General features: G+C 41.6%; 90 protein-coding genes, 3 tRNA genes and 1 pseudogene. 60 read left to right on the top strand and 34 right to left on the bottom strand.

Annotated elements, in window-relative coordinates:
• Positions 1-262: 262 nt before the first annotated feature.
• Positions 263-336, bottom strand: a tRNA-Pro gene (locus tag NWP17_RS08565).
• Between the two features lie 188 nt (positions 337-524).
• On the bottom strand, positions 525-1,076 hold the full coding sequence (locus tag NWP17_RS08560; RefSeq protein ID WP_280654489.1) for a GNAT family N-acetyltransferase: 552 nt from the start codon (positions 1,074-1,076) through the stop codon (positions 525-527).
• 349 nt (positions 1,077-1,425) lie between these two features.
• On the opposite strand from NWP17_RS08560, the gene NWP17_RS08555 reads away from it, so the two are divergent.
• Together NWP17_RS08555 and NWP17_RS08550 are read left to right on the top strand one after the other, a co-directional pair.
• Positions 1,426-2,145: a hypothetical protein gene (locus tag NWP17_RS08555; protein ID WP_280654488.1), complete on the top strand. Its 720-nt coding sequence runs from the start codon at positions 1,426-1,428 to the stop codon at positions 2,143-2,145.
• Between the two features lie 71 nt (positions 2,146-2,216).
• Positions 2,217-3,125 (top strand): alpha/beta fold hydrolase, encoded by a 909-nt coding sequence (locus tag NWP17_RS08550; protein ID WP_280654487.1) that lies wholly within the window; start codon positions 2,217-2,219, stop codon positions 3,123-3,125.
• Between the two features lie 113 nt (positions 3,126-3,238).
• Here NWP17_RS08550 and tsaD read toward each other — a convergent pair whose 3' ends face one another.
• Positions 3,239-4,288, bottom strand: coding sequence for a tRNA (adenosine(37)-N6)-threonylcarbamoyltransferase complex transferase subunit TsaD (tsaD, locus tag NWP17_RS08545; protein WP_280654486.1), 1,050 nt, complete (start codon positions 4,286-4,288; stop codon positions 3,239-3,241).
• 177 nt (positions 4,289-4,465) lie between these two features.
• On the opposite strand from tsaD, the gene NWP17_RS08540 reads away from it, so the two are divergent.
• The 3 genes from NWP17_RS08540 (at position 4,466) to NWP17_RS08530 (ending at position 5,933) form a co-directional block, all read left to right on the top strand.
• Positions 4,466-4,960 (top strand): Photosystem I reaction center subunit III, encoded by a 495-nt coding sequence (locus NWP17_RS08540; RefSeq protein ID WP_280654485.1) that lies wholly within the window; start codon positions 4,466-4,468, stop codon positions 4,958-4,960.
• Positions 4,961-5,000: 40 nt separating this feature from the next.
• A complete protein-coding gene (gene psaJ / locus NWP17_RS08535) occupies positions 5,001-5,150 on the top strand; it encodes a photosystem I reaction center subunit IX (RefSeq protein ID WP_280654484.1) in 150 nt (49 codons plus the stop codon).
• A gap of 264 nt (positions 5,151-5,414) precedes the next feature.
• Complete coding sequence (locus NWP17_RS08530; RefSeq protein WP_280654483.1) at positions 5,415-5,933, top strand: photosystem I reaction center protein subunit XI; 519 nt, start codon at positions 5,415-5,417, stop codon at positions 5,931-5,933.
• 219 nt (positions 5,934-6,152) lie between these two features.
• On the opposite strand, the gene gmk is transcribed toward NWP17_RS08530, so the two are convergent.
• The gene (gmk, locus tag NWP17_RS08525; protein WP_280654482.1) at positions 6,153-6,752 is read right to left on the bottom strand and encodes a guanylate kinase; all 600 of its coding nucleotides are present in this window, start codon (positions 6,750-6,752) and stop codon (positions 6,153-6,155) included.
• Between the two features lie 407 nt (positions 6,753-7,159).
• On the opposite strand from gmk, the gene NWP17_RS08520 reads away from it, so the two are divergent.
• The gene (locus NWP17_RS08520; protein ID WP_280654481.1) at positions 7,160-7,297 is read left to right on the top strand and encodes a hypothetical protein; all 138 of its coding nucleotides are present in this window, start codon (positions 7,160-7,162) and stop codon (positions 7,295-7,297) included.
• A gap of 15 nt (positions 7,298-7,312) precedes the next feature.
• Here the strand turns inward: NWP17_RS08520 and remA are convergent, their stop codons facing one another.
• The 4 genes from remA to NWP17_RS08500 form a co-directional block, all read right to left on the bottom strand.
• Positions 7,313-7,579, bottom strand: coding sequence for an extracellular matrix/biofilm regulator RemA (remA, locus tag NWP17_RS08515; RefSeq protein ID WP_280654480.1), 267 nt, complete (start codon positions 7,577-7,579; stop codon positions 7,313-7,315).
• 437 nt (positions 7,580-8,016) lie between these two features.
• Complete coding sequence (gene mreD / locus NWP17_RS08510; protein WP_280654479.1) at positions 8,017-8,649, bottom strand: rod shape-determining protein MreD; 633 nt, start codon at positions 8,647-8,649, stop codon at positions 8,017-8,019.
• Between the two features lie 190 nt (positions 8,650-8,839).
• Positions 8,840-9,604 (bottom strand): rod shape-determining protein MreC, encoded by a 765-nt coding sequence (gene mreC, locus NWP17_RS08505; RefSeq protein ID WP_280654478.1) that lies wholly within the window; start codon positions 9,602-9,604, stop codon positions 8,840-8,842.
• Between the two features lie 93 nt (positions 9,605-9,697).
• Positions 9,698-10,705 carry a rod shape-determining protein gene (locus tag NWP17_RS08500; RefSeq protein WP_280654477.1) on the bottom strand — a complete coding sequence of 336 codons (1,008 nt, stop codon included), beginning with the start codon at positions 10,703-10,705 and terminating at the stop codon, positions 9,698-9,700.
• A gap of 362 nt (positions 10,706-11,067) precedes the next feature.
• On the opposite strand from NWP17_RS08500, the gene NWP17_RS08495 reads away from it, so the two are divergent.
• Positions 11,068-11,427 carry a single-stranded DNA-binding protein gene (locus NWP17_RS08495; protein WP_280654476.1) on the top strand — a complete coding sequence of 120 codons (360 nt, stop codon included), beginning with the start codon at positions 11,068-11,070 and terminating at the stop codon, positions 11,425-11,427.
• Positions 11,428-11,521: 94 nt separating this feature from the next.
• On the opposite strand, the gene NWP17_RS08490 is transcribed toward NWP17_RS08495, so the two are convergent.
• The gene (locus NWP17_RS08490; protein WP_280654475.1) at positions 11,522-12,256 is read right to left on the bottom strand and encodes an SIMPL domain-containing protein; all 735 of its coding nucleotides are present in this window, start codon (positions 12,254-12,256) and stop codon (positions 11,522-11,524) included.
• A gap of 127 nt (positions 12,257-12,383) precedes the next feature.
• Between NWP17_RS08490 and NWP17_RS08485 the strand changes: the two genes are divergently transcribed.
• The 3 genes from NWP17_RS08485 to murI all read left to right on the top strand — a co-directional run bounded on the left by NWP17_RS08485 (position 12,384) and on the right by murI (position 16,718).
• Positions 12,384-12,797: an EVE domain-containing protein gene (locus NWP17_RS08485; protein ID WP_280654474.1), complete on the top strand. Its 414-nt coding sequence runs from the start codon at positions 12,384-12,386 to the stop codon at positions 12,795-12,797.
• Between the two features lie 752 nt (positions 12,798-13,549).
• Positions 13,550-15,451 carry an N-acetylmuramoyl-L-alanine amidase gene (locus tag NWP17_RS08480; RefSeq protein ID WP_280654473.1) on the top strand — a complete coding sequence of 634 codons (1,902 nt, stop codon included), beginning with the start codon at positions 13,550-13,552 and terminating at the stop codon, positions 15,449-15,451.
• A 403-nt stretch (positions 15,452-15,854) separates the two neighbouring features.
• Complete coding sequence (gene murI / locus NWP17_RS08475) at positions 15,855-16,718, top strand: glutamate racemase (RefSeq protein WP_280654472.1); 864 nt, start codon at positions 15,855-15,857, stop codon at positions 16,716-16,718.
• 13 nt (positions 16,719-16,731) lie between these two features.
• Here murI and NWP17_RS08470 read toward each other — a convergent pair whose 3' ends face one another.
• Entirely contained in the window at positions 16,732-16,908 is a 177-nt protein-coding gene (locus tag NWP17_RS08470; protein WP_280654471.1) for a hypothetical protein, read from the bottom strand.
• Between the two features lie 1,050 nt (positions 16,909-17,958).
• Between NWP17_RS08470 and sds the strand changes: the two genes are divergently transcribed.
• Complete coding sequence (gene sds, locus NWP17_RS08465) at positions 17,959-18,930, top strand: solanesyl diphosphate synthase (RefSeq protein WP_280654470.1); 972 nt, start codon at positions 17,959-17,961, stop codon at positions 18,928-18,930.
• Between the two features lie 89 nt (positions 18,931-19,019).
• Here the strand turns inward: sds and NWP17_RS08460 are convergent, their stop codons facing one another.
• Positions 19,020-19,493, bottom strand: coding sequence for a hypothetical protein (locus NWP17_RS08460; RefSeq protein WP_280654469.1), 474 nt, complete (start codon positions 19,491-19,493; stop codon positions 19,020-19,022).
• A 171-nt stretch (positions 19,494-19,664) separates the two neighbouring features.
• Here NWP17_RS08460 and hetZ point away from each other — a divergent pair, with 171 nt between their 5' ends.
• The 3 genes from hetZ (at position 19,665) to NWP17_RS08445 (ending at position 24,544) form a co-directional block, all read left to right on the top strand.
• The gene (gene hetZ / locus NWP17_RS08455; RefSeq protein ID WP_280654468.1) at positions 19,665-20,885 is read left to right on the top strand and encodes a heterocyst differentiation protein HetZ; all 1,221 of its coding nucleotides are present in this window, start codon (positions 19,665-19,667) and stop codon (positions 20,883-20,885) included.
• Positions 20,878-21,858 carry a PatU gene (locus NWP17_RS08450; RefSeq protein WP_280654467.1) on the top strand — a complete coding sequence of 327 codons (981 nt, stop codon included), beginning with the start codon at positions 20,878-20,880 and terminating at the stop codon, positions 21,856-21,858. The genes hetZ and NWP17_RS08450 overlap by 8 nt, the downstream gene beginning before the upstream one ends.
• A 364-nt stretch (positions 21,859-22,222) precedes the next feature.
• A complete protein-coding gene (locus tag NWP17_RS08445; RefSeq protein WP_280654466.1) occupies positions 22,223-24,544 on the top strand; it encodes a transglutaminase TgpA family protein in 2,322 nt (773 codons plus the stop codon).
• Here the strand turns inward: NWP17_RS08445 and rnc are convergent.
• Complete coding sequence (gene rnc, locus NWP17_RS08440) at positions 24,521-25,201, bottom strand: ribonuclease III (protein ID WP_280654465.1); 681 nt, start codon at positions 25,199-25,201, stop codon at positions 24,521-24,523. The two genes, NWP17_RS08445 and rnc, sit on opposite strands and share 24 nt — an antisense overlap.
• A 346-nt stretch (positions 25,202-25,547) precedes the next feature.
• Here rnc and ribD point away from each other — a divergent pair, with 346 nt between their 5' ends.
• Positions 25,548-26,777 (top strand): bifunctional diaminohydroxyphosphoribosylaminopyrimidine deaminase/5-amino-6-(5-phosphoribosylamino)uracil reductase RibD, encoded by a 1,230-nt coding sequence (ribD, locus tag NWP17_RS08435; protein ID WP_280654464.1) that lies wholly within the window; start codon positions 25,548-25,550, stop codon positions 26,775-26,777.
• Between the two features lie 159 nt (positions 26,778-26,936).
• Here ribD and NWP17_RS08430 read toward each other — a convergent pair whose 3' ends face one another.
• Positions 26,937-27,152, bottom strand: a complete 216-nt coding sequence (locus NWP17_RS08430; protein WP_280654463.1) for a hypothetical protein — start codon at positions 27,150-27,152, stop codon at positions 26,937-26,939.
• 554 nt (positions 27,153-27,706) lie between these two features.
• Here NWP17_RS08430 and NWP17_RS08425 point away from each other — a divergent pair.
• The 5 genes from NWP17_RS08425 (at position 27,707) to NWP17_RS08405 (ending at position 30,687) form a co-directional block, all read left to right on the top strand.
• Positions 27,707-28,033, top strand: coding sequence for a hypothetical protein (locus NWP17_RS08425; protein WP_280654462.1), 327 nt, complete (start codon positions 27,707-27,709; stop codon positions 28,031-28,033).
• A gap of 118 nt (positions 28,034-28,151) precedes the next feature.
• A complete protein-coding gene (locus NWP17_RS08420; RefSeq protein WP_280654461.1) occupies positions 28,152-28,484 on the top strand; it encodes a YtxH domain-containing protein in 333 nt (110 codons plus the stop codon).
• 29 nt (positions 28,485-28,513) lie between these two features.
• Positions 28,514-28,978: a hypothetical protein gene (locus NWP17_RS08415; protein ID WP_280654460.1), complete on the top strand. Its 465-nt coding sequence runs from the start codon at positions 28,514-28,516 to the stop codon at positions 28,976-28,978.
• 171 nt (positions 28,979-29,149) lie between these two features.
• Positions 29,150-29,959, top strand: a complete 810-nt coding sequence (locus tag NWP17_RS08410) for a TPM domain-containing protein (RefSeq protein WP_280654459.1) — start codon at positions 29,150-29,152, stop codon at positions 29,957-29,959.
• Positions 29,960-30,060: 101 nt separating this feature from the next.
• Positions 30,061-30,687 (top strand): precorrin-8X methylmutase, encoded by a 627-nt coding sequence (locus tag NWP17_RS08405; protein WP_280654458.1) that lies wholly within the window; start codon positions 30,061-30,063, stop codon positions 30,685-30,687.
• A 14-nt stretch (positions 30,688-30,701) separates the two neighbouring features.
• Here the strand turns inward: NWP17_RS08405 and NWP17_RS08400 are convergent, their stop codons facing one another.
• Both NWP17_RS08400 and dapB read right to left on the bottom strand, forming a co-directional pair.
• Positions 30,702-31,391 (bottom strand): phosphate ABC transporter permease, encoded by a 690-nt coding sequence (locus NWP17_RS08400; protein ID WP_280654457.1) that lies wholly within the window; start codon positions 31,389-31,391, stop codon positions 30,702-30,704.
• A gap of 18 nt (positions 31,392-31,409) precedes the next feature.
• Positions 31,410-32,246, bottom strand: coding sequence for a 4-hydroxy-tetrahydrodipicolinate reductase (dapB, locus tag NWP17_RS08395; protein WP_280654456.1), 837 nt, complete (start codon positions 32,244-32,246; stop codon positions 31,410-31,412).
• Positions 32,247-32,399: 153 nt separating this feature from the next.
• On the opposite strand from dapB, the gene NWP17_RS08390 reads away from it, so the two are divergent.
• On the top strand, positions 32,400-32,684 hold the full coding sequence (locus NWP17_RS08390; RefSeq protein WP_280654455.1) for a DUF427 domain-containing protein: 285 nt from the start codon (positions 32,400-32,402) through the stop codon (positions 32,682-32,684).
• A gap of 140 nt (positions 32,685-32,824) precedes the next feature.
• On the opposite strand, the gene NWP17_RS08385 is transcribed toward NWP17_RS08390, so the two are convergent.
• The 7 genes from NWP17_RS08385 to alr form a co-directional block, all read right to left on the bottom strand.
• Complete coding sequence (locus NWP17_RS08385) at positions 32,825-35,593, bottom strand: hybrid sensor histidine kinase/response regulator (RefSeq protein ID WP_280654454.1); 2,769 nt, start codon at positions 35,591-35,593, stop codon at positions 32,825-32,827.
• An 18-nt stretch (positions 35,594-35,611) separates the two neighbouring features.
• Positions 35,612-37,864 (bottom strand): methyl-accepting chemotaxis protein, encoded by a 2,253-nt coding sequence (locus NWP17_RS08380; RefSeq protein WP_280654453.1) that lies wholly within the window; start codon positions 37,862-37,864, stop codon positions 35,612-35,614.
• Positions 37,865-37,893: 29 nt separating this feature from the next.
• Entirely contained in the window at positions 37,894-38,391 is a 498-nt protein-coding gene (locus tag NWP17_RS08375) for a chemotaxis protein CheW (RefSeq protein ID WP_280654452.1), read from the bottom strand.
• Positions 38,392-38,403: 12 nt separating this feature from the next.
• A complete protein-coding gene (locus NWP17_RS08370) occupies positions 38,404-38,781 on the bottom strand; it encodes a response regulator transcription factor (protein ID WP_280654451.1) in 378 nt (125 codons plus the stop codon).
• A gap of 43 nt (positions 38,782-38,824) precedes the next feature.
• Positions 38,825-39,799 carry a response regulator gene (locus tag NWP17_RS08365; protein WP_280654450.1) on the bottom strand — a complete coding sequence of 325 codons (975 nt, stop codon included), beginning with the start codon at positions 39,797-39,799 and terminating at the stop codon, positions 38,825-38,827.
• A gap of 244 nt (positions 39,800-40,043) precedes the next feature.
• Positions 40,044-40,125, bottom strand: a tRNA-Leu gene (locus tag NWP17_RS08360).
• A 78-nt stretch (positions 40,126-40,203) separates the two neighbouring features.
• Positions 40,204-41,391: an alanine racemase gene (gene alr, locus NWP17_RS08355; protein ID WP_280654449.1), complete on the bottom strand. Its 1,188-nt coding sequence runs from the start codon at positions 41,389-41,391 to the stop codon at positions 40,204-40,206.
• 414 nt (positions 41,392-41,805) lie between these two features.
• Between alr and NWP17_RS08350 the strand changes: the two genes are divergently transcribed.
• The 9 genes from NWP17_RS08350 to NWP17_RS08310 all read left to right on the top strand — a co-directional run bounded on the left by NWP17_RS08350 (position 41,806) and on the right by NWP17_RS08310 (position 50,160).
• Complete coding sequence (locus NWP17_RS08350) at positions 41,806-42,303, top strand: HNH endonuclease (RefSeq protein WP_280654448.1); 498 nt, start codon at positions 41,806-41,808, stop codon at positions 42,301-42,303.
• A gap of 598 nt (positions 42,304-42,901) precedes the next feature.
• Positions 42,902-44,173 carry a DHH family phosphoesterase gene (locus tag NWP17_RS08345; RefSeq protein WP_280654493.1) on the top strand — a complete coding sequence of 424 codons (1,272 nt, stop codon included), beginning with the start codon at positions 42,902-42,904 and terminating at the stop codon, positions 44,171-44,173.
• Positions 44,174-44,324: 151 nt separating this feature from the next.
• Positions 44,325-44,819, top strand: coding sequence for a phosphohistidine phosphatase SixA (gene sixA, locus NWP17_RS08340; protein ID WP_280654447.1), 495 nt, complete (start codon positions 44,325-44,327; stop codon positions 44,817-44,819).
• Positions 44,820-44,930: 111 nt separating this feature from the next.
• Positions 44,931-46,067, top strand: coding sequence for a citrate synthase (locus tag NWP17_RS08335; RefSeq protein WP_280654446.1), 1,137 nt, complete (start codon positions 44,931-44,933; stop codon positions 46,065-46,067).
• A 328-nt stretch (positions 46,068-46,395) separates the two neighbouring features.
• Entirely contained in the window at positions 46,396-47,514 is a 1,119-nt protein-coding gene (gene nuoH, locus NWP17_RS08330) for an NADH-quinone oxidoreductase subunit NuoH (RefSeq protein WP_280654445.1), read from the top strand.
• A gap of 70 nt (positions 47,515-47,584) precedes the next feature.
• Positions 47,585-48,178, top strand: a complete 594-nt coding sequence (ndhI, locus tag NWP17_RS08325; RefSeq protein ID WP_280654444.1) for an NAD(P)H-quinone oxidoreductase subunit I — start codon at positions 47,585-47,587, stop codon at positions 48,176-48,178.
• Positions 48,179-48,267: 89 nt separating this feature from the next.
• Positions 48,268-48,882: an NADH-quinone oxidoreductase subunit J gene (locus tag NWP17_RS08320; RefSeq protein ID WP_280654443.1), complete on the top strand. Its 615-nt coding sequence runs from the start codon at positions 48,268-48,270 to the stop codon at positions 48,880-48,882.
• Positions 48,883-48,927: 45 nt separating this feature from the next.
• A complete protein-coding gene (gene nuoK / locus NWP17_RS08315) occupies positions 48,928-49,233 on the top strand; it encodes an NADH-quinone oxidoreductase subunit NuoK (protein ID WP_006199065.1) in 306 nt (101 codons plus the stop codon).
• Positions 49,234-49,239: 6 nt separating this feature from the next.
• Complete coding sequence (locus NWP17_RS08310; protein ID WP_280654442.1) at positions 49,240-50,160, top strand: NAD(+) kinase; 921 nt, start codon at positions 49,240-49,242, stop codon at positions 50,158-50,160.
• A 227-nt stretch (positions 50,161-50,387) separates the two neighbouring features.
• On the opposite strand, the gene NWP17_RS08305 is transcribed toward NWP17_RS08310, so the two are convergent.
• Positions 50,388-52,640: a glycosyltransferase gene (locus tag NWP17_RS08305; protein ID WP_280654441.1), complete on the bottom strand. Its 2,253-nt coding sequence runs from the start codon at positions 52,638-52,640 to the stop codon at positions 50,388-50,390.
• Between the two features lie 345 nt (positions 52,641-52,985).
• Here NWP17_RS08305 and NWP17_RS08300 point away from each other — a divergent pair, with 345 nt between their 5' ends.
• From NWP17_RS08300 to NWP17_RS08280, 5 genes are all read left to right on the top strand, one after another.
• Complete coding sequence (locus tag NWP17_RS08300; protein WP_280654440.1) at positions 52,986-53,441, top strand: DM13 domain-containing protein; 456 nt, start codon at positions 52,986-52,988, stop codon at positions 53,439-53,441.
• A gap of 160 nt (positions 53,442-53,601) precedes the next feature.
• A complete protein-coding gene (locus NWP17_RS08295) occupies positions 53,602-54,315 on the top strand; it encodes a DUF4079 domain-containing protein (protein WP_280654439.1) in 714 nt (237 codons plus the stop codon).
• Positions 54,316-54,485: 170 nt separating this feature from the next.
• Positions 54,486-57,857 (top strand): maltose alpha-D-glucosyltransferase, encoded by a 3,372-nt coding sequence (gene treS / locus NWP17_RS08290; protein ID WP_280654438.1) that lies wholly within the window; start codon positions 54,486-54,488, stop codon positions 57,855-57,857.
• A 455-nt stretch (positions 57,858-58,312) separates the two neighbouring features.
• Entirely contained in the window at positions 58,313-58,837 is a 525-nt protein-coding gene (locus tag NWP17_RS08285) for a DUF192 domain-containing protein (protein WP_280654492.1), read from the top strand.
• Positions 58,838-59,278: 441 nt separating this feature from the next.
• Positions 59,279-59,506, top strand: coding sequence for a DUF2949 domain-containing protein (locus NWP17_RS08280; RefSeq protein ID WP_280654437.1), 228 nt, complete (start codon positions 59,279-59,281; stop codon positions 59,504-59,506).
• 409 nt (positions 59,507-59,915) lie between these two features.
• Here NWP17_RS08280 and recA read toward each other — a convergent pair whose 3' ends face one another.
• Complete coding sequence (recA, locus tag NWP17_RS08275; RefSeq protein WP_280654436.1) at positions 59,916-60,986, bottom strand: recombinase RecA; 1,071 nt, start codon at positions 60,984-60,986, stop codon at positions 59,916-59,918.
• A 301-nt stretch (positions 60,987-61,287) separates the two neighbouring features.
• On the opposite strand from recA, the gene xseA reads away from it, so the two are divergent.
• The 6 genes from xseA to NWP17_RS08245 all read left to right on the top strand — a co-directional run bounded on the left by xseA (position 61,288) and on the right by NWP17_RS08245 (position 65,831).
• Entirely contained in the window at positions 61,288-62,535 is a 1,248-nt protein-coding gene (gene xseA / locus NWP17_RS08270) for an exodeoxyribonuclease VII large subunit (protein ID WP_280654435.1), read from the top strand.
• Complete coding sequence (gene xseB / locus NWP17_RS08265) at positions 62,528-62,761, top strand: exodeoxyribonuclease VII small subunit (RefSeq protein ID WP_280654434.1); 234 nt, start codon at positions 62,528-62,530, stop codon at positions 62,759-62,761. The genes xseA and xseB overlap by 8 nt, the downstream gene beginning before the upstream one ends.
• A gap of 185 nt (positions 62,762-62,946) precedes the next feature.
• On the top strand, positions 62,947-63,696 hold the full coding sequence (locus NWP17_RS08260; protein WP_280654433.1) for a sucrose-phosphate phosphatase: 750 nt from the start codon (positions 62,947-62,949) through the stop codon (positions 63,694-63,696).
• Positions 63,693-64,337 (top strand): Holliday junction branch migration protein RuvA, encoded by a 645-nt coding sequence (gene ruvA, locus NWP17_RS08255; protein WP_280654432.1) that lies wholly within the window; start codon positions 63,693-63,695, stop codon positions 64,335-64,337. Before NWP17_RS08260 ends, ruvA begins: the two co-directional genes overlap by 4 nt.
• A gap of 160 nt (positions 64,338-64,497) precedes the next feature.
• The gene (bioF, locus tag NWP17_RS08250; RefSeq protein ID WP_280654431.1) at positions 64,498-65,664 is read left to right on the top strand and encodes an 8-amino-7-oxononanoate synthase; all 1,167 of its coding nucleotides are present in this window, start codon (positions 64,498-64,500) and stop codon (positions 65,662-65,664) included.
• A 5-nt stretch (positions 65,665-65,669) separates the two neighbouring features.
• On the top strand, positions 65,670-65,831 hold the full coding sequence (locus NWP17_RS08245; protein ID WP_280654430.1) for a hypothetical protein: 162 nt from the start codon (positions 65,670-65,672) through the stop codon (positions 65,829-65,831).
• A gap of 50 nt (positions 65,832-65,881) precedes the next feature.
• Here the strand turns inward: NWP17_RS08245 and NWP17_RS08240 are convergent, their stop codons facing one another.
• The gene (locus tag NWP17_RS08240) at positions 65,882-66,610 is read right to left on the bottom strand and encodes a DNA-binding response regulator (RefSeq protein ID WP_280654429.1); all 729 of its coding nucleotides are present in this window, start codon (positions 66,608-66,610) and stop codon (positions 65,882-65,884) included.
• 188 nt (positions 66,611-66,798) lie between these two features.
• On the opposite strand from NWP17_RS08240, the gene NWP17_RS08235 reads away from it, so the two are divergent.
• The 3 genes from NWP17_RS08235 to NWP17_RS08225 all read left to right on the top strand — a co-directional run bounded on the left by NWP17_RS08235 (position 66,799) and on the right by NWP17_RS08225 (position 68,893).
• Positions 66,799-67,125 carry a hypothetical protein gene (locus NWP17_RS08235; RefSeq protein ID WP_280654428.1) on the top strand — a complete coding sequence of 109 codons (327 nt, stop codon included), beginning with the start codon at positions 66,799-66,801 and terminating at the stop codon, positions 67,123-67,125.
• A 177-nt stretch (positions 67,126-67,302) separates the two neighbouring features.
• A complete protein-coding gene (locus tag NWP17_RS08230; protein WP_280654427.1) occupies positions 67,303-67,674 on the top strand; it encodes a hypothetical protein in 372 nt (123 codons plus the stop codon).
• 58 nt (positions 67,675-67,732) lie between these two features.
• Positions 67,733-68,893 (top strand): LptF/LptG family permease, encoded by a 1,161-nt coding sequence (locus tag NWP17_RS08225; protein ID WP_280654426.1) that lies wholly within the window; start codon positions 67,733-67,735, stop codon positions 68,891-68,893.
• 62 nt (positions 68,894-68,955) lie between these two features.
• Here the strand turns inward: NWP17_RS08225 and NWP17_RS08220 are convergent, their stop codons facing one another.
• Together NWP17_RS08220 and NWP17_RS08215 are read right to left on the bottom strand one after the other, a co-directional pair.
• Entirely contained in the window at positions 68,956-69,834 is an 879-nt protein-coding gene (locus NWP17_RS08220) for a succinate--CoA ligase subunit alpha (protein ID WP_280654425.1), read from the bottom strand.
• The gene (locus NWP17_RS08215) at positions 69,831-71,081 is read right to left on the bottom strand and encodes a succinate--CoA ligase subunit beta (RefSeq protein WP_280654424.1); all 1,251 of its coding nucleotides are present in this window, start codon (positions 71,079-71,081) and stop codon (positions 69,831-69,833) included. The genes NWP17_RS08220 and NWP17_RS08215 overlap by 4 nt, the downstream gene beginning before the upstream one ends.
• Before the next feature lie 480 nt (positions 71,082-71,561).
• On the opposite strand from NWP17_RS08215, the gene NWP17_RS08210 reads away from it, so the two are divergent.
• The 4 genes from NWP17_RS08210 (at position 71,562) to aspS (ending at position 76,832) form a co-directional block, all read left to right on the top strand.
• Positions 71,562-73,241, top strand: coding sequence for a hypothetical protein (locus NWP17_RS08210; protein WP_280654423.1), 1,680 nt, complete (start codon positions 71,562-71,564; stop codon positions 73,239-73,241).
• A gap of 72 nt (positions 73,242-73,313) precedes the next feature.
• Positions 73,314-74,051 carry a DUF1995 family protein gene (locus NWP17_RS08205; RefSeq protein ID WP_280654422.1) on the top strand — a complete coding sequence of 246 codons (738 nt, stop codon included), beginning with the start codon at positions 73,314-73,316 and terminating at the stop codon, positions 74,049-74,051.
• A gap of 119 nt (positions 74,052-74,170) precedes the next feature.
• The gene (gene surE / locus NWP17_RS08200) at positions 74,171-74,851 is read left to right on the top strand and encodes a 5'/3'-nucleotidase SurE (RefSeq protein ID WP_280654421.1); all 681 of its coding nucleotides are present in this window, start codon (positions 74,171-74,173) and stop codon (positions 74,849-74,851) included.
• Positions 74,852-75,044: 193 nt separating this feature from the next.
• Complete coding sequence (gene aspS, locus NWP17_RS08195) at positions 75,045-76,832, top strand: aspartate--tRNA ligase (RefSeq protein ID WP_280654420.1); 1,788 nt, start codon at positions 75,045-75,047, stop codon at positions 76,830-76,832.
• Positions 76,833-76,995: 163 nt separating this feature from the next.
• On the opposite strand, the gene NWP17_RS08190 is transcribed toward aspS, so the two are convergent.
• Positions 76,996-77,826, bottom strand: a complete 831-nt coding sequence (locus NWP17_RS08190) for an S-layer homology domain-containing protein (RefSeq protein WP_280654419.1) — start codon at positions 77,824-77,826, stop codon at positions 76,996-76,998.
• A 270-nt stretch (positions 77,827-78,096) separates the two neighbouring features.
• Here NWP17_RS08190 and NWP17_RS08185 point away from each other — a divergent pair, with 270 nt between their 5' ends.
• Entirely contained in the window at positions 78,097-78,972 is an 876-nt protein-coding gene (locus NWP17_RS08185) for a DUF2382 domain-containing protein (RefSeq protein ID WP_280654418.1), read from the top strand.
• A gap of 92 nt (positions 78,973-79,064) precedes the next feature.
• On the opposite strand, the gene pirA is transcribed toward NWP17_RS08185, so the two are convergent.
• Positions 79,065-79,220, bottom strand: coding sequence for an arginine synthesis PII-interacting regulator PirA (gene pirA / locus NWP17_RS08180; RefSeq protein ID WP_280654417.1), 156 nt, complete (start codon positions 79,218-79,220; stop codon positions 79,065-79,067).
• A gap of 256 nt (positions 79,221-79,476) precedes the next feature.
• Between pirA and NWP17_RS08175 the strand changes: the two genes are divergently transcribed.
• Positions 79,477-80,250, top strand: a complete 774-nt coding sequence (locus tag NWP17_RS08175; RefSeq protein ID WP_280654491.1) for an SAM hydrolase/SAM-dependent halogenase family protein — start codon at positions 79,477-79,479, stop codon at positions 80,248-80,250.
• A gap of 70 nt (positions 80,251-80,320) precedes the next feature.
• Here NWP17_RS08175 and NWP17_RS08170 read toward each other — a convergent pair whose 3' ends face one another.
• Both NWP17_RS08170 and NWP17_RS08165 read right to left on the bottom strand, forming a co-directional pair.
• Positions 80,321-81,232: a carbohydrate ABC transporter permease gene (locus NWP17_RS08170; protein WP_280654416.1), complete on the bottom strand. Its 912-nt coding sequence runs from the start codon at positions 81,230-81,232 to the stop codon at positions 80,321-80,323.
• A gap of 30 nt (positions 81,233-81,262) precedes the next feature.
• Positions 81,263-81,349: transfer RNA gene (locus NWP17_RS08165), tRNA-Ser, on the bottom strand.
• Between the two features lie 114 nt (positions 81,350-81,463).
• On the opposite strand from NWP17_RS08165, the gene NWP17_RS08160 reads away from it, so the two are divergent.
• The 8 genes from NWP17_RS08160 to NWP17_RS08125 all read left to right on the top strand — a co-directional run bounded on the left by NWP17_RS08160 (position 81,464) and on the right by NWP17_RS08125 (position 87,651).
• Complete coding sequence (locus NWP17_RS08160) at positions 81,464-81,832, top strand: 2Fe-2S iron-sulfur cluster-binding protein (RefSeq protein ID WP_280654415.1); 369 nt, start codon at positions 81,464-81,466, stop codon at positions 81,830-81,832.
• Between the two features lies 1 nt (position 81,833).
• Positions 81,834-82,373 carry a thermonuclease family protein gene (locus NWP17_RS08155; protein WP_280654414.1) on the top strand — a complete coding sequence of 180 codons (540 nt, stop codon included), beginning with the start codon at positions 81,834-81,836 and terminating at the stop codon, positions 82,371-82,373.
• A gap of 81 nt (positions 82,374-82,454) precedes the next feature.
• Entirely contained in the window at positions 82,455-83,267 is an 813-nt protein-coding gene (locus NWP17_RS08150) for an inositol monophosphatase family protein (RefSeq protein ID WP_280654413.1), read from the top strand.
• 74 nt (positions 83,268-83,341) lie between these two features.
• Positions 83,342-84,280 carry a J domain-containing protein gene (locus tag NWP17_RS08145; protein WP_280654412.1) on the top strand — a complete coding sequence of 313 codons (939 nt, stop codon included), beginning with the start codon at positions 83,342-83,344 and terminating at the stop codon, positions 84,278-84,280.
• The gene (locus NWP17_RS08140) at positions 84,280-85,491 is read left to right on the top strand and encodes an ATP phosphoribosyltransferase regulatory subunit (protein ID WP_280654411.1); all 1,212 of its coding nucleotides are present in this window, start codon (positions 84,280-84,282) and stop codon (positions 85,489-85,491) included. The genes NWP17_RS08145 and NWP17_RS08140 overlap by 1 nt, the downstream gene beginning before the upstream one ends.
• Positions 85,492-85,580: 89 nt before the next feature.
• Positions 85,581-85,805, top strand: a complete 225-nt coding sequence (locus NWP17_RS08135; protein WP_280654410.1) for a ferredoxin family protein — start codon at positions 85,581-85,583, stop codon at positions 85,803-85,805.
• A gap of 79 nt (positions 85,806-85,884) precedes the next feature.
• A complete protein-coding gene (locus NWP17_RS08130) occupies positions 85,885-86,625 on the top strand; it encodes an ABC transporter ATP-binding protein (RefSeq protein WP_280654409.1) in 741 nt (246 codons plus the stop codon).
• A gap of 156 nt (positions 86,626-86,781) precedes the next feature.
• The gene (locus NWP17_RS08125; protein WP_280654408.1) at positions 86,782-87,651 is read left to right on the top strand and encodes a DUF4231 domain-containing protein; all 870 of its coding nucleotides are present in this window, start codon (positions 86,782-86,784) and stop codon (positions 87,649-87,651) included.
• A 113-nt stretch (positions 87,652-87,764) separates the two neighbouring features.
• Here the strand turns inward: NWP17_RS08125 and moeB are convergent, their stop codons facing one another.
• Both moeB and NWP17_RS08115 read right to left on the bottom strand, forming a co-directional pair.
• Positions 87,765-88,937, bottom strand: a complete 1,173-nt coding sequence (moeB, locus tag NWP17_RS08120; RefSeq protein ID WP_280654407.1) for a molybdopterin-synthase adenylyltransferase MoeB — start codon at positions 88,935-88,937, stop codon at positions 87,765-87,767.
• A gap of 51 nt (positions 88,938-88,988) precedes the next feature.
• Positions 88,989-89,257, bottom strand: a pseudogene (locus NWP17_RS08115) (Mov34/MPN/PAD-1 family protein); the annotation flags it as partial.
• On the opposite strand from NWP17_RS08115, the gene NWP17_RS08110 reads away from it, so the two are divergent.
• The gene (locus tag NWP17_RS08110) at positions 89,257-89,535 is read left to right on the top strand and encodes a zinc ribbon domain-containing protein (RefSeq protein ID WP_342394003.1); all 279 of its coding nucleotides are present in this window, start codon (positions 89,257-89,259) and stop codon (positions 89,533-89,535) included. The pseudogene NWP17_RS08115 and the gene NWP17_RS08110 overlap by 1 nt on opposite strands.
• Here the strand turns inward: NWP17_RS08110 and NWP17_RS08105 are convergent.
• Entirely contained in the window at positions 89,513-89,881 is a 369-nt protein-coding gene (locus tag NWP17_RS08105) for a four helix bundle protein (RefSeq protein WP_280654406.1), read from the bottom strand. The two genes, NWP17_RS08110 and NWP17_RS08105, sit on opposite strands and share 23 nt — an antisense overlap.
• A gap of 230 nt (positions 89,882-90,111) precedes the next feature.
• Between NWP17_RS08105 and NWP17_RS08100 the strand changes: the two genes are divergently transcribed.
• Positions 90,112-93,687, top strand: coding sequence for a helicase-related protein (locus tag NWP17_RS08100; protein WP_280654405.1), 3,576 nt, complete (start codon positions 90,112-90,114; stop codon positions 93,685-93,687).
• The last annotated feature ends 555 nt before the right edge of the window (positions 93,688-94,242 follow it).

Raw genomic sequence — 94,242 nt, 5'->3', positions numbered from 1 at the left:
ATAAGAAAATTCTACAACCCTTACTGTATAAGGCTTATAAGGTTTGACCCTCCCTATAAAACGCTGTAACTGTTATACAGTAAGGGTTCTAGCCTCTAATATTATTATGCCATATTTATATCAACTTGTTATAGTACTTATCTACGTATTACACAAAATTACTTTACGTAGTATATTGACGCGGGTTAATTTTGGGTTAAAGTAGGTTTTATAGAGTTTGGGTTAAACCCATAAATTTCCTAGAAGTCTTATACAGTAACAATCGGGATGACAGGATTTGAACCTGCGACATCCTGCTCCCAAAGCAGGCGCGCTACCAAGCTGCGCTACATCCCGGAATAGTTAATTTAATTTTACCGCTGCTATTCAGCCGTTAAATTTAGCTAAATATAGAGCTTACCAAGAACACAAAACTATGATAGCACGATTAAAATATTTTGGCTAGCCAATTTAATTTTTTGTATTATCAGCTAATACCCTGGTAAAATACAGCTATACTATCAATAGTAGCACTATCCTCAAAATTATTGAGGATACCAGAACATACCTTTAATACCTTCCGGGTCAGACATAAAACCCATCCCCCTGTAAAAATCCACAACATGAGGATCAGCAAACAGAGTAACATTGCTAATTTCTTCACTTCTGAGCTTTTTCAGTACGTATTTCATCAGCGCCTTACCCAGTCCTTTACCTTGAAAGTCCGGATGAACTACCACATCCCAAATAGTGGCGTTAAAGGCGTGGTCTGAAGTAGCACGAGCGAAACCAATCAGCCGTTTTTGGTTTCCCCGCACTTGCCACATAGAGGCTACGAGAAAACTATGCTCAATGGCTTTCTTAACTTTTCTTAAGGGACGACGCGACCAACCAACGGCATCACAAAGTTCTTCTAGTTCATAGAGGTCAATATCTCGATCTGAACTAAAAACTATCTTAGCCTCCTTTTGAGACGCTTCGTTAGTCTTGTCAGAGCTAGACTTGCCCGCAACAGACCCTGTAATTTCTTCAAAAGAGGTTGTTTTACTTGTCGCTACAGACTCAGGACTATTAAACCAAGTTTTCCAAAAACCCATGCCAGCGTGGTTCGGGTAGTATAACTAAATTGGCTTACACTTTCAGTGGAGTGTTGATTCACGCTTAAAAAAGTTGCCTCCTTTAAATACCGTTCTCACTTAAATTTTTGGAGATGTTTCCGGAATTTGTCATGGACTCTGCTTTTTGTAACGTGTTTCATACCAATCATTTCCCATATTAGCATTTTATTGTCCAGCCTAGGAGAAATTTCTCAAAAACCGGAGAGGAGGAAATGAATTTGCATTGATGGGGAATTAGGGATTAGAGATTGGGTAATAATTACATACAAGCCCTTATCCTTAGATATAGGCAAAAAAAGATCAATGCAAGGGAATCCTACACCCAACAATGGCTTCTGGTTTACAATCTTCCACACTGGAACTATTAAAGCGCTTTAACCGAGCATTTCCGCAGTTCTACGGGCAATTTGTGAGTAGTGAGATTCAACTGCAAAATTTGCGGTTAGCTTACCGCCTTTATCAAACAAAGCGTGCGGTGATCGAGTTAAAGTCCGAAGGTAGCAAAAGCGCCCTGCATTTTGCTTACCGCAACCAGTCGTTTCTGCTCAGTGATATTTTTGGTGTATTAGCTGCTTATGGACTAACTATACATGGTATCAGTTTATATGGTCACATTAGACCGCCAATGTTAGTTTTTCTCAAGCTTCTGGTATCTCGTGGCAGTAAAGCCCTGACTGATAAAACGGGAGAAAATGTTTGCCGCGCCATTCGTGAAGCCTTAGCGGGGCGGTTTGAGGTAGAAGAAATGCTGGCAGTAGAATTCAATCTAGACAGTGGACTAGAGCAGGTACAGACAGAGTTTTATGTTGATCCAGTATTTCACCTTCCAGCATTGGTAATTGAGGCTGACAATCAACCGGGACTATTTTACAAAGTCATGTACACCATTTGGCAAGAAGACCTATTAGTAGTCAATGCCAATTTGCTGGTTTGGCGTGGACGCACACGCCTGATTCTTTACTTGTTGGGTCCCAATGAAAGCTTGATTCCTGAATATTTGGGACACAAAATTGCTGAAGGGGTGAAGTTAAGATTGTTAGGTAAATAAATATACAGTCAACTAGTCACAGAGAGGTTTCCACCATGCCAAAAGTTCTTGAGTAGAGGAAAATCTTAAGTATGGCAACTATTGAAATTTTGGGCGTTCCACACGCATACGAGCTAACCGCTCCTACTTCCTATCCCCATACTTTAGTCTTTATCCACGGTTGGCTAAATAGTCGTGGCTATTGGCAACCTGTAATTTCTCGCCTGTCAGTAGATTGGCAGTGCTTGTCCTATGATCTACGAGGTTTTGGTGAATCCAAGTCTCAGCCAGAACCTAATTTTAGTGGGGTGGAAAGTTCTGTCACCTTGAGTTCTAAATCACCTGATAAGTTTAGTTTACCTTTTGATTCTATTTATACACCATCTGTTTATGCTCAAGAATTAGCCGTACTTCTGAAACAGATGAATATTAATAGTGCTTGGTTGATTGGACATTCCCTGGGAGGGACAATTGCACTTTGGGCGGCGGCTCAAATACCCCAATGTGTTCAAGGTGTTATATGTATCAACGCAGGAGGTGGTATTTATCTCAAGGAGGCCTTTGAGCAGTTTCGTTCAGCTGGTCAAAGATTTTTGCAAGTCCGCCCCCGCTGGCTGTCCCATGTACCTTTAGTTGATTTGTTGTTTAGCAGAGCCAGTGTAGCCCGTCCACTAAATCGTCATTGGGCCCGTCAGCGAGTGATTGATTTTGTCATGGCTGACCCGGAAGCAGCACTGGGAGCATTGCTGGACTCGACAACCGAAGAAGAAGTTAACCGTTTACCACAGCTAGTCTCACAATTACAGCAACCAGTGTATTTTTTGGCCGGTAGTGATGACAAAGTGATGGAACCTAAATATGTCCGCCACTTGGCTAGTTTTCATCGACTTTTTCAATACACCGGCGACAATGTAATTGAAATTCCCGATTGTGGTCACTTGGCAATGTTAGAACAGCCAGATGCCGTTGCTGCTCACATCAGGTCAATAGTTAACAGTTAACAGAGTATCTGGGTCATTAATTATAGCATTTCTTAACCACGTGAGATACAAATTTAAAATCTCACAGTCTTGTCTTACAAGCATCTTACCAGCTAAGGACGTACCTCACTTTGTTAAAATTTGCTATAATACAATTTCATTACTTGGGTGAGTGGTAACCTAGACTCAACACCTAAAGTTAAAGGTGATGTATGACCCAGTGATAGGTGATGAGAAGCAGCACAGCCAATCATGGCCGCGTTATCAGTACAGTATTTCATGGGTGGGAACAGAACCCGCAGGTTATGCTCGGTAGCAGATGCCTGTAGGATTTTTCTTAGGCTGGTGTTTGCTGCTACCCCTCCACCAACGGCAATAGTACCAAGACTATAATCCAGGGCGCAGGCGATCGCTCTTTTGGTCAGCGATCGAGCCACAGTTTCCTGAAAGCTAGCTGCTAAATCAGCCACTGGTAATGGTTCTTGCTCTTTTTCTAACTGCTGCACTAACCGCAGTACCGCCGTTTTTAAGCCACTAAAACTATTGTCATAGGGATGATATCCCCCACTTGGCAAAGAAACCTTACCTTCTGGCAAAGTAAAGGCGCGGGGATTGCCTGTTTGTGCTAGTTTGTCAATGACAGGTCCGCCGGGATAACCCAGCTTTAACAACCGGGCTACCTTATCAAAAGCCTCACCTGCCGCATCATCGCGAGTTTCTCCCAAGGTTTCGTAACTACCACAATCTTTGACGTAAATCAAGCTTGTATGTCCACCAGAAACGAGTAAGCTAAGAAATGGGGGGTTTAAACTTGGCTCACTCAAATAAGTCGCGTAAATATGACCTTCGAGGTGATGAACTCCTAAAAATGGCTTATTGTGTAACATTGCCAAAGTTTTGGCCGCAGTTAATCCTACCAACAGCGCCCCCACCAGTCCAGGGGCGCAAGTGGCCGCAATGCCGTCTATTTGATCCCAGTCCAGTTGGGCTTGGTGTAAAGCCTGAGTGATGGCTTGATTAATTGTTTCTAAATGCTGACGAGATGCCACTTCTGGCACTACCCCGCCATATTGACAATGAACTGGGATTTGGGAAGCTACGATACTGCTATAAACTTGACGATTGTTCACAATTGCCACGGCAGTTTCATCGCAGCTGGTTTCTATTGCTAAAACAGTTGCCATTGTAGATTGGTGTTAAGTAAAGATTTGTTAGAGAAGCTTTAACTTTTATTTAGTTAAACTTTACTCCGTGGCCGCTCAAGAGTATCATTACTTGCTAGTTATGCAAATAAAAGAATGTACAAGCCGCTTCGTTTTGTACAAAAAACTTTTTGTTTTGTAATAAAAGGAAACAAATCTATGAGACGATTGTTTGCTTTGATTTTAGCGATTTGTCTTTGGTCTAACTTTGCCCCCCCTGCCCAAGCACTGGGGGCTGACTTAGTACCCTGTAAAGACTCTCCCGCATTTCAAGAGCTAGCACAAAATGCCCGTAACACCACCGCCGATCCGGAATCAGGTAAAAAGCGGTTTGAGCGTTATTCTCAAGCACTGTGTGGACCTGAAGGCTACCCTCACTTGATTGTTGATGGTCGCCTTGATCGGGCTGGTGACTTCCTGATCCCCGGTATTCTCTTTTTGTATATTGCAGGTTGGATTGGCTGGGTAGGTCGCGCTTACTTGCAAGCCATCAAGAATGAATCTGACACCGAAACCAAAGAAATCCAAATCGATCTTGGTTTAGCACTACCCATTATCACCACAGGCTTTGCCTGGCCCGTAGCAGCGGTGAAAGAGTTACTGTCAGGGGAATTAACCGCTAAAGATTCCGAAATTACTGTTTCTCCCCGTTAATTCTGGTTAACTTAGTTCATTTGTTTTGGAGACTAAATTCATGGCTGACAAAGGCGATAAATCCTCCTATTTGCTCACATTTCTTTCTACTGCTCCCGTGGCAGCCACTATCTGGCTAACCATTACAGCAGGGATTTTAATTGAATTTAACCGCTTTTTCCCTGACTTACTCTTCCACCCACTGCCATAGGTAGAAAAGGGAATTTCATCTTAAATATTTTCTGCTGATTTGTACTGGGACTACTCCGCCTGAACAAGTAAAAGTATCACTCAAATTAGTAGAAATATAGATGATGGATCTCGTAATGCTATTAATAGCATTACGAGTTTCATAGTTTAATCAAACCAGATAAATTAATTTTTTTTAACTTCCTAGCTAAAAATATTTTTTTAGCTACAACATTATCAATAATATAAAAATGCCACCATTTTAATTGAAAGGCCAAGACAAAATATGACCAAAGCAAATTTATCCAAAAATCTCCCCAGCGATGCTAGAAATCGTGAGGTTGTGGCCGCAGCAGGACGTGATCCCCAGCAAGGAAACTTAGAAACCCCCATTAACTCCTCTCCCTTGGTGAAGTGGTTTATTAATAACTTGCCCGCCTATCGTCAAGGTCTTAATCCTTCCAGACGTGGGCTAGAAGTGGGTATGGCTCATGGTTACCTGCTATTTGGACCTTTTGCTAAACTGGGACCGCTACGTGATGACATTCATGCTAACTTAGCCGGTTTACTAGGATCTGTTGGCTTAGTGGTGATTCTCACTGCTTGCCTATCTTTGTATGCCAATAGTAATCCCGCCAAAGCACTGGCTAGTGTAACTGTACCAAACCCACCAGTAGATGCTTTTAACTCCAAAGAAAACTGGAATAATTTTGCCAGTTCTTTCTTAATTGGTGGTATTGGCGGTGCCGTGGTCGCTTATTTCTTGACTAACAATTTAGGACTCATTCAAGGTCTATTTGGTTAATTTAACTAATTGATTATTGGGCATAAGGCGTTGGTAATAGCTAATTGTTAATTATGTTTTAGTATTACCCATGCCTGATGTCCCGTATTTGATTGTCAGGACACAAACGAAGAGCGGGGCTTTTCCTTTGTGTCCTTGTTAGTTGGGCGCAAACAATGCTTAGTAACAATTTCTGATGAAAGGATACAAAGAGATCCTATGACTATCAAAAAGTTTCAGCTATCCAAATAAAACTGCTTCTATGGCGTTGAGAGCATTTTCTAAATCGTCATTAACGATTTGAACGTCAAATTCCTCTGCGGCTTGAATTTCTTCTTCGGCGCGACATAGGCGACGAGCGATCGCTTCTTCCGAATCTTGAGCGCGTCCACGTATGCGGCTCTCCAATTCATTCATGGAAGGGGGTAAAATAAAAATGCTGAGAGCTTTAGGGAACTCAGACCGGATTTGCCTTGCTCCTTGTAGTTCAATTTCCAGCACCACCAATTTACCAGAGTGAACCTGGTTGAGTACAGCCTCACGGGGTGTTCCGTAATAATTACCAGCAAATTCTGCCCACTCTAAGAATTCACCTTGGGCTAGTAATTGTTCAAACTTAGTGCGGCTAATAAAGTAATAATTTTCGCCATTGATTTCCCCTGGGCGAGGAGAACGAGTCGTCACGGATACAGAATAGTAAAGTTCCGGATGACGTTTTAACAGCTCTTGCATTAAAGTTCCTTTACCAACTCCACTGGGGCCAGTTAAAACAATTAGCCTACCTGGAGAGGAGCTTTTTTTGGTGGGAGCATCACTTTGGATAGGTAAAACTTTGATCATCCATTGAAACCACAAATTAGTTAATAGACATTATTCACGATTGACGCTCCCCCAGGCTTTAGCCTGGGGATTCTTGAAGAGTCCACAAACTGACCTTCAATGGTGCTGGCAAAAACACCCTAGACGCTCAAAACAATTAACAGTACGAAAGGTATTGCTATTGCGCTTACTTTTATTTTTTGGTTTTCCGAGCCCATCGCCATACCAGTTAGGTACGCTCAACATCCTGCCATTATTTGCCCTTTAACTATTCCAATCAAATTGGATATGTCCGTTGCCGGGATTTCTCCGTACTAGGATGAATCATCACGTAGATGGTTATTCTTACTCGCTTTGTCCATTATACCACTGTGGCTAAAGCCAATCAATCGCTTTAATGCGACTAAAGTCCCTATCGACTTATACCCATGTCTGAAGCCAGGGGCTTGCGTCTCGTTTTATGGTCATTAGAGAAACCTTTGACCAACGAATTTGTAGCACAGGTGGCAGAAAGCCTGTCTAATTTACATCCTACTGCTGATCTGGCGCAAATAGGGACGGGGTGATTAACCCATATGCAATCAATTATCTGCGCTATGGTGATCGCGGGAAATCACAAACCTATTGGCTACCGTTTCCGGTTGAATTGCCGACAGAACTACATGGCTAGAATCAGTGATAATCACAGCCCTTGTGCGGCGACCATAAGTTGCATCCACGAGTTGACCTCTATCCCGTGCATCGGTAATGATCCGTTTAATGGGGGCAGACTCTGGACTGACGATAGCAACTACTCGGTTGGCAGAGACAATGTTACCAAAACCAATGTTAATTAATTGTATTTCCATAAAAAAAACAGACACCAAATCTGGTGTTACGAGCTAGTAAGGTAATTATTCCATGTTATCGCCAAAAAACAAGAGTTACAACGCCTTAAATCTAGCCAGCCTGAGTTTTTAATTGACAAATGGTTTTTTAAGCTAATAAATAGCTGAATGTGATTAAAATATACCCCAGGGTGTATGCAAAACTGTCAAACTACAATCTAAGTAATTCAGGTAAACTTATTTTAAGTTAAATTTAGGTTAGAAATCAAATTAGAAGAGGATATTACCACATCTAGAGACTGTAATCAACAAAGATTCTTTCTTCTACCCATACATTACTCAATTACTCAATACTGCATCTGCTCGCCTTGACAAACATATAATAACTGTATTATAATAAAATAGTTTGAAAGGTCTTTAAGTAAAGTCTATCTTTGTCTAGGTTTTATAGGGCAGTGTCAACCCTGCTCTAACAGTTTTATCTTTTGCCACCACAGGTTTAAGGGATAATAAAGTATGGGTGCCCAAAGGCTACTGAGAATAGCAGAGGCCAGAACCGCCCGTTGATAATATGCCCAAATATACTCAACTTTGGGTAGGCTTTGCCCCCCGTCAGCATCGCCCATGAAACTTAATTGCAATCCAAAGATACTTTCTGCCAGAATTGCCATCACAAATACAATTAAGGCAATAGAAATAAAATCTTCTTGAATTAAATGCTGCTTTCGCACCAAACCAGTGAGAAAGCCCACAAAACCCAGGGTTATGGCATGGGTCGGTTCTGGTGATGTCATAGCATCTTGAAGTAGTCCCAAAACTATACCGGCTAACATTCCTTGCCAAACTGATCGCTTTACACTCCAAGCTACTACCCAAATTAACAGCCAATTGGGACCAATTCCTAATAATTCCATACCTAAAAAGCGGGTTGGTAACATTAGTAAACAAAACAGCACAGACCCAACTGTTACCACCCAATTTAGCAATTGACGTACAATGGGATGCCAGTGAGCAAGAGGCTTATTTAAAATTTTCAATTTTCGCCGTGGACCTGTTGACTTTCTATGCCTGCTGCCCCTAAATGAAGCCATGTTGATTATTTTAGATTTTAGATTTTGGATTTAACGAACCGCAAAGCTTCTACTGATGATCATAGTCGAAGCAGACGCAAAGGGCGCAAAGGAGGAGGTTTTATAGGGTTTTTAAAGACTAAATTCCCGGTTCTCTGTTCCCTCTATATTTAAATTTTGGCTTTGCCTGTTGTGTGTTTGTCAGCTATGCCTAATCGATACCCTGTTTGAACCGACATACAACTACCCAATCTAATGAGAGTATGGGCGGTAAAAGCTCAACTTTTGCCACTGATACTGAAGATTGCTTTAAATCTAAAGACTTAATTCTTCCCACTGGTACACCAGATGGAAACTTCTGACTATAGGTAGATGTGGAAATTAAATCCCCAACTTTGACATTGGGAACTTTTTCATAAAACTCCAGCACAGCTTCTGCTGAAGAATTTCCTCGCAAAACACCCTTTGCTGAGGTGCGGTTAACTGTTACACCCACTTGACTATTAAGGTCACTAATTAACAACACACGACTAGTATTAGGAGTGACACTCTGTATGGAACCAACTAGACCACCATCAGTTTTGACAATAAAGCCTTCTTTAATGCCCGCATTTGATCCACGATTTAAGGTAACTTGTTGCCACCAGTGACTAGCACTGCGTCCTACTACCCGCGCTGCAATTGGGCGGGATGATAGTGGCGCTTTCTCAACGTAACCCAATAAATTTTGCAGTTTTTCATTTTGACTTTCTAAATCAGCTATGCGGGTTTGCAACTCCCAGAAGCGAGTGTCATTAAGACCTTCTTGTGGACTTGGACTAGGTTGTAATATTTGCCAGGGACGACCAAGGAATTGGTACATTTCCAGCAGTAAATGCCCCTGAGTCTGTCTCAGCACCCACGCACCACTGATAACTACAGTTAGTAAACCGAGTTGTAGTAATTTACGATTCCACGAACGACGTACAGTAACCATCTATACCTATTTTATGAATTTAAAAGATATCAGATTCTATTTATATCAAAACCAAATTCAACTCAAATAGAACCTAATACCTGATATTTCTAACTACAGATTGCGAGAACGTCCACTGAAAACACGTTCTAGCTGCTTAAAATTTTCTAACACACGACCGGTTCCCAGCACAACGCAACAGAGAGGATCGGCAGCAATGTGGGTAACAATTCCCGTTTCATGACTAATCAGGGTGTCGATACCTTTGAGCAAAGCACCACCACCAGCTAACATCACTCCCCTGTCAATAATATCCGAAGCCAATTCTGGAGGCGTGCGTTCCAGTGTCCGCTTCACTGCTTCTACTATCACTGATAGCGGTTCCAACATACATTCACGAATTTCTGGACCTTTGAGGGTGACAGTTCTTGGTAACCCAGAAAGCAAGTGTAAGCCTCTGACTTCCATCATGGCATCATTATCATCGTGAGTCGGATAGGCAGACCCAATGCGAATCTTGATATCCTCAGCAGTTCGTTCTCCAATCACTAAGTTATGAGCTTTTTTCAAATACATGATGATTGATTCAGTTAGTTCATCGCCTGCGATGCGTACTGATTCGCTGATTACGGTACCCTGAAGACTCAGCACTGCCACTTCTGTTGTGCCACCACCAATATCAATAATCATATTGCCTGTTGCTTCGGAGACAGGTAGCCCTGCTCCTATGGCTGCTGCTATCGGCTCATCAATTAAATACACTTCTCTTGCCCCGGCTTGGGCAGCCGCATCCATCACAGCCCGTCTTTCTACCCCGGTAACACCACTGGGTATGCCAATGACAATTCGAGGTGAAATCAAAGATTTACCCTCATTCACCCGCTGGATGAAGTGTTTTAACATCAACTCAGCTGTATCAAAATCAGCGATCACTCCATCACGCAAAGGACGGAGGGCAATCACATTTCCGGGTGTACGTCCGAGCATTTTTTTTGCTTCTTCTCCCACTGCCAGCGCTACTTTTTCATTTTGATCTATAGCAATTACAGAGGGTTCTTGAAGTACAATACCCTTACCAGATACATAAACTAGGGTGTTAGCAGTACCGAGGTCGATACCCATATCCCATGATGAGCGAAAGTTCCTAAAAAGCCCCACGCGTCTCTACGCCCCTTATTTTCGATACTTGTTGGCTAAAAGCTGTTGTCATTAATAATGCTGGATTTTATTATGTTTTTCATCTTGAGTCCAGCAGGTAAGCTATTTTATATGAATCATTAGCGATCCTAGCTATTGTTGATATTCTCTAACTATTTCAATATATCCGTACAGTTTTTCCATCTGTTCCACTAAGTCCTTGCATTTTTATACACAGTAAATTGTTAATTTTTTAACATATTCTCAATGGTTTCACAATCGGCTATGATAAACATAAGGAAGAAAATAAAAATATATCAGTAACTTTTTAGGAAAAGGTCACACTTATGAGCATTAACATTGTTACCCTTGTTGGTCGTGTAGGCGGCGATCCAGATATTAAATATTTTGAGTCTGGCGCGGTTAAGTGTAAATTAACATTAGCAGTTAATCGCCGATCGCGTAAAGATGACAAACCCGACTGGTTCACCTTGGAACTTTGGGACAAAACAGCAGAAGTGGCTGGTAATTATGTCCGCAAAGGCAGCTTAATTGGTGTCAAAGGTTCCTTAAAGTTTGACACTTGGAGCGATCGCCAAACGGGAGCGACCCGTTCTACCCCAGTTATTAAAGTAGACCAATTGGAGTTGTTAGGTTCCAAACGTGACCTAGGAGGGGATATTGATACGTCTCCAGAAAACTTTTAACTAGAGCTTCCCCGAAGTTTATGGAAAAAATTGACACTCCGCCCGGCTTTAGCCGGGGGATTCCAGCGTCACTGATGCTTCTACCTGCTGTTTACTAATAACTAATTTGCAGCGTCACCGATGCTTCTACCTGCTGTTCACCACCAATTACAGGGGTAGAATAATCTGCACTAGCTAATTTAGAAGCCTCAGCACGCTGCAACAACATAGGAGGTGGAGGAGGCGCACTTGCACCATTTATTTGGATACTCACCACTCCCTTGGACTGGATACCCAAAGTACTGAAAACAGCATTAGCTTGTTCTTGAGCATCCAAAGTGGCTTGTCTGAGTGCTTGTTTTTGAGCAGAGGCAATAGCCTCATCACTAGCAATAAAGCTAACACTATTAATTACTGTTGTACCAACCTTCACAGCTTCATCTAAAAGCAAACCAGCTTGCTCAGTGTTAATACGAAAACTTACAGTATTGTTTGCACTATATCCAGTAATTCTCTGTACATTATTGGTGTAACTATAAACTGGATTTAGACGGATACCAGTAGTTTGCAATTTGGACACATTGCGGTTTTTGAGCAAAGCCACCACGGCTGATGATCTGCGGGCCGCTTCTTGCTGTGCTAACTGTGCTGTCTTACCCTGAACCTCCACCGACATACTAACTTCAGAGAGAGTAGTGGGAATTTTTTCCACCCCGCGACCGCTAACCGTCAGAATTCGTAACAATTTTTCTGGCTCTTGGGCTAAAGCTGGGTGGATAGAAATAATACAGAACACCAGGGCTAATGATAAGGTTTTACCCCAATTACCCATAATGGTAGTTTTATACATAAAAGTTGCACTCTTTTGTTTTTGAGAAAACTAATGTCCCTAGTTTGACACGAAATCGGTCACAAGTAGGAACTGTTACATTTTTGGTAACTAAAAAAATTCAATTAAAACTTTTGGAGATTATTTGATGGCATACTGGCTGCTAAAAACTGAACCAGAAAAATATTCTTACTTTAATTTAGAACAGGATGGTAGAACAGTTTGGGATGGAGTTAAAAACACTTTAGCGCTTAAATACCTACGGAATATGTTGGTTGGCGACTTAGCCCTTATTTATCACACAGGCAAAGAGCGACAAATCACAGGTATAGCAGAGGTTGTCAGTCAACCCTATACTGATCCAGCATTAAACGATGCCAAACGAGTAGTTGTAGATATTCAAGCAATCAGAAAAGTCTCTGTACCCCTGACACTCACCCAAATTAAGCAAAATGGACAATTCAGAGATTTTGACTTACTCCGGCTTCCTAGACTTTCTGTTGTGCCAGTATCAGAATTTCACTGGCAACTGCTAATTTCACTAACTGACAGGACAAGTTGACTACTCCCATTCGCTGGGAGCATCAGTTGAATGGAAACGCAAAAAGGGGGATAATCCCCCTTAAAATCCCCGCAAGGGGACACCACCAACCCATGTAGAGCAAGGATATTGCATTCTACAGTTTAAACCCAGGCATCCCCAGCCACCCTGAAAAAATTAATCATAGCCATTTTCCTGATCACACAAGCCATTATCGGTAAAGTAATTACAGGTTTTAGTGTGTATTGAACCAAAACCTAACATTCACGAGGGAGGAGCTAGAAACCAGGGAACAGGAACCATCATTTCCTCAGCTTGAATGTTCAATTCCCGAGAGTCGGAAACATCCTTTATAAATACCCGTCATTGGAGAATGTCGAAAATAAAAATTTCCTCAATATTATTACCATTCAAAATGTTATATTGTGTGAGTTGATCTATGCGAACAAAAGTTAAATTACATACCTTACCCAAATTAGCCATCAGTGAATGAAAAGTAGTTAGAAAAAAATACTCAAAAGAAACATTGCCGCGTAAGATACAGCTTAGTCCCTCTTGTTGCATCTTACATACTTTACAGGCATAAATATTATATCCTGATAGGATGGCTCAATTACAGGGAATACTAGCAACTCAAGCCATTAATTGTGTCCTTATAGCAGCACAACAGTCACAAAACTATCAAAGAAAAAATTAGGTTGTAACACAGTGACGATTAGCCAATATGTTGAGAAATTGATGGCTCCCACGAACGCAAATCAGGAGAAAGGATTGTGAAAATACACTGGTTAGTACCCAGTACTGTAGGAACTATTGTCTTACTATCGTCGCCGGCTATAGCAGCAAAACTGGAATCTTGGCGTTTTGATGCCAATCAAAACCGTCTGGAAATTAACACTAACGTTGCTGTTCAACCCAAAGCACAACTGATATTTAATCCTACACGACTGGTAATTGATTTGCCCAACACCACCCTTGGAAAGCCGCAGTTGACACAGCCCATTGGTGGTGCCATTCGTTCCGTCCGTGTCGGGCAATTTGATCCGCAAACAACACGTTTAGTTGTTGAACTCAGTCCCGGCTATACCCTGGATCCCCAGCAGGTGCAATTTGAAAACGTAAGTGCGAGTCGCTGGAGAGTACAACTACCAACGCCAACACCAACAAATCCCTCAGTTAACCTAAGCAGACCCCAACCAACAGAATCTTCCACAAACATCTACAACGTAGTCACCCTTGACTCTGATGCTGATACCAAACCAGATTTCTCTAATACAGTTGCCAGATCCACGCCAGGAAAAACTCAAGTTGAGAAATTAATAGTCACAGGGGATGGCTTGTTTATCCGTACTAGCGGTGGCAATTCAAGGGTAAACATTAATCGCAGTCGCGATCGCCAGACTATTTTTATGGATATTGCCGACGCGATTTTATCACCAAGTCTCACAGAGCGAAATAATGAAATTAACAGGCATGGTGTTAGTCGCATCGAATTTACTGCCTTCAACACCCAACCACCCAGTGTCCGGGTCACCCTGCGGGTCAATAAAGATAGCCCAGATTGGCAACTAACTAACAGTAGCGCAGGCGGTTTGGTGGTTTTACCCACACGTGCAGTTAGACTACCAGGAAATCTTACTGTCAACAACACCTCAAACAATCAGCCTACTCCCCCCATTAGACCAATATTCAATAATTCCCCAGCCACGATAGAGGCTGTAGAATTGACTAACAATGATAGGCAGTTACTAATCAGATCAGATAAACAATTAAACGCCACTAGTGGATGGGATACATCCACAGGTTTATTCCGCATCACCATCCCCAACGCTAAGTTAGCGACGAACGTCAGAGGACCTAAATTTAATGCCAGTAGTCCTATCCTCCGAGTACGCTTACAACCTGAGAACAACACAGTAGTCGTGTTACTACAACCAGCAAGCGGTGTACAAATTGGCCAACTAAACCAACTCAGTAACGAGATTCTAGCCTTAGAACTACAAGGCTCACCTGGGCTGAGAATTTTACCACCAGTTGCTCTCCCTCCCCTACCATCACCAACCCAAGGGCAACTACCCACACCCACAGTTCCTCCCCAATCAAAACCCAAGCCCAGTACACCTCCAATACCCAAAACCAGGGCAGTAGTCATGATTGACCCCGGACATGGTGGCAAAGATCCAGGGGCAATTGGCATTGGCGGACTGCGGGAGAAAGATATAATTTTGCCAATTAGTCAAAGGATAGCGGCAATCTTGCAGCAAAACGGTGTCCAAGCAGTGTTAACTCGTGATTCAGACTATTTCGTCAGCCTTCCAGGACGAGTGAACTTAGCACAGCAGTCCAGGGCTGATTTATTTGTCAGCATCCATGCTAATGCCATCAGTTTGAGTCGTCCCGATGTCAACGGTTTGGAAACATATTATTATGACAGTGGTCAGACTTTAGCTCGCTCCATTCATAGCAGCATTCTTCAAAATATTAATGTCAGGGATAGACAAGTACGGCGAGCCAGATTTTACGTCCTCAGAAAAAGTGCCATACCCTCAGTGTTGGTGGAAGTGGGTTTTGTCACAGGTGCTGAGGATTCTGCTAGGCTCAAAACCACAGCTTACCAAAATCAAATGGCAGATGCCATTGCTCGTGGCATCCTCCAGTATCTACAACGCAGATAATCAGACAAATTAATTCCAATATCCTGCCTAATTCGATTCGATGAACTGGGAGTAACTGAGTTTAGCTATTTCGGATCTACAAAAAATTGAGATGAAGTGTGAAAGCTCCTCGCCTCGATTTGGGGTATAAAAAAACGACACAGTAGGTTTTAACCTGCTGTGTTATCTTCTTTTCGGTCAGTAGATTATCACAAAATAGACTTAAAACCCTTGAGGTTGAGTTTTGGAGCATGGCGGAAAAACTTAACCTTCCTTCAGGTAAGGGATGAAAGCCAGTTGAGGCGTTTACCCCTCAGTCATTTTAACTATTTCCTGATTTTATTTATAAATAAAATAAATAAAATGCCTAATTTTCTGCTACATTTTGTATCTTACATCCAAAAACTAAAATCAGTATCTGGCTGTGTATTCATCTTCTATCTTTAACAGTAATTTTGACAATTGTTTTAATCAAGAACCACAACGCGCCCCTGTTGGTGTTTTTGACAGTGGTGTAGGTGGGCTGACAGTTTTAGGACAACTTTATCGCCATCTACCCAATGAATCTATTATTTATTTTGCAGATACAGCTAGGTTGCCTTATGGCATTCGTTCACAAGCGGAAATTCTACAGTATGTGCGCGAAATCCTGAACTGGATGCAAAGGCAATCTGTAAAGATGGTGATTATGGCCTGTAATACTAGCTCTGCCCTGGCACTAGAAATAGTCCGTAGGGAGTTCAGTATACCTGTTCTCGGAGTAATTCTACCGGGAGCGAAGGCGGCAGTGGAGCAAGGAAAACGTATCGGTGTAATTGCTACCCCAGCCACAGCTAAAAGTAATGCTTATCGCCAGGCGATTCTGGAAATTGATCCGAATGTGCGAGTTTGGCAAGTTAGCTGTCCTGAGTTTGTGCCACTGATTGAGCAAAATCGCATCAATGATCCTTATACCAAGGAAGTAGCACGCTCATATTTAGAGCCGTTAATACAGCAAGAAATTGATACCTTGGTCTACGGCTGTACCCATTATCCCCATCTTGCACCAGTACTGCGATCGCTTCTTCCGTCCCAAGTCAGACTAGTTGACCCAGCCGTTCATGTTGTTGCAGCCTGTACACAAGAGTTAGACTTACTTGGATTAAGAAATACATACCCCCCACTACCTACTCGTTTCGCTGTCAGTGGCTGTCCACAACAGTTTGCGAAATCTAGTGTACAGTGGCTAGGCCATACTCCAACAGTTGAGTTTGTTGATTTAACTGATACGGCAGTTTCCCAATTTTAACAAGAGTGTTAGCCTACTGACTATTAACCACCTCACTTACATGAGGGGTTAGTGACACATCTTGTTGGTTTTCTCCTGGGTTACTCGGAGGTAAATTTCTGGGAGGATTGTTTTTGCCGGCTTTCTTTGCCAGAGCTAATAATAGGTAAACTGTAAACAAATATCCAGCAGCAAAAATAAAAGTCAACATAGGCATCTCCCCGTAAATCATCGTTCTATCAGCACCTTTTTTAATGAAATATGTAGTTTTCTTTAAGTTAAAAGAAATTTAACCAATCAAGTGTATGCTTGATGGTTATGGTCAGCTACAATGTAGACGGCCGTAAATGTTTCATCATCTACGGTTAGATAAATAACTATTCAGTTCAGTTTTTTACAGATAGCAGACACCACAACAGCTAAATTGCTTAACAGCAAACTCAACTGCACTCCTCACCAGTCTTAATATTTATTATTTGTGAGCATAACCCCATTACCAGAGCGACATTAGCTTTCAAAAGAAGCTAAAAATTGACAGCAAATAACCATAAAGATACTGCCAAGCTCCGGAAAAAAAAAGAGTATGCGTATGCCGTGCTAAGAATTAAGTAGTAATTCGCTTAATTCTTAGTTGACAGCACTGAATATTTATTGATACTCAAATACAATTAAGTAAAGCTACCACTAGGCAGCTTACCTTGGGAAAATGAGTTCTCAAAAGTTTTAAATTCTTATATTCAAGGGTAACACAATGAGCCTGAGTTTTTAACCTAATTTGGAGTGAATTTTCAAAAATTTTCAGTGGCTGAATACAACCGGGGGAGAATTCCGCCAGATAGGAAAAACTCTTGTATATTTATTTACTCGTATTTTCTCTTCATCTAAATTTAAAATTCTCAAAAAATTTAATTGGTGAAAAGTTACCAATATTCTTGTTACAGGTATTGACATAAAATTCGTTTTATGATAGCGATAAATCACTATTGCCATATTTCTTCACTAGAGAAGACTGAGATAAGAAATATCAAAAAAATATTTGGTGGAGCTAAAGAATATTTTTCTAGAGAGGAAGCATGGCTGTAGACAGTGGCCGTCAAGGTTTCATTCAATTTGTGGTTATTGTCAATCTTAACTGTTTGTCAACAACAGGGAAGAAATACGCGGGTATTCTCTAATCAAAACTTTGCGCTCGCACAGGGTTATCTTAAAATTAGTGTAGGATATGTAAACTTTCGTAACCTAAGCCAGAGTCCGCCCATCCATGACCTTAGCCACCTCCCTATTTACCCCTGTGGAAGCAGACCTGCGACTACTAGCAGACAACCTCAAGCAGCTAGTTGGAAATCGCCACCCCATTCTGTTTATGGCAGCCGAACATTTATTCGGAGCCGGGGGAAAGCGTATCAGACCAGCAATTGTTCTGCTGATATCGCGGGCCACAATGTTAGAAAAAGACATCACCCTGCGTCATCGCCGCCTAGCAGAAATAACAGAAATGATTCACACTGCTAGCTTAGTGCATGACGATGTAGTAGATGAATCACAAATGCGACGTGGTGTGCCCACAGTTCATAGCCTGTTCGGCAATCGCATTGCTGTCCTAGCGGGAGATTTTCTCTTCGCCCAATCGTCTTGGTATTTAGCAAACTTAAACAATTTGGAGGTGGTGAAACTACTCTCAGAAGTAATTATGGATCTGGCTACCGGAGAAATCCAGCAAGGAATAAATTGTTTTGATCATGGTATCAGCATAGAGACATACCTGAAAAAGAGCTATTACAAAACGGCTTCCTTAATTGCCAACAGTTCCAAAGCGGCTGGGTTACTTAGTGAAGTTACCCCAGAAACTGCTGAACATCTATATAACTACGGCCGTCATCTAGGTCTGGCGTTTCAGATTGTTGATGACATCTTAGATTTCACTAGTACAACAGATACTTTGGGTAAACCAGCTGGATCTGACCTCAAAAGTGGTAATCTCACCGCTCCCGTTTTGTTTGCTTTGGCGGAAAAACCAGATTTGCAAGCCCTGATTGAGCGAAAGTTTGACCAAGAAGGAGATTTAGAGCAAGCACTAGGGCTAATCCAAGATAGTCAAGGTATACCGCAAGCTCAGGAATTGGCGGCTTACCATGCCAAGTTAGCAGTTGAGCATCTGGAGGTTCTTGAACCCTCGGAATCACGAGCAGCACTGATCAAGACAGCTGACTATGTATTGAGTCGGCTTTATTGACAAATTTAAAAATTTTAAATTTAAAAATTTTGCCCTTTGCAGTTGCGGTGTATTAGATATATCTAATACATCCCGACTGCAAAATTTATTTATGCAATATCTGGAGGTATGTGCTTACCCTTTTGATGTTGTTTCAGGCGTTGTTGCACGAGATGTTGCAATTCTGTTCTTTGGATTTCTACAGTATGAGTGGTGTTACCCGGCGTTTCTAAGAAAACGACACTATCTACGGGTTCTAATGCCACCAGTTGGAACAAAATGTGGGTTACGGGAACGATTTTAGCTAGCATTTGAGGGTCAAGCCCAGCATATGAAATTAGGGAGACATCTTGTATGGTAGGAAAAGCGTAGATCACGCTTTTTTCCCATCCTGGATTGGCACGATTGCTTAATGTAGTTAAAACCCAGCCTTGTTCGGAATTTTGGACAATATAGTACTGGGAATGGCGTAGTTTTTTAGCGATCGCGATCAATACAGGAGCAATTGCTGAAACAAGATGTGGTGTAATACCATCGCGGGGTGCATTATTAATCAGCAATTCAATTTGTTTTCTTAAATTCATAATTACTTGTCAACGGCTTCTGGGTCATGGCAAAAGCATCTATCCAATTTTCAAACATATTATCGGGGCTAGCCTGCGTTTAGCTTATACGTAAATCTCCACAGCTGACCAATACCCAAAGTCGTAACAGGTTTTGCTCAATTATTTTAGGGTCTTTTGAAAACCGAAACTATGAATTCAGCCGCCACCGCAACAATTCCCACCACAACAATTTCTACCCCAACTGCTCAAGGACAAGATTCTATGGGTATGGAAGGGACATTTCAACTGTTGTACCAGGAGCTTCAGCAATCAAGTAAAGCTTCCTCCCAGAACTGCCATGATGTAGCCAGAAGAATTACCACCGAAGTATACCGGATTTGCCAAGAAAGTAAACGTATTCAGGCTTCCGGTGACGTGCAAAGCTCGGCCATGTCCCTGGCCAGACATCGAGTGCAACAGTGTCTCAGGTACTATCAATTGGGTTCAAGCCGGGGTAGGGTAGAGCTACACAGTACTCTGAGTGCAATTATTTATCGCTACATTAATCCCCCTCAAAAACAGTTAAGTTATCAAGGTCGCCTGACCATTATTGAAGATTTCCTTCAAGGTTTTTATCTGGAAGCTTTAAATGCTTTCCGGAGAGAAAACCAAATGGGTCCCAACTATCGTCCCCAAACTTTACTGGAATTGGCGGAGTACATGGCATTTACTGAACGCTATGGTAAGCGGCGAATTCCTTTACCGGGGAGACAACAGCAGTTAATTATCCTGCGGGCGCAAACCTTTTCCCAGCAGCAACCCCAAGAAACCAATGTAGATATAGAACAAGCCGCAGAAGGTAGTTCTAATGACAACGATGGTTGCTGGGAGGAACCAGCAGTACAGCAATTGCGTTCAGCCATGGCCACCCAATCGGAACCAGAGCCGGAAGAGGATACTCTGCGGTCGGTTGTGATCACAGAATTGATGGATTATCTGGAACAACGACAACAGTCTGATTGTGCTGATTATTTCTCCCTCCGTCTCCAAGACCTATCAACTCAGGAAATTGAGTCAATTTTGGGTTTAACTCCCCGTCAGCGTGACTACTTACAGCAACGCTTTAAATATCATTTGATTCGATTTGCCTTGTTACATCGTTGGGAATTAGTTCATGAGTGGTTGGAAGCCTCACTAAACACTAATTTGGGTTTAACTCCTCAACAATGGAACGATTATACAGGGCAATTGGATGACCAACAGCGCTCGTTACTGAAATTGAAACAAGAAGGACAGGCGGATGAAAAAATTGCCAAAATTTTGGGTTTATCCATAGCCCAATTGCAAAAACGATGGTTTAAAATTCTGGAACAGGCATGGGAAATTCGCAACTCCCAAGTATCCGGATCAAGTGCATCTACTCATGAATAGTGACTCAGAATCCTTACCAACTGATTTACTCGATTGGTCGTTAGCAAATACAGCTAAGACCAACGAGTGTAAATTGGTAGCGTGTCAGGAAATTAACGGGGTAGACAACCCTCTCAAGGAGGCAACCGCCTTTACAGACGGTGAGCCAACAAGGGAAGGACTACCCCAAACCTTTCAATTGGGAGAAATTCCTACTGTGCAAGAACGTTTCCAAACCGTCCTCAAGCGTCGGTTACAAATCCAAGCCGAAAACCAGCCTCCCTTATTCCCTTGGGAGTCGCAACTGGTGGAATACCCAGATTTTGTGAAAGAGCGATCGCTGGCATTAAATCCCAACTGGGGATGGATTCCACAGCAGTCAAAACTAAATCTGCCCATACCTTTGCCAGAAATAGTTTTCCAGGAATTATTGGAAAAATGTCAAAGTTTGATCACATCTTCTCTACCTCTAGGCGCAAAACTAGTCCAGGTAGTTGACGGCTTGTTTCCTAATGAGTCACAGACAATCAATGATTTAGCTGGTTTGGTGCTGAGAAGCACCTATCGTTCTGTGAATACTGTGGATACCATACCTCAAATTCACAAGGATTACTCAGATTTACAACCTCGCCAGCAAATGGCATTGTCATTACTAGCAGCTAAACAACTGCTAGATAACTTGACAATACCAATATCGTCAGCCAATCCAGTGGTAGAGAGACAATGGCTTACCAAGGCAGGTACTCTGGCTTTGAGGGTAGAGTACCAGTCTCAGGATCGGCTGACTGAGTTGAGTGTTAATTGTAAATTACCTACTCATGGTACATTAAAATTGCAAGGCAATGGCAAACAAGCAGTAGCAACATCTGCCACTTCGGGCAATGTGAATTTAGAATTATACTCTGATCAACCAAACCTCACTTATACTCTGGAAGTGGATTTTCCAGAGTTAGACCAACAACCTCTACTGTTTGTCATTAGTCCCGTAATGTAGCTGCAATTACTACTGTTAGGGTTTCAGTTTGATGAGTAGCCATCATATATCAGAAGGTTATCGTGGTTTGAACTCATCCTGGATGAACAATCGATCATTAGGGTTTCTACTTTATTAACAAGCAGTGATTAACTTTTATTTCCAACCCGCAGCGAAAATAACAAATCCATAAGATACTAAAATGGGTACGCCTTGTTTTCGGGGAGTTCCTTTTTTTCTGGAAAAGCACCTCCATACAAAATAAGTTATACCAATTTGAATTAAGAAAGTCAGACTTAATTGCCCCATTCTTGCCTTAATTGGTATTAGTGGACATCCAAAACATGGTCAAGGCATCTTTAACATTCCTGTGCTTATACTTTCAATGTTTAACTTATCCAGAATCAATCAGGTTTTGCGTCTACCCATAGGTCGTTACCGGCGGCAAAATTTCCGGGGGGCAGAATCAACAGAAGTCGAAGATGCCATTGCTTTCAGGATACTAGTATTAGCATTGGTAATCGTGGGAATTGTGGCAACGGATATTGCGGCCGCAACTCAATTTAGTTTGTGGGCAGTACCGTTAAGTATATTAGGTGCTGTGTGGAGTTACTACCATCGCCGCAGTGGCAATATTCCAGTAAAGTTTTGCATCGCTATCGGAATGTTAATTGCATTGGCTGCTTTTTTTGGGCGGTTAGTGGGAGAATTAAATGATACGCGACTGGTGTTAGCAGAGTTATTAATTCAACTGCAAATACTCCACAGCTTTGATATGCTGCGGCGGAGAAGCTTGGGCTATTCTATGGTAATAGGCTTCATTTTATTGGGTGTAGCGGCAACCCTCAGCCAAACTCTGGCTTTTGCACCAGCGCTGCTATTATTTCTAGCCCTCGCCTTACCGACTCTAGTATTAAACTATCGCTCACAACTGGGTATTCAGCAATTAAACAGAAAAAATAACAAGCTTGGTGAAAAACGCCATTTTATTTTAAATTTTAAATTCTTAGTTGTTAATTTTTTGATGATTGTTGGGCTTGGTCTGGCAATTTTTGCAGTTTTACCGCGATTCCCCGGCTATAAACTCATGAATTTTCCTGTCAGCGCCCCCATCAGTGTCCAGGATGATTTTACAGGTCAGACTATTATTAATCCTGGTTATGTCAGTGAAGGTAGGGGCAGTAGTCAATTTGGTAACAATGGTGAGCAGGACGCGGGAAGAGGTGAAGCAGACAGCCTGAATCAGGACTTTTATTACGGGTTTAATAGCAAGATTAACCAGAATCTGCGGGGAGACATGACACCAAAGGTGGTGATGCGGGTGCGATCGCAAATTGAGGGATTTTGGCGGGTATTGGCATTTGACCGCTACACCGGGCAAGGATGGGAAATTTCTCGCAATGACCAAGTTTCTACCCACAGGCGATCATCTTGGTCTTACCAAATTCGCTTGCCTTTACCAATATTTACTGGTCGCTCTCAAGAAATAGTGCAAACTTACACAGTGGTGTCAGATTTGCCTAACTTGATTCCAGCTATGGCTTATCCCCAAGAAATTTATTATCCCGCTCCTATTATTGCAGTTGACAGCGAAAATGGCTTACGATCGCCTGTGGGATTATCCGAAGGACTGACTTACACAGTTGTTTCCCAAGTGCCATACCGCGATCGCACTTTATTAGGAGAGGCTTCTACTAAATATCCCCCCAATATTCAAAATTATTATTTACAAATTCCCCCCAAAATTACTGAAAGAGTCCGCCAACTTACTGAACAAATCCTTACTAATTACAATCAAGAACGTGTAGCCACTTCTGCAAAAACTCTAGATTCAGCCTATGAAAGGGCTGCTTACTTAGCTCAGTACCTGAAGCAAAACTACACCATTCCTGAGAATCCTTTATCATTACCCTTGTTGAAGGAAGATGAAGACTTGGTAGAAGCTTTTTTGTTCAAGCACAAAGGCGGTTATCCTGATCACTTTTCCACAGTTCTCACGGTGATGCTACGTTCTATTGGTATCCCGTCCAGGTTAGTGGCTGGTTTTGGTGCTGGACAGTTTAATCCCTTTACGGGGATGTATGTTGTCCATAACACAGATGCTTACGCCATGACAGAAGTGTATTTTCCTAAATATGGCTGGTTTGCTTTTGACCCCATTCCCAATCATCCTTTGATTCCTCCTTCTGTTGAGGATATTCAAACTTTTAGTTTGCTGCGGCAGTTTTGGCAATGGGTAGCCGGGTGGTTACCAACCCCAGTTACAGGCTTGTTAAATAATGTATTTGCAGTGATATTTAGCTGGATAACTAGAGGTATTGGCTGGTTTTTGGCTTTGTTGTCTCAAGGTTGGCTGGGTGTTTTGACTGCCTTAATTTTGACAACAACAGCGGCATTTTTTGGCTGGCTAGTTTGGGGACAGTGGCAAGAATGGCTTAAGCGTCGTTGGTTGAGAAAATTGCCCCCGATGGAAAGTTTATATCAGCAAATGCTAGAACTGGTCAGTCAAAAAGGCTTGGGTAAGCACCCAGCACAGACACCCCTGGAATATGCCAGAGTGGCATACCAGCATTACCCCTTAACAACGGCTCAGGTCATAGATGAAATATGCCAAGCTTATGTAGGCTGGCGTTATGGTGGTCATCACCCTAACCTGAATCAACTAAAGAAAAAATTGCAAGAACTAAATCAAACCGTGTTGTCTTAGCTTAGATAAAGCATTTTCCGCAGATTGTTTTTCAGCCTGCTTCTTACCACGACCTTTTGCTGTTCCGTAAATACGATTACCCACTAAAACTCTAGCCAGATACTCTGGAGCATGATCCTGTCCTCCGATTCGTTCAGTGATATACTTAGGTAATACAGAGTCGAAATTTGCCTGTACCCATTCCTGGAAGCGATTTTTGGCATCCACATTAGATCGGATTTCCAGCACTGCTTGAGGCACAGAGTCAAATAAATCCTGGATAATAGGACGAATTGTTTCAATCTTGCCGCCGCGATCTAAATAATAAGCTCCCACAACTGATTCAAAAGCACTACTCAATAAATTGGGACTGTGAAATCCTCCATCTTGAATTGCTCCTCTGCCCAGGCGCATTCTCAGGTCTAAACCAACATCAACGGCAAATTTAGCCAGTTGTTTTTCATCCACTAGTGCAGATCTACGGCGAGTCATTTCATCTTCTGCCATGTCTGGGTAGCGAGTATAAAGATAATCACCACTGACAAAGTTCAGTAGGGCATCGCCTAAAAATTCCAAGCGTTCGTTGTCCTTTTCGCCGGGGTGTTCGTTGACATAAGAACGGTGGGTCAATGCTTGCCTCAAAAGGGCTTCGTTGTGAAAATTTAATAATTGGTGCATTTTTTCTGTATCTAGACTTTTTTCAGGTAAGATCCAGAGAAAACGGTGGACATCTCAAAAATTCTTGCAGTACCTCTAGACATTGAAGCTACACAAACTCATTAATGCAGTATAGTACCATTGACATAATCACTCCTTCTAGGTCAGTGACCTAGAAGATCGGTGATTTTTGACGGTTCGCCGCAACCTGCTGCCAAGGTAGTCTTACAGTCGCCCCCGCCCGTTTAAAGTCATGCCAACGCCCCATGCCGACTATTTGTATTCTATGTTGGTATATCAAAAATGGCAAGCTATAGAAACCAAAGCAGCGCTAGCGTGCAAAATGTTGACATTAACGCCCAAAATTATGGATAATTCCCGTGAAACTTACCCTGTTGTATCTCTAGCCAATGATACTCAAGAAAATGGGCTGATATTGCCATCCCCAGTTGAATCTAATTCACTAGATCAGCAGAAACTGGGCAGTGACTTTGACAGAGCGATGATGCAACGGTGTTTAACACTAGCACGCCGGGCTTTGGGACGCACTTCACCTAATCCCCTAGTAGGGGCAGTTGTTGTCAAAAATGGAGAAATTGTCGGGGAGGGCTTTCATCCCCGTGCTGGTGAGCCTCATGCAGAAGTTTTTGCCTTGAAAGCAGCAGGAGTAGGCGCGTCCTCCATTGAAGAGAATCGCGCTCGTGGTTCTACGGTCTACGTTAATCTTGAACCTTGTAATCATCACGGACGCACTCCCCCTTGTTCTGAAGCCTTGATTGCAGCTGGTGTGGCTAAGGTAGTTGTAGGTATAGTTGATCCTAATCCTTTAGTGGGTGGACGAGGTATTGCCCGTTTACGTGCAGCCGGTGTAGAGGTGGTTGTGGGGGTGGAAGCAGAAGCCTGTTATCAGATCAATGAAGCTTTTATCCATCGCATTCTCCACAAACGACCTTTGGGAATCTTTAAATATGCCATGACTTTAGATGGGAAAATTGCTACTACATCTGGTCACAGTGCTTGGGTGACTAACCAAGATGCCCGTAGTGAAGTTCATCAAATACGGGCAGGGTGTGATGCCATAATTGTTGGTGGTAACACAGTCAGAAAAGATAATCCTTACCTAACCACTCATCAGGTAGGAACGCATAATCCTCTGCGGGTAGTCATGAGCCGTCAGCTAAACTTGCCTGAAGATGCCCATCTGTGGGACACCAGAGAAGCCCCCACTTTGGTATTGACAGAACCGGGAAGTTCACCAGATTTCCAAAATTTCTTGCGCCAACAGGGAGTTGAAGTAATAGAGTTAGCATCCCTGACACCGGAATCGGTAATGAAACATTTATATGATCGCGGTTTTTGTAGTGTGTTGTGGGAGTGTGGTGGTACTTTGGCCGCCTGTGCGATCGCCCAAGGAGCAGTACAAAAAGTCCTGGCTTTTATTGCTCCTAAAATCATTGGTGGTAGTCATGCACCCACACCTGTAGATGACTTAGGTTTTACCGTCATGACCGAAGCCCTCACTTTGGAACGGGTTCGTTGGCGTGTGGTGGGTTCTGATTGTTTAGTTGAAGGTTATTTGCCCCAAAAAAACTCATAGTTATCATATTCAATAGTCCATAGCCAATAGTTCTAGATTGTGGATTTCGCTTGATTTTTTTTGGGTTTAAGCAAAGTAGCTATATCTCCTGATCAATCTAAAATCAGAAATCCCCAATTGTTTTACTATTGACCATGGGCTAGAAAAAATTGATTACTTTTAACACTGGCGTTCATAAGCAATATCACGTATGAGGGTTAGCCGTGATTGAATGTAATCACTGAGGTAATCAGTTTCATGGGGATCTAACAATGCTTGCTTTGTAGTTTGTTTGACCAACCATTGTACCAAGCTAGCATCGTCCATCTGCAATAGGATCTTGGTTTGAGAATTTTCTACCACAGACCAAAGCTGACGCAGAATTTTAGGAGTCATTAAGACCTCAAGTTTATCATTAGCTTAGTTGTTTTTAGAGTACACAATTTAGCCAACAGATTCCCCCTGAATATACAACCTGAGACAAGTATTATTAAAAACTTAATACAAAGATTTATAAGTTTATGAAGTTTAATGATGGCAGCACTATATTTATAAATTCACAAAATTTTACTAAAAATATTTTTTTCTATGGCAGTTGTATTTGCTAGTTTTTGGCTCAATTGACGATTTAATGAGCTACTAATAACAATTATTTTATATGGGAATCCGCTTTGATTACTGAAATTACTGGTGGAGACAGGGAACGGACAAAAATCAATAACGTATACGGAGTCTTATAATTTGATATATTTTACTCAAATATTAGATAATCTTTAATAGTAATATGAGCCTCTCGGTATTTACTAATCAAGCACAATAGCGATAATTCAAAGGTTTTCGTTACCCTCTCAGGTGCAAATTATTAACAGTGAGGCTGTGTTGCTATCATGAAGTCAGAACAAATCAAACTAATAGAAAATAATTGTCATTAATCTTAGTGAAAATAAATAATGGTAACGACAGTTGTCTTAATTAACACTTTCATCTCCCTGTTACTACTCTACATAGCTTGGCGAGTGTGGAAACTAAAACAGTGGATAGGGGTCATAGCTGATAAACTGAACGCCTATGAAGTTAAAACTCATGCAGTCCTGCATACAGCACCTGAAAATATTGATATCAGCCAACAAAAGATTCATAGCCTGCGCCTGGGAAACCAAAATCTACAGGCGCAAATCCGACAAATACGTCAAATCATCAGTCTACTATGGTTAGTAAAGCGATTCTGGGTCCGCTCTTTCGGTAAGATAGAGTTGAACAAAACAACCCGTCCCTAGATAACAGCAATATTTCCGAGTGAGATATTGTCGCGATACATTAATTAAATATAATAATTTGAATCTTGCCAGGGTAAAAGTCACACATAAAATGGGTGTAAGGAGAGAAACAATTAAGATGTCTAACAACCGTTCTGGGGTATTTTTTGGCGGTTTCTTCCTGGGAGCTACTATCGGTGCTATAACTGGTTTGCTCGTCGCCCCACGCACAGGACGCGAAACGCGCAAAATTTTACAAAAGTCTGCCAATGCTATACCAGACTTGGCAGAAGATTTATCTACCAGTGTACAAATCCAGGCTGATCGTATTTCTGCCAGCGCACTGCGAAATTGGGATGATACCTTGGAGAAACTGCAAGAAGCGATCGCTGCTGGTATAGATGCTAGTCAACAGGAAAGCCAAACCTTGAAGCAGCAACAAGCTCAAAAAAGCCCCGATTCTTTTTCCTAGCAATTGTAAAGCTCATAAATAGCATAACCGTGATTGATCCCCTGTTTTGGTTGGGACTATCTTTACTCTTAGTCGCCACCAGTCTGACTGCTGTTTTGGTAGCGGCTATACCGGCTTTGCAGGAGTTAGCACGTGCTGCTCGCAGTGCAGAAAAGCTATTTGATACTCTTTCACGAGAGTTACCACCTACTTTAATTTCCATCCGCAAAACCGGGATGGAAATCAAAGATTTAACCGATGATGTCAGTGAAGGTGTACAAAGCGCAGGCAAAGTCGTTAAGCAAGTTGACCAAGGACTGAATACTGCCAAAAAACAAGCTAAAAATCTTCAAATCAGCACACGCAGCTTGGTTGTAGGTGTCAAAACTGCTTGGCAGTCCTTTACACGCCCAAAACCAGCCAAGCGGGTGGAACGCCTACCAATAAGCGAAAAACTGCATGAAAAACCACCGTTAACATTGCGAGAACGAGAGGTACTCAAGCGTAGGGAGTAGAGACTAGGGAGCCTTGACTCCCTAATTTTCATTTTTTCATTTCAAAACCAAGCTTTGCTTAAATACCTTAGATTAGAGTAAAGTAAACAAGTGTAAAGAATTATCTCTTTTCCCATACTCTTTTAAAACAACTTGTTCACTTCTACTGTCTATACTTGTATAAGAACGTCCATGCAGTTTTGTTTTTGGCGACGCGCTCTCGCATCTATTGCCCTATTTTTCTTGGCTGGGTCAATGTGGGTAATGCACTCACCACCAGCACTTGCCTATAATAATCCCGACTTATTACCCAACTTTCAAACCCCAGTTATAGATTTAGCCAAATCTCTCACAGATGTTCAAGAAGCGGAATTAGTCACAGAATTAGAAAAATTTGAAAGTGATACTGGTTGGAAACTGCGAGTATTAACCCAGTATGACCGCACCCCAGGGCGCGCAGTGATTGATTATTGGCATTTAGATGATAAAAGTATTTTGCTAGTTGCCGATGCTCGTGGGGGTAACATTCTCAGTTTTAGTGTCGGGGATGCGGTTTATGAACTTCTACCCCGGACTTTTTGGATAGAATTGCAAACTCGGTTCGGCAATTTGTATTTTGTGAGAGAACAAGGGGAAGATCAAGCCATTTTGCAGGCTTTAAATTCAGTTCAAGGCTGTTTGCTTCAGGGTGGTTGCTCCGTGGTTCCTGGACTACCTCAAGAACAATGGATATTAACACTGATTACCTCAGTGGTGGGGGGAATAGTTTGTGGATTTGCAGCCCACCCCCAAAAAGGAGGACAGGTTATTGCTTGGCAATGGGCTTTAATTTTTTCACCTTTGTGGGGAATTTTGTTTATTGCCTTTGGTATTGGACCAGTGGTAACGCGCACTAATGATTGGTTGCCTTTAGTTCGCAATATTTCTGGTTTTCTCATAGGCGCATTAGTTGCCTATCTGTCCCCTCTTTTCACTCGTCCCTCTTCTAATGCTGAGTCCTGAATTAATTTTTTTTAAGGTGCTGAGTAAAAATCAAAATCCTCAGCACCCAGGTTTCTCTAAAGCTGATAAGCTGAGAGATGGTATCTCGGACATGAATAGCAATGGAATGGCACATAACCGATGCTCAAAGTTTAGCAATCATTGATAGTGAAATAGGTGATCATGTTTTTTCACCGGCAGAGTATGAAATTGTCCGCCGGGTGACATATGCCACGGCTGACTTTGAATATAAATCTCTGATTCACTTTTCTGAGCGTGCGTTGCAAGCTGGTGCAGCAGCTTTAGCGGCACGCACCACAATTGTGGTAGATGTGCCTATGGTACAGGTAGGAATTGCTCAGAATATTCAAAACACTTTTGCTAATCCGGTTTATTGCAGCTTGGAAGCCTTAACACGTCCGCAAAAAGAAAAAACTCGTGCAGCCTGGGGAATTGAAACTTTAGCCAAGCGTTACCCAGAGGGAATCTTTGTCGTGGGTCAAGCGCAAACAGCCTTGACCACATTAGTAGACCTAATTACCTGTGAAGAAATTCAGCCGGCTTTGATAATTGCTACTCCAGTGGGATTTGTGAATGGGGATACAACTAAAGAGCGCTTGCACGACTCTCTAGTCCCTCACATCACAATTAACAGTCGCAAAGGTAATGCGGTTGTAGCATCTGCCATTGTTGATGGACTGGTTGATTTAGCTTGGCAAGCTTATGGACAGGAGAGGACTCAAAGTTAAAGATTTAATTTTTTTTAGTCCTCTTCTATTCTTCGGCGGCGACGGATTGGTCTTTCTGGTTGCTTTCTACGCAAACGGCGACTAACTTCATTAAAGAAGTCCCTTCTTAGATAAGGATAGTCATTCACCCACAAGTCATGGCTGGGGATGTATACATCACTGAACTCTTCAATAATGCTCAAATCAGGACGGTTGGACATAACAATCATTTCTGCAACTTGACCGCGAGCAATAACTTTGTGAGCATTACGTAGTGGTGCTTGTAACTCCAGGGCAAATCCTGTACTGTCACCAATCTCTAAATTAATCCGGTTTTCTCGATTTTCAACAATGACTAACTCACCTTTGCTGTTAACTGTTTCTTGTTTGCCGACCAATTTGTCTGTGATCCACCAATCTAAAATTCGACCCCGAAAAAAGCCACTGTATTTATAACGTCGGCATTTTGCGTTACGTATACTTGCCTGAAATACGGGATACCACAGCCAAAAAAAGGCACCCATTACCCCAATGAAAAATGTAATGGGGCCAAATTCTAACTTGAGCAGGACTTCCCCTAAAAGAATTACAGCTATGGCAATTACAGAAATTAAGAGTCGCTGCAAAAAATTTGCAAATTTCCCCGCGTAGTACTGGTATTGTGAGCCAGTGGCAATCAGGGGAATGAGTTGCTCAAATTTTTTTCGAGTTAGAGGGACTAACATAAGTGGTGAGTTTGTTATTTAAAGTATTTTGTCTAATCCGTACACTAACGACTTTAGCTGAGAGACTTGGCGAATTGCCAGCAGCACTCCTGGCATATAACAGGAGCGATCGCTTGTATCATGTCTTAATGTATAAACTTGACCGGGTGCGCCAAAAATCACCTCTTGATGGGCTATCAGTCCCGGCAGACGCACACTATGAATTCTAATACCTTCTTCTGCTAAACTCCCCCTAGCACCTGGTAATTTTTCTGTCTCCTTAACAATGGGACTATTAAAAGCTTTACCCATTTCTCCTAGTAATTGTGCAGTTTGAATAGCAGTGCCACTGGGAGCATCAGCTTTTTGGTTGTGATGGAGTTCAATAATTTCTACATAGTCGAAATATTGGGAAGCTGTGACTGCGGCCTGTTGTAACAGTACCATGCCAATGGAGAAGTTGGGAATAATGAGACAACCCGTACTGGCTTTTTCGGCAAAATCTGCTAAGTCATTGATTTGTTCTGGACTTAAGCCTGTAGTACCTACCACTGGACGAATACCATAAGCGATCGCACTACGAATATTGTCATAAACTCCATCCGGGTGGGTAAAGTCTACCATTACCCCTGGAGGAGACTGTCTATCACCAGCGACATAACCCAGCAGGGCTTCTAATTGGTTAGTAATCGGCACTTCTAAGGGTTCGCTTAAACCCGCCAATTCTCCAGCATCTTGATCTTGATATTCTGGGCTGATGTCAATTGCACCCACTAATTTTAAGTCTCGTGCTTGGGTTACGGCTTTAATCACTTCGCGGCCCATTTTGCCAGCAGCACCGTTAACAATAACAGGGATAGGAGCTTGATTCGTCATAGTTCGAGAAACACTTTATATAGCAATTGTAGAGAGTTTTGTAATTGGTAGTTGGTAATTTTTTCTTGTGGCTGCAATTTTTGAGAATTACTGTTGTTTGAGCCGGTTGAGTGTCAAAATGTTAAGTGTAAAGTGTATTTGCTCCCGTCAGTTATGCCCAAAGCTATTTGGAATGACACTGTGTTAGCCGAAAGCGACAACACAGTTGTGGTAGAAGGGAACCATTATTTCCCATCTGATACTATCAAACAGGAATACTTCCAAGAAAGTAACACCCACACTACTTGCCCTTGGAAAGGTGTTGCTAGTTACTATACCATCAACGTTAATGGACAAACCAACCAAGATGCTGCATGGTACTATCCCAGTGCTAAGGAAAAAGCTAAAAATATAGAAGGCTATGTCGCTTTTTGGAAAGGTGTAAAAATAGAGGCTTAGTTTTTACTCACAATGAGTAAAAACACCGTGACTTACCCAAACTTGGGTAAGTCAGACATGAAATATAAATCTAGTTACATGATTTATGCTAAATAATACTAGTAAATTTCCAGTTGGGTAAGTCCTAATTATTTAAATTTTTAATCAGATGTTGCTGTTTTCGTAAGGTTACTAATAATTTCCCCCACAGCTTGCAATAATTCCTGCTCGTTGTAGGGTTTAGAAAAATATGCCCGCGCTCCTAACTGCATTGCTAATTGTCGATGTTTATTACCACTACGAGAAGTGAGCATCACAACTGGGATATGCTTCAGATCCAAGCTGGAGTTGATGCGACCCAAGAAGCCGTAACCATCAAGGCGAGGCATTTCAATATCACAAATCACAGCTGCAACTTTTAAGCCACTTTCTAGTTTTTCTAAGGCATCTTGACCATCTTTGGCTTGTTCTACTTGATACCCTCCTTTTTCCAAGGTCAGGGCTAAGAAGCGGCGCACATTAATTGAATCATCAACGATTAAAATTGTGCTTTTATGATGATTCGGCGTGGGTGAGAGTTTTGTGTTATCAAACAACAGAAAGGGGGTTTTTAAACGAACTGATGGTAATTGCTGATGTTTGGGAGTGCTTTGATTGGTAGCAATCCAATATAATAAGTCGTTGGTGTTAACTAATGCTAAAACCCGACCGTCACCTAGAATTGTGCAGTTACTAAAACCTGGCGGTAGAGGTATATTACCCTCCACTGGGCGGATAGCTACTTCTTGTTCACCCCAGCAACGGTCTAGTTGGATGGCGACTAATTGATTATTGCCTTTAACTATTAAAACACTGCTAACATTTATGACCGGGGGAGTTTCTAGTTCTGAGTTGTCGTAGCGCGGGCAATTAAACTGAAAGTAACGACCGAGAGGAATTAATGGTATAGTGGTATTTTGCCAATTAATCACTTCTCTATCTGCTATTGAGGATATTTGCTCCTTGGATAGTAAAAATATTTCCTCAATTACTTCTGTAGGAAATGCCAATAACATTTTATTGCTTTCTACTAACAGAACTCGCCCTACGGAGAGTGTAAACGGTAGTGATAAAGTAAAGGTAGTACCAACCCCTAACTCACTGTTAACTGCAACATCTCCCCTAATTGATTTTAGGTTACTACGCACTACATCCATACCCACACCGCGACCAGATAAAGCGGTTATTTGCTCGGAGGTAGTAAAGCCTGGTTCAAAAATTAGTGATAATAGGTCTTCATCGCTGGCATTATTAACTAAAGTAGCATCTAAACCCATAGCTAAGGCACGAGAGCGAATTTTTTGTAAAGAAATACCCCTACCATCATCACGCATAGTAATGATGGTGTGATTGTCGCGTTGAGAAGCTGTAATTTCAACTAACCCTTGTTCTGGTTTACCTAGTTGACGGCGAGTAGTAGGGTCTTCAATACCATGATCAAAGGCATTTCTTAATAAGTGCATGAGAGACTCATTTAAAGCTGCTAAAATACTGCGTTCAATTAATGTATTTTCCCCGGAAACTTGCAAATGAACATTTTTTCCATACGCCAGATTTAAGTCCCGCAAAGCCCGAGGAAAGCGATCCAATATATCAGATAATGGACGCATGCGAATGTGAGTAAGTTTTGTTTGTAGTTGTTTAGATATCTTATTTAGTTTACGCCCTATTTGGTCTGTATCGTCTATACTTAATTGAATATCTGTCGCCACTTCTTGCACTTGGACTATAGTTTCCATAACTTCCTGCGATCGCAGGTTGATTTTGTGATCAACTTCTCCTGTATTATCTTGATGATTATCTCCTATAAATTGTAAGTTTGTGATCTTGCTAAATTTAGCAAATGCCGTACGTAATTCGTGGTTTTCTCCGTCAAGTCTTTGCACCCTCTCATTGAGGTTACGCGCTAGTTTACGTAATTTTTCCAGTTGAGAATTTAACCCATTGCGCTGGATAGTCAGTTCCCCGAATAAGTCGTTAATTTCCTCCAGTTTTTTACTGGGAACGCGCACAGTATTGTCATAATTTTCCCGTTCATTGGTGGTCGTAATTTCTGGATAAAATACTGTACTTTCCTCCTCAATCAATCGTTGATTTGCTGTATCATTGATGACTGTATTTAGCTCAAGTTGTGTGGGTAAACTGTCCCGTTGATTTGTTAATATCAAAGCCTGCGATCGCCGCCATGATTGTAATGCTAACTGGGCAATTTCGGGAAGGCGATCGCTGGTAACCGTGGCTATGTGATACCCTATGGACTGACAAAGACTGGTAAAAGCCGACAATTGCAGCATTTCTCCTAAACCGCCCAATTCAGCCGCCATAGTGGCTACTTGTGCTTGTAAACCCGGCTGGGGACTATCTGTCAATACAGACTCTAGACGCTGCAAACATCCTTCCACTTCAGTTTCAAACAGCAAAAGGATAATATCTTGCCCCTCTTCTGGCGATAACATGGTGTTAGCATCTTCAGGGGTGGGTTCACCCAAGCGCCGGCGTAGTTGGTCAAATACTGGATAACAAAAGCTATTTAACCACTCTTCTTCTATCTCATTGCTTTGTGATAGTAACTCTACTATCTGCCGCAAGCAGTCAATTCCTGAAAGTAGTAAACTTGGTAATTCTGTGTCAATATTTCCTGAATTTCTCAGGGTTTTTAACACTTTCAAACAGTCTTCGAGACGGTGGGCTAAATCACTGAGAGTGGCAAATCCCATCATACCAGCCCCGCCTTTGATAGAATGAGCCGCCCGCAGTGCAGCGTTAATTCTATCTATATCAATGCGGTTACTGCTGTCGATTTGTAGCAAGACTGTTTCTAGGATATTCAAATAGTCTCTTGCTTCCTCCAGAAATTGCATCTGGATTTCCAATTCTTTGTTTTTCCACATAGTTTTTATGATTGAGTCTTAACTGACCTTAAAAGTTGTGATGGTTTTTTGTAACTGCTGGGAAATCTCCACAGTTTGATGGAGAGATTTAGAAACTACATGAGAAGATTCGCTGGTACGTTGTGCAATAGCGCCGATATCTTGCATCAATTCACTAACAGCTTGGGATGTTTGTAACTGAGATGCGGTTGCAGTGGAAATAGACTGTAGTAAAAAATCTATTTTTCGGGATACCTCCAAAATTTGACTCAGGCTTTGCTTCGCTTCTTCGACAATCTGAGTACCTTCCATAACTTGGGAATTACCTACTTCCATAGCCAGAACCACTGTATTGGTTTCTCGTTGAATATTGGCGACAATTTGCTCAATTTCTTGAGTAGCAGAAGCACTACGGATCGCTAATTCACCTACTTCTTCCGCAACTACAGCAAAACCTTGTCCTTCTTCACCAGCCCGGGCTGCTTCAATACTGGCGTTGATGGCCAGTAAGTTGGTTTGGGTGGCGATTTGGTTAATTAAGGACACTACACGAGAAATTTGTTGAGAAGATTCTCCTAGGCGTTTGACTTTCTTAGCTGTATCACCGACGGTTTCCCGCAAACCAAGAATATTTTGCACTGTCAAATCCATAGCTTCTCCGGTCTTGGTGGCAGTGTGGGCTGCATTATTGGCAATAATTGCAGCTTCTTGGGCGTTTTCCGCTATGCTTTTGATAAAATTAGTCATTTGGTCAACAGCATCTAGGGTACGGTTGATTTCAGCAGCTTGGGTGACTGCATCTTCTGCTAATTGGCTAATTGCTGATTCATTATCACCAATTGCTGTGTTTACTTCGGTAGCAGTTTCTTTAACTTGGGTGACAATATCTCTGAGGCCTTCTACTATGGAATTAAAAAAGTCGGCTACCGTACCAATTACCCCAGATGTCACTTCAGCACGCACCGTCAAGTCACCATTGGCAGCCGTTTCTACTTGATTGAGTAGTTCTGTAAGTTGCTTTTGCAATGTTTCGTCAGAGTCTTTTTCTCCAATATTCTTGAGTGCTTGCTGTTCAGTTAAAACCTGTAATTGGGCGGCTATTTGATTAAATTTATTACTTATAACTTTAAACTCATCTTGTCTGGAAGTGTGCCAACGGGTATCAAGTTCACCCTCAGCAAGCTTTGATAAAGCCAACCCCACATTTAAAATTGGTTGTGTAATAGCCTTGGCTAACCAAACTGCCATCGCAGCTGCAACCAATGCTAATATTACAGTCACTATGGTTATTGTTTGCCAGAGTTGTTTTTCAGGTGTAAACGCAATTGCTGTGTCCGTAGTTAAAACTAATTGCCAGTTGAGATCAGGTAAGCCTTGTATTTTCCCAGATGGAACATAGCTAATCAGGCGTAGATTATGATTAATTTTCTCAATTTTGGTGAAAGCATCAAATTGCTTTGCTGGTATTAATTTACCTAAATCCGGATATCCTCCATCTAACAATTCTGTTTCTGAACTCAGGAAAACTTGGCCGGAACTATCAAGCAAATAATATTGACTGCCACTACTGCTATAGTTCTTAGTCGCCTCTGTCAAGTACTTTAAAGGCATAGTAGCTATGACCACAGCTATGGTTTGACCTGTCACTGCATCTTTAACAGGTGCTGTGATATTAATTGCTGCTTTTTCTGGCTGACTAATGACAGGAGTATCTTTTTGTCGAGTTTCTTTAATTAGTGCAGCTATTTTACTATGGTTATTTACAGGTGTGCCTGTGGATTTGACAATCAATTTCTGTCCATTATCAAAAATGGCAATGCTGTCATAAGCTTTGTGAGTCTTGACAAAATTATCTAAAAATGACTGCTGATCGGCAATAGTTGTATTCGTCTTAACTAAGGTATTGGTAAAAAATGGTGATTGGGAGATGATTTGAACATCTTTATATCCCCCCAATATCAAGCGGTTAATTTGTTCTGTTAATTTGGTAGCAGTTGCTTGATGAGATTGATTAATTTGTTTAGTCATTGATTTATGAGCTAAACCGTAGGCGATCGCCCCCATAGCTAGGGTTGGTAAAATCGTGATGGCGATCGCTAATATTGCCATTTTTTTACTTAAACTTAACCGTTGAATATATCCCACCACATAATCACCATGATAATTGTTAGCTGTTTGCTTCTGATTATTACCTAGTAACTCTACCTTAATTTTAGTAACTTTTCCACGTAAAATAAAAGATGTTTCCTTTTTACTCTGACCAGATTTAGCCTTTTTATCACCATTAAACATATTTAATTTTATTTGATTTTTCCTAGCATCTAATTATTGCGAAGAACAGGGGAAAACGCCAGACACTTTGCATCTAAAACCAGCAATATTTCTTCCTCCTTGACAACACACCCACTTAAATAAGGTACTAAACTAGATGCTACTTGTCCCCATGGAGACCGAATATCATCAGACATAAATTTAGTTATACCTTTAATCTCGTGAACAACCAACCCTAACATCAGTGATTCTACCTCAATCACAATGATATTATATTGCCTTAATCTACCGTCTAAAGATTCTAAATTAAGCATTCTTGGTAGATCAACCGCCCAAATTATATGACTCCGCCAATTCATTAACCCTAGTATACAAGGCGGCATATTGGGCATCGAAGTTACCGACTCAACTGCTAAACTTACCGCTTCCTGGGTGTAATTTATGGGCATAATAGCAGGAGTTTGTTGATTTAGTTCAAACTTGAGATAGCTGTTTTCCCAGTTATTTTTACTTGCTTGTTTATCAACCAAAATCTTATAATTCTTCATTGGTATATTACTTTAAAGCACCACTGATTTAATAGCACCCAACAGCTGTTCCCTTGTATATGGCTTAGTTAGGTAAACATCTGCACCTTGTTTCATTGCCCAGAACTTATCAATTTCTTGATTTTTGGAACTGCAGATAACTATTGGTAATTTTTGAGTTGTGGGATTTTTTTTCAGTGAACGGCACAACTCAAATCCACTCATTCCCGGCATGACCACATCGGTAACAATTGCATCTGGCTGTTCTGATACAACTTTTTCTAAAGCTTCTTTTGCACTGCTAGCTTTAATGACATCGCAACCACTATCTTTGAGGTAATAGCTCATCAGTTCTAATTCGCTGGGTGAATCTTCTACAATCAAAATTTTGCCAACCAAGATAACACTCATCGTTCCAACTCCTCAAAAAAACGTTATACCAGACAAGACTAAATTAATCAAGGTATTTAAACACCATCTTCAACAACTCAGGTTGTGTAAAAGGTTTGGTCAGGTACCCTGATGATCTCACCATTTTTGCTTTTGCTCTGTCGATAAATCCCGTTCTACCAGTCACCATAATAATGGGAGTTTTTTTAAAATCTGAATGCCTCCTTAAGAGGGAACACAATTCATAGCCATCTAAATTAGGCATTTCCACATCCAGCAAAACCAGGTCTGGTTTACTACGCATAATTTGCATTAAAGCCTTAACAGGATCATTGATGGTCACCACTGAAAATGTATTACCATCCAAAAAAAGTTTGATAGCATCTAAGACAGTCTGACTATCATCAATACAAGCAATGGTATATAGATTTTTTTGAACGCTGGGCTGATAATTTTGTTGATTTTTATTGACGGCTGGAGTAAATTTTTGACCTGACTGGGTATTTTGCCGACTTCGTAACTGCTTTTGACAATATTCAGCCAGTGACCGCAAGTCTAAATAACAAAACTTGGGTAACTCCTCCCAGGAACTCTCAGCAGAAAACTCATAGTTTCCCTCTTTTAAGGGTAGAAAAGTTTGTAAAACTTCTTTCGCTAATTCACATATCAAGGTTTCTGCTTGACTAGATGTGATATGTTTCTCATTAACTAACCAGCAAATACCTTGGTAATCTGCATATGGCATCGACTGATGTTCATCCTTTGCTTCAAACATCAGTCGCATTTGCACACGAGTGGCGCTGTTAAGCGTAGGGACTTCTTGACTCAATCGCTGTAAATGATGATCAAGACGGTCAAAGAGTCTATGAGAACAAGAGGCGTAAGTCAGTCTACCATCCTCTATATTAATAGACCAAGAAGCTGTTTTTGTAAATACACGTAAGCAGCCAGTAGCATGGCGGCTACTTAGTTGCACCAGTAGGGACAAGGGATGTAGTTTCTGGGGTAACCAGTAACCACTTAGAGGAGTGGTACTCATGTTGCTTTTATTTCTTCACCTCAATTTGTACAGTAGCCGTGCCACTGTTCCCAATTCATTTTAATTAATAGCTGTGTGTATTAGCAAATACAAAATTTACACAACGGTATCTATGGTTAAATCGGATCAAAACCAAGTTTCGACCACGATTAAACCTCATCAATTATTAATTTAACTTTAACTTACTCACTTATACTAATACCGTTAAATATATTTACCGGATTAGCCATCACATTTTTACAAGTGCGGATGAAAGGACTTGAACCTTCACTCCTGTCGGAACTAGAACCTAAATCTAGCGCGTCTGCCAATTCCGCCACATCCGCATTAATAACTCACAATAGCATACAAAATATTTTATGGCAATAGACATGGGAAAATAATTTTCCCCATGTCCCCTTCCCCTACATCACGGCTACACGAGGTAAACGATGCTTAAACCCGCAGAGAATTTCCCAAGAAATAGTGTTTAATGTTCCCGCCCAATCCTCTGGTGAGATGGTTTGTGTTCCTTGTGTGCCGAGGAGTGTGACTACTTCCCCTTCTTGTAAATCCGGAATAGCACTGACATCCAGCATTAATTGATCCATAGTAATTGTGCCAATTTGCGGCACGCGTTGTCCGCGAATTAACACTTGGATTTTTTGGGAAAGACCACGGGAAACTCCATCAGCGTAACCGATGCCCACCACTGCCAGGCGGAGTTCGTGGGGGGCGATAAATTTGTGACCGTAACTAACCCCAGTACCTGCAGCTATTGTTTTAACGTGAGTAATTCGCGCTCTTAGCTGTAACACAGGCTTGAGGTTAATTACATTTTGTAAATGAGGCGCAGGATACAGTCCGTAGATAGCTAAACCCACCCGCACAATGTCGTAATGTAAAGCAGGATTGGTGAGAGTCGCTGCTGAGTTAGCCAAATGCAAGCAACGTGGATTGATCCCCATTGCTTTGACTTGGGCGATGGCCTGGTCAAATCGTCTCTGCTGTTCTTGCATGACTGTGGTGTCGGGATGATCTGCTGTTGCTAGATGGGAATAAATACTGGCAATATCAAGGTGAGGTAAGTTTTGAATTAACTGGACAAATTCAACAGCTTCTTGCCAGTTAGTTCCTAACCTGGACATTCCCGTGTCTAATTTAATGTGTACAGGTAGAGGTGAAGTATAATTAATGGTTTCTAAAGTATTGGAAAAAATCAAGGCTTGTTTCGGACTGCACAAAGTCGCCTGTAAATTCCAGTGAGCGATCGCCTGAATTTGTTCTGGTGTGTTAGTTGCACCTAAAATCAAAATTGGAGCTTTGATTCCAGCTTCCCTTAATTGAATACCCTCTGGAACCGTAGCCACTCCCAACCAACTAGCTCCTGATTGTAGTGCTGTTTGAGCAACTGTGACAGATCCATGTCCATAGGCATCGGCTTTTACCACTGCCATTAACTGAGTACCTGGGGACAAAAACTGCACCAACTGCCCGACATTGTGAGATAAAGCCCCTAAATCAATTTCCACCCAAGCCCGTTGGGATAACCAAGCGTAAGTATTACACTCCTGTTCATCGGTAAAACTAGGGTTTTGTTGGCGATTTAACATTTTTTCTACTCCTCTCACACCACTCTTGGGCATTCACTTTAGATAAGCAACATCAGAGATAATCAGGAAGTTTACCTTTGAACATGGAATTAACACAAGATACTGATGTGCGAGAGTTGCTGATCTTTAAATTAGTTGGGCTAATACTGCCAATTTGGCAGTATTAGGCATTATTCTGGGTTATGGGGTTAAAAATTCTGTTTACCACCGAGGGGCTATAGCCACTTTGAGCCTATTTACTTTTGTCGTTTGGAAAGTTAGCTTAACTCTTGCTACTGTGAGGATTTTCCAGGAATCATCTCCCGTAACTCATATTGATTTTTAAATTATTTGGGAAGTATCATTTCTTCTCATCTTCCAAGAAGAATATTTTTGTGTTAATATATGTAAAACTAATACCTCGAGCGCTAACCAATGGGGAAGGTCTTAGTCCTTAATGCCTCTTACGAACCGCTCAACATCACGAGCTGGCGTCGCGCTGTGATTCTGTTGCTGAAAGGCAAAGCAGAACGCATTGAACACAACGGGAGATTCTTATCATCAGATTTTCCCTTGCCGACTGTAATTCGTTTGCGTCACTATGTACGTGTCCCGTACAAGGAAATTCCTCTCACTCGCCGAAATATCCTGCACCGTGACAGTCACTCTTGTCAATACTGCGGCTACACCGGGGATGAATTGACATTAGACCACGTAATACCGCGATCGCGCGGCGGTGGCGATACCTGGGAAAACATTGTTACAGCTTGCGTCCGTTGCAATGTGAAAAAAGGTAACCGCACACCATACGAGGCTCATATGCCTTTACGTCATCCTCCCAGGCGGCCTTACAGTAGTCTTTATTTCGAGGTGAGTAAACATCTCAAGAGCGGACTACACAACGAGTGGCAAAAATATGTAATTGGTCTCTGACCATAAAACGAGACCCAAGACCCTGGCTTCAGACGTGGGGATAAGTCGATAGCGACTTTAGTCCCAAATTTTCAAAACCTCAAAGAATTGTCACCTGTTGTAGGTGTTAGATTGTCCTGTGTAAATAGCCCTGCATCAGCCAGAGGTTTTCACAGATGGTCTAGGTTGGTTTAGTCCAAGGCAACCAGTCCCTTACAGAGCAGGGACTACTTTTTGTCGCATCTGCTCCCATGGACATCAATCAATCATATTAAATAATAATATATATCGAGACGACGCACAAAGTAAACATCATAGCACAAAATTTGTAAATAAAATCAGGAATATACTTTACTGTCTCCACCGTTGAAAATGGGGAGCAAGTTGATTTTAAAGTCTTATTTACAGCTATTATTACTTATATTCAGGTTTATTGGTGTAATTTGGTAAATTTTAGCAAATTGCTGGCAAATTTAAGTTACAAAAAATAGAGCCAGATCAGTATGCCAACAATCCTAGATTTTTGCGAAGATCAGAATGTGTATCTAAAACAGTAGAGTGTTGGTTGTAGTAGTTCTTAACAAATCAATGGAGGCTCGCTCTTATCAAGATGTCCCCTATACAATTGAATTCTGCCTCAAAGCAATCAAATGGTTTTTTATTAACCACAGAACCTAGCCGAGAGGATGCTGATGTTGAAATTTCACTTACCAGTTCACCCTTACCATCATCCCATGGCGAAGGAAAAAATAGAAAATATTTAGGTCAAAGAGGAAATGCCTTAGCTTTTCAAAAGTCTGAGGAACTGCAAAAGACGCTTTTAGCACACCGAAACGAGCGTCACTTAGTAATTCTACAAGATTTCCCTGACCCTGATGCCCTTTCTTGCGCTTGGGCTTACCAGTTAATAGTTGAGCAATATGATATAAAATGCGAAATTATTTATGCTGGTACCCTGAGTCATCAAGAAAATATTGCCCTAGTTAAACTGACTGGATTACCAGCCCAGCGCTGGACATCCCAAATCCTGAAAAGCAAAGACTTGTCATCTTATCAAGGCTGCATTTTAATTGATAACCAAGGAACTACAAGTCAACTACTCACAGCAGTGCAACAAGCGGGAATTCCGTTAATTGCAGTCATTGACCATCACAGCTTACAAGGCGAATACAAATCAGAATTTATTGATGTTCGTCCTCATGTACGAGCAACATCAACAATTGTTACTCAATATCTGCAATCAGGTTTACTAACCTTAGATAGCGGCATCGCTCAACACGTCAAATGTGCCACTGCTTTGATGCACGGCTTGCGATCAGATACCAATCGGCTGATGCAAGCCCAAGAAGAAGATTTTATGGCCGCAGCTTATCTGAGCCGATTTTATGATGCTCAACTGCTCAACGCCATTTTACAGGCAAATCGTTCTAAGCGAGTGATGGACGTGATCGAGCGATCGCTCAAAAACCGCATCGTACAGAATAACTTTTCCATTGCTGGCGTTGGTTATCTTCGCTACGAAGATCGGGATGCTATTCCCCAAGCAGCTGATTTTCTGGTCACAGAGGAAAACGTACACACCGCAGTAGTTTACGGCATTGTTCACGACGAAGAGGAGTTAGAGGTGGTGATTGGTTCCCTGAGAACTGCTAAACTCACCCTTGACCCCGATGAGTTTATTAAAGAAGCCTTTGGGCAAGACAGCACCGGGCGATTTTTTGGTGGTGGACGTACAGGAGCAGGCGGTTTTGAAATTCCCATGGGTTTCTTATCCGGTAGTAACGAAAATTCCGCCTATGCAAAAATGAAATGGGAAGTATATGATTCTCAAATCAAGCAAAAGCTACTCAAGTTAGTTAATCCCAAGGACAACCCAATTCAGTCTGAATAAGCCCAGTATTTGCCGCCAGAAAAATCTCCGTTAGGGAAGCAAAAACATAACATTGCAAGACCCCTACCCATAAATTCAGCTGAAAGCTAAGAAATAAGCTTTTTAGCTGTAAATTTTTAAATAAAAAAGGGACTGATATTACAGAAAACCTATGGAATTATATTTAATTCGTCACGGTATCGCTGAAGAAAAGCAACCAGACATCAAAGATGAACAGCGATCGCTCACAAAAGAAGGGCGGCAAAAAGCCGAGAAAGTTGCCGAGAAAATTAAAAAACTGGGTTTGGAGTTTGATATAATCCTCACCAGTCCCTTAGTCAGGGCGAGACAAACAGCTGAAATTCTGGTAGCAAATAAACTTAGTAGCAAATGGGAAGAATCTGACCATCTTGCCCCTACTGGTCATATCCACCGTTGGCTAGAAGAATGGTTAGCAGCTAAAAATTATCCCCAAAAAACCCAAATTGCCCTAGTAGGACATGAACCTTGTCTGAGCAACTGGGCAGAAATCCTGCTGTGGGGTGAAGTCAAAAACAGTTTAGTCTTGAAAAAAACAGGTATGATTGGAATAAAACTACCAGAAAGAGGTTCACCTGTGGGTCGCAGTCAAATGTTTTGGTTGACCCCCCCCAAGTACCTGCTGTAACAGCTTTTCAACATTAAAAAAGAAATATTGTCATGTCGGCCACTGTTATCGCGACAATAATTTCTGGTAAGTTAGCGTCATCAGATATTTCAAAAAGCAAATGGTGTTGCCATGATGGTGTGCGAATACAAGCCTGGTTTAGAAGGCATTCCCGCAGCCCAATCGAGTATTAGTCATGTTGATGGGCAAAAAGGGATTCTAGAATATCGTGGCATCCGGGTTGAGGAACTAGCAGAAAAAAGTTCCTTTCTGGAAACTGCTTATCTCTTAATCTGGGGTGAACTGCCAACTAAAGAACAATTGCAAGGGTTTGAGAATGAGATTCGCTACCATAGGCGGATAAAATATCGGATTCGGGACATGATGAAATGCTTTCCCGAAAGCGGTCACCCCATGGATGCTCTACAAGCCTCTGCTGCTGCTTTAGGCCTGTTTTATTCCCGCCGGGATCTACACAACCCAGTCTACATTCGGGATGCTGTAGTGCGCTTGTTAGCAACCATTCCCACAATGGTAGCGGCATTTCAGTTAATGCGAAAAGGTAATGACCCCGTAAAGCCTAGGGATGACTTAGATTATGCCGCCAACTTTCTCTATATGCTCAACGAGAAAGAACCAGATCCTTTAGCAGCAAAAATTTTTGACATCTGCTTAATTCTTCACGTCGAGCATACAATGAACGCCTCGACCTTCAGTGCTAGGGTAACAGCTTCAACCTTAACTGACCCTTATGCTGTAGTTGCTAGTGCCGTAGGAACCTTAGGAGGGCCACTGCACGGCGGAGCTAACGAAGAAGTGATTCAGATGTTGGAACAAATTGGCACAGTTGAAAATGTGCGCCCCTATGTAGAAGAACTACTGGAACGCAAAGCCAAGATCATGGGCTTTGGGCATCGTGTCTATAAAGTGAAAGATCCACGAGCCACAGTCCTACAAAACCTGGCAGAAAAATTATTTGCCAAGTTTGGGCATGATAAGTACTATGACATTGCCGTAGAAATGGAAAAAGTGGTAGCAGAAAAACTGGCTGGTAAAGGCATTTATCCCAATGTAGACTTTTATTCTGGTTTGGTCTACAGAAAAATGGGGATTCCTACAGACTTGTTTACACCAATATTTGCCATCGCCCGTGTCGCAGGTTGGTTAGCTCACTGGAAGGAACAACTGGCAGAAAACCGCATCTTCCGACCAACCCAGATTTATAACGGCAAGCATGAAGTTACTTATATCCCCATTGATCAACGTTAACTAGCGGTTTGATTGTCACCCAAACCCACCACCACCGCTCAAAGTAGATAACCGTTGCCAGTAGGTGAACGGAAGCTTGCCATTGCTTTGTCAGGGGGTCGGGAGATAACAGTTGATTCAGCGGTTTATGTCTGGCACAAATCCTTGTATAGCCGGGGCTAATCACCAATGGCTACGCCACTCCGGCGATAGAAGGATATACTAGGCATGGGAACTAGTAATCAATCAAGCATCTTCATCAAAGCACAAAAGGATGAAGGATGAAGGCTGAAATTTTATACTTCATAACTTCACACTTCATACTTCACTGGAGTTAAACAGCGTAAACATGAATTCAGGAATTGACCTCCAAGGAACGTTTATTAAATCCGTCATGGATTTAGGGATACCAGCAGGGGTAGCCAAAGCCATTTGGATGCCCTTGCCAATGATACTAATGCTCATTGGCGCAACAGTGGGGGTACTAGTCTGTGTTTGGCTAGAACGGAAGATTTCCGCATCAGCACAGCAGCGCATCGGCCCAGAATTTATTGGACCCTTTGGCTTACTAGCCCCAGTGGCCGATGGCATCAAGCTGATCTTCAAAGAAGATGTAGTACCAGCTAAAGCAGACCCTTGGCTATTTACCATCGGACCCATTTTAGTAGTACTACCAGTATTTTTGTCCTATTTGATTGTCCCCTTTGGACAAAATATTGTGATTACCAACGTGGGCATGGGAATCTTCTTGTGGATTGCCTTTTCTAGCATTGCCCCCATTGGGTTGTTAATGGCTGGTTACGCATCCAATAATAAATACTCCCTCATAGGGGGCTTGCGGGCTGCTGCCCAGTCCATTAGCTACGAAATTCCTTTATCCTTGAGCGTGTTGGCAGTGGTCATGATGTCTAACAGTCTCAGCACCATTGATATTGTTAACCAGCAATCAGGTTATGGTATCCTCGGCTGGAACATTTGGCGGCAACCAGTGGGGTTACTAATTTTTTGGATAGCAGCCCTGGCAGAATGCGAACGCTTGCCCTTTGACTTACCAGAAGCAGAAGAAGAAATTGTTGCTGGTTATCAAACCGAATACTCCGGCATGAAATTCGCCTTATTTTACCTCAGTTCCTATGTCAACCTAGTGCTTTCTGCTCTGTTAGTAGCGGTTTTATATCTGGGTGGCTGGGACTTTCCCATTCCCGTTAATGTCATAGCTAATTGGTTGGGAGTCAGTGAATTTAATCCAGTGTTACAGGTAGCAACTGCCTCTTTGGGTATTGTCATGACCCTCATCAAAGCCTATGTGCTGGTATTTATCGCCATATTGATACGTTGGACAGTACCACGGGTACGGATTGACCAATTGCTAGACTTAGGATGGAAGTTTTTGTTACCAATTGCTTTGGTTAATCTTCTCGTCACCGCAGCCCTGAAACTTGCCTTTCCCGTCGCTTTTGGCGGATAAATCAATTTAAGGTTTTAGATGTCATCTAAAACCTTAAGTTCAGAATTAAAAAGAGAGAGAAACACTAAAAATGCTCAAGTTCCTCAAACAAGTTGGTGATTACGCCAAAGAAGCAGTACAAGCCGGACGTTACATTGGTCAAGGGTTAGCTGTAACTTTCGACCATATGCAGCGTCGCCCAGTTACGGTACAGTATCCTTACGAAAAACTGATTCCTGGGGAAAGATTTCGCGGCAGGATTCACTTTGAGTTTGATAAATGTATCGCTTGTGAAGTCTGTGTTAGGGTTTGTCCCATTAATCTGCCTGTAGTGGACTGGGAATTTGAAAAAGTCAGTAAAAAGAAAAAGCTCAAGCACTACAGTATTGACTTTGGGGTTTGTATTTTCTGTGGTAACTGTGTGGAATATTGCCCCACTAACTGTCTATCCATGACCGAAGAATATGAGCTATCTACTTATGATCGCCATGAATTGAACTATGACAACGTAGCTTTAGGTCGTCTGCCTTATAAAGTCACAAACGACCCCATGGTTACACCACTGCGGGAACTAGCTTATTTACCCAAGGGTGTAATGGACCCCCACGACCTACCAACTGATGCACCTCGTGCTGGTTCTCGTCCAGAAGACCTGGTAGAACAAACAGAAACAACCAGCAGCTAAAGCCCTGATGCGGAAAATTATATTTTTCCTTCGCCTTGGCTCTGCTGGTGGGTAATCGTTATATTGGAAATCAAAAAGGATCGGAAAAAGTGAATTTAGCCGAAGGAGTACAGTTTGTTTCGTTAGGCATACTAGGCGTGATGATGGTTGGGGCAGCTTTAGGCGTAGTGCTGTTTTCTAACGTCGTCTATTCTGCCTTTATGCTGGGGGGCGTGTTTATCAGCATGGCGGGGTTTTACCTGTTACTTAATGGTGACTTTGTGGCAGCAGCACAGGTACTAATTTATGTTGGTGCAGTTAACGTGCTGATTTTATTTGCCATTATGTTAGTGAACAAACGCCAAGATTTTGTACCATTTCCCAGTGCTGGACTGCGTAAAGTACTCACAGGGGTAGTCAGTGTAGGATTATTTGCCTTGTTGAGTACCATGGTATTGGGGACTCCTTGGGCATATTCAACACCCGGTCCTGCGGGTGGGGAAAGTTCTATAGTTGTAATTGGTCAACATTTCTTCACAGACTTTTTACTACCTTTTGAACTCGCTTCTATATTGTTACTGATAGCAATGGTGGGGGCAATCATTTTGGCCCGTCGCGAGTATTTGCCTGACCAACCCACACCATCAGAACTGCCACAAACAGTTTTAACCTTGCCAGAACGCCCTAGAGAATTGGTATCGGCAGGCAAGGAAACCACAGAGTAAACCAAGAGTAAAAAGCCATTTTTTTGGTAAGGGATACAAGAATCCATGCAACTTCAGTACTTTTTATTACTAGCAGCAGCTTTATTTTGTATTGGCATTTATGGCCTAATTACCAGTCGTAACGCCGTGCGGGTGTTGATGTCAATTGAGTTACTGCTCAATGCTGTTAATCTGAATTTAATGGCATTTTCCAACTTTCTGGATTCAACTTTAATTAAGGGTCAGGTATTCACCGTGTTTGTGATTACTGTGGCTGCTGCTGAGGCAGCGGTTGGTTTAGCCATTGTGCTGGCCATTTATCGCAACCGTGATACTGTTGATATGGAGCAGTTTAATCTCCTGAAGTGGTAATTTTGCGTGCAACTCAAGCAGATCATCATTGCTTATAAAGCACGAGATTCCCAGAGTAAACGCTGGGCAGAACTCTGTGCTGAACAACTAGAAAATCGCCAGTGTCAGGTGTTAATGGGACCTAGTGGTCCGAAAGATAACCCCTACCCGGTGTTTTTGGCTTCTGCTAGTCAACCAATTGATTTAGCTTTGGTACTCGGTGGTGATGGCACTGTTCTAACCAGTGCTAGACATTTAGCTCCAGCCGGTATACCCATTTTGGGCGTGAATGTTGGAGGTCATCTGGGTTTTTTAACCGAGTCAGTGGATGAGTTTCAAGATACAGAGAAAATTTGGGATCGGCTATTTGAGGATCGCTATGCTATCCAGAGGCGGATGATGTTAAAAGCCGCAGTTTATGAGGGTCATCGCACGAATTTACAACCTGTGACTGAGTGTTTCCTGGCTTTAAATGAATTTTGTGTTAAACCCGCTTCTGCTGACCGCATGATCACTTCTATTCTGGAAATGGAAATTGATGGTGAGGTAGTTGACCAATATGTGGGGGATGGTTTGATTATTTCCACTCCCACTGGTTCTACTGGTTACACCGTTTCCGCCAATGGACCCATTATCCACGATGCTATGGAGGCCATTACCATCACTCCCATTTGTCCCATGAGTCTATCTAGTCGTCCCCTAGTTTTACCTCCTGGTTCTGTGGTCAGCATCTGGCCTTTGGGAGACTATGACCTAAGTACAAAATTGTGGATGGATGGGGTGTTATCTACCTCAATTTGGCCTGGACATCACGTTAATGTGCGAATGGCTGATTGTCGGGCGAAATTTATTATTTTACGCGAGAACAATTCATATTATCAGACACTGCGAGAAAAGCTGCTTTGGGCAGGTACAAGGGTTCGCTACAGTAATAATCACCGTAATTGATGGATGAGGTTTGTACTAAGCGCTTTTGTTTTAAGTTGTCATACACTAGCCCCCGGATATATTCGGGGGTTTTTCAACAGTTATCTCTATAAACTTTCTCAGACTACTGAGGGAGATCCGTAGGGTAACAAGATGTTCGCACTACAATACTTTGATTATTTACATTTGTATCTCACGTGTTTAACAAATGCTATATTTTCTAAAACCTGGCAAAATGTGACCGCGTTTTAAAACTTGGCAACTGACATGGGAGTTACGTCTACTTTTTTATTAAATAAAATTGGCGGTTTTAACAAGACTTTTAATAATAGAAACAATGACTTTAACTCCCCTGGTGTGTTCTCATTTTTCCATTGTCCTGGACGACAGAATAACATTTCTATAAGACGGCGATGCTGACTCAAACTGACTGATGTAAACCGCACTCTATATGTTTGAAAATCATCGCTAAATCCAGTACCAACAATTTCTCCACTTAGCTGTAGGTTTTCCTCGACAATTTCTATATTTATTTGCTGATTTATTAGTAATTGGAAATGTGGCTTTTGAGTTAAAGCAATTTCTACACCTAGTTCTGAAATCATTGTGGTAACACCCCAATACATTTGTTCACCAATTCTTAATTGCACCACTCGCCGCAAATCAAACCATTCATACATATCCGCTTTGGGTGCATCTAGCAAAGCTAACAGTGTAACACCAATCATCACTAAATTATAAACACTCCACAGCCAAGCTAAACTTATACCTTTGATTTGTTGTGTAGTTTCTGGCACAGTGATAATTAGCCATAAACTAACGGCTGTAGCAATAAACAGAATTATCAAAGGTAGGGCTAAGTTAAAATTAAAAGTGTAGTGGTTTTTCTGTATACCCTTGGGTGTAACTTGAAATCCTTTAGCAAAAGGTTTTAGCATTACTTTTATAAAATTAATTGCTAAGGGAAAACAGATGATTAATGCGTAAATATCAGCTAATAATGCTGAATTTGAACGATAACTTAACCAAGAAAAAACTGCAAAATTGACCAAATAGTAAGGTAGTAAAAAATATGTTAATTCTGCTAGATTGGCTTGCAGAGGAATTACATTTAAAAATACATATGCCAATGGCATCAGTAGAAAACAGACGCGGGAAATATTACTACACCAATATAACAAGCCAGCAAAATAGGCTAATCTTAGAAACATTGATATTCCAGGAAGTGTGAAAGGATTAGATTTAATAAATAATCCTTGCAGTGTACCTTGTTCCCACCTTAATCTTTGAATCGCATAAGCTGCAATATTCTCGGCTGCTAAACCAGCACTTAATTTTTCATTCAAATAAATTAGGCAGTGTCCTTGACCACATAAGCGAATTCCTGTAAAATAATCTTCACTCAAAGATTCAACGACAAAACCTCCACTTTCCTCTAAAGTACTCCTTTTAACTACAAAAGAAGTACCAGAACAAATTGCACTACCTGAAGCATCTCGGCCAGTTTGAACTTGTCTATGAAATACTTCTGACTCATGGGTGAGAATGTTTTCTAAACCCAGGTTACGGGCTATGGGGTCAGCATTATAAAAGTATTGGGGAGTTTGTACCAGGGCAACTTTTGCATCTTGAAAAAAGCCAACGGTACGAGTTAAAAAATTTTTAGTTGGGACAAAATCGGCATCAAAAACTACTATTAATTCTCCGTTAGTTTTGGCAATGGCATGATTCAAATTCCCAGCTTTAGCATGACTATTATCAGGTCGGGTTATATATTCACATCCTAATTCTTTAGCTAAGGATTTCATTTCTGGTCGCTTAGTGTCATCTAAGAGATAAATTTTCTTATTAGCATAGTCGAGAGCTTGACAACCGATAATAGTGCGGCGCAAAATAAAAACAGGTTCGTTATAAGTTGGTATTAAGATATCCACAGAGGGATTAAACCTGCCATCAATTACAGCAACAGATTTGATATCTGCTTCCTGATGACGCTCTTTGATGTTGAAGATGAATAATAACTGCATGGTGCTATTGAGTAGCACTAATACTTCTGCTAAAAATAAGCCGAGGCTAAATACCCCATTTAACGGATCTGCAAGATTCAAAGTAGAGTGCGATCGCCAGAGAAAATACCGTAAAGTTAATATAGTTAAAATCACCACAACCAAACGCCGTGACCAGTTGCGGGGTTGAGGTGACACTTTCATAATCAAAAACACACCAAATAATAAACCGAAAGTGGGGAACAACAAATATTTACTCTCCACCATTGGTACATCTAACCACATTGGTGGGTTGGCTTGCCAAATATGGATTTGAGCGAAAATTCTACTAATGTCCTCATGACCTGCAAACCACCCTACCACTACAATGCTGCAAAAAACAATAATTCCCAAAAAAATCAGCGTTGGGACTTGTGACTTATAAATTCTCTGAGCAACACAAAGTTGAAAGTTTCGCCCAAGAAATTTAGAAACGCGAACTCCACGCTTATGCACTTGATAAATCTCCTCAAAAAATACATACAATTTTCTTTGCTTATTGTGACGTATTTTAAATAATTATTACAAGGTCAACTAGCCAGTAAACACTTTCGTTTATGGCGAAGTTTGCCCAAGTGAGGTACATTTTTAGTAAGCAGGATGCTCGCGCTACAAGACGGTCATTTACCTTTGTGTCTCACGCTGATTGAAAAAGGCTATATTTGTATAATAAATTTAATTGCTTTTAAATAAACTAAATAAAAATACTTAAACTAGTAATTTGTAAATTTTTACTAAGTTCTTAGCTGAAATATAAAGGTATAAATTATCCTTGGATTTGTGTCTAAAGATATTAAAGATATGAAACTTAAGTATTTACTAGTTGCGGTTATTACTGCCATGGTTACCCTAGGCTGTGCCACAGAGGGAACTTCAAATCAACTAGAAACTCAAACGCCATCTGCAACAAATATAGCCAATCCTGTTGCTGTTGCTGAGGCGGGAAGTTTTCAGGACGGGGAACATCCAACTCAAGGAAAAGTAAGTGTAATTACAGAAAACGGTAAACGTTACCTAGAGTTTGCTCAAGATTTCAAAACGGATAACGGACCTGATTTATTTGTGATTTTACATCGTTCTGAAAAACCACCCATCTATCGTGTTCAAGAAAAAGATTATGTCAGCATTGCAGCGTTAGAAAAAACAAGTGGTACTCAACGTTATGCTTTACCTGATAATCTGAATTTAGCAGAATTTAAATCTGTGGCTATATGGTGTCGCAAGTTTAACGCTACTTTTGGCTATGCGGTTTTATAAATGTAGGATTTTTCAAAAATCCTGCTATTTTTCTCATAAACTTTTCGATACCCCTCCCTTTACCAGGTAAATTTGAGTAATTTATATGCTTCTTATTAAGGGTTTTGGGGTGTCAATCATTGTCTAACATCACCATTAAAAACTTTTCAGACACCCTCTTATGGAAACAGCAGATTTTTTCAGGCTTATACATCCAGCGCTGGCGGTTATGTTTGTTTTTCCCTTGATAGGGATTGTTGTTAATTTTGCTTGGCAAACTCGCCAGCGTCGCTTGCAAACTTTAGCAGGAAATAAAAGCAAAATTCCGCCTGTAGTTGGTAAAGAACATAAAGAGTTTGGCGACTGGTTAACAAGTTCAGTTGTGGGTTTATCCTTAATAGCAATAGCTTACTCAATTGGCAAAAATATTATTAAGAAACAATTATGGAATCAGTCACCTTTATTAGTGATATTCATTTTATTGATGTTTGTTGTAACTCTTGCTTCTTTAGTATTGCTTTACCGGGCAAAGCAGCGTTTATGGCGGGGAGTTTTTGCCACCTTAAGCGGTGCAGGGTTAGTAATTCTTGGTTGCCAGGATGGAGTATTTCGGCGAACAAATGAGTGGTATTGGTCACATTACTATCTGGGAATTGCCGCTTCATTGCTGATGATATTTGCTGTTGCTATTGTCCAAGATATTTATCAAGATAGGTCTAATCGTTGGCGGCTGATTCACATTATATTAAACTGCATTGCTTTATTACTATTTATGGGGCAAGGAATGACGGGAACAAGAGACTTATTAGAAATTCCTTTGAGTTGGCAAGAACCTTATATTTATCAGTGTGATTTTGTGAATCAAACCTGTCTCACGCCAAATCAAACTAGATAGTAATTTGTGGTAGCCAAGATTTATAGCCTGTTTTACCTAAGTGGGCCAAGTAGATGTACTAGGTCGTTCCATACGTCATTGGCAGTAATCTGGATGTAACTGATTCATCTAACATAAGTTAGATGAATAAATTTGTCATTTTGGCTATTATGTAATTTTAAATAGATGCAATGCCTAACGTAATTGTAAAAAATGACCCATTATGGTTTAAGAATGCCATTATTTACGAAGTACCTATTCGCGCATTCGCTGATAGTAATGCTGATGGTGTTGGTGACTTGCGAGGGTTAATAGAAAAACTGGATTACCTACAAGATTTAGGGATTACTGCTATATGGTTACTGCCGTTTTTTCCTTCACCATTGAAAGATGATGGTTATGATATTGCTGATTATACTAGTGTGAACCCGATTTATGGCACATTAGAAGAGTTTAAAAAGTTATTAATAGCAGCCCATCAGCGCGGTATCCGAGTAATTATTGAGTTAATTATTAATCATACTTCCGACCAACACCCTTGGTTTCAACGGGCACGCCGTGCCCCTAAAGGCAGTCCAGAACGTGATTTTTATGTGTGGAGTGATACGCCGGAAAAATATGAAGAAGCGCGGATTATTTTCCAAGATTTTGAAACCTCTAATTGGGCTTGGGATGCAGTAGCAAAGGCTTATTACTGGCATCGTTTTTACTCCCATCAGCCAGATTTAAATTATGATAATCCTTTGGTGAGGGAAGCGGTATTTAATGTTTTAGATTTCTGGTTAGAAATGGGTGTAGATGGATTAAGAATGGATGCAGTGCCTTATTTATATGAACGGGAAGGGACAAACTGCGAAAATTTACCAGAAACTCATGCTTTTTTGAAACAATTGCGATCGCATATTGACGGAAAATACCCTGACAAAATGCTTCTGGCTGAAGCCAATCAATGGCCGGAGGATGCAGCCCAATATTTTGGAGATGGGAATGAATGTCACATGAATTTTCATTTTCCCCTGATGCCGCGCTTATTTATCGCTCTACAGATGGAAGACAACTTCCCTATTGTGGATATTCTGCAACAAACTCCACATATCCCAGATAACTGTCAGTGGGCGTTATTTTTGCGTAATCATGACGAATTGACTTTAGAAATGGTGACAGATGAAGACCGGGATTTTATGTATCGGGTTTATGCCCAGGACCCAGTAATGAGATTAAATTTAGGTATCCGTCGCCGATTAGCACCATTATTAGGCAATGACCGTCGCCAAATTGAGTTACTCAATAGTTTGTTGTTATCTCTGCCAGGAACACCTGTACTATATTATGGTGATGAAATTGGCATGGGCGATAATGTTTATTTAGGCGATCGCAATGGTGTACGTACTCCCATGCAGTGGAGTTCTGACCGTAACGCTGGTTTTAGTCGCAGTAATCCCCACCGCTTATATTTACCTGTAGTTATCGACTCAGAATATCACTATGAAGCAGTAAACGTTGAGGCACAACGGGCTAATTTTAATTCTCTCTGGTATTGGATGAAACGGTTAATTGCTACTCGTAACCGGCTTCAGTCCTTGGGCAAAGGCAACTTTGAAATTTTACACCCCAATAACCGCAAAGTTTTTGCTTTCCGCCGCACCTACGGTGAAGAACACATACTTATAGTAGCAAATTTATCTCATTATGTGCAGACAGCAGAATTAGATTTATCCAACTTCAATGGACTAGTACCAGTGGAAATCTTTGGTTACACAGAATTTCCCGCCATTGGAGAATCGCCTTATTTTCTCAGTCTGAGTCCCTACGGATTTTACTGGTTTATCCTCAAACTTAAACCTAGCTTGACTCAGCCACCCAAACCCCAAGCCGAGTTACCCACATTAATTGTTCATGAACAGTGGCAAAATGTGATTTCCCAACGGGAGTTAAAAGGTATTCTGGAATCAACACTAAGGGATTACCTTTATACCTGTAAATGGTTTGGTGGTAAAACCCAACCTTTGCAGTCAGTACAAATTGTAGAAAGTGTTGCCATACCCTACCATCAGCATATAGCCGAGATGGTGTGGTTACAGGTAGATTATATCGAGAGAAAGCGGGAAACTTATCTATTATTTCTCGGTTATGCCGAAGGCAATCAAGCAATGCACCTGTTAACAGAAATGCCCCAAGGTGTGATTTCTCGCCTGCAAGTGCAGAGAGAAACTTCCCCCCAAACTCCAGAAGTGGGAATTTTATTTGATGCCTTACTAGATAAGAACTTTCTCACTGAATTGTTAGAAGCAATGGCAAATCATCGTTTATACAAGGGAACAACAGGAGAATTATTTGCCACCACCACTGATTTATTTTCCTTAGTTTACTCACCAAACACAGACCAAGAAGCAAATATCCTCAAAGAAGAAGAACAAACTAACACTTATATAGTTTATGGTGAACACCTCTGTTTAAAACTCTTCCGGAAATTTGAGGAAGGTATGCACCCAGATTTAGAAATTCGCCGATTTCTGGGGCAGAAAAAACACTTACAACATTTTTTACCAGTAGCAGGTGCTATAGAGTACCGTCCCTTAAGTAGATTTAGGGATAGTCAAGCGTTACCAATGACAGTAGGCATATTACAAGAGTTGATTTTGGATACCCGCAGTGGCTGGGACTACACCCTGGATAGCCTGCGCCATTATTTTGATGTGGTGACTACACAACAAGCAAGCATTAGCGAAGTTCCCATTCCGTCAGGTTCATTACTGGATTTACAAAGAACTGATATTCCTGACCTGGCTATTCAAACCATCAACTCCTACCTTCCCAATGCGGAAATTTTGGGTAAGTCCACAGCTGAACTTCATATTGCCTTGGCTACAGATACAGATAACCCCGACTTTGCCCCAGAACCTTTTTCCTCCCTTTACCAACGTTCAATATATCAAGATGCCCGCAACCTTACCGGCCGGGTTTTCCGGTTGCTTAGAGAAAGAACAGAAGATTTACCATCTCAAACCCAAGAATTGGCAGCAGATGTTCTCAACAACCAACAGGAGATTCTGGCGCGTTTCCAGTTACTTGTAAATCAGAAAATTATCGCCTTGCGGACTCGTTATCATGGCGACTATCATCTGGGGCAAGTGCTATACACTGGCAGAGATTTTATTATCACTCATTTTGAAGGCAAAGCAGCCCGAAGTTTGAGTGAACGTCGCCGCAAGCGATCGCCTTTGCGAGATGTGGCGGGAATGCTGGTATCCTTCAATTATGCTGTGACTGAGGCTTTGCGCTATGAAATAGAAACTGGCATGGTGCGCTGGGAAAACTTGCCTGTGATGGAACAATGGGCGCAGTTTTGGTATATCTGGGTGAGTGCTGCTTTCTGTAATTCTTATCTAGCAACTGCTAGTAAAAACGCTTTTTTACCAAACACTCAACCACAACTACAACTGCTGCTGTTTGCTTATGTTTTGCAAAAGACCATCGAGGCACTAGATTATGAACTCAAGTATCGTCCAGATTATGTAGAAATACCCCTGCGACTGATTTTGCAATTGTTATTTGAGGGTTGAGGTGTGCTGTGCTTGGGAAAATATGGGACATTTTCTCTAGGTATTCGCTAGTTATCAATATTCCAGAATAAGTTTCTAAAAAAAAATTTTCTTCTTGCGGCGAAACAATACTTTCATATGCTACATTTTCTATACCTGTTTTAAAAATCTCTGGTTATAATTTTCTTAGTTTGATCAATAACCTCATAAATTAGGGGCAACAATTTAATATCTGCTTCATGGCGGAGTAAAAAACTCTAGTGGGTTGAGGATTTTGCCCACTTGGGTAATTGTGTCCTCTGTTAACCTGGTGCTAACAGCTTCTAAGTATAATTATTGATTTGTACTGCTGTTCACAGTACCAGTATTAATCTGATCCATCACTGTATTCACCACATAAGAACAGACCAAATTTTGTGTGCTTTTTGGCTCAAATTCTGTAAAATTGAAATTTAGATCACAATCCTAGCTATTATATCATGCCTTGGTTAAGTTTAATCCCCGTGCTGTTGAGTCTTTTTCTGATGGGCTGTTCTATGGAAACAACAGCAAAATCTACTACACCCACCCCTAGCAATCAAATCCAAGCAAGCAATGGTCAATTGCTCTCCATTTCTGCAGAGGCAATTGTCTCTAATGGGAGGAAAATTGAATTAGAAGTGGCACGAACACCGGAAGAGCAGTCCAAAGGTTTGATGTATCGCCCACCTTTACCAGATAATCGCGGTATGTTATTCCTGTTCTCTTCTCCCCAACCCGTGAGATTTTGGATGAAAAATGTCCCAGTTCCTCTGGATATGGTGTTTTTACAAAATGGGGTAGTCAAGTATATTCAGGCTGCTGCACCCCCCTGTCCTAGTGAACCTTGTCCTACTTATGGACCAGACGTACCAATTGATATGGTCATTGAATTGCGATCGGGACGGGCTGCGGAGTTAAATTTGCAGGAGGGTGAACTAGTCAAAATTGAGTTTTTAGATCAAGAAAGTCTACAGTTATAAATTTTACCATACTCGCTTCCGTCAGCTACCGCTCATCCTCAATGAGTATCTTAGTATAAAAAAGTAAAGTACCAACAAGAATAGGATTTTCATTTTCCAGGCCAAATAATATTTATACGCTCTGGATACTAAAAATATTCCTTTTGACGTAAGTGTAAATGTACCCTCATAAGGGAGTATTAGCTATGGAATCTCTGTTACTAAATTGCTGATTCAAGCCAACATGATGGTTAAAAGGACTAACCCAAACTATACCTGAGTATTTTGCAGCCTGAGAATTGAGCAGATCAGTGATGCTCTAAACTAGGAATCTTCTAGTTGTATCTGTAAAATCCTCTGTTGGATAAGTTCAAGCCAAATGTTTTCCAGCGTTTATCCGGTAATTACCACTTACCAATGAAATATTTAGCTGCTGGTTACTGAGAAATGGTAAATGGTTACATGACAATACATTTAATCAAAGGAGGTGCGTTACAAATGCCACCATCAACATATTCGCGACTGATTCATTTTCTACAGGAAGATTTGTCAATTTCTGCGGCTTCCCTGGCTGTTGCTTTACGACATCGGGAGCAAGATCCAGGTCCGTTACCGATGATTCTTTGGCAGTATGGGTTAATTACTTTAGAACAGTTAGAACAAATTTATGATTGGTTGGAAAAGGCGTAATAGCTTTCGCTAATTTAAGCACAGTATTGAACGTTTCGAGTAATCTGGACTTACTGCTTTTTGACCATTACTCATCGACCAACGTAAATCTAGCGATCGCATTCCCTCGTTGATGTCAAACACAGATAACTGATATAGCGAATTTTGCCCAAGTGAGGTACACATTTAGCAGGCAAGATGCCCGCATTACAAAACTTATATCATTTGCATTTGTATCTTACGTGTTTAAGAAATGCTATAAGTTATCATTGTTTATAGCATTACCGAGTCCACCAGTCCCCCAATTATAATTAATACTGTTTTCAAGAGTGATGAAAGATGGACTGCCACTTAGAGAAATATTGTTATAGAAAAGACTGAACTTATACAAGGTTCAGTCTTATAAAATAATTTAAATTATTTAAATTATTTACTCTTCTTCTTGTTCAAACTCTTCATCATCTTCATTAACTTTTGAGACTGAATTGGCGGAAACAACAGCCCCCATATCCAGCTTTTGACGTACCAGTTCCTTAATTTGTTCTGTAAACTCCGGCTTTTCTTCTAGATATTTGATGGCGTTGTCTCGACCTTGGGAAATGTTATCACCGTTGAAACTGTACCAGGCTCCTTTGCGGACAATAACGCCTGTTTCTTCTGCTAAGTCAACCAGGCAACCCAAAGTGGAAACTCCTTTACCAAAAATAATATCAAATTCGGCGACTCTAAAAGGTGGTGCAACTTTATTTTTAGCGACTTTGACTTTTACCCGATTACCAAATTCTTCAGTACCTTTTTTCAAAGTTTGAATCCGGCGAATATCCAGACGTACCGAGGAGTAAAATTTCAACGCATTACCACCAGTGGTGGTTTCTGGGCTACCGTAGGTAACACCGATTTTTTGCCGCAACTGGTTGATGAAAATAACTGTGCAGCCAGATTTACCTATGTTGCCAGTAATTTTGCGGAGGGCTTGGCTCATTAACCGGGCTTGAAGACCAACGTGGGTGTCACCCATATCGCCTTCAATTTCAGCGCGAGGAACTAGTGCTGCTACTGAGTCAACTATGACAATATCAACTGCCGCCGAACGTACCAGTTGATCCACAATTTCTAATGCTGATTCGCCTGTGTCTGGTTGGGAAACTAGTAAGTTATCGATGTCCACACCTAAAGCCGCAGCATAGGTGGGATCTAGGGCGTGTTCAGCATCAACAAAGGCGGCAACACCACCATTTTTTTGCACTTCTGCTAAAGCGTGTAAGGCTATTGTGGTTTTACCAGAACTTTCTGGTCCGTAAATTTCAATTACCCGTCCTTTGGGTAAACCTCCGCCCAATGCTAAATCTAAGGTGAGCGCCCCAGTAGAAATTGTTTCTACTCGCATCCGGGTGGCATCCCCGAGGCGCATAATTGCTCCTTTACCGAAACTGCGCTCAATTTGAGTGAGTACTGCATTCAATGCCTTTTGTTTGCCAGAAGTATCTGTGTTTATAGCCATTCTTGCCTCTAAATATATGAATTATACGGATGTGCTGAACTCTTGGGGCAGAAGTTTGAGTAGAACAGATATATTATTTTAACCAGAAAATTCTCAAATACAAATTTGAAGTTGGGAAGGGTCACCACATGGTAACGCGATCGCTCGGAAAGTTGTAGTCAGATTTGGCCATTTATATGGGACTAACTCCAGTTTACAGGCAACAATGATCAAATCAAATAAAAGTTGGGGACTATGCCCAGGGGACTGGGGAATGGGAAAAATGCTAAAATCTTTCCAGCACCAATGCTAACACAGTGTGATGAATTTTAACTCTCTGATTGCCGATACAGCCCTTTCAGTAGCTGGGTTAAGTGACTATATTTGCTTCTTATTAGAGCAAGATGATCAATTACAGCAAGTTTGGGTAACTGGGGAAGTTTCCAGCGCCAACAATCATCATAAGGGGTTATTTTTTACTCTGCAAGACCCTGGTGGTACTGCTGTAATTAAGTGTGTGGTATGGAAAAATCAATTACCCAAGTTGGCGCAAATACCAATTTATGGTGAGCAGTTGATTGTCATGGGGAGCATTCGAGTTTACAAGCAACGGGGAGAGTACCAGTTAACTGTTTACCAAATTATACCTGCTGGTGCTGGGTTACAGGCGCTACGCTATCAACAACTAAAAAATCGCTTGCTGGCTGAGGGATTGTTTGATGCACAACGGAAACGTCCCCTACCACAACACCCCCAAACTATTGCTGTGGTGACTTCTCCCACTGCTGCGGCTTGGGGAGATATTCAAAAAACTTTGAAGCAAAGATATCCAGGTTTACAGGTTTTATTTTCTCCAGCTACAGTGCAGGGTGAGCAAGCAGCAGATTCTATAGTTAAGGCTATTAATCGGGTCAATCGTGACGGTAGGTCAGAGGTGTTGATTTTATCACGGGGAGGCGGGGCAGTTGAAGAATTGGCTTGTTTTAACGATGAACGGGTAGTCAGGGCTGTTGCTGGTTGTGCAGTACCAGTAATTACTGGTATTGGTCATGAACGGGATGAGTCTTTAGTAGATTTAGTTGCAGATGTCTATGTACATACACCAACGGCAGCAGCAGAAACTGCTGTCCCCTCACTCTCCGAGTTGTATAACCTGCATCGGCAAAGAATAGCTACCTTGAGTCAAGCGGTAAGGAAACAGGAGACGACTGCTGAGAATCAACTGCAGAGTTTACGGTATCGTTTGCGGCGTTTGGGGTTAGATCAACAGCTGCAACAGGAGATGCAGCAGCTAATCTGGAAAAAGCGGCATTTGGTACAAGTGACCCTCGGACGAGGTAACCAGGCAAAGCAGCACTTACAATTGTTACAGGAAAAATTGGCTAGTCTTGACCCCAAGGCGGTATTGCGACGTGGTTATGCTGTGGTGAGGGGGGAAAATGGGGCGATCGCTCGTTCTGCTTCTGACTTAGCGGTGGGCCAAAGTTTGTTGATTCAGTTGGGGCAAGGAGAGGTTAAGGTGAAGGTTACTAACACAGAGCCACTAGGAAAAGGAGAATTAAATGGTTAAAAGTAAGGATGGTTTTAGTATTAATTCTATGCCTGGTTGGAGTTTTGAGGACAAGGTTGTGGAGATAGAAGAAATTATTTCTCGCATTGAGGGGGGTGAGTTGGAGTTAGAGGAAGTGTTTGAGCAGTTTTCTACTGCTGTTGAGTCTCTACATCAGTGTGAAAGTTTTTTGCAGCAGCGACAACAACAGGTAGATTTATTAATTGAAACTTTGAGCGATGAGTGAAATGATCAGCATATATATCCCCGGTGTTAGGGATGTGGATACCATACAAATCTAGATGCCCTATGCAGATTACTCCTGCATCATAACACACTAAAAAGCCGTCGTAGAAGGACGGGGTTTTCAACCCATTTTTTACATAATTGTTAGGTATTTAGGCCACTAATAACCGCGAGTATATGAAGACTATGAAACCATTTCTGTTTGTCACTGACCTAGATCACACTTTTGTGGGTAATGATACAGCGTTAAAGGAACTCAGCCAATACCTGAGTCAACATCGCCAAGAATACGGCACTAAAATTGTTTATGCCACAGGGCGATCGCCCATTCTGTACCGTGAACTCCAGCAAGAAAAAAAATTGATGCAACCGGATGCTTTAGTTCTGTCTGTGGGTACGGAAATTTATTTAGATAGTCAGGATACCCCGGATGGGAGTTGGTCAGCCATTCTCTCCTCTGGGTGGGATAGAGAATTGGTGTTAAAAATTGCTCAGTCTTTTCCTGAGTTAGCGCTGCAACCAGATTCAGAACAACGTAGTTTTAAAGTCAGTTTTTTCTTACATCAAGAATTAGCTGTAAATGTTTTACCCCAACTAGAAGCGCGGTTGCTGGCATCGAAATTGAATATAAAGTTAATTTATAGTAGCGGTGTTGACCTTGACATTGTGCCTCGTACCAGCGATAAAGGTCAGGCAATGCAGTTCCTCCGTCAAAAGTGGAATTTTGCAGCAGAACAAACAGTTGTCTGCGGTGATTCGGGTAATGATATTGCTTTGTTTGCTGTAGGCAACGAACGAGGAATTATAGTGGGAAATGCCCGTCCAGAGTTACTACAGTGGCACGAGGAGTATCCCGCTAACTATCGTTACCTCGCGCAGGCTGTTTGTGCTGGTGGAATTCTCGAAGGATTAAAACATTTCGGTTTTTTAGAATGATTAGCTATCTTAAAGGGATTGTCGCTGGTATTCAAACAATGGGCGGGAGTCGGGTGATTTTGACTCTCGAAGTTAATAATTTGGGTTATGATTTGCAAATTCCCCAACGGTTGACACAGCAGTTGCCAAATTCCGGAGGAGTGACACAAATTTTTACCCATCTGCAAATTCGCGAGGAAGTGCCGTTTCTCTACGGTTTTTCTTCGCCCGCAGAACGTGATTTGTTCCGCCACCTGCTAACTGTTAGCGGTATTGGGGCTGCTTTAGCCATCACGCTTTTGGATACTTTGGAATTACCAGATTTAGTCCAAGCTATTATTACTGGCAATACCCAAATTTTAATTCAAGCTCCTGGTGTGGGTAAAAAAACAGCCGAACGGATCTGTTTGGAATTGAAAACTAAATTAGTGGAGTGGCGCAAATCAGCAGGGTTCTTTGTGGCTACGGGGGGACCGGCACCAGGAATTTTAGAAGAAGTGCAAATGACTCTTTTCGCTTTGGGATATACTGCTAATGAAGTTAGTCACGCTTTACACGTGGTTAGTGAAGATGTTGGACTACCGAAAGATGCTTATGTGGAAGATTGGATTAAACAAGCGATCGCTTACCTGAGTAGCAATGAAGAGGTTAGTCATTTGTAATTGGTGTCTCAGTTTTCAGGTTTGCATCTATGACACCCCCAAGACGATATTATTTAATAAATTAAATCGTAAACGTTGCGTAGCGTGTCTGATGACCGTGTAGCAATATCAGTTTAGAATACCCTGTGTTTCAACCAGGGGAGATGTCAAGAATAATCATATGCCTCAAGACCCCTATAGTTGGATACAAGCATCTTTAGCCACTATTCAGCGAGCTAATTGGTATCGTTCAGTACTACCAATCCACGGACGACCCGGCGCAACTGTGCTTTTGTCCGGTAAAGAGGTAATTAATTTTGCCAGTAACGACTATTTGGGGTTGGCTGGGGATGAACGCTTGATACAAGGGGCAATTACTGCTGTTGAAAAGTTGGGTACTGGTAGCACTGGTTCTCGATTACTTAGCGGACACCGGGAATTACATCGGGAATTGGAAGAGTCCATAGCATCTTGGAAACAAACAGAAGATGCTGTGGTGTTTAGTTCTGGGTATTTGGCTAATTTGGGGGCGATCGCCGCTTTGGTAGGTAAGCGTGATTTAATTTTATCGGACGAATACAATCATTCTAGTTTGAAAAATGGGGCAATTCTGAGCGGTGCGGAGTTAATTTCATATCCCCACTGTCATGTTGCTGGATTAAGAAATTTGTTGAGTCAGTATCGCCAAAACTATCGCCGTTGTTTGATAATTACTGATAGCGTTTTCAGTATGGATGGGGATTTATGTCCCTTACCAGAACTGTTAAATCTAGCTGATGACTTTAGCTGTATGCTGCTGATAGATGAAGCCCACAGTACCGCAGTGCTAGGAAAAACTGGTGCTGGTTGTATGGAACATTTTCAATGTACCGGCAGGACTATAATTCAAGTCGGTACTTTGAGCAAAGCTCTGGGCAGTTTAGGGGGCTATGTAGCAGGAAGTGCTAACCTCATTGATTATTTGCGTAATCGTGCGCCCAGTTGGATTTATACTACCGCACTGTCACCCGCAGACACGGGGGCGGCTTTAGCAGCAATTCAAATAGTACAACAAGAACCGCAACGTCTAGTCCAACTGTGGCGGAATGTGGAATATTTAAAAAGGTTAATTCAAGAACAACTACCCCACCTAAAATTATTACCTACACAATCATCTATACTATGTTTACAGTTACCCAGTGCAGCAGAAGCCCTCAGAGTTGGTCAACAGCTAATTAGTAAGGGCATTTTTGCCCCTGCGATTCGTCCCCCCACGGTTCCCACCAGTCGGATACGCATATCTATGATGGCTACTCACCAAGCAGCACATATCGAAAAATTGGTATCAGTTCTCAGTGAGATTTTATAAGATTGATGAGACAACGCACATTTTCCCTACAACCATTTTATGCTGAATCTCTGCCTAATTTGCAAATTACGGCTAGTATCGCCCGATGTTCAAATCAACTTAGCCTCCACTATCAGCTTGTCGGTGACTTAAAACCAGTGACAATTCCCCGGTTATCAGATTTGTAAGGTGGGTTGTAAATTTTGGAGGTTGAATTGGAAACTGTACTTAATAAATATCAAATATCCTGTATAAAATCAAAATTCCCCTCGCCCATGGTTTGCCGTAATGTTTCTATTATTTGTTGGGAATCATCGTGGGGACCGCCCACATAGCATGGTTTCCCGTTACGACCACATTTAATACGTATTATCCCATCCCATTCTCCAATATGCGATCGCGATTGTTCAAAGTCTTTGTGTGGTTGAAATCCTAAACTTTCTGAGTATTCGCAAGCACTAAATATGATTCCTTGGGCAACTTCAAGGGTAACTTCTTGGGGTTTTCCGGGAAACATATCGAATAATTGTTCTACAACTCTTTTAAAATCTATCCTGTCTACTGTACGTGGTGGTATGGTATCCTTAACACCCAAGCACCATACATCTAAAAGATAACTACAAAACGAGATGCGATTATATCTAGCTTCCCTGGCAATAATCACCAATCCCAACCCTACATCAATATCATCACTATTTTCCACAGGGTCGATTGTTGCGAGTGGATTGTTGGTGTGGTTTTCTCTTGGTATTGTATGTATCAATCGAACCAGAAAATCGTTGGCTAAACACTGATATATGGGATCTAATTCTCCTTTTGCTAATCTATTTAATGCGGTTTGCTGTGCTTGATTTTGAAGCACTTCATTGACTTCTGATACTTTGATACCTAGTTTTCGAGCTATTTGTTTGGGAGTTAAATTCAATTCCCGTAAGTTAAGAATTTCTTGTTGTTGTGATGTTGTCATAAATTAGTCCATTATATATACTAAGCATAGTATAGGCAATAAAAGGGAATTTTAACCAAGTAAGGTGCATTCTTAGCAGGCAAGATGCTAAAACCCATTTTTCCCACTATGTCTCATGTTTTTTTATTTACCTGCGAAAACTCTCTTTCAGCCTCCTGTAATAAATATAACGTTGTGAGATTAAGTTTATGTCAAAAAATTTAGCCCCCCGTCAGCTTGTGGGAATTTTGATGATCTGTGTAATGATTAGTTCTTGTAGTGGCGGTACATCAAGTAATACGTCTAATAGACCTAGTCCCAGTCCTAGTCCTACTCCTAGTCCTAGTCCCAGTCCTAGTCCTAGTCCTTCTGAAAGAGCAGAACTAGAATGGCAACAATACAGGAGTGATTGTCAAGATTCCTCGACCCCGATTCCTCGGAGAACTTTTAGTGATGGTTCAAGAGGAAGATGTGAATTTGGTCCGAGGAGACGGCCAGATGGCTCTAGTATCCCAGTTGCTTTTAGAGATAGATAATCAATTTACAAATCACGTTTGATTACTGAAATTACTCGTAGAGACAGGAAACAGGGAACGAACACGAAAAAATCAGTAACAGCACATTGAGTTTTTTTCAAAAATCAAATAGGAGTCTTACTGGGAAAACTCTGTTTCAGCCCCCTGTAATAAATATAACGTTGTGAGATTAAGTTTATGTCAAAAAATTTAGCCTCCCGTGAGCTTGTGGGAATTTTGATGATCTGTGTAATGATTAGTTCTTGTAGTGGTGGTACATCAAGTAATACGTCTGATAGACCTATTCCTACCCCTACTCCTACTTTTGGGGGAGGGAGTTCCCCTAGTCCTAGTCCTAGTCCTAGTACTTTGACTCTCAGAGTCCCCTCATTAGGTTTTACTACAACAATTGATAGAAATACAACTTTTGGAGAAATTAATAGCGTAGCCACAGATTTAACTGGTCAGTGTGTAGACAGATTTGGTTTGAGTCAACAAGGTACAACTTGCCGGGCTGAGGTACAAACAGCACAAAGAGAGGCGGTTAGGTTCATCAACCAGGCTAATTAGGGAAAATACATTTTTGGTCCAACATTGCGGGCATTTTGCCCGCTTAAATCAATGATCAATGAAAAAAATTAATATTTTTCCTCAACTCTCATTACTAGAGCGTTATTTAATCTCAGAGCTAATTCCACCTTTATTATTTAGCATTGCTATCGTTACCATTGTTGCCGAATCAATTGGGATATCATTTGAACAATTCAAATTTCTCATAGAAAGACAGTTAACCTTTGAAAGATTAATATATCTTCATTTACTTAAACTACCTGAGTTTATTGTTTTTGCTGCGCCTATTGCTGTTTTACTAGCTACTATATTTACTTATAAAAAATTATCAAATACCAGTGAAATTATTGCCATCCACAGCTGTGGAGTCAGTTTAGATAAATTAGTTTATCCTGCGGTCATGGTCGCTGCTTTGTTAATACCTGTATTATTTATATTTAATGAAGTGATTGTGATTCCTGCTAACTATAAAGCTGCAATTACCCTAGAAAAAGCTATGAATATAAATAGATTATATTTTCAAAAAAATGATATTTTTTACCAACAAATAGATGATGAAAATACCCTGGATTCATTAGCTCAACAGAATTATCTCAAACATCTATTATATGCCGAGAGATTTGCTGATGGGCAGATGCAACAAGTCACTTTATTAATGAGAGATTCAGAAAAGTTAAAAGTAATTATCAAATCCAGGTTTGCTGAATGCTATGGACAGCAGAAATTTTGCTATTTTTATGAGGGTGTGAAAAATATAATTAATGCAGATGGCTCTTATGGTGAAAGAATTAAGTTTGATACCATGCCTTTATATCTACCTAATATAGCTTTACAATTGCAAATAGATCAAGAAACACTTGATAACAGAGAAATGAATATATTTCAAGTTTATCAACGATTGTTGGTTTTCCAAAAAGCAGGCGATCGCAGAAATTTTCGGAGTCTACAAGTTCATCTACAAAAAAGATTTACCTTACCCGTGTCCTGTGCTGTATTTGCTTTGTTGGGTTCAGCGATCGGAATCAATCTACAACCAAGGGTAAGATATAACAGCTTCAGTTTAACTTTAGCGATTATTCTTTTATATGATGCTGTTCAATTAATTACTAATATCCTGATCATATCAGAAATTATCTCATTTTATTGGATCTGGCTACCAAATCTAGTTGGCACTGGCGCAGGAGTTTATTTATTAATTAAAAAAAGTTCATCATCATGAGACCAACCAAACCAATCAATTCACGTACAATAGCATAATATTAACTTGATTATTAAACAAATTCAAGCGGGGAGTTTCAGTAATTCTGGAATTGCAGAAGGACGATCAGCTACTGGAACTTTGGCTTTTTTAAAAGCAGTTAATTTACTTTGTGCTGTGCCAAAATTCGGTTTACGTCCAATCACTGTGGCTAAAGTGCCACTTTGTCCCCAATTTTTTGCGGTTGTTGCGTGTCTACCTGCAATGTAAGCAACTACTGGTTTATCAATTGCTTCAGTAATATATCGCGCTGCGGCTTCTTCGCTATCGCCGCCGGGTTGACCGACTAAAACGATCGCTTCTGTGGTTTCATCTTCATCCAGAATTTGCAGCCATTGCAAAAACGATGATCCAACAATGGTATCACTACCAATACTGACACTAATTGATTGCCCCAAACCAGCTTTAGTTAGTTCCCAAGCAACTTCATAAGTGAGGGTACTGCTACGGCTAACAATTCCTACGCCACCCGGTGTATACAATTCCCTGGGTTGAGTACCCAAAAGAATCTTTCCTGGTACAATAATTCCTGGACTGTTGGGACCGACTATCAAAGTCTCTGTGGCTTCAGTTTTACGAAGTAATTTCACCATATCCAACGGTGGCACACCACCAGAAATGATGATAATTTGGTTAATCTTGGAGGCCATTGTTTCTAATGCTGCGTCTAAAACTTCATAGGGATGTACGCATATAATCGCTGTATCAATTGCTCCAAATTTTGCCACTACCTCTTCAACCAAATCGAAGATTGGTAAGTTATATAGTTGCTGTCCACCATATCCAGGATTGACACCAGCAACTAAATTTGTCCCATAAGCCTTCATTTGAGTAACATGAGTTGCTGTGATGAATTCAGAAAATCCGTAAATTAATACTTTGCTATCTGGGGTTAAATTCATATAAGTTTCTCGTTTGAGTTGACTTTGCAGTTCCTTGTGATAATTTTGCTCAGACGAACGGCTACTGCTACTGCTTCATCTAAATTTTCTAATACTGTCAGAGCATCGGTTTGACTGTTTAAAGTAGCTAAAATATTCTGAGTCACATTGAACTCAGAACCAACAATTCGCACAACCAATCGCGGACAATGAGACTCTGTAAGACTTTTGCTGCTGGGTTTGATAGTTGCTGAGTTAATTCTGCTTTTTTCATGTTGGGCAAAATTGCTAATAATTTCCGCTACTTCCTCAGTCTGAGGTATGCTACCGATGAGGTTGAGCAGGATAACCTGAATACTTTTATCAGCAGCTAAAATTTTTAGGCCTTTCCTCAGACGATGGCAGAAGGTGGTAGGGACAACATCCGTGATAAAAGCATGGCGTAGGTTTAAACAACTACCCGGCTTACCCCCAGCGTTAGTGACTAAATCTAAGGTAGCCATAATTGAACCAGTACCATTGCCCAGAATGCCAATTTTACCTTGCAGTTTTAACTCATCGTCATTCCTTAACTTACCATTGCTTGAATTTCTACTATGACGGTTAGCTATTTTTACTGCTATTTCCCCTAATTCCGGGTGGCGACCAATGGCGCGTTCATTGATACTGACTTTACCATTAAGAGCCATCACTTCACCAGATGCACTCACCCCCAAAGGATTGATTTCTAACAAATCTAAATCTTTTTGTACAAATAATTGGTACATCTTCTCCACAATGCAGCTAACAGACTGCATTAATCTACCTTGCAGACCCATGTTTAATGCCAGTCGCCTTGCATAGAACGGAGAAAATTCTTGTTCAACCACAACGTGCTGCATTTTTGCCCCTGGGGATTCCCAATCAATATTAGCTTCTGTGCAGCCTAAAAGCACTGGTCGGCAAACGGCAGTGTCTAAAACTACTGCCAGATAAAATTCTTGCTCAGGAATATATTTAGATTCTGCCAGTAAAACTTCGGGTAATTCGCCCCAAATTGGCAGATTAAACATCATTTGTGCCGTAGCGATCGCATCAATTGTTGTTTCTACAAACCTGACTCCACCGGCTTTTGCTCTTTCCCCGCCATATACTTGTGACTTGAGAACAATGGGATAGCGAATTGTTAAACGTTTCAAATCTGTAGGATGGTCAATTCTTTGGCAAGGCAATACAGGAATGCCTATTATCCTCAACCATTCCTTAACTTGATACTCCAATAAATCCATTTACTTGCACCTTGTATTTCCACTTCTAAAGGCATTTATTTGGCGCTGTTTGTAACTTTTTCTAGCACTAGAATTAATAGTTTACCTTTTTTCCTTTATTACAGTATGTTTGGAAAATACCTCAGTTTGTATCAATTTCTTTTGATACTTTGAACCATGCTTAGTCAGAAGTATTGATACAATTTGATACTTGACAAACAACCTCTAATAAATAATTGATTTTTTATGTATTAATTCTATCGGATTTGGTCAACGATGCCAATTAACTATGAAAACATAACTATTTACTAACGGAATATAATTTGTTACTAGAACAACTTAATTTACGGAGAATTAGGAAACGGTACAACTGCCCTTACTCACGAAATATCATATCTAGGGTCTAAACCAGCCTACTAATGTGCCAGTTGTGTAAGTCCTGTAAAAGTAAAAAGTCAAAATTTGTGTTAAAAAGTTTTTCTATAGAATTAAGTAGGCTCTATGAAAGTAGCAGTTCAGCAGGAAGACTTACAACTTTTAGCAATAACTTTGCAAGAACAGGTTCTTGCCAAGGTTCCCTCTGGTGAAGTCTTCCAAATTAAATGTGCTGTCAAAAAAGACCAGCTTATGATTTTAACTCAACATCCAGAGGAAGTGACTGTTGATGGTCAAAATATCTTTGTGGTGCTTAAACAAGCACTCCAATCATTACCCACCTACAGAGACCAGCAAGTGCAATGCTTTATCAGAATACTTGGGCAAGAACTGCCTTATGCTAGATGTTCCTATATTATCCAGCCACAGGAAGAAATAACTTCTTCTTCTTTGATCCATATTCCATCTACCATAGAAAACGAACCAGAAGAAATATTTGATTGTTTCCCAGATCCACCAGATTTGTGGACTACCCCACCACAACGCCCTGTTAAGTCTCTGCTGCTAGGAATAATTTTGTTAGGAATTTGTGTTTTTGGTAGTGGTTTTTACTTCCTCACTCGTCCTTGTGTCATGTTGGAGTGCCAAGAAATGCAAACAGCCCTAAGCATAAACTGGAAATATAGACAACTCATCGGTAGTATTAAAGAGGAAAATCAACTAGTAGCAATACAACAGCAACTCAAAACAGTTAGCACCAATCTGGGTAATATTCCCCGTTGGTCACCCCGTTACCGACAGGCTGAGGAATTAAAAACTAGTTTGTCTATGCACTCAGACAAAATTAACCAGGTGATCACAGCATTACAAGTGGCAAATGTGGCAGAGAAAAAAATGCAAACTCCTGTCACTAGTACAGAGGAACTAACAAGTATCCAGCATTCATGGCGACAAGCCATCGCACCACTAGAAGCTATACCCCCCACCGACGAACTCTATGGGCTAGTCAAACCGAGATTGTCAAAATTTCGGGTGAGTTTGCAAACTGTAAATCAACAGTTACTTACCGAGGAAAAATGGCTGAAAAAACTTAATGATGCCGAAGCTGTAGCCATTGTAGCCCAGGAGCGAGCAGCCACCGCTAAGTCTGTAAACGATTGGCAAAAAGCACGATCTACCTGGCAAGTGGTGATTAATGGGTTAAATATGATTCCCCCCAATAGCCCAGCATACCCAGAGGCACAAAAATTGTTGTTAAACTACCAACTCCAACTAGCAAGGACACGCGATCGCGCCACCACAGAAGAAATAGCAGCTAGAAGCTATCAACAAGCCATGAACACTGCTGATCAAGCCAAAACCTACGAGCAAAACAACCAGTGGCAGATAGCAGTTACATACTGGGAACAGGCTTTACAAAGTGCCAAACAAGTTGCTAAAAATACTTTTTATTACAATCAATCTCAAAATCTGGTGGTAACTTACTCTACCGCCCTCGAGCAAGCACAAGAACAGCTGCAAAGCATTATTAATTGGCAAAAGGTTGGTCAAGACTTGGATAAAACCTGTGTTCGAGAAATTCGGGTTTGCACTTTTACTATTAATAATAGCGGCATTGCCGTCTCCTTGACCCCTGATTATGAACGAGTGCTTGAAACCACATTATCTGAGTCGGACTTGCAAACCACCAACCACTGGTATATTTTACAAGAAGCCCTAAGTGCAATTGGTGATAATGCCCGGATGCCAGTATTTATTTATGATACTAAAGGTCAAGGGATATACACGCATATACCCCAAGGTTAGTGAGATGGTGAATTGATTCTACCTTGCCACTTGCTTTAATAAACTGTAGAAACTAGATTGATAACATAAACTATGTCTGAACTGCCCAACAGTCTTGAAGAAGCCATTGCCCAATCTCGCATCGCTACCCAAGCCGCTCTTACAGATGGCTATACTCGCTTACAAGTTGATTTTCTGTTCCCAGAACTGAAACTCATGCCGGTAGCGGCACAATTTTTACCTTTGTTTGCCGAATATGATTCCCGCTTGAAAGTTTTTTTTGCTGATGCTGGGGCTGCTGCACTAGCTAACCGTGATTGGGCGAATACACCATTTAAAATTTTGGATATCGGTACTGGTAGAGCGGCTTCCCTACAGTCGAAAATTCAGCCAGAAGATGAAATTTTCCTGTTTATTGCCCCGACTTCCGTAGAAGTTCCCCAACTAGAAAGGCTGTGTGAAAATATGGGCGATCGCCCTTTTGTGATGTTAAATCCCCGCTTAGAAGATTCTGGCGTTGTGGGTATTGGTTATACAGCTAGGCAAACCCGCCAGCGTTTCATCAGCACTATTGAATCTTGTTACTACCTGCGTCCTGTAGATGACACAAGTGCTGTGTTTCGCTGCTATCCGGGATTATGGGAAGTATGGGTGGAGCAAACCAACGGCCAGTATGAAAAAATTGCCGAATTACCTAAAAAACCTAGCGGTGATGAATTAGATTTAATTCTGATGCAAGGACAACCACAAACTGGAACAGATGCAGCACCTGCCAAACAGCCCAGTGTGTTTAAGAGTTTACAACGGTTTTTCAAGGCCTTAAGTAGCTAAGTTGAATATTAGAAAAATCAACCACAGATAGGTTCATCTGTGGTTCATATTCAGTTTTGCCAAAATCATCATCAACATAGCACAATAGTATCTATGTTTTCTGGAAAGATGGGCGATATATGACTATAATTTTGACAAATGATGACGGAATTGATGCTCCTGGTATTCAAGCCCTGTTGAAGGCTGTAAATACTAAAAAAACAATTATTGCGGCTCCTAGAGACCATCAATCAGGATGTGGTCATCAGGTCACTACTTCCCGCGCTATTAATCTGCAACAACGTTCTAAAAATGAATATGCCATCGCAGGTACTCCCGCAGATTGTGTGAGAATCGCTACTTCCCAAATTTGCCAAGATATCAAATTTGTGCTTTCAGGTATTAATGCAGGAGGAAACTTAGGAGTAGATGCTTATATTTCCGGTACTGTGGCGGCTGTGCGGGAAGCCGCAACACAAGATATTCCCGGAATTGCTATTTCTCAATATCGCAAAGGTACACAAACTGTAGATTGGGATCTGGCTACTAAATTGACTGCTGAGGTTTTAGCCGACTTATTCCAGCGTTCTTTAGGGCCGGGAAGTTTCTGGAATGTGAATTTACCACATCTGCAACCGGGTGATCCTGACCCTCACATCGTGTTTTGCCACCCTTGTACTAAACCTTTACCCATCAACTATCGTATTGACGGCGATAATTTTTATTACGTAGGTGAATATGCTAAACGCCATCGCACTCCTGGGACTGATGTTGATGTGTGTTTTTCAGGTAATATCGCTGTAACTTTATTAAAAGTCTAAGGTTTGTGATCTAGGGAAATTAAAACTCTTCATGGCCGCCACTCACCGCCGGCGGGTACAAAATATAAGTTTAAGCCCCCATAACTGTTTTTTTCTGGAACTGAAACTACTACAATTACTATTGATGCTAGATAATGGGAAAGCTTTGACAATAACTTAGCCCATCTAGCCCGACAGAATCAAACTAACACCTATGCGAACTCACTATTGCGGCGCACTCCGAAAACAAGATATGGGAGCAACTGTTACCTTGTATGGATGGGTAGACCGTCGCCGCGATCATGGGGGCGTGATCTTCTTGGATTTGCGCGATCGCTCAGGGATTGTCCAAATTGTCAGTGATCCCCAACGCACCCCAGATTCATACCAACAGGCCAACAGCCTCCGGAATGAATACGTTGTCCAAATCACCGGCAGAGTAACCCAGCGCCCGGACGAATCTTTGAACCCCCGCCTCCCTACAGGCGAAGTAGAAATCTACGCTGATCAAATTGCACTCCTCAACGGAGTTCGCAAACAACTACCATTCCAAGTTTCCACAGCTGATACAGAAGCAGTGCGGGAAGATTTGCGGCTTAAGTATCGTTACTTGGATTTGCGACGAGAACGCATGGCGCAGAATATGCAATTGCGTCATCAAGTCGTTAAAGCCATGCGTCGTTACTTAGAAGACCTGGAAGGTTTTATAGAGGTCGAAACCCCCATCTTGACCCGTTCCACCCCAGAAGGTGCTAGGGATTACATCTTACCCAGTCGCGTGAATCCTGGAGAGTGGTTTGCTTTGCCGCAATCACCCCAATTATTTAAACAAATCCTCATGGTATCGGGTATGGATAGATATTATCAAATTGCCCGTTGCTTCCGTGATGAGGATTTACGCGCCGACAGACAACCAGAATTTACTCAGTTGGATATGGAAATGAGTTTCATGTCCCAGGAAGAAATTATCGCCCTGAATGAAAAGTTAGTGCTTCATATCTTCAAAACAGTTAAAGGTATTGAGTTAAACTTACCATTCCCTCGTCTGACCTATGCCGAAGCCATGGCACGCTACGGTAGTGATAAACCAGATACTCGCTATGGTTTAGAATTGGTGGATGTTTCCCATGTCTTAAAAGACTGTGGTTTTAAAGTTTTTCGTGATGCGATCGCTCATGGTGGTACCGTTAAGATTTTGCCAATTCCCCAGGGTAATGATGCCATTTCTAATGTCCGCATTAAACCGGGCGGCGACTTATTTAAAGAAGCCAGCGAAGCCGGTGCAAAAGGTTTGGCTTTTATCCGTGTGCGAGAAAATGGTGAAATTGACACCATCGGCGCAATTAAAGACAATCTCACCCCAGAGCAAAAACAAGAAATATTGCAACTTACAGGCGCACAAGCCGGTCATTTGTTATTATTTGGCGCTGGTGACATAGCCACAGTTAATAAAACTTTAGACAGATTGCGGCAAGTAGTGGCTAGAGAGTTTAAGTTAATTAATCCAGAAAAAATCAATTTACTCTGGATTACAGACTTCCCCATGTTTGAGTGGAATGCTGACGAAAAACGCCTAGAAGCACTGCACCACCCCTTTACTGCTCCCCATCCGGAAGATGTGAGAGATTTAAAAACTGCCCGCGCCCAAGCATATGATTTAGTGCTAAACGGTTTAGAAATTGGTGGCGGAAGCCTGCGAATTTATCAAAGGGATATTCAACAACAGGTATTTGAAGCCATTGGTTTGTCTCCAGAGGAAGCACAAAATAAATTTGGTTTTCTCTTAGAGGCTTTTGAATATGGTACACCCCCCCATGGTGGCATTGCCTATGGTTTAGACCGTTTAGTTATGTTGCTGGCTGGAGAAGAATCAATTCGGGATGTCATCGCTTTTCCCAAGACGCAACAAGCCCGTTGTTTGCTCACAGATGCGCCTTCCCAGGTAGATCCCAAGCAGTTAAAAGAGTTGCAGGTTAGTTCAACTTACCGGCCTAAGTCTTAGAGGCTGTTTTCTCAGGGGGGATGAATTACTCAAAGCCCCCCTTGGGGGGAGTAATCTGCATCCTTAGCGGGTAAGATGTATTAAGCAACGAGCAGGATGCTGGCACTACCTGGGATTCCATCCAGGAGACAAGTCAAAAATCCCACATTATCGGTTTTCACAGCTAATTTCCTTCGGCAACCATGTTCACTTGAGGACGCACAATATAGTTATAAGCTTCTACATTACTCGGCAGGGGTTCCATTTGGTTCCGGGCTACTAAAGTTTGATGGATAAAAGCAGCAGCAGTGGAGCGTCTGAGGGGCAGGTTAGGATTTAGCTCCCTAGGATTTGGATAATTGACCACAATATTTTTTTGTGTTGCTATGCCCACATCATTAATAGCATACTGGGGGATTTGTTGGGCATCGGCATAATAATTTTTAGCCACTGCCGTCACATCTGTAGTTGTTTGGGGTGCAGACACTAAGGGCTGCATTAAAGAAGTCATTGCTAGGGGCAAATATATCGGCCTTTTCACCATTCGACGGGTGATTTTTTGGGGTTCTGGTGTTAAATTTAAGCCCCTAGTTAGGGTAACTATGGCATCTATTCTAGAAACTGGCTGATTTGGGCGAAAAAAACCATCTGGATAACCGCTCATAAATCCTTGTTGATATGCTTCCTCAATGGCTGGGGCTGCCCAATGTCCTTGAGGAATATCTTGATAAACGCTGGCATCTTTGATTTGCCGCACTGGTTCTTTTTCAAAAGCTTTACGAATCATGGCCGCAAATTCATCACGTTGTACCGCCTGTTCTGGTCGAAATGTACCATCTGGATATCCCACAACAATATTTCTGGCAGCTAAACGCTCAATAAATGGTTGCGCCCAATAATCAATAGGAACATCAGGAAAGGTACTCTGTGCTAAAGCCGCGCCAGTTACACTTGCTGCTACCCCTAGAGTTACCAAAGAAGCAGTTAATTTACAAGAACGGGATAAGCTAGGCATTTAAATATACCTCCATACAATACAAATAAATGTACTTCTATAATATTTGGTGGTTATTTAAATAGTTATCTACCCGCCGATGATCACGGTTATATCTCAGGTTAGATAATTATTTTTATAGTATTAAATATTACAATTACTTTAAATATAACTACTCATAAATCCCCCAAAAGTATTAAATAATAAGTGAATGCAATTCAATCGCAAGCAAGAAGTACCAAGATAACATATGTTTTAGGCTCAAAGATGTAGATTTGGGCAAGTGTTAATATGGTTCTTTATAAACTTGAAGATTTTTCTGGTGATTATACGGCTACTGATTTTGATAATTATGCCATCAGAGACTTTGATGTTTACTCAGACATCAATAATGAAAGAGTTGGCACTGTCAAAGATATTTTAGTAGACGATACTGGACATTTTCGTTATTTAGTTGTTGATACAGGGTTTTGGATTTTTGGTAAGCAGGTTTTATTACCAATTGGGCGTTCCCGCATTAGTTATTCGGAACGACGAGTTTATGCAGCAGGACTTACCCGAGAGCAAGTAGAAAACTTGCCTGATTTTAAGGATCTAGAACGGGTTGATGATGATTATGAGGAACAAGTGCGCGGGGTGTATCGCCGACCCTTGGTTGAGTCACCCTTAGAAACTGCAACACCTGTGGAGGCCACAGCACCTTTAGATATTGAGAGGACAGCTAGGGCTAGATATTACGAGGAAGAGCCAGAACTATATAGTACCACCAAAGCAAATCATCAAAACCTAAAACTGTACGAAGAACGGTTAATTGCTGATAAGTCCAGGGTGAAAACAGGAGAGGTGGTGGTTGGTAAGCACGTTGAAACGGAAAAAGCCGCAGTTTCAGTACCTGTAGAAAAAGAGCGTGTAGTTATTGAACGCACTACACCACCCGACGCGGGACGCACAGCAGCCCCTGGTGAAGTTAATTTCCGGGAAGGTGAGGTAATACATATGGATGTTTACGAAGAAAAGCCGGAAATTCGTAAGGAAGCTGTGGTGCGTGAAGAGGTGGAAGTGAGGAAGGTTGTGGAGGAACATACTGTTCAGGCTGAAGAAAATCTACGCCGGGAAGAATTAGACGTTAAGAAAGATAGCGAACGCCCCCGGAGGAGAAAAAGTTAAGCAATTTTTAGGGTGATTTCATGGGTTGTTAATTGGTGTTGACAACCCATGTGTTTTTTACAAAATAAAAAAATTAACTACAAACTCTCAATCTAGCTAAAATACTTCATTTCTGCTTCCAGTTGATGTATCAACTGCTGGTCATTCTTAGCCTTAGCCACCTCCAAGCGATGCTCTAGGCTTTTGTGAATATTCATTCTGTGAGTTTGTTCTGCTAGACTGGGCGCTTTTAGTCTATGCCAACTCATGATTATGCTCCTTTTGATTAACAAAGAAATCTGTGTTTATGCTGATCAAGACTGCTGTAGTATGTCTTATGTGACTAAGATATCATAGTTGTAGTATTTTTCGTTACAGAAAAATCTGTCTTCATTATGATTTAATAAGTTATGTTGTAAAAGCTGCCTAGCGTGTCTGATGACCGCGTAGCAACATGAGTTTAGAATCCCCTGTGTTGAAACCAGGGGAGATGTCAAGGAGAAAAAACCAATCAATCAACCAGCACTGGTGGCATTACTGAGCGATTTTGGCCACTGCGATATTTATGTTAGTGTGATGAAAGGAGTGATGGCTCAAATCAACTCCCAAATTAGGGTAGTGGACTTGACACACCAAATTCCCGCCCAAAACAAGGCAGCAGCTAGATTTTGTTTGATGAATGCTTACCCTTATTTTCCTGTGGGTACAGTGTATGTGGCTGTGGTAGATCCGGGAGTAGGGGGGAGACGAAAAGCGATCGCGGTAGAATTTGCTCAGGGGTATTTAGTCGGTCCGGACAATGGCATATTTAGCGGGGTACTTAGTCAAACCCCAGCAATTAACGCTGTTGAACTAACTAACCCCCAATATTGGCGCACAAGGGAACCTAGTAAAACTTTTCACGGTAGGGATATCTTTGCACCTGTGGGCGCTCATCTGTCCAGTGGTATTCCTTTACAACGGCTAGGACGACAAATCAACCCAGCCGGTTTAGTACAGTTAGATATGGCGGAATGTAGCCCTACAAGTTCTGGGGTAACAGGTTCTATTCAATATATTGATCATTTTGGCAACTTAATCAGTAATATTCCTGGAAAATATATCCAGGGTAAAAATTGGTGTGTACAGGCTTCTGGGCTGACCATACCCGGCTGTGTGACTTATGGTGATGTTAAGGTGGGGGAAGTAGCCGCTTTAGTTGGTAGTCATGGCTGGGTAGAAATTGCCATTAATGGCGGTAACGCTTCCTCACAGTTGCAGATGAATTGGCAAGATGAGTTACAAGTTTTATTTATTTAGGGTTGGCTGAAAAAGTCAATTGTAAGGATGGGACACAGGGAACAGGGTATTGGTGACGATAGAATGTTCATTAAATCCCCATGTCTTGCTGTTGATTTAGAAATAGTCTCAAGGCTGATAAGGCTAAAATCATCAAAAATAATACTAACCCAATTGTACAAGCATAGCTAATTTCTAAATTACTAAACGCCTGTTCATATAAATAGTAAACAATGGTTTTTGAGCTATTGAGTGGACCGCCTTGGGTCATAACAAATACTTCCTCAAATACTTTAGTGGCGGAAATGGCGGAAATGACTGCCACCAAGGCTAAATAGGGTTTCATCAAAGGTATGGTAATATCCCAGTGTTTGCGGATACCATCGGAACCGTCAATGGCTGCGGCTTCATATACATCATCAGGAATTGATTGCAAGCCGGCTAAATAAATTACCATGTAATAGCCGAGTCCTTTCCAAATGGTGACAAGCATGACACTCATTAGGGAAATGGGGACAATGTTTAGCAATTTTTCTGGACTGGTTAGCCAAGGAATTCCTGTAGGAGAAATATTCACACTGGCCAGTAATTGATTGAGTAAGCCGTTTTCTGCATATAGCCATTTCCAAGCTATACCAGCAACCACCATTGATATAACCACAGGAGTGTAGTAAGCTGCTCTAAACCAGTTCATTCCTCGCAATTTCTGATTTACCAAAATTGCCAGCAATAAGGGAGCCATGACTAAAATTGGTACTACACCCAGCAGATACAAAAAAGTGTTTTCTAAAGTTTGCCAAAAAACTGCATCCTTCCACAAACGGAGAAAGTTGCTAAAACCTATCCATTGCGGTGGCTGGGACAGGTCCTGGTAAGTGGTAAAGCTGAGGTAAAATGCTTGTATTGCCGGCCAAAAGACCGTTAGAAACAAGATAATTAGGGCCGGGAGCAAAAATAAGTAGGGCGTTAGTCGCTGTTTGACCAATATCCAATTGACAGACATAAATTAGCCACCGACCAGATTATTATTTAACGGAGAGGGAGGGATTCGAACCCTCGTATACGTTTCCGCATAACAGACTTTCCAGGTCTGCGCCTTAAACCACTCGGCCACCTCTCCAGGGGCAACGATTTATAACTATACTATAAAATTTTGGAAATTGCAAGTCTAGACATATTAAATTAAAACTAAAAATTAAAACTAAAAGTTCTGATGGGAAATCCAAACAGCAAAATGTCCTCTACACACACCATTAAAGTCCGCGATCGCGCTTCTGGTCAAGAATACAGTCTACAAGTCCCGGAAGACCGCTATATTCTCCACAGCATCGAACAAGAAGGACAGAATCTGCCGTTTTCTTGTCGCAATGGGGCTTGTACAACTTGTGCTGTGAGGGTAATATCTGGAGAAGTTTACCAACCGGAGGCTATTGGACTATCGCCGGCACTGCGCCGACGGGGTTATGCTTTGTTATGCGTCAGTTATGCTCGTTCTGATTTGGAGGTAGAAACCCAAGATGAGGACGAAGTATATGAACTACAGTTTGGCCGCTATTTTGCCAAGGGTAGGGTAAAAGCGGGTTTACCGTTAGACGAGGATTAAAATGCTGTTCGCCCACAAGCCCACACATTTGATTTGTTTCCTGTGCTTGCTGTTGTTGAGCAGTTGTCAAGCCAATGATTACACTGTCGGTAATCAGGTGGAGGTGAAGGTAACGCGGGTGGTGAGTGGGCAAACTTTAGAAGTTTTAGGTATACCTCCCCAACCCAACTTGGCCGCTCGTGTCCGGTTAATTGGTATTGATGCTCCGGATTTTCGCCAACTTCCCTGGGCGGATGAGTCTAAAGAAGTTTTAGCAGAGTTGATTGGTGAGCCAGAAAAATCCGTAATCCTGGAATTTGATTTGGAAGCTAAGGATAAAACAGGGCGAACTTTAGCTTATGTGTGGAAAGATAATCGGTTACTGAATGAGGAAATTGTTAAAAAAGGATATGCTCTATTTGTAGGGCGATCGCCTAATCACAAATATGACCGACGCTTGGAGCAAGCCCAACAATGGGCTAGACTCATGGGAAAAGGCATTTGGAACCCTGAAAAACCCATGCGTCTCTCTCCTAGTGAGTTTCGCCGCCAAAAATTGTAACCAATTTTAAGTATACAAGATAGTTTAGTTGTTGTATTCGTACACAATCACCAATGACCTGTTCCCTTTTGAAAAAAAACAATGACTAATTTACAAATTTTTCTAGATATTGCCACAGAAGCAGCTTTGGCTGCGGGTGCAGTTTTACAAGGGTATTTGGGTAAGTTAGAAAATGCTATTACCGAAAAAGGTCGCCCTGGTGATTTAGTCACCGCTGCGGATCAAGCCTCAGAGGCGGAAATTCTCTCAATTTTGCGCCGCCACTTTCCCCAACATTCTATCCTGGCTGAGGAATCAGGACAGTTAGGCAATCAAGATAATCAGTATCTCTGGGCAGTTGACCCTTTAGATGGTACAACTAATTACGCTCATCAATATTCCGCTTTTGCTGTTTCTATTGGCTTATTGGTTCATGGTGTCCCTTCTGTAGGTGTAATTTATGACCCTTTACGTGAGGAGCTATTTCGAGCAGCCACTGGCTTGGGTGCCACCCGCAACCGCCAGAACATCAAGGTTTCAGAAATATCTGAACTAAGTAAAAGCTTGTTGGTAACAGGATTTGCCTATGATCGCCGGGAAACTGCGGATAATAACTATGCAGAATTTTGTCACCTAACTCATCTCACTCAGGGGGTTAGGCGTAGCGGTTCTGCTGCTTTAGATTTGGCTGCTGTTGCTTGTGGGCGTGTAGATGGTTACTGGGAAAGGGGAATTTCTCCTTGGGATGTGGTGGCTGGTGTGGTTTTATTGCGAGAAGCTGGGGGTAAAGTTACTGCCTATGATGGCACTGCTTTTAAAATTGCATCAGGGAGAATTTTAGCTACAAACGGTAAAATTCACCACCAACTAAGTAATGAATTGGTAACAGTTCCCCCGTTGTCGAGTTGGAAATGACAGGATAACTGAGGATTTGCTACTGTAGAATTACTTATAAAATCAAGCTAGCTAAAAAAAACACTAAGTAATATATGTTTATAAAAATAAATGTGGGATTGTTTAAATATGACTTGATGGACTATCACGCAATTTTGTGTGTTCCAGTTGACGCAGATGGAAAGAAGATACGTAAACGTTACCTAGAAATTGCCCGGCGCTTACACCCAGATAGCAACGCCCTGACCTCAGCTGAAAAACAACAGGCTCATAAATTGTTATCAACGTTCGTTAATCCAGCCTATGAACATCTGGGCAAGGAAACCAGTCACACAGAACACCTGATAGTTTTATCTCAAATGGGCAAACGCCTATTACGAGAATCAGCTGAGTTAGAATTAAGCACTGACTTGGCTAAAAAACTACTGACTGAGACTAATTATGATCATGCTTACAAGACAGCGATCGCCAAAATTGCCACTACTCAATATCAATCATTAGAGAAGTCAACTGAAATCATCTCCCAAGTTAGCGAGTTAAACTTAGTATACCTGATGCGGAGTGCAGCCACAGGTTCCACTTCCTCTGAGTTGTCTGGTCAATTCCCAACTAACTCAGGTAAAGCCAGATCAAACACAGAAACACTCCCACCAGTCCCAGAAGATTCCCCAGTAGACCAGTATGTGCGTCGCGCTCAAACTTTGATCAACAACAACCAACTGGGTCGAGCTAAGGTAGAGTTACAAGATGCTTTGAAGTTAGAACCTAAAAATAGTCTCTGTCATAGTTTAATAGCGTTAGTGTATTTAAGGCAAAATCAGATTAAAATGGCCAAAATTCATTTTGATAATGCTTTGAAATTAGATCCCACTAATGAAATAGCATTGACATGGAAACCTAAAATAGAAAAAGCTTTAGGGCGACAGTCCAGTGGCTCGAGAGTGACTCCACCTCATGATGATGAAACTAATCAACCAGATAAATCTGGAGGTGGGGGTTTGTTTGGTGGCTTGTTTGGTGGGAATAAAAAATAATGGTGTATCAACCAGCATCTGGAGCCAGGGATTTATTACCCTTAGATGTGGCTCAAAAACACTGGATTGAAGATAGATTACAACAAGTGTTTCATGGTTGGGGATATCACAGGATTATCACTTCAACCTTGGAACGGATGGATACTCTAATGGCGGGAGAAGCAATTCAACGCCAGATGGTGATTCAACTACAAAACGGTCAAGATGAAGAACTAGGATTGCGCCCGGAGTTGACAGCTTCCATCGCTCGTGCAGTGGTTACGCGCATGGCAGGTGTCACCTATCCCAAACGCCTATACTACAACGCTAATGTTTTCCGCCGGAACTGGGAAAACAAGCACAACCGCCAGCAAGAATTTTATCAAGCTGGGGTTGAGTTGTTGGGTGTGGGGGGACTATTGGCTAATGTGGAAGTGCTGCTTTTGGTGAGAAATTGTCTCGCGGCTTTGGGTTTACAAGATTGGCATTTAATCTTGGGGGAAGCGGGAATTACAACATCTCTCCTGGATGCTTTCCCGGTGAAGATACAACCCCAAGTCCGCAGCGCCATTGCTCATCTTGATCACATCGCCATAGATAATCTACCTTTGAGCGATGAACTACGCCATCGCGCCATCATCATGATGGATCTGCGTGGTGACAGTGCTGATGTACTGCAAAAGGTCAGTAGTTTGGATTTAAATCCCCAGCAACAAGAAATGGTGCATAATCTCAAATCTATGGTAGAGTTATTACAATCCGTTGGGGGGGTTTCTTTAATTCTTGACCTCAGTTTAATCGAAACCATAGACTACTACACCGGCATAGTGTTTGAAATTGTCACTAATAATAATTCACAAGCCAGAGTTTTAGGGCGCGGTGGTCGCTACGACCGGCTGTTAGGACTATATCATCCTCAAGCCGAAGATATTCCCGGTATTGGTTTTGTGCTGAATATCGAAGATTTACACCAAGTTCTTTTATATAACCAGCAACTACCACAATCAACGGCAGCTAGTGACTGGTTAGTAGTACCGCAAACAGCCGAGGCTCAAGCTGCGGCTTTTGCCTACGCCCAAAAACTCCGCGATTCTACAGAATTGGTGAGGGTAGAAATGGATTTAGGCGGCAAAGATGCAGCAACTGTGAAACAATACGCGAGCGATCGCGGTATTGCTCAAATCGCCTGGATTAAAGCTGATGGTTCTGTAATTTGTGAACCATTGGTTTAATGAGTGGGTGGGGAGTATTCACAACTATAATTGTCACTACTCCCCTGCTAGGCTAGAAATAGCTGATCTGCAAGAAAGGGAATCAAGAAATGCCCCACACGATTGTCACAGATGTTTGTCAAGGTGTAGCTGACTGCGTAGATGCTTGTCCAGTAGCCTGCATCCATCCCGGTCCTGGTAAAAATGTCCAAGGAACTGATTGGTATTGGATTGACTTTGCCACTTGTATAGATTGTGGTATATGTATCGCAGTTTGCCCGGTAGAAGGTGCCATCATCCCCCAAGAACGACCGGATTTACAAAAAACACCGTAAAATTTTACAGTCAGCAGTCTATGTTATGGTTAACTTAGCTGTTGACTAATAACCAAGTTACTTGTCTCTCCCTTGACCAATGACTAATGAATATTTAGTAGAAGTTAAAAACGTCCACGCAGGATATATAAAAGATGTAGATATTCTCCAAGGGATAAATTTTTTTGTATCACCAGGTGAATTAGTCACAGTAATTGGCCCGAACGGTGCGGGTAAGTCTACTTTAGCTAAAACTATCTTTGGGCTGTTAACTCCTCACACTGGTACTATTACCTTTAAAAATGAAAATATTGTGGGGTTAAAGTCCAATCAAATCGTTAACAAGGGAATATCCTATGTACCACAAATTGCTAATGTTTTCCCTTCTCTCACTGTGGAAGAAAACCTAGAAATGGGGGCTTTTGTGCGTAATGTCCCCCTTAAACCCCTTAAAGATCAGATTTTTACTATGTTTCCCAGATTAGGCGATCGCCGTGGTCAACGTGCTGGTACTCTATCAGGAGGGGAACGTCAAATGCTGGCCATGGGCAAAGCTTTGATGTTACAACCGAGTTTACTGCTATTAGATGAACCTTCCGCGGCTTTATCCCCCATTTTAGTAACGCAGGTATTTGAGCAAATTAAACAAATCAATCAAACAGGTACTGCAATTATCTTAGTGGAACAAAACGCCCGTAAAGCTTTAGAAATGGCTGACCGTGGTTATGTATTGGAGTCTGGACGAGATGCTATTTCCGGACCTGGCCAAGAATTATTACATGATCCTCAAGTAGGTCAATTGTATTTAGGTGCTGGTAAGCAGCATTCTGATTTGAATTGATAATTTTAGATTATTCCTCTATGGTGATGAGCAATTTATGAAAAAAAGCTTAATTATCTCAAGTTATCATTGCTGTTGACTCAGGGTTAAATTATACTCGACATTGATACAAAAAACCCTTACAAACGCTTAAGCATACTATAGAGACATCAAGCAATGACTACACCAGATTTCACCATTGATGAGTTGACAGCAAGTAGCACCATTGTAGGTGCGGGTAAATTATCTTCCAGTCCAGAGAAAAAATTGCTCACCTTAAAGATCGTCGAGAGTTTGTTAATTACAATATTACTCTTAGGTAGTGTTGTTGTAATTGTTGCTAAAGAAAACCAAACCCTGGTTCTTTATGGTGTGATCTCAATTGCTATATCACTTGTGTTACTGATCATTAACAGACAAGTATTTCAAGACTTCAAAAAAGCTGCTAGTGAGTACGAAGCCAACAGAAAGGCAGAAATATCAACTTATTTGCTGGATAAAAGGTCTTGGCAAGTCAATAACTTTACTCCTGTCAAAGCCAAAGCTTTACAATATTGCCAAGATTTGATCAACGACTATAAAAATGTCAGGAATTTATCCAGAACCATTTACTACATTCTGCAAATTACCACCGTGGTTTTTTCGGGAATTACCCCTATTTTAGTCCTGGTGGATAAAATCGAAGCTGGGCAAACTTGGTTAAAATGGTTACCTGTTATTTGTCCTGCTATTGCTTCCATACTGGCTAGTATAGTTACTTCCTTCCCATTTCAAAAGAACTGGGTAGCGGCTAATACTGTAGTGGAATTATTAGAAGCAGAAGTAGAAAAATTTATCCTGGGAGTCACACAACCCTATCGCCTCTTTGATACTGCTGACGAAGCGGAACAGCAACAAAAAGCCAGCCAAGCATTAGAATATTTTATTAGACAGGTGAATACTATTCACCTCCAGCAAGTCCAGGAAGCTGCGGAAGATAAGCAGCAAAAGGGCGACAAGAAAGAAGATAAGCAGCAAGAATCAGCCCAGTCTCAACAAAGTGCTTAATTTTAGCTGATTAATTTTAGCTGATTAATTTTAGCTGCTTTTGAGTTATTGTGAGAGGCGCAGAGATGTCACTTTTACCTCTGCGTCCCTCTATTTATAGGGCTTGGCAAGTGTTAGTATTCTGGTACTGTCGGGTCAACTTCTTTACTCCAAGCGTTAATTCCTCCTTTAACGTTGGTTCCTTCAATTCCAGCTTCTTTGAGGATAGCCAAGGCTTTGGCAGAGCGTCCCCCTAACTTACAATGAGCAATTAAGCGGTGACCATTGAGTATTTCTTTCACCTTGGCTACTCCTGACCCGTTTTCAATTTCCGGTAAGGGAATTAACACAGAACCGGGAATTTTGGCAATTTCGTATTCATGAGGATTGCGAACATCTAATAATACAAAATCCTGGGCATTACTATCTATTAATTGCTTTAATTCCTGGACTGTCATTTCTGATAAGGCCATTTTTTGTCTTTCCTCCTCTGCCTTAGCTTGGGGTATTCCGCAGAATTGCTCATAATCTATCAGCTTGGAAATCACCGGGCGAATGGGATTAGGACGCAGTTTTAATTCCCGGAATTTCATTTCTAGGGCATTATACAACAGTAATCGCCCACTTAAGGTATTACCTTGTTGAATCACGATTTTTACTGTTTCTGTAGCTTGAATAATGCCAATCATCCCCGGTAAAATACCTAGTACTCCCCCTTCAGCACAGGAAGGAACCATGCCTGGTGGTGGTGGTTCTGGGTATAAATCACGATAGTTTGGTCCGCCTTCGTAGTTAAATACTGTGGCTTGCCCTTCAAAGCGGAAAATAGAACCGTAGACGTTGGGCTTATTCAGCAATACACAAGCGTCATTGACTAGATATCTAGTAGGGAAATTGTCAGTACCATCGACTACAATATCATAAGGTTGAATGATATCTAGGGCATTTTCAGAACTGAGGCGGGTTTCATACAAATCAACCTGACAATAGGGGTTAATTTCATGAATGCGGTTTTTAGCTGATACTATCTTGGGTTTACCTACCCAAGATGTACCGTGAATGATTTGCCGTTGCAGGTTGGAGGTGTCTACAACATCAAAATCAACAATACCAATGCGTCCAATGCCGGCTGCGGCTAAGTATAACAGTAATGGCGAACCTAGTCCACCAGTACCAATACATAATACACTAGCTGCTTTTAAACGCTTCTGTCCCTCTAGCCCCACCTCTGGCAAAATCAAATGGCGGGAGTAGCGTTCATAATCATCTTTAGTTAACTGGATTTGATCCAGATCGGGATTAAGCATAGAGTTGAGGTAAGGTAGATCAATATTGGCGGGGGAATTAATGCCTAGTTATCAGCTTGGAATTATGGTTATTGACTCTGGTTGGAACTGCTGCTGCTCATCAAGAGTCCAACTCCCAATATTACCAGCTTGTCCATGGTGAATGGCTACTATTATATATGAGTATTCTGCCCAAGCATAGAGGCGATCGCATTTTGAAGGCGTAGCACAATGATCAGGGTGAGAGTGGTAAATGCCAATAATCAGGAATGAATAATATTCAGGGCGCGATCGCGTGCTGCTGTTTGGGCTTGTAGTACTACCATGGGGGCGGTAGCATATTAAAAGGGATTTCCGAGTAATTGACAGATGGGAACCTACTCGCCAGATTTGCTCTGGCTGTGGGTATGGTTGGGGCAAGATTGATTTGTCTGTTCGCTCAGTGTTATGTTTAAGTTGCAATACTCTTGCAGACAAAGATGAGAATGCTGCTAAGAATATAAAAATGGTCGGCATGGGGCATCGGCAGGACCTAAAATCCACAGGGAGTGACTGTAAGACTGTTTCGGCTGCGAGTTACTATGACTTGTCAAGAATCACCGACCTTCAAGGTCGGTGAGTATGTCAACAATGTAAGAGGCTAATAGTTCCTTGACCTGGACTACATCTTTGATTAATCGGTCATAATCAGATGACTCCATCAAGTGTAACTCGCAGGAAAGTAAGAGGTAATATTCTACTTCAATCACTGCTTCCCTAGCCATTTCCAGGAATTCTAATTCAATTTCACAGTCATCGCGATCGCATCCCTGGGCTATTTTAATAGGTATGGAAGCACAAGCTAGACGGATTTGTTGAGTTAGCCCCAATAGTTCTTCCTCTGGAAAGGTTTTAGTAATCTCATAAACTGCAATTGTCAGTTCATGTGCTTTTTCCCATTCTTGCAGCTCTCTAAAGTCTGTCATTTTGATATTGGTATTACGAGGATTAACAGGGTGAGCAGTGGCTACCTATTATCATAGGTCACTATCATCAAAACGATTCAGCGAAAAGCGAATCATAATAATGATCATGTTGTATTGTGAGCATCCCGCTCGCTGCGTCAAAAAAATACAAAAAAAATACTTGCTGGTATTAAAAGTTTTGGTATTAAAAGTTTTAATATATAATTAAGCAAATAGAATACATAAAGTGGATGCGACTAGAAGAAATCACCAAAGGAGCATGGGTAAAAGGTATTTTAGATAACCAATTAGTTACAGTTATTGACGTGCAATGGTACGCCGATAACGTCATGGAACTAACCTACAAAGACTCCAAAGGACATACAGGGCAAAAATTATTATACCGCGATCGCGAATCTACATTAGAAATAGTCACCAAAGAACGCCCCTGGAGTTTTAACGGCGACGGCTACTTATTGCGCCTGGTGTCAGAAGCCCAGCGCATCCAATTAGCCCATTTATTTGATCCCTTACTAGCAGTACACAGTTCCTTAGTAGAACCCCTACCGCACCAAATCACCGCGGTGTATGGGGAAATGCTCAACCGTCAACCGTTACGTTTTTTACTTGCCGATGACCCAGGAGCAGGTAAAACCATCATGGCGGGACTGCTGATAGCAGAACTTCATCTGCGGGGTGATTTACATCGTTGTCTTGTAGTTTGCCCCGGCAGTTTAGCGGCTCAATGGCAAGATGAATTATACCAAAGATTTCATTTAGAATTTGAAATCCTCACCAATGACCGCATAGAAACAGCCCGAACGGGTAACGCTTTAGCAGAAATACCCCTAGCCATAGCCAGGTTAGATAAATTAAGTCGTAACCAAGACCTGCAAGCCAAACTCACACAAACCGACTGGGATTTAATTATTTGCGACGAAGCCCACAAAATGTCTGCTTCTTTTTTTGGCGGCGATATCCGAGAAACCAAACGCTACAAATTAGGGAAACTGCTATCTAGTATCACCCGCCACTTTTTGCTGATGACGGCTACACCCCACAACGGTAAAGAAGAAGATTACCAATTATTCATGGCCTTACTAGACGGAGATCGTTTTGAAGGCAAATTTAGGGACGGAGTTCACGTTTGTGATACCTCCGACTTAATGCGTCGGCTAGTCAAAGAAGACTTATTAAAATTTGACGGTACACCCTTGTTTCCAGAGCGCCGGGCTTATACAGTAGATTATAAACTTTCTCAGCTAGAGTCCATTCTTTATAAACAAGTAACAGAATATGTGCGGGAAGAATTTAACCGGGCTGAGGGTTTAGATAATCAAGGACGTAAAGGAACTGTAGGCTTTGCCCTAACCATATTACAACGCCGTTTAGCATCTTCCCCGGAAGCCATTTATCAATCACTACTACGACGACGGGAAAGATTACAAAAACGCCTGAGAGAAGAGGAAATAGCCAAACGAGGTAAGGAAGCAGAAATTGAATGTTTCTCTATTCTCATAGAAGATGTAGACGAACTAGAAGACGATATCCCCAGCGAAGAACGAGAAGCAACAGAACAAGAAGTAGTAGACCAAGCATCAGCAGCCCGCACCATTACCGAACTCAAAACCGAAATTACCCAGTTACAAAAACTAGAGCAATTAGCCTTACAAGTGCGACGCAGTGGGACAGATAAAAAATGGGAAGAACTATCTCAAATTTTGCAAAACCAGGGAGAACTGTTTGATACCCAGGGTTATCGCCGTAAACTGGTAATTTTTACAGAACATCGGGACACGTTAAATTACTTACAACAGCAAATCACCACATTATTAGGCAACCCCACAGCCATAGTCACAATTCACGGTGCTATGGGCCGCGAAGAAAGGCGAAAATCTCAAGAAGCATTTACCCAAGACCCGGAGGTACAAGTATTAATTGCCACCGATGCCGCCGGGGAAGGAATCAACCTACAACGGGCGCACCTGATGGTTAACTATGACCTACCTTGGAACCCGAACCGTTTAGAACAGCGTTTTGGGCGTATTCACCGCATCGGACAAACAGAAGTTTGTCACTTATGGAACTTAGTAGCGAAAGAAACCAGAGAAGGAGATGTTTATTTAGGACTATTGAAAAAGCTAGAAATTGAGCAAAACGCCTTGGGGGGTAAGGTATTTGACGTATTGGGTAAAGCCATTGATGGAGCGCAGTTACGAAAGCTACTAATTGACGCTATTCGCTACGGCGACTCAGCAGAGGTTAAAGCCAAACTCAGCCAAGTAGTAGCACAATACCTAGATCGGCAAAAACTACAACATTTATTAGCAGAAAAAGCCCTAGTCCAGAACACCATGGATATATCCAGAGTACAGGAAATTCGGGCAGAAATGGAACGAGCGGAAGCCAGGAAACTACAGCCCCATTTTATAGCGGCTTTTTTTCAAGAAGCCCTGGAAAAATTAGGAGGAACAGTCAGAGAGCGAGAACCCCGCCGCTACGAAGTTACCCATGTTCCCAGCGTCATTCGCAACCGGGGGCGAATTTTAGGCAAAAGCGCTGCAATATTACCCAGGTATGAGCGCGTTTGCTTTGATAAGCAATTAATCAGCATTGCAGGTAAACCATTAGCAGCCTTAATTTGTCCTGGTCATCCTCTACTGGAAGCCACCATTGACTTAATATTAGAACGACACAGAAACGTCCTTAAACAAGGCGGTATTTTGTTAGACAGAAACGACCCCAGCGAACAGGTGCGGGTTTTAGTATATCTAGAACACTGCATACAAGATGGCTCCACAAACAAAGAGGGTCATCGTCATGTGGTATCTCGACGGATGCAGTATGTAGAGATTGACGACACAGGACAAGCCCGTAATGCGGGTCATGCACCTTATTTAAACTATGAACCACTACCAGAAGCAGACCAAGCATTAATAGAGCCTACTTTATCACAATCCTGGTTACTCAACGACATCGAAGCAGAAGCGGCAAAATACGCCATAGCCCACATTGTCCCCCAGCATCTAGAAGAAGTCAAACAGCACAAAGAAGAACTGATAGATAAAACCATAGCAGCAGTCAAAGACCGACTAGGAAAAGAAATTAACTACTGGGACCATCGAGCCTCAGAGCTAAAGGCTCAAGAAACAGCAGGAAAAATCAACGCCAAAATCAACTCCGCCAAAGCTAGAACCAGAGCAGACGAACTCGAAGCTCGGTTAAAAAAACGGGAGGAAGACCTAAAGCAAGAACGGCGTATTTCTCCCCTCCCCCCGGTAGTCATTGGTGGGGCGTTAATAATTCCCATAGGTTTAATACAACGACTGGAAGACAAAAGCCCACACCAAAACCCCAGCACTTTTGCCCAAGAAAAGCGAAGAATAGAAATATTAGCCATGCAGGCGGTCATGAACACCGAACAGCAGTTAGGTTATGAACCAAAAGACGTAAGCGCCGACAAATGCGGCTATGATATAGAATCACGCATCCCCAGCACCGGCAAACTGAGATTTATAGAAGTTAAAGGCAGGATAGCAGGAGCAGATACAATCACAGTCACCAAAAACGAAATTATCACTGCTTTAAATAAACCAGATAACTTTATTTTAGCCTTAGTGCAAGTCCCCCAGACTCCGGAACTCACCCCAGGGGAGCCATGGAAACTGAAGGATCCACAAAACAGCCATCAAGTCAAACAAGATCATAAATGTGTTATTCGATATCTCCAGCGACCCTTCGACACAGAACCAGGTTTTGCGGTCACCAGTGTTAACTACAGCTGGTCAAAACTATGGGAACAGGGAACAGATAACATCTTATTGTAGTGCCGGCAGGATGCTTGTACATCTAGCAGTTATCAGTTTGGAAAGATTTATCTAAAAAATGGTTGACAATTTACCATCCCTCCTTGTAAGCTGATTTTTCAAGAAGTGCATTGATCCATTGATCCATCTTTAGTGCAAAGCTGCGAAAGCTGCCAACCAATAAGCGTTGTTCGGCAACTCTTAAAACCCAAAGGTAGGTTGTTTACTTTTTCATGGTTTTGTTTCTCCACTAAATAAAGATTATGTGTTTGGATTTATTCCGCAGTGAGGATTTGGATTTATTCCGTTTCCTCACATTTTCATTTCTATTAGTCAATAATAAATGAAACCATTAATTATTCATCTATACCGGGAATCCAGCCGGGGAATAAATTCCCCGTCTCAAAGCTGAAGTCCGTTAAAACGGACTCATATGACATTAGCAAAAAATCACAAAATATATTATGAAAATCACAAATCTATTGGTCAATAATAAATGAAACCATTAATTATTCATGTAGTCGGGGAATCCATCCGGGGCAACCGGGGAATAAATTCCCCGTCTCAAAGCTGAAG

Source organism: Chrysosporum bergii ANA360D, from assembly GCF_029891735.1.
In the GTDB taxonomy this organism is placed as follows: domain Bacteria; phylum Cyanobacteriota; class Cyanobacteriia; order Cyanobacteriales; family Nostocaceae; genus Umezakia; species Umezakia bergii.
This window is presented reverse-complemented; position numbering and strand designations above follow the sequence as displayed.

What these genes read in the sequence shown, in the direction of transcription:
- xseB (WP_280654434.1), top strand. Translation starts at nt 62,528, where the DNA reads ATGGTTAAAAGTAAGGATGGTTTTAGTATTAATTCTATGCCTGGTTGG.
- NWP17_RS08100 (WP_280654405.1), top strand. Translation starts at nt 90,112, where the DNA reads ATGCGACTAGAAGAAATCACCAAAGGAGCATGGGTAAAAGGTATTTTA.
- NWP17_RS08245 (WP_280654430.1), top strand. Translation starts at nt 65,670, where the DNA reads ATGAGACAACGCACATTTTCCCTACAACCATTTTATGCTGAATCTCTG.
- NWP17_RS08295 (WP_280654439.1), top strand. Translation starts at nt 53,602, where the DNA reads ATGGAAACAGCAGATTTTTTCAGGCTTATACATCCAGCGCTGGCGGTT.
- xseA (WP_280654435.1), top strand. Translation starts at nt 61,288, where the DNA reads ATGAATTTTAACTCTCTGATTGCCGATACAGCCCTTTCAGTAGCTGGG.
- NWP17_RS08260 (WP_280654433.1), top strand. Translation starts at nt 62,947, where the DNA reads ATGAAACCATTTCTGTTTGTCACTGACCTAGATCACACTTTTGTGGGT.
- NWP17_RS08375 (WP_280654452.1), bottom strand. Translation starts at nt 38,391, where the DNA reads ATGAAGAATTATAAGATTTTGGTTGATAAACAAGCAAGTAAAAATAAC.
- NWP17_RS08445 (WP_280654466.1), top strand. Translation starts at nt 22,223, where the DNA reads ATGTTTAACTTATCCAGAATCAATCAGGTTTTGCGTCTACCCATAGGT.
- NWP17_RS08335 (WP_280654446.1), top strand. Translation starts at nt 44,931, where the DNA reads ATGATGGTGTGCGAATACAAGCCTGGTTTAGAAGGCATTCCCGCAGCC.
- sixA (WP_280654447.1), top strand. Translation starts at nt 44,325, where the DNA reads ATGGAATTATATTTAATTCGTCACGGTATCGCTGAAGAAAAGCAACCA.
- NWP17_RS08230 (WP_280654427.1), top strand. Translation starts at nt 67,303, where the DNA reads ATGTCAAAAAATTTAGCCTCCCGTGAGCTTGTGGGAATTTTGATGATC.
- NWP17_RS08280 (WP_280654437.1), top strand. Translation starts at nt 59,279, where the DNA reads ATGACAATACATTTAATCAAAGGAGGTGCGTTACAAATGCCACCATCA.
- surE (WP_280654421.1), top strand. Translation starts at nt 74,171, where the DNA reads ATGACTATAATTTTGACAAATGATGACGGAATTGATGCTCCTGGTATT.
- NWP17_RS08105 (WP_280654406.1), bottom strand. Translation starts at nt 89,881, where the DNA reads ATGACAGACTTTAGAGAGCTGCAAGAATGGGAAAAAGCACATGAACTG.
- mreC (WP_280654478.1), bottom strand. Translation starts at nt 9,604, where the DNA reads ATGGTTACTGTACGTCGTTCGTGGAATCGTAAATTACTACAACTCGGT.
- NWP17_RS08410 (WP_280654459.1), top strand. Translation starts at nt 29,150, where the DNA reads ATGCAGTTTTGTTTTTGGCGACGCGCTCTCGCATCTATTGCCCTATTT.
- NWP17_RS08470 (WP_280654471.1), bottom strand. Translation starts at nt 16,908, where the DNA reads ATGTTGACTTTTATTTTTGCTGCTGGATATTTGTTTACAGTTTACCTA.
- alr (WP_280654449.1), bottom strand. Translation starts at nt 41,391, where the DNA reads ATGTTAAATCGCCAACAAAACCCTAGTTTTACCGATGAACAGGAGTGT.
- NWP17_RS08220 (WP_280654425.1), bottom strand. Translation starts at nt 69,834, where the DNA reads ATGAATTTAACCCCAGATAGCAAAGTATTAATTTACGGATTTTCTGAA.
- NWP17_RS08185 (WP_280654418.1), top strand. Translation starts at nt 78,097, where the DNA reads ATGGTTCTTTATAAACTTGAAGATTTTTCTGGTGATTATACGGCTACT.
- NWP17_RS08425 (WP_280654462.1), top strand. Translation starts at nt 27,707, where the DNA reads ATGGTAACGACAGTTGTCTTAATTAACACTTTCATCTCCCTGTTACTA.
- NWP17_RS08400 (WP_280654457.1), bottom strand. Translation starts at nt 31,391, where the DNA reads ATGTTAGTCCCTCTAACTCGAAAAAAATTTGAGCAACTCATTCCCCTG.
- dapB (WP_280654456.1), bottom strand. Translation starts at nt 32,246, where the DNA reads ATGACGAATCAAGCTCCTATCCCTGTTATTGTTAACGGTGCTGCTGGC.
- NWP17_RS08370 (WP_280654451.1), bottom strand. Translation starts at nt 38,781, where the DNA reads ATGAGTGTTATCTTGGTTGGCAAAATTTTGATTGTAGAAGATTCACCC.
- recA (WP_280654436.1), bottom strand. Translation starts at nt 60,986, where the DNA reads ATGGCTATAAACACAGATACTTCTGGCAAACAAAAGGCATTGAATGCA.
- NWP17_RS08560 (WP_280654489.1), bottom strand. Translation starts at nt 1,076, where the DNA reads ATGGGTTTTTGGAAAACTTGGTTTAATAGTCCTGAGTCTGTAGCGACA.
- NWP17_RS08135 (WP_280654410.1), top strand. Translation starts at nt 85,581, where the DNA reads ATGCCCCACACGATTGTCACAGATGTTTGTCAAGGTGTAGCTGACTGC.
- NWP17_RS08160 (WP_280654415.1), top strand. Translation starts at nt 81,464, where the DNA reads ATGTCCTCTACACACACCATTAAAGTCCGCGATCGCGCTTCTGGTCAA.
- NWP17_RS08530 (WP_280654483.1), top strand. Translation starts at nt 5,415, where the DNA reads ATGACCAAAGCAAATTTATCCAAAAATCTCCCCAGCGATGCTAGAAAT.
- ribD (WP_280654464.1), top strand. Translation starts at nt 25,548, where the DNA reads ATGGATAATTCCCGTGAAACTTACCCTGTTGTATCTCTAGCCAATGAT.
- NWP17_RS08540 (WP_280654485.1), top strand. Translation starts at nt 4,466, where the DNA reads ATGAGACGATTGTTTGCTTTGATTTTAGCGATTTGTCTTTGGTCTAAC.
- bioF (WP_280654431.1), top strand. Translation starts at nt 64,498, where the DNA reads ATGCCTCAAGACCCCTATAGTTGGATACAAGCATCTTTAGCCACTATT.
- NWP17_RS08365 (WP_280654450.1), bottom strand. Translation starts at nt 39,799, where the DNA reads ATGAGTACCACTCCTCTAAGTGGTTACTGGTTACCCCAGAAACTACAT.
- NWP17_RS08550 (WP_280654487.1), top strand. Translation starts at nt 2,217, where the DNA reads ATGGCAACTATTGAAATTTTGGGCGTTCCACACGCATACGAGCTAACC.
- NWP17_RS08485 (WP_280654474.1), top strand. Translation starts at nt 12,384, where the DNA reads ATGGCATACTGGCTGCTAAAAACTGAACCAGAAAAATATTCTTACTTT.
- hetZ (WP_280654468.1), top strand. Translation starts at nt 19,665, where the DNA reads ATGAATTCAGCCGCCACCGCAACAATTCCCACCACAACAATTTCTACC.
- NWP17_RS08210 (WP_280654423.1), top strand. Translation starts at nt 71,562, where the DNA reads ATGAAAGTAGCAGTTCAGCAGGAAGACTTACAACTTTTAGCAATAACT.
- nuoK (WP_006199065.1), top strand. Translation starts at nt 48,928, where the DNA reads ATGCAACTTCAGTACTTTTTATTACTAGCAGCAGCTTTATTTTGTATT.
- treS (WP_280654438.1), top strand. Translation starts at nt 54,486, where the DNA reads ATGCCTAACGTAATTGTAAAAAATGACCCATTATGGTTTAAGAATGCC.
- NWP17_RS08205 (WP_280654422.1), top strand. Translation starts at nt 73,314, where the DNA reads ATGTCTGAACTGCCCAACAGTCTTGAAGAAGCCATTGCCCAATCTCGC.
- NWP17_RS08390 (WP_280654455.1), top strand. Translation starts at nt 32,400, where the DNA reads ATGCCCAAAGCTATTTGGAATGACACTGTGTTAGCCGAAAGCGACAAC.
- ruvA (WP_280654432.1), top strand. Translation starts at nt 63,693, where the DNA reads ATGATTAGCTATCTTAAAGGGATTGTCGCTGGTATTCAAACAATGGGC.
- NWP17_RS08240 (WP_280654429.1), bottom strand. Translation starts at nt 66,610, where the DNA reads ATGACAACATCACAACAACAAGAAATTCTTAACTTACGGGAATTGAAT.
- NWP17_RS08155 (WP_280654414.1), top strand. Translation starts at nt 81,834, where the DNA reads ATGCTGTTCGCCCACAAGCCCACACATTTGATTTGTTTCCTGTGCTTG.
- NWP17_RS08300 (WP_280654440.1), top strand. Translation starts at nt 52,986, where the DNA reads ATGAAACTTAAGTATTTACTAGTTGCGGTTATTACTGCCATGGTTACC.
- NWP17_RS08225 (WP_280654426.1), top strand. Translation starts at nt 67,733, where the DNA reads ATGAAAAAAATTAATATTTTTCCTCAACTCTCATTACTAGAGCGTTAT.
- NWP17_RS08125 (WP_280654408.1), top strand. Translation starts at nt 86,782, where the DNA reads ATGACTACACCAGATTTCACCATTGATGAGTTGACAGCAAGTAGCACC.
- NWP17_RS08130 (WP_280654409.1), top strand. Translation starts at nt 85,885, where the DNA reads ATGACTAATGAATATTTAGTAGAAGTTAAAAACGTCCACGCAGGATAT.
- NWP17_RS08495 (WP_280654476.1), top strand. Translation starts at nt 11,068, where the DNA reads ATGAGCATTAACATTGTTACCCTTGTTGGTCGTGTAGGCGGCGATCCA.
- tsaD (WP_280654486.1), bottom strand. Translation starts at nt 4,288, where the DNA reads ATGGCAACTGTTTTAGCAATAGAAACCAGCTGCGATGAAACTGCCGTG.
- NWP17_RS08150 (WP_280654413.1), top strand. Translation starts at nt 82,455, where the DNA reads ATGACTAATTTACAAATTTTTCTAGATATTGCCACAGAAGCAGCTTTG.
- NWP17_RS08190 (WP_280654419.1), bottom strand. Translation starts at nt 77,826, where the DNA reads ATGCCTAGCTTATCCCGTTCTTGTAAATTAACTGCTTCTTTGGTAACT.
- moeB (WP_280654407.1), bottom strand. Translation starts at nt 88,937, where the DNA reads ATGCTTAATCCCGATCTGGATCAAATCCAGTTAACTAAAGATGATTAT.
- NWP17_RS08145 (WP_280654412.1), top strand. Translation starts at nt 83,342, where the DNA reads ATGTTTATAAAAATAAATGTGGGATTGTTTAAATATGACTTGATGGAC.
- NWP17_RS08450 (WP_280654467.1), top strand. Translation starts at nt 20,878, where the DNA reads ATGAATAGTGACTCAGAATCCTTACCAACTGATTTACTCGATTGGTCG.
- NWP17_RS08405 (WP_280654458.1), top strand. Translation starts at nt 30,061, where the DNA reads ATGGAATGGCACATAACCGATGCTCAAAGTTTAGCAATCATTGATAGT.
- NWP17_RS08520 (WP_280654481.1), top strand. Translation starts at nt 7,160, where the DNA reads ATGTCTGAAGCCAGGGGCTTGCGTCTCGTTTTATGGTCATTAGAGAAA.
- psaJ (WP_280654484.1), top strand. Translation starts at nt 5,001, where the DNA reads ATGGCTGACAAAGGCGATAAATCCTCCTATTTGCTCACATTTCTTTCT.
- NWP17_RS08460 (WP_280654469.1), bottom strand. Translation starts at nt 19,493, where the DNA reads ATGAATTTAAGAAAACAAATTGAATTGCTGATTAATAATGCACCCCGC.
- NWP17_RS08430 (WP_280654463.1), bottom strand. Translation starts at nt 27,152, where the DNA reads ATGACTCCTAAAATTCTGCGTCAGCTTTGGTCTGTGGTAGAAAATTCT.
- pirA (WP_280654417.1), bottom strand. Translation starts at nt 79,220, where the DNA reads ATGAGTTGGCATAGACTAAAAGCGCCCAGTCTAGCAGAACAAACTCAC.
- NWP17_RS08490 (WP_280654475.1), bottom strand. Translation starts at nt 12,256, where the DNA reads ATGTATAAAACTACCATTATGGGTAATTGGGGTAAAACCTTATCATTA.
- gmk (WP_280654482.1), bottom strand. Translation starts at nt 6,752, where the DNA reads ATGATCAAAGTTTTACCTATCCAAAGTGATGCTCCCACCAAAAAAAGC.
- rnc (WP_280654465.1), bottom strand. Translation starts at nt 25,201, where the DNA reads ATGCACCAATTATTAAATTTTCACAACGAAGCCCTTTTGAGGCAAGCA.
- ndhI (WP_280654444.1), top strand. Translation starts at nt 47,585, where the DNA reads ATGCTCAAGTTCCTCAAACAAGTTGGTGATTACGCCAAAGAAGCAGTA.
- sds (WP_280654470.1), top strand. Translation starts at nt 17,959, where the DNA reads ATGACCTTAGCCACCTCCCTATTTACCCCTGTGGAAGCAGACCTGCGA.
- NWP17_RS08500 (WP_280654477.1), bottom strand. Translation starts at nt 10,705, where the DNA reads ATGGGTATCGACCTCGGTACTGCTAACACCCTAGTTTATGTATCTGGT.
- NWP17_RS08385 (WP_280654454.1), bottom strand. Translation starts at nt 35,593, where the DNA reads ATGTGGAAAAACAAAGAATTGGAAATCCAGATGCAATTTCTGGAGGAA.
- NWP17_RS08350 (WP_280654448.1), top strand. Translation starts at nt 41,806, where the DNA reads ATGGGGAAGGTCTTAGTCCTTAATGCCTCTTACGAACCGCTCAACATC.
- NWP17_RS08555 (WP_280654488.1), top strand. Translation starts at nt 1,426, where the DNA reads ATGGCTTCTGGTTTACAATCTTCCACACTGGAACTATTAAAGCGCTTT.
- mreD (WP_280654479.1), bottom strand. Translation starts at nt 8,649, where the DNA reads ATGGCTTCATTTAGGGGCAGCAGGCATAGAAAGTCAACAGGTCCACGG.
- NWP17_RS08140 (WP_280654411.1), top strand. Translation starts at nt 84,280, where the DNA reads ATGGTGTATCAACCAGCATCTGGAGCCAGGGATTTATTACCCTTAGAT.
- NWP17_RS08420 (WP_280654461.1), top strand. Translation starts at nt 28,152, where the DNA reads ATGTCTAACAACCGTTCTGGGGTATTTTTTGGCGGTTTCTTCCTGGGA.
- NWP17_RS08170 (WP_280654416.1), bottom strand. Translation starts at nt 81,232, where the DNA reads ATGTCTGTCAATTGGATATTGGTCAAACAGCGACTAACGCCCTACTTA.
- remA (WP_280654480.1), bottom strand. Translation starts at nt 7,579, where the DNA reads ATGGAAATACAATTAATTAACATTGGTTTTGGTAACATTGTCTCTGCC.
- nuoH (WP_280654445.1), top strand. Translation starts at nt 46,396, where the DNA reads ATGAATTCAGGAATTGACCTCCAAGGAACGTTTATTAAATCCGTCATG.
- NWP17_RS08235 (WP_280654428.1), top strand. Translation starts at nt 66,799, where the DNA reads ATGTCAAAAAATTTAGCCCCCCGTCAGCTTGTGGGAATTTTGATGATC.
- NWP17_RS08380 (WP_280654453.1), bottom strand. Translation starts at nt 37,864, where the DNA reads ATGTTTAATGGTGATAAAAAGGCTAAATCTGGTCAGAGTAAAAAGGAA.
- aspS (WP_280654420.1), top strand. Translation starts at nt 75,045, where the DNA reads ATGCGAACTCACTATTGCGGCGCACTCCGAAAACAAGATATGGGAGCA.
- NWP17_RS08215 (WP_280654424.1), bottom strand. Translation starts at nt 71,081, where the DNA reads ATGGATTTATTGGAGTATCAAGTTAAGGAATGGTTGAGGATAATAGGC.